Below are 115,343 nucleotides of genomic sequence, written 5' to 3'. Positions count from 1 at the left end.
GCTCGGGCACCTCTCGCGGCGCCGCCGGTCATCAACAATGAAGACAGCTTCCTCCAGAGGAGAGCCATCATGGCTAAGGGATTCGGCATTCTTGCCGCGGCGGCGCTGACGCTCGCCGCCGCCTTGCCCGCGCAGGCGGACAAGCTCGACGACATCATCGCCTCCGGCACGCTGCGCTGCGCGGTGGTGCTGGACTTTCCGCCCATGGGCTCACGCGACGCCAATAACGAGCCGATCGGTTTTGACGTGGATTATTGCAACGACCTCGCCAAGGCGCTGGGCGTGAAAGCGGAAATCGTCGAGACCCCCTTCCCCGACCGCATTCCCGCGCTGATCTCGGGCCGCGTCGATGTCGGCGTCGCCTCGACCTCCGACACGCTGGAACGCGCCAAGACCGCCGGCTTCACCATTCCCTATTTCGCCTTCAAGATGGTGGTGCTGACCAAGGACGGGCTCGGCATCAAGGATTATGACAGCCTGAAGGGCAAGAAGACCGGTTCGGTCGCCGGCACCTTCGAAGCGCTGGCGCTGGAGAAGGACGTGAAGGCGTGGGGCGCCGGCACCACCTTCCGTGGCTACCAGACCCAGGCGGACGTGTTCCTCGCCCTCGCCCAAGGCCAGATCGACGCCACTGTCGTCACCTCCACCGTCGCCGCGGCGATCGTGAAGGAAGGCAAGTATAAGGGCCTGATGATGGGCGGCGATGCCCCCTACGACATCGACTATGTCGCGCTGATCGCCCTGCGCAACGAGCAGGGCCTCATCAACTACCTGAACCTGTTCATCAACCAGCAGGTCCGCACCGGCCGCTACAAGGCGCTCTACGACAAGTGGATCGGCCTCGGCGAGGCGCCCAACCTGACGGTTCCCGGCGTTTATCGCTGAACGAGCCCCCGCGTGACCCCGGACGGCCGGCAGGCCGATCCGGGATCGCACCGAGGCAGGCCCGGTCGACAATCCCGGCTCTGTGGCTTCGCCTCAGGCCGGGATGACGGCCCGGCATCTTTCTTGCCCCTCGCTCCCTGCGCCCATCGCCCGCGACCTACGAGCACACGCGATGAACTACACTTTTCACTGGCTGCCGGCGTTTCGCGCGCTGCCCGACATGCTGTGGGGCGCGCTGGTCACGCTTGAAATCGCCGTGCTCTCCATGGTGCTCGGTGTGGCCTTTGCGGTCCTGCTGGCGCTGGGCGCCTCCTCGCCCTACCGCGCCTTCCGCGGCGCGGCCGCGACCTGGATCGAACTCGCCCGCAACACGCCGGCACTGTTCCAGATCTACATGGCCTATTTCGGCCTCGGCTCGCTCGGCATCCATCTCGACAGCTTCGTCGCCCTGCTCGCCGGCATCACCTTCAACAATGCCGGCTATCTCGCCGAAACGTTTCGGGGCGGCCTGCGCGCCGTGCCGCCGACGCAAACCCGCGCCGCCCGCTCGCTCGGCATGGGTCAGATCCAGGCGTTCCGGCTGGTGGTGATGCCGCAGATGTTCCGCATCGTCTTCTATCCCATGACCAACCAGATGGTGTGGGCGATCCTGATGACCTCGCTCGGCGTGATCGTCGGCCTCAACAATGATCTCACCGGCGTCACCCAGGACCTGAATGTGCGCTCCTTCCGCACCTTCGAATATTTCGCGCTCGCCGCCGTGATCTATTACCTCCTCGCCAAATTCGTCACCCTCTCCGCGCGCCTGATGGCGTGGCGGCTGTTCCGTTACTGAGAGGGGCGCGCACCATGTTCTCCTCGCTGTTCGAGACCAGCTTTTCCTTCAACGACCTCCTCTTCATGCTGAAGGGCGCCGGGGTGACGCTGATGCTCACCTTCTGGGCCGTGCTCGGCGGCACGCTGCTCGGCGTCGTCTTCGGCGTCATCCGCGCGATTTCGCCCTGGTGGGTCAACGCCCCGCTCGGCGCGGTGCTCGACGTGTTCCGCTCCATCCCGCTGCTGATTCAGCTCGTGGTGGCGAATGCGTTCAAGACCATTATCGGCCTGCACTGGGCGCCGTTCACCGTCGGCTGCGTCGTGCTGGCGCTGTATATGTCGGCCTATTGCACCGAGATCGTCCGCTCCGGCTTTCTCGCCGTGCCGACCACCACGCGCCGCGCCGCCCGTTCGCTCGGCCTCACCTGGAGGCAGGACCTGACCGAGATCGTCTTCCCCATCGCGCTCCGCGTCGCTTTGCCGAGCTGGATCGGCCTGACGCTCGGCGTGATGAAGGACACCGCCATGGTGTGGTGGATCGGCGTCATCGAGCTTCTGCGCTCCTCGCAGGTCATCGTCACCCGCATCCAGGAGCCGCTCTTCGTGCTCTCCATCGCCGGGCTGATCTACTTCCTGATGAGCTTCCCCATCGCCCGCCTCGGCGCCCGCCTCGAAAAGCGCTGGCGCGAGAACGACTGAGACCCGAGGTTTTTGCATGTCGATCGAAATACAGGACGTACACAAATCCTTCGGCTCGCTCGAAGTGGTCAAGGGCGTGACCATGACCGTCGAGAAGGGCGAGGTCGTCTCCGTCATCGGCGGGTCCGGCTCGGGCAAGTCCACTTTGCTCATGTGCATCAACGGGCTTGAGCCGATCAATGCGGGCCGCATCCTCGTCGACGGCACGGATGTGCATGCGCGCGGCACCGACCTCAACAAGCTGCGCCGCAAGATCGGCATTGTTTTCCAACAGTGGAATGCGTTTCCCCATCTCACCGTGCTGGAAAACGTGATGCTCGCCCCGCGCAAGGTGCTCGGCAAGTCGAAGGCCGAGGCGGAAGCCATCGCGGTGGACAAGCTCGCCCGTGTCGGGCTGTCGGAGAAGCTGAAGGTCTATCCTTCCAAGCTTTCCGGCGGCCAGCAGCAGCGCATGGCGATCGCCCGCGCGCTTGCCATGTCGCCCGACTACATGCTGTTCGACGAGGTGACCTCGGCGCTCGACCCGCAGCTCGTTGGCGAGGTGCTCGACACCATGCGCTCGCTTTCCGCCGAGGGCATGACGATGATCGTCGTCACCCATGAGATCGCCTTCGCCCGCGAGGTGTCCGACCGCGTGGCCTTCTTCCACAAGGGCAAGATCCACGAGATCGGCCCGCCCGCCGAGGTCATCGGAAATCCGCAAAAGCCGGAAACCATCGACTTCCTCAAATCCGTCCTCTGATCCCCCCCGGATCGGCTTTTCAGTAGAATTAAGGAGCAGTCCCATGTGGCAGGGCGTCTATCCCGCCGTTACCGCCAAGTTCAACGAAGACGACACGCTCGACCACAAGGAGATGGAGCGCAGCTTCGGCCTGCAGATCGACGCCGGCGTCGACGGCATCATCGTCAACGGCTCGCTCGGCGAAGGCCCGATGCTCTCGCATGACGAGCGCCTCGCTGTGCTGAAGACCGCCAAAGCGGTTGCCGGCAAGCGCCCGGTGCTGATGACCATCGCCGATTCCGCCACGCGCGACTGCGCGATCCTCGCCAAGCGCGCCGCCCAGGCCGGCGCCGACGGGCTGATGGTGGTGCCGAGCCTCGTCTACCACACCAACCCGAAGGAGACGGTGGCCACCCTCTCCGCGGTGGCGCAGGCCGCCGACCTGCCGGTCATGATCTATTCCAACCGCGTCGCCTACCGCGTCGACGTGACCGTCGAGATCATGGCCGAGCTCGCCAAGGACAAGCGCTTCGTCGCGGTGAAGGAGTCCTCGGACGACATCCGCCGCACCGTCGAGCTGCAGAACGCCTTCGGCGACCGCTACGACATCTTCACCGGCGTCGACAACCTCGCCTATGAGGCGCTGGCGCTCGGTGCGGTGGGCTGGGTCGCCGGCCTCGTGGTCGCCTTCCCCGAGGAGACGGTCGCCATCTACCGGCTGATGAAGGCCAAGCGCTATGACGAGGCGCTGGCGATCTACCGCTGGTTCCGCCCGCTGCTCGACCTCGACGTGTCGACCTATCTCGTCCAGAATCTCAAGCTGGTCGAAGCCATGGTCACCGGCACCACCGAGCGCGTGCGCGCCCCGCGCCTGCCGCTGGAAGGCGAGCAGCGCGCCAAGGTGGAGAAGATCGTCCGCGACGCGCTCGCCACCCGCCCGACCCTCGCCAAGGCGGCGTGAGGCGCGCTCCGCCGTCCCCTCGCCTCCGGGCATGAGCCGGGGACCAAGGGGACGGAATCGCCCTTGAAACTGCACGATCCCGGAGCGGCCTGCCGCCGCTCCGGGGCGATGCCCGACGTGAACCAGCGCGGTTAAGAGCGTGCCCTCAGCTTCCTCCCAGAACGACATCGTCATCGTCGGCGCCGGCATTGTCGGCCTTGCCACCGCCTTTCACCTGCTCGCCGAAGGCCACCGCGTGCGCCTTGTCGAGCGCGGCGGCGTGGCGGAGGGGGCCAGCTACGGCAATGCCGGCGCGCTGGCCTTCACCGACATTCTCCCCCTCGCCTCGCCCGGCATGCTGCGCAAGGCGCCGAAATGGCTGCTCGACCCGCTGGGACCGCTGACCATTCCCCCGCGCTACCTCGCGCAGATCACCCCCTGGCTGATCCGCTTCTGGCGCGCCAGCCTGCCCGACCGCTATCAGGCCTCGATCACCGCGCAGGGCAACCTGATGCGCTTTGCCGCCACCGCCATGCAGGCGCTGGTGACCCAGGCCGGCCTTGCCGAGCATCTGCGTTCCGATGGCAATCTCCAGCTCTATGAGAGCGAGGCCGAGCTTGCCGCGGCGATGCCGGGCTGGGAGGCGCGGGCGCGCGAGGGCATCGCCTTCGAGCATGTGCGCGGCGAGCGGCTGGCCGAACTGCAGCCCGGCCTGTCGCCGCGCTTCACGGTCGGGACGTTCACCCCGCACTGGCAGACGGTGAGCGACCCCTATCACTACGCCCTCGCTTTGTTCCGCATGGTGATGGCGCGCGGCGCCGGCCTCATCCATGGCGAAGTGACCGGCATCGAGGCCGACACGCACAGCGTGCGGCTGCGCCTCGCCGACGGCAAGACGCTGCAGGCCGGGCGCGCGGTGATCGCCGGCGGGGCGTGGTCGCGCCCGCTGGCGAAGTCGCTCGGCGATTCCGTACCGCTGGAGACCGAGCGCGGCTACAACACCACCCTGCCGCCCGGCGCGTTCGACCTGCGCCGGCAACTCACCTTCGGCGGCCATGGCTTTGTGGTGACGCCGCTGTCCACCGGCATTCGCGTCGGCGGGGCGGTGGAACTGGGCGGGCTGAAGGCGCCGCCCAATTTCAAGCGTTCCGAGGCGATGCTGACCAAGGCCGCGCGCTTCCTGCCCGGCCTGCGCACCGAGGGCGGCCGGCAATGGATGGGCTTTCGCCCCTCACTGCCGGATTCGCTGCCCGTCATCGGCCCCTCCACCGCCTCGCCGCGCGTGCTCTATGCCTTCGGGCATGGCCATCTCGGCCTGACCCAGAGCGCGGCGACGGGCAAGCTGATCGCCGATCTCGCGGCCGGGCGCCAGCCGTCCATTCCGCTCGAACCTTTCCGCCCCGACCGCTTCTGACGAGTATCCCCATGGCGCGACACAGCTTCTTCTGCATAGACGGCCACACCTGCGGCAACCCGGTGCGGCTGGTGGCCGGCGGCGGGCCGAACCTCGTCGGCGACACCATGATCGAGAAGCGCGCCCATTTCCTGCGCGAGTTCGACTGGATCCGCACCGGGCTGATGTTCGAGCCGCGCGGCCACGACATGATGTCCGGCTCGATCCTCTATCCCCCCACCCGGCCGGATTGCGATGTCGCCATCCTGTTCATCGAAACCTCGGGCTGCCTGCCCATGTGCGGCCATGGCACCATCGGCACGGTGACGATGGCGATCGAGCACGGGCTCGTCACCCCGAAGACGCCGGGCGTGCTGATGCTCGACACGCCGGCCGGCGTGGTGAAGGCGGAATACACCCAGGTCGGGCAATATGTGGAAGAGGTGCGCATCACCAATGTGCCCGCCTTCCTCTATGCGCGCGGGCTGACGGCTGAGTGCCCCGGCCTTGGCGAGGTGACGGTGGATGTCGCCTATGGCGGCAATTTCTACGCCATCGTCGAGCCGCAGGCCGCCTTCCGCGACATGGCGGACTTCACCGCCGGCGAGCTGGTGGGGATGAGCCCGGCGCTGCGCCGGGCGCTGAACGAGAAATATGAGTTCATTCACCCGGAAAAGCCGGAAATCCGCGGCCTGTCGCACATTCTTTGGACCGGCGTTGCCCGGCACCCGGAGGCGCATGCGCGCAACGCGGTGTTCTATGGCGACAAGGCGATCGACCGCTCGCCCTGCGGCACCGGCACCTCCTCGCGCATGGCGCATCTCGCCGCGCTGGGACGGCTGAAAGTGGGCGACGATTTCGTGCATGAAAGCATCATCGGCTCGCTGTTCAAGGGCCGGGTCGAGGCGGCGGTGAAGGTGGGCGAGCGCGACGCGATCATCCCCTCCATCGGCGGCTGGGCCCGCATGACCGGCTACAACACCATCTTCATCGACGACCGCGACCCCTTCGCCCATGGCTTCGTGGTGGTGTGAACCCCGCCGTCCCGGCCGGGCTAGGCCCGGCCCGCTTTTGCCGCCAATGCCTCCGCTCCCCGCAAGACCTCTTCCCCGGGCCAGGCCCGCGATGACCACGAGATAACGGAAACCACGCCATGAAGATCACCGGCATCAAGGCCTACAAGGTCGGGCTCCCGCTGCGCGAGGGCCGCTACAACTGGTCGAACGGCAATTTCATCGAGGTGTTCGATTCCACCGTGGTGGCGGTGGAGACCGATGCCGGCATCACCGGCTATGCCGAATGCTGCCCGCTCGGCTCGGCCTATCTGCCGGCCTATGCCCAGGGCGTGCGCGCCGGGCTGGCCGAAATCGGCCCGAAGGTGCTCGGCCTCGATCCCACCGATCTCAACGTGCTGAACCGGCATATGGACGCGGTGCTGCGCGGCCATCCCTATGTCAAGGCGCCGATCGACATTGCCTGCTGGGACATTCTCGGCAAGGTCACGGGTCTGCCAGTCTACAAGCTGCTGGGCGGCGCGGCGCAGGAGAAGGTCGCGCTCTACCGCGCCATCTCGCAGGAAGCCTCTGAAGTGATGGCGAAGAAGATCGCCGGCTACAAGGCCGAGGGCTACACCAAGTTCCAGCTCAAAGTCGGCGGCGATGCCGACCAGGACATCGACCGCATCCGCGCCACCCGCGCGATTCTGGACGCTTCCGACATTCTCGTCGCCGACGCCAATACCGGCTGGACCCGCGCCGAAGCCGCCCGCATCTGCGCCGAAGTGGCCGACCTCGATGTGTACATCGAACAGCCCTGCCCCACTTATGAGGAATGCCTGTCGGTGCGCGCCCGCACCGCGCGGCCCTTCGTGCTCGACGAGGTGATTGACGGCGTCGGCACGCTGATGAAGGGGCTGGCGGATGACGCGATGGACATCATCAACCTGAAAATCTCCAAGGTCGGCGGGCTGACCAAGGCGCGGCTGATGCGCGACATCTGCGTCGCCTCCGGCACGCCGATGACCATCGAGGACACCTGGGGCGGCGACATCGTCACCGCAACAATAGCCCATCTCGCCCGCTCGACGCCGGAGGAATTCACCTTCTCCGCCACCGATTTCAACAGCTACGGCACGGTGGACATCGCCACCGACGCGCCCCGCCGCGAAAACGGCTTCATGACCGCCTCCGACGCGCCGGGACTCGGTGTCACCCCGCGCTTCGACGCGCTCGGCGCGGCCGTGGTGGTGATCGGCTGACGGTACCACGACGACGTCATCCCCGGGCCTGGCCCGGGGACCCACGACTTAATCGCCGCCACCGAAGACGTGGATGGCCGGGGCAAGCCCGGCCATGACGACGAAAGGGTGGATGGAAATAGCCACGAGGCCCCCATGCGCTCCTCCAGGATCATTCACATTGTCGGCTGCCATGCCGAGGGCGAGGTCGGCGACGTGATCGTCGGCGGCGTGGCGCCCCCGCCGGGTGACACTGTGTGGGCGCAGTCGCGCTTCCTCGCCTCCGACAACACCCTGCGCAATTTCGTGCTGCAGGAACCCCGAGGGGGTGTCTTCCGCCATGTGAATCTCCTGGTGCCGCCCAAGGATCCGCGTGCGGTCGCCGCCTTCATCATCATGGAGCCGGAAGACACCCCGCCCATGTCAGGCTCCAACTCGATCTGCGTCTCCACCGTGCTGCTCGACACCGGCATTGTCCCGATGATCGAGCCGGAAACACATATGGTGCTGGAGGCACCCGGCGGGCTGATCGAGGTCACGGCCTATTGCCGTGACGGAAAAGCCGAGCGGATCAAGGTGCGCAACCACCCCTCCTTCGCCGACAAGCTCGACGCCAAGCTGGAAGTGGAGGGGCTGGGCACGCTCACCGTCGACACCGCCTATGGCGGCGACAGCTTCTGCATCGTCGACGCCCACGCGCTCGGCTTCTCGATCCGCCCGGACGAGGCGAAGGACCTCGCCGAGACCGGCATGAGGATCGTCAAGGCAGCGAACCGCCAGCTCGGCTTCAAGCACCCTGAGAATGCCGACTGGAACCACATTTCCTTCTGTCAGTTCGCCGCCCCAATGGTCGAGATCGACGGGGTGAAGAGCGGCGCCAATGCGGTCGCCATCCGTCCCGGCAAGATTGACCGCTCGCCCACCGGCACCGGCTGCTCGGCCCGCATGGCGGTGCTGCACGCGAAAGGTCAGTTGAAGGTGGGGGAGCCCTTCATCGGCCGCTCGATCATCGATTCCCGCTTCGAGTGCCGGATCGAGGGCGAAACGACGCTTGGGGGCCGGCCGGCGATCCTGCCTTCCATCATGGGCCGGGCCTGGGTGACACACACGGCGCAGCTTATGGCGGACCCGCAGGACCCGTGGCCGACCGGCTACCGCCTCTCCGACACCTGGCCGGTTTGGAAACAGGACTGACGAGGCTTCGCGCCCACCTTCCGCCAAACAAAAGAGGCGCCCCGCAGGGCGCCTCTTTCCTTCAAGCCGGCAACCCGCTCTCAGCCCAGCGTCGCGCCGATCTTGCGCAGCTCCGGCAGGATCGGGGCCTTCGGGGCCCAGATCTTGTCGTATTCGGCGATGATCGGCGCCGCATCCGCCGTCGGCGGGACGACGATCTTGATGCCGGTGCCCTCGAAGTCCTTCAGCAGCTTCGGCGCATTGGTCACGGTCTCGTCGACCTGCACGGCCAGCGCTTCCTTGGTCGCGGCGGTGATCAGCGCGCGGTCCTCGGCCGAGAGCGTCTGCCAGGCCTTGCCGGAGGCCAGCGCGATGAACGGCATGAACACCGCATCCATCCGCATCAGCACCTTCGACACCTTGTCGAAGCGCTGGTTCCAGGAGAAGTCGAGATCGGCCTCAAGCCCGTCCACCTGCCCGTTGGCCATGGCGTCATAGACCTGCGGGGTCGGGATCGGAGTCGGAGCCGCGCCGAGCAGCGAATAGAAGTCGCGGAAGGCCGGGGTGGTGTTGATGCGCAGCTTCATGCCTTTGAGGCCGGCAATGCCGTCGATCTCCTTGGCGGAGAACACGACGCGGATCGAGGTGATGCCCCAGCCCAGGCCGAGCGTGCCGGTCTCCTGCGGCAGCGGCTCCAGCATCTGCATGGCGATGGGCTGGCGCACCAGCTTGGCCGCGGCCTCGGTCGAGCGGATCACATAGGGCGCGAGGATGGCGGCGACGTTCGGCACGCGGTTGCCGACCTCGGCCGCCTGCAGGAAGGCCATGTCGAGCGCGCCGGTCTGCAATTGCTGCATCATCGCGCCCTCATTGCCGAGCTGGCCGGCATGGAACACGGTCATGGTCAGCTTGCCGCCGGTCTTCTCCTTGAGAACCTCGGCCACCTTCAGCGCGGCATTGTTCCAGGGATGGCCGGGCGGGGTGATGATGCCGAGGCGCAGGTCGCGCGCCTGGGCGCGCAGCACGCCGGGGGCGGCGAGCGGGAGAGTGGCACCGGCAGCGGCGGCGAGCAGGGTACGGCGGGAGATCATCGGGGCGTTCCTTTCGGCTCAACGGGTTTTAGCGAATGAGGGCGGTGGAGAGGCCTGGGAAGATCGAGAGCAGCACCAGCAGCAGGCAGGCGGCGAAGAAGAAGGGCAGGGTGACGATGAACATCTTGCCGGGCTTGGCCCCCGTCACCGCCGCCGCCACGAAGAAGCACAGGCCCACGGGCGGCGAGAGGAAGCCGAGCACCAGGTTGATGACCGCCACCACGCCGAACTGCACGGGGTCGATGTGATAGACCTCGGTGGCGATCGGCAGCAGGATCGGCACGGTCATGATCAGCCCCGGCGCGCCGTCGATCACCGTGCCGATGACCAGCAGGATGACATTGACCAGCAGCATGAAGCTGACCGGCCCGGTGGCGATGGACTGGATCCACAGCGCCACTTCCTGCGGCACCTTGGCGAAGACCAGCACCCAGGACAGCACGCCGGCCGCCGCGACGAGAAACAGCACGATGCCGGAATAGACCCCCGCCCGCACCAGCATGCGCGGAAGCTGCGCCAGCGAGAGCTCGCGGGTCCAGAACCGCCCGACCAGCACGGAGGCGAGCGCGCCGACGGCAGCGGATTCGGTGGGGTTGGCGAGGCCGGTGAGGATGGAGCCGACAATGACGACGGGGATCAGCAGGGTCGGCGCGCAGGCCGCCACCGTCGCCACGCGCTCACGCAGGGTGAAGCGCTCGCCGCGCGGGTAATTATAGACATAGCCCATGGCGGCGATGACGATGCAGAACATCGCGGTCAGCACCACGCCGGGGATCAGGCCGGCCATCAGCATGGTGCCGACCGGCACCTGCGCCAGCACCGAATACATCACGAACATGATCGAGGGCGGGATGATCGGCCCGAGCATGCCGGCATAGGCGGTGAGGCCGGCGGCGAAGGTCTTGTCATATCCCTTCGCCTCCATCTCCGGCACCATGATCTGCGCCATGATCGCGACCTGCGCGGTCGCCGAGCCGAGAATGGACGAGACGAACATGTTGGCCAGCATGTTCACATAGGCGAGCCCGCCGCGCAGCGAGCCGACAAAGGCCATGGTCATGGAGATGATCTGGCGGGTGATGCCGCCGCCATTCATGATCTCGCCGATGAGGATGAACAGCGGGATCGCGATCAGCCCGTAATTGTCGACCGATCCGAACATCTGCATCGGAAAGCTCTGATAGAGCACCGGATTGCCGGAAGCCTGGATGAAAACCACCCCGGTGAGGCAGATGGCGATGCCGATCGGCACCCCGATGAGCAGGAAAACGAGGAAGGCGGCGCCGGTGAGCATCAGGCGACCTCTTCGGCGCTGTTGAGACCGATGTCGCTGCGGTCGGGCGGGGCGGCGAGACCGAGATCCTCGAGGAGATTGGCGGCGCTGTGCACGGTGAGGGTCAGCGCGAAGAGCGGCATGACGAGATAGAGCACCCAGCTCGGCCAGTTCAGCGTCTGGGTGCGCTCGGTGTAGAGGAAGTTGAACGTCGCCCCGCCATAGGCCCGGGCGTCGAAACCGGCGCTGGCGATGCCCACCGGGTCCATCCACATCCAGCACATCGCCGCCAAAGCGAGGCCGAAGCCGAGGATGCAGAGCGTGGCGACGACGCGCATCGCCTTCACCGCGCCCGCCGGCAGGCGCTCGGTCAGAATGGTCATGGAGAAGTCGAGCCGCAGCCGCGACATGGCGGAGGCGCCGAGGAAGGTCAGCCAGACCGTGGTGAAGATGGCGGATTCGTCGATCCAGTAGAGCGGGACATGGGCGTAGCGGGTGACGACGTTGAGCAGGATCAGCCCGGTGAGCAGGGCCATCAGGCTGCCAATGGCCACGCGCTCCGCCACCAGCAGGGCCTCGGAAGCCGCCGTCACGGCACGCAAGCGCCCGCCACCGGCCGCAACGCCGTTGGTGTTGGTCATGGGTCCCCTTTTCCCTCTTTTTCGGGATCGTAGATTTTATAAAATATATCCGTCAATATGCCGGCGTGATTATTCGGGGCGCGACCGAAGGTAAATGAACCCGCTACTCAAGCACCGCACCCTCACGGCGGCCATTCTCGATCAGTTGCGCAACGCCATCCTCGACGGCACCTATCCAGCCGGTGCGCAGTTGCGGCAGGACGCGCTGGCGGCGACGTTCAAGGTCAGCCGCATTCCGGTGCGCGAAGCGCTGTTCCAGCTCGATGCCGAAGGGCTGGTGCGCTTCATGCCGCAAAAGGGCGCGGTGGTCGCCGAACTGTCCACCGCCGAGATCCGCGACGTGTTCGAACTGCGCCGGCTGCTGGAGCCGCGCCTGCTCGCCCGCTCCGTTCCGCTGCTGGAGGCGGAGGATTTCGCCCGGCTGGAGGCGCTGCAGGCGGAGATGGTGCGCGTCACCGCCGCCAACGAACTCGGCCGCTGGGGCCAGATCAATGCTGATTTCCACATGGCGCTCTATGCGCGGGCGGATCAGCCGCGCTCGCTCACCATCGTCCAGGGCCTGCTGCAGGCGAGCGACCGCTACACAAGGGTGCATCTCAGCGATGTCGCCGGCATGGGCAGCCTCGGCATGCAACGGGCGGTCAGCGAGCATGCCGCGCTGGCGGATCTCAGCCGCGCGGGCGATGTGGCGGCAGCCTGCGCCTTTCTCGACACCCACATTCTCACCGTGCAACAGGACCTGCTGCGCGAACTCGAGCGCGCCCCGCGCAAGGCGACCCATGACCGCCCACACGCCCCCTGCTGATCATGTCCGCCTCACCCTCGCCGAGGTGCACGCGCTTACCCGCGACACATTGCTGGCCGCCGGGCTGGGAGAGGCGCATGCGGCGGCGATCGCCCGTTCCATCACCCGGGCGCAGGCGGATGAGTGCCATTCGCACGGGCTCTACCGGCTGCTTGGTTATGTCTCCTCGGTGCGCAGCGGCAAGGCCGCGCGGGACGCTACGCCGGTGCTCACCCGCACCACGCCGGTGGTGCTGGAGGTAGACGCCGGAGGCGGCTTCGCCCCGCTTGCCATCGAGACCGGCGTGCCGGCGCTGATCGAGGCGGCCAAAACCTATGGCATCGCCGCGCTGGCGATCCACGACTGCTATCATTTCTCCGCCCTGTGGGCCGATATCGAGCCGGCGGTGGAGGCGGGCCTCGCCGCCTGGTGCTTTACCGTCGGCCAGTGCTGCGTCGCTCCCGCCGGCGGCACGACGCCGCTGCTCGGCACCAATCCGATCGCTTTCGGCTGGCCGGGACCGCCGGGCCAGCCGTTCATTTTCGATTTCGCCACCAGCGCCGCCGCGCGCGGCGAGGTGGAGCTGAAGCGCCGGGCCGGTGAGCCGCTGCCGCAAGGCTGGGCGGTGAGCCCGGACGGGCGCCCAACCACCGACCCCGCCGCCGCGCTGGCGGGTGCGCTGCTGCCCTTCGGCGGGCACAAGGGTTCGGCGCTGTCGCTGATGGTGGAACTCATCGCCGGACCGCTGATCGGCGATCTCACCAGCCGGCAGGCGAAGGCGGTGGAAAATGGCGATGCCGGCCCGCCGCTCGGCGGCGAACTGTTCATCGCCCTCGACCCGGCGGTGTTCGGGCGCGAGACGCTGGAGACGCGGCTGGCCGGGGCGCAGGAACTCTTCGCCCTCGCCAAGGCCCAGCCGGGGGTAAGACTGCCGGCCGAGCGCCGCTATGCCGCCCGCGCCCGCAGCGCGGAGGGTGTGTGGATTCCCGCCCGCCTGCTGGCCGAAATCGCCGCGCTGACGACCAGAGCGGCGGGGAGCGAGAGCTAGCGAACCGCCCGGCGGCTGGTCTATCTGATAGCGATGCCGCGCGCGAGCCGGCCGGGGACAGGCAGGGCGGCATGCACGATCACAGTGAAGCGGACAAGTCCGAGCCAAGCGCGCCAATGCCCCTGCCCGCCGGCCTTTCGCTGTCGCCCTGGTCGGCTGTCGCCCGCTTCTTCATCCTGCTGGTGCTGGTCGGCGGCGGCGCCGCCATCGCCTGGACGGCGGCGATTCCCTCGCGCGACCACATACTCGGCCGCGCCGTGCTGGAGGACCCCAGCGGCACGCTGACCATCGGCGAGGTGACACATGCTGCGTTCAGCCCCACCCCGCCCATATTGGCGCGCGGCTACACGCCCTCCACCTACTGGCTGCGGCTGACAGTGAGCCCGGGCGATGGCGGCCCGCTGGTGCTGCGCATCCGCCCGACCTATCTCGACCGTGTCGCCCTGTTCGAGCCGGTGCCCGGCCGGCCCGGTGTCTGGCACGAATATGTCACCGGCGACCGCACGCCTTTTCTGGAGCGGGATGTGCCCTCGCTCAGCCTCGGCTTCAACATCTGGCCTAACCGGCCGGAAACGACCTATTATCTGCGCCTGTCGACCACCAGCACTTCGCTGATGCATGTCGAGGCGCTGGTACCGCAAATGGCGGCGCTGCGCGACCTGCACATCCACGCCAGCGAAATCTTCATTCTGGCGCTGCTGCTGTTCATTCTGCTGTGGACTGCCAGCGACTTCGCCGTCCGGCCCGATATCGTGGTGGGCTGCTTCGCCATAAACCAGCTATTCTTCATCAGCTACAATGTCTTGATCATGGGCTATGGGGCTGTGATCTTTCCCACGGCGCCCGCGGGCCTGGTCGACACGCTGACCAGCATCTCGGTCATCGCGACGCCGCTGTTCTCGCTACTGACCAACCGGCTGCTGCTGCGCCAGTTCGACCTGATCGCGCTCGGACGCTGGAGCATCGACGCGCTGCTGCTGGCGCTCGTCATCGCCTTCGTCCTGCTCGCGGTCGGCGCTACCCAGGCGGCGCTGAAGCTCAATGCGATAGTGGTGATGCTGATCGTCCCGCTGCTGCCGCTGATGGCGTTCGGCACCCGGCGGGAGGCGCCGCCCGGCCGGCGGGTGCTGCGGATCTTCTATGTGATCCAGGCCACCTCGCTGGTGCTGACCATGCTGCCGATCCTCGGTGTGCTGCCGGCCTCGACCTGGAATCTCGACGCCAACATCATCCACGGGCTGCTGTCGGACCTGCCGATGTTCGTGCTGCTCGCCCTGCGCTCGCGCGAGGCCCGCCAGCGCGGCCTCGAAGCGCAGCGGGCGCTTGATGTGACGCTGGGTCAGCTCGAACTGCAGCGCGCGCAGTTCGAGATGCAGAACCGCTTCATGGCCATGCTCACCCATGAATTGCGCACGCCGCTCTCGGTCATACGCCTGGCCGTGGACATGGCGAGGGTGGGCGGCGAGCCGCGACGGCTGATCGACGCCGCCTTCGGCAATATGGAGGGCATCATCGACCGCTGCGGCTTCGCCGACCGCATGGAGCAGAAGGGGCTCGACGTGGTGCGCACGCCGGTGGACATGGCCGCCGCCCTGCGCGCCGCCGTCGCGGCGAGCGCGTCACCCGGCCGTGTGGCGCTGGACGCCGGCCCGCTGCCCGCGCTGATATCGGACGGGCAACTCATCGCCACTGTGCTGCACAACCTCATCGACAACGCGCTGAAATACTCGCCGGACGACTCGACCGTCACAGTGAGCGCGGGCGCGGAAGCCGGACCGGCGGGCATGGGGGTGCGCATCACCGTCGAGAATGACTGCGGGCGTATCGTGATACCTGACATCTCCCGGCTGTTCGAGAAATTCTATCGCGGTCCACATGCCCGCACGAAAAGCGGGTCCGGTTTGGGACTTTACATTGTGCAGGGAATCGTGGACCTGCTTGATGGTTTGATTACATACGATTTCATCGAGGGGCGGGCGCGCTTCAGCGTCTGGTTGCCATGCTCAGCATTGCCGTCGTCGAAGACAATGACGATCTCAGAACCGCTATCGTCAACGCCCTGACCGGCGAGGGTCATCATGCCGTCGGCTTCGACTGCGCGGAGGCGCTGGCGGAGCAGAGGCAGGCGCTGCGGATCGACCTTGTCGTCGTCGATCTCAACCTGCCCGGCGAGGACGGGCTGAGCCTGACCCGGCGGCTGCGCGTGACTCATCCCGAGATCGGCATCATCATGATGACCGCCCGTGCCCGCGCCGACGACAAGCGGATCGGCTATGAAAGCGGCGCCGACATCTATCTGGCGAAGCCGGTTGCACTGGAAGAGCTCACCGCCGCCATTCAGGCGCTGTCGCGGCGGCTGCGTCCGGCCGCGCCGGCGCCGAGGGGGCTGGTGCTCGACACGGGGCGGCTCACACTTGGTGGGCCGCTGGGCATGACCGCCCTCTCCGCCCCCGAGGCGGCGCTGCTCGCCGCCTTTACCCGGGCGCAGGACCACCGGCTGGAGACATGGCAGATCATCGCCGTGCTCGAGCAGGCGGACCGCGCGCCGAACCGCAACGCGCTCAACGTCACCATGTCCCGCCTGTCCACCAAGATGCGGCAGAGTGGTACCGGTCCCCACCCCCTTCGTGCGATCCGCAACTGGGGTTATCAACTATGCGAACCCATCGTTTTGACCTAGATGGTATAAGGCTACCCCGAAGGCTCTTCTATCGTAACCTTCTGTAATCTTCCCCTTTACATCTCCGCTAGTTTTCAACCAGTCGAGGCGGGATGGGACGTGCAGGGACATGGGGAAGCTCGAACGCCGGGTGAGCCGCAGGCGCGCCACCGGAAGAGTCGCTGTCGGCGGGGCGCTCATGGCGGCGCTGTCCGGCCTGACAACGCCGGCGCAGGCGGACTGCGTGCGCGACGGCACGGTGGTGACCTGCACGCCCCCCTCGCCCAATGGCTATGACGAGACCGTCAGCAGCGGCCGCACCGACCGCACGGTGAACATAGCCGGCGATGTCGCCGATGGCATCGACATCACCCTCTCCGACGGCGGCAATATCGACATCCACCAGACATCCGGCACCATCACCAATGCTTACGGGGATGGCGTCTATCTCAAGACCACCGATGGCAAGGTGACCGGCACGATCGGCACTGTCAGCACGAAGGCCAACGCGCTCGAAATCGTCGCCTCCGATATCGAGATCACGGTCGAGGGCTCGCTGACGGCGACCGGCCGGAACTTCGCCGGCGCCATTTTCTACGAGGTCGGCGCCGTCAAGGTCACCAATTCAGGTGGTGCCAAGAACGCCATCAGCGGCTCGTCCGGCCTCACCGCCTGGGACGCCGACAGCCTGACGCTGATCAATGAGAATGGCAGCGTCATCAACGGCACCGGCAAAAGCAGCAATGGCGTCTTCGCCAACGAGATCTCGGGGGATGTCTGGATCTCGAACGACGCCAGTTCCATCACCGGCACCACCGCCCTCGCCGTCTGGTCCAGCAAGGGCGATGTGACCGTCGAGAATGGCAGCGGCACGATGTCCGGCAGCCAATACGGCATCGACATCTATGAAGTTGGCGGCGACGCGACCGTGACCAATGGCAGCGGCACGCTCGCCGGCGGCACCTATAGCGGCGCCTCCTTCGTCGTCGTCGGCGGGGATGTGGACCTGCACAACGGTACCGGCGGCCAGATCACCAGCACCAAGGACTATGCCGTGCTCGCCTATCTCGTCGAGGGCGACACGCGGATCGAGAATCGCGGCGGTCTCATCGCCTCGCCCGGCTATGGCGCCATTTACGCCGACGGCGACAGCGTGACCATCATCAACGGCCCCGGGCTCGACGGCGACGAATTCGAACAGTTCGGTTTCATCACCGGCGGCATCACGGTCGACAGCGGCGACTATTCCGCCAAGGACGGCACCGGCGGAGCGACACTCACCAACGAATCCGGCGGCATCATCATCAGCCAGGCGCTGCCGGTGCTCGACGGCGACATCACCCGCGAGCAGATCGCCGCCGCATCCGCCGCCGTGGCGGTCACGGCCACCGGCGGCCGGATCGTCCTCGCCAATGCCGGCAACCTGATCGGCCGCGTGGCTCTCACCGGCGCCGACGACACGTTCGACAATTCAGGCGTGTGGGCGGTCACCGGGATCAATGATTTCGGCGAGGGCACAGATACACTCACCAACAAGGGCACGGTCTACGCGGCCTCCTTTGCCGAGACCGCCGAAACGACCCAGTTCAAGGGTCTCGACCTGTTCACCAATCACCGCGTCTTCAGCCTCGCCGATGGCGGGACGGGCGACACGGCGCTGTTCACCGGCGATGTGGCCTTCGAGGCGGGTGCCACTTACAGCGTCGATGTCGATCTCGCCGGCCAGACCGATCTGATCGCCGCCGGCGGCGTGGCAACCATCGATTCCGGCGCCGGGATCCGGCTGCGCGCGGTCGACGCCATCGCCTTCGGCACCGACTATCATGTGCTGTCCGCGGCCGGCGGGGTGAACGGCAATTTCGGCAATGTCGCGGGCGAGGTGGAAATCTCCGCCTTTGTCGGGCTCACCTCGACCAACACCGGCAACGACATCTATGTCCGTTTCGATCAGGCGCGCGACTTCACTGCCGCCGCCGTCACGGGCAACCAGTTCGCGGTCGCCGGCGCGCTCGACACGCTCCCCGGCACCGGGCCGACGGCGGGCATGCGAAATGCGCTGCTGTTCCTTCCCTCCGACGCGCAGGCGCGCGCCGCCTTCGACCAGCTTGGCGGCGACATCCATGCGTCGTCGCAGAGCCTGTTCGTCGAACAGAGCGGCCTGATCCGCACGGTGATGATCGACCGTGTGCGCGCGGCACAGGGGGCGGTCGGCGCCTCCGCCGTGCCGGTGCTGGGCTATGCCGCGCCCGCCGCCGCCACGGCGGCCGGCCGGGCCATTGACGACGGGCTCGCCTATAAGGCGGCGCCGGCGGCGGCAACCACGCCCGAGCGGGCGATCTGGGCCACCGGCTTCGGCTCCTGGACCGGTTTCGACGGCACGACCAACGCCGCCGGGCTCAATGGCGCGACCGGCGGCTTCCTGATCGGCGGTGATGCCGGCTTCGACGGCGGCTGGAGGCTCGGCGTCGCCGGCGGCTACAGTTCCACCTCGTTCAGCGGGCGCGGCGCCTCGGGCGACAGCGACAACTGGCACCTCGGCGCCTATGGCGGCAACCAGTGGGGCGCGCTCGCGCTGCGCGCCGGCCTCGCCTATACGTGGCAGGACGTATCGACCGCGCGCTCGGTCGCCTTTCCCGGCTTCACCGACAGCCTCAGCGCCGATTATACGGCCGGCCTGTTCCAGGCCTTCGGCGAGGTCGGCTACCGTATCGACACGGCGTTCGCCGCCTTCGAGCCCTTCGCCAACCTCGCCTATGTCAGCCTCGACACGGACGGCTATTCCGAGCAGGGCGGCGGCGCGGCGCTGGCCAGCGGCGGCAACGACATGGAAACAAGCTTCACCACGCTCGGCCTGCGCGCGCAGCGGGAGGTGATAATCGGCGGGTTGGACACCACGCTGCGCGGCGCGGCCGGCTGGCGCCATGCCTTTGGCGACATCACCCCGATGGCGACGCAGGCCTTCCTGGGTTCGGCCCCCTTCGCGGCGAGCGGGGTCGCCATCGCCGAAGATGCCGCGGTTCTGGAAGCCGGCCTCGACCTGCGGGTCGGTGCCGGCGGCACGCTCGGCGTGGCCTATACCGGCCAGTTCGGCGACGGCGTCACGGAAAACGGCTTCAACGCCAGCTTCAAGCTCAGCTTCTGAGACGGCGTTCCGAAGTCCCGGCGGAATGCGGGTTCCGCCGGCTCTTCGCGACGGCGCGGCGCGGTTCGGCGCCGCGGCGATGCGAAGGCCCCGGGTCGTCCTGGCGGAGGGCGCCCGGGGGATAGATTTTGCCGATGTCGAGCCCGCCTATTCCTCCAACTCGTCGCTCCCCACATCGGAGGAGAGCTGCTGCACCGCCTCCCGCGTCGGCTGGCGGGTGAAGCCCTTGAGGTCGGCCGTCTGCTGGAAGTCGCGGGTGATTTCCACCGGGCTGACGACATAGGCGGTCACCAGTTCCGCCAGCGAGCGCAGCGCATGCATGTGGATGCGCTCATATCCATGCGAGGCGTCGACGCCGAAGGTGATGAGGGCGGTGCGCACATCCGCCCCTGCCACCACCGCGCTGGCGGAATCCGAGCGGTAGAAGCGGAACACGTCCTTCTGGTAGCGAATGTCGTTGGCGCGGCATAGTTCCACCAGCTTGCGGGTGAGGTGGTAGTCGAACGGCCCGCTTTCATCCGCCATGGAGACGGTGACACCGAATTCGTCGGAATTCTGCCCCGGCGCGGTGGTGCCATTGTCAATCACCACCAGCGAGGCGACATCGGCATCGAGCACGGCGGAGGCGCCGACGCCCACTTCCTCGGCGATCGAGAACAGCCAGTGGATATCGACCGGCGTTTCCGCCTTCACCTCATGCAGCGCCTTGATCGCCGCCAGCATCACGGCGACGCCGGCCTTGTCGTCGAGATGGCGCGAGACGATGAAGCCATTGTCGAGAAATTCCGGCTGCGGGTCGATGGCGATGATGTCGCCGATCTCGAAGCCGAGGTGATGCAGATCGGCCGCGTTGCGGGCGCGCGCATCCACCCGCATCTCCACATGGTCCCAGCCGACCGGCAGATGGTCGACCTCGTCATTGAAGGTGTGGCCAGAGGCCTTCAGCGGCAGTATGGTGCCGCTATAGCCGCCCTTCTCGGTGAACACGGTGCCGCGCGCCCCCTCGGCAAAGCGCGCCGACCAGGTGCCGATGGGAACGACCGACAGGCGCCCGTTCTCCTTCAGCATCTTCACCTGCGCGCCCAGCGTGTCGACATGCGCGACCAGCGCCCGCGCGCCGAGCGGCGTGCCGCCCGGACGAACCGCACGTATGGCGCCCCGGCGCGTCAGTTCGACCTTCAGGTCGAAATGGGCGAGTTCCTTGGCGACGAAGCGGACGATGGTGTCGGTGTAGCCGGTGGGGCTGGGAATGGCGAGCAGCCGGCGCAGCACCTTGGCGAGGTAATCCGCGTCAATGGTCAGCCGCGTCATCCCTCCGCCCTCCCCTGCGGGGTGTCCATCACGTGGCGTACCCCGGCGGGAATGGCGAGGGGGAACAACAGGTCGATGAAGCGCTCGGCGGTTGGCTGCGGCTCGTGATTGGCAAGGCCCGGGCGCTCATTCGCCTCGATGAAGGCATAGTCCGGCCCGGTCGGCGATGTGATCATGAGATCGACCCCGACGACGGGAATGTCGATCGCCCGCGCCACCTTGATGCCCGCTTCCACGAGCGTGGGATGCACCATGTCGGTGATGTCGTGAATGGTGCCGCCCGTGTGCAGATTGGCGGTGCGCCGCACCTTCAGCTCCCGACCCGCCGCCAGCACCGACCCCATGGTGAAGCCGGCATCGCGCACCGTGCGCTCGGTCTCGCCGTCGCAGGGAATGCGCGATTCTCCCGATGTAGCGGCGGCACGGCGCCGGCTCTGCGCCTCGATGAGTTCGCCTACCGTGCTGCGCCCATCGCCGATCACCGCCGCCGGCCGACGAATGGCGGCGGCCACTACCTTGAAGTTGATCACCACAAGGCGCAGATCCTCGCCCTCCACGCACTCCTCAACCAGCACCTCACTGGAGAATTTATGCGCCTCGGCGATGGCGGCGTCGAGTTCGTCCAGCGTCGCCACGCCGACGCTCACCCCCTGCCCCTGCTCGCCGCGTGACGGCTTCACCACCAGCCGGCCATGGCGCTTGAGGAAGCCGGCGATCTCTTCCATCGGCGCGCTGGTGGTGAGTTGCGCGGGCACGCGCACCCCGGCCTCGGCGACGATGCGGCGGGTGATGCTCTTGTCGTCGCAGATCGACATCGCCACCGCCGAGGTCAGCTCCGACAGGCTCTCGCGGCAGCGCACGGTGCGGGCGCCGAAGGCCAGCCGGAAAAAGCCGCCGGCGGGGTCGATCGGCTCGACCAGAATGCCCCGGCGCCGCGCCTCGTTGATGATGATCTGGGCGTAAGGGTTGTAGCCCTCGCCCTGTTCCGGCCCGGCGAACAGCTTCTCGTTGATCGGATTCTTGCGCTTCACCGTGAAGAAGGTCACGCGCGCGAAACCGAGCTTCTCGTAAAGCGCGATCGCCTGCCCGTTGTCGTGCATCACCGACAGGTCGAGAAAGGCCGCGCCGCTCGCGGCGAAGCGCTCGGCGAGGCAGCGCACCAGCGCCTCGCCAATGCCGGGCTGGCGCGCCTGCGGATCGACCGCGAGGCACCAGAGCGAGGCGCCGCGCGCGGGGTCGCCAAAGGCGAGGCCGTGATCGACGCCGGTGACCGTGCCGACGATGCGCCCGGTCGCTTCATCCTCGGCCACCAGATAGGTCAGAGGGTCCGGCGTGCGCGGCGACTGGAAGAACTCCAGCGGCACGGTAACCATGCCGCGCGACGCATAGATGCGGTTGATGGCGTCGGCATCGGCTCCCGTCTCCAGCGGCCGGATGAGGAAGCCCGCGGGCGGGCGGTCGGAAGGGCGATAGGTGGCGAGATCGAGCCGGAACGTGTGCGAGGGATCGAGGAACACCTCCTGCGGCGCATGCGAGAGGAGCACATGCGGCTCCTCGATATAGACGGCGATGTCGCGCCGGTCCGGCCCTTCCTCGCGCAGTGTTTCCACGAGGTCGGGCAGGCTGTCGAAGGTCTGGCCGAAGATCAGCCGGCCCCAGCCGACATCGAGGGCACAATTGGGTGTCACGCTGCTCTCCTCCCGCTCAGACGCCGTGCGACTGCAGCCACATTTCCAGCAGCGCCACCTGCCAGAGTTCGGAACCGCGCAGCGGCGTGATATGCGTCACCGGATCGGCGAACAGCGTGTCGAGATAGTCCTGCCGGAACAGGCCGCGCTCGCGCGCCGCCTGCGCGCCGAGCACGTCGCGCACCATCTCCAGATAGGGGCCGGAGATGTATTTGAGCTGCGGCACCGGGAAATAGCCCTTCGGCCGGTCGATCACCTCATGCGGCACGACGAGGCGGGCGGCTTCCTTCAGCACGCCCTTGCCGCCCTGCGCCAGCTTGTATTCCGGCGGGATGGTGGCGGCGAGTTCGACCAGTTCGTGGTCGAGGAAGGGCACGCGCGCTTCCAGCCCCCAGGCCATGGTCATGTTGTCGACCCGCTTCACCGGATCGTCGACCAGCATCACCTGCGAATCCAGCCGCAAGGCCCGGTCCACCGGCGTGGCCGCCCCCTCCGCCAGCAGATGCGCCGCGACGAGATCGCGGCTGACATCGCGGCCCGCCATCCATTCCGGATTCAACTGGCGGGCCAGCGTCGCATGATCGCGGTCGAAGAAGCCGCGCGCATAGTCGCCCACCACGTCATTGCTGTCGGCGAGCGGCGGATACCAGTGATAGCCGGCAAATACTTCGTCCGCACCCTGCCCCGACTGCACCACCTTGATCGACTTGGAGACTTCGCGCGAGAGCAGGTAGAAGCCGATATTGTCGTAGGACACCATCGGCTCGGACATGGCGCGGATCGTGTCGGGCAGGGCGCCCATGAGATCGGCCGACGGCACGAAGATCTTGTGGTGGTTGGTTTCGAAGGTCTTGGCGATGAGGTCGGAATAGACGAACTCGTCGCCCTTCTCGCCATTGGCCTCCTCGAAGCCGATGGAATAGGTGGCGAGGTCGCGCTGGCCTTCCTGCGCCAGCAGGCCGACAATGATGGAAGAATCCACCCCGCCGGACAGCAGCACGCCGACCGGCACGTCGGCCACCATGCGCCGGCGCACGGCAGTGCGCAGCGCGTCCAGCACCCGGTCGCGCCAATCCTCGGCGGTCAGCCCGGCATCCTCGGGGCGACGCTCATAGGGAGGTTGCCAGTAGACGCGCTCGGTGAAGGACCCGTCGGGGGCGTAGCGCCGGACCGTGGCGGGAGGGAGCTTGCGCACACCCTGCAGAATGGTGCGCGGCGGCGGCACCACCGCGTGGAAGCTCATGTAATTGTGCAGCGCCTCGCGGTCGATCGTGGTGTCGACATCGCCCGCGGCCAGCAACGCCGGCAGGCTGGAGGCGAAGCGCAGGCGCTTGTTTCCTTCGGTGTAGTAGAGCGGCTTGATGCCGAAGCGGTCCCGCGCCAGCACCACCGCGCCACTGTCGCGCTCGGCGATGGCGAAGGCGAACATGCCGTGGAAACGCTCGACGCAGGCCTCGCCCCAGGCGTGATAGGCCTTGAGGATCACCTCGGTGTCGCCCTGGGAAAAGAAGCGGTAGCCCTTGGCTTCCAGCGCGGCGCGCAGCTCGGGGTAATTGTAGATGCAGCCATTGAAGGTCAGGGTCAGCCCGAGTTCGGGATCGACCATGGGCTGCGCGGCCTTGTCGGAGAGGTCGATGATGCGCAGGCGCCGGTGACCGAAAGCAATGCGCCCGCGCGCCTCCAGCCCGGCCCCGTCGGGTCCGCGCGGGGCGAGCACATCCATCATCGACGAGATGGCGCGCGCATCCGCGAACGAGCCATCAAAGCGAACGTCTCCGGCAATTCCACACATGCGGTTCTCGGTCTCCTTTGGTTGGGGCGGCAACGCCCGGGGAGAGGTGCGATCGTCCGACGCAACCTACTCCGATAGGGATAAGCGCCGCGGGGGCCTTTCGTTGCATCGCCCGGGACGCTTTGTGCCGCCGCGCGGCCGCGCTGTCGACCGTGAGCCGGCTTATGGACGCGGGGAGAAGGGAGCACGGCCGCCGGATGCGGCCGCCGCCAGGCGGGCATCGACACCCTGCAGCGCCAGTTCGGCCACCGCCTCAAGCTCCGCCCGCCCGACGCCGTCGCGGGCGAGCAGCGACATGCCGGCCTGCACGGCCTGAAGGAAACGGGCGAGCGCCTGACAATCGAGCCCGGCAGGGAGATCGCCCTCGGCGACGCCGCGCGCCAGCCGCGCTGTCAGTTGTTCCAGCCCGCCGGCGCGTGACAGGCGCAGGTGATCGCCGAGCGCGCGATGTTCCTCGCAGTCGACGCTGGCCAGCGTCACCATGCAGCCATGGGGAATGTCGGCGACACAACCGGTCAGCGACGCCGCCGAATCGAACAGCAGCGCGGCGATCGCCTCCCGCGCCGTTGCTGCCGCCCGGAAGCCGGCCCAGGCGAGGCATTCATAGCTGCGCGTATAATGCTCCAGTGCCTCGACATACAATGCCTCCTTGGAGCCGAAGGCGGCATAGAGGCTTGGCGCGCCAATGCCCATGGCGGCGGTGAGATCGGCGATCGAGGTCGCCTCATAACCCCTGGTCCAGAACAGCCGCATCGCCTGCGCCAGAGCCGCCTCCCGGTCGAAGGCGCGCGGCCGGCCGCGATGGCGGGACGGGGGGGCCGCGCCCTTGCGGCAGGTCTCGTCCGAATTCTGCATCGCTCGATATATAAAGGCTTGACCGCGCCGATCAACCGTCCTAGCCATTTATGTATCAATCACTATATAAATGGTTTGGCCATGAATGAACATGCTGGAACGAATGAACTGGCCGGAAAGCGCGCCCTGGTGACGGGCGGCTCGCGCGGCATCGGCGCGGCGATCGCCCGGGCGCTGGCGGAAAAGGGCGCCGATGTCGCCCTCACCTATGAGCGCTCGGCGGAACGGGCGGGCGATCTTGTCCACTCCATCGAGGCCCTAGGCCAGCGGGGCCTCGCCATCCAGGCCGACAGCAGCGACCCGGCCGCCGTCAAGCGCTCCGTCGAGGAGGCGGTGGCGGGACTCGGCGGTCTCGACATTCTCGTCAACAATGCCGGCATCGCCCGTCAGGGGCCGGTGGCGGAGATGAGCCTCGCCGACATCGACGCGCAGTTGAACGTCAATGTGCGCGCGGTGGTGCTGGCTTCGCAGGCGGCGATCCCGCATCTGAAGGCCGGCGGGCGGATCATCTCCATCGGCTCCTGTCTCGGCGAGCGCGTGCCGTTCGGCGGCGTCACGGTCTATTCCATGACCAAATCGGCGCTGCTGTCCTTCACCCGCGGCCTCGCCCGCGAACTCGGCCCGGCGGACATTACCGTCAATGTCGTGCAGCCCGGCGCCACCGATACCGACATGAACCCGGCCGATGGCGAACAGGCGGACGGCATGCGCGCGCTCACCGCCCTGGGGCGCTACGGCACCCCGGCCGATGTCGCCGCGGCGGTGGCGTTCCTCGCCAGCCCTGCCGCCCGGCAGATCAGCGGCACCGCCCTCACCGTCGACGGCGGCTTCAACGCCTGAGCCGGAGACCGCCCGGGCGCGGCGGCGCGGCAAGGCGCGCCGGGTTGAACCCGAGGCACAGGGCCGGCGCCGCATTTACACGGAGCGTTTGCGCACACCACTCCCCGGCGCCCCCGCCGGGGAGTGCCTTGCCGTGCCCGCGGCCAAAGGCGCGCCCCGCCGCCGCACGCCCGCCACGCGCCCAGACCCGCGGATTGCCTCACCAGCGGGTCTCGTATCACCTGATATTCTGTGGTGTGAAGGAGCAGGAACTGGTGCTGCGAGAGAGGATTGAACTCGCCGCACGGCCCCAGAACATATTGATTTATCTACGTTTTCTGTGGGCGCCGGCTTCGTTTCTGTAGTACCGATATGCAGCAACGGGGTTGCCTGTGTCAGGCGAAGCTCGCGCTCCGCCAATCTACGCCGCGGTCTGTGCCGAATGTTCCGACAACGCACACCTGACCCAACGGATGGCGGCGCCACCCCGCTGGGCGCCCGGCCGCTAAGGAAAAGCCACCTGGCCCCGGCGATTGTTGCCTTTGGGTGACACTTCTCCTTGGAAAATTCCCGGCCGGCACGGCGCGCCCGTGAGCCGCCGCCACCGCCCGGACGGCACTATCATCCTCTGCGACCGCGCTTTTTCCGCGTGTCCCCTTGCTGCCGACCACACAAGGGCCGCGCCGTCTAGAATGACTTTAAGCTATTGAGATTGCAAGAGATTTAGAGAGTCGGTAAGGGCTATTTCCATGTTCTCGGCACGGAAGCAGCCGTCCGCAGCATGGGTCGACGTCACCCGCCGCACCCATGAGGCCCTTCGGTTCCGCCCCGGCCCTGTCGGCCCGTCGCCGTGCACGGTGGCGGGCGCACCCATTGATGGAGGAGGTAATGAGCTGGGATCTCCACCGCCTTTTCCTGCGGCACGCGCGTGAGATCAACCGGTTCCTGCGGCGGCGCGGACACAGCGCCGAGGCCGCTGCGGACCTCACCCAGGACACGTTTGTCCGGCTGCTGACGACACCGGCCCGCCATGCCGACCATCCGAGGGCCTATCTGCATCAGGTCGCGCGCAATCTGTCGGTGGATTTTTACCGGCACGAGCGGCTCATGGAGTTCGTCGATCTTGCCACGGACGATCTCAACGACATCCCCGCCTTCGCCCCCTCGCCCGAGACCATCCTCTATGACCGGCAGAGGCTGGCGATCGTCGCCCGCGCGCTGCTGGACCTGCCGGAGCCGACGCGGCGGGCTTTCGAGATGCACCGCCTCGGCGAGCGCACCATGCAGCAGATCGCGGCCGAACTCGGCCTTTCCGTGTCGCGCACCTGGTCGCTGATCCGGCAGGCCTATCTTCACCTGCGCCTGCGCCTGAAAGAGGACGCGCCGCCACGCCACGGGTGAAAATTCACCCGACCCATCCGTCTTAAATGATGTAGGGCAAGGAGGGTTCGCCCGCAGGGCCGTCAGCGGATGAGCACGCCATGACCGAAGATGCATCGAGCGACGACAAGCTGTTCGAGGAAGCGCTCGACCTGATCATTCGCCTGCAGAACGATCCCGCCAACCCGGTCACGCGCGATCTCGTCGCGGGGTGGCGGGCGCGGGGGGCCTCGCATGAGGCGGCCTGGGCGGAAGCCGCCGAACTGCACGGCATGGCCGGCAAAGTTCTTCAGGGCGGCCGTGGCGGCGAAAGACCGGGCAGGGGCGGCTCGCGCCGAACCGTCATGCTGGGCGGACTGGCGGCCCTTGCCACGGCGGGCGCGGGCGCCGCCTTCGGTCCGGCGCTGTGGATCCATCTGCGGGCGGACTACGCCACCTCGACGGGGGAGCTGCGCCGCATCACCCTGGCGGACGCCACCGTGGTGACGCTCGGCCCCGACACGGCGCTGCGCAGCACCTTCACGCCGACGACGCGCCAGGCCGAGCTTCTCGCCGGCATGGCCTTTTTCGAGGTGGCGCCCGACCCCTCCCGCCCGTTCACCGTGGCCGCCGGCGAGATGCGGGCGCGCGCGCTCGCAACCGCCTTCGACATCGGCGTCGATGCCGGCTTCGTCAGGCTGGCGGTGGACCGGGGCCGCGTCCGTGCGGAAGGGCCCGGCCCCGCCCTGGCGCGGGGCGAAACCGTGGAGGCGGGGCGCTACCTCACCCTCGACCAGAACACGTTCGGCGTCGAGAGCGGGCCGCGCGAGAGCGGCAGCATCGGCTCCTGGCGCGACGGCCTGATCGTCGCCGAGCGGGAGCCGATCAGCTCCGTGGTCGCGCGCATCGCCCGCTGGCAGGCCGGCCGCGTGATGATCCTCGATCCCGGCCTCGGCGCCCAGCGGATCAGCGGCGTGTTCGACCTCGGCAATCCGCGCGCCGCGCTCGAAGCGGTGGTGCATCCGCGCGGCGGCAAGGTGCGCCAGCTCTCGCCCTGGCTGACCCTGATCACCTCCGTCTGAAAAAACATCGCCACGGGGAGAAAATCCGCGGACCCCGTCCGTTCCACCCATAGGGCGGCCATCTGGCATCGGCCACCGCCCTTTCGGTCGCGAACAGACGGAGCGAAGTGCCATGGCGTCGAAGCGGTTTCGGGCGAAGATGACGGCCTGTGGTACCCGCGCGGCACCGCGCGCCCGCGCGCGGCTGCTGGCCCTCGGCCTGCTGAGCTCGACCTGCCTTGCCACAGCCTTCATGGCCTGGCCCGCGCCCGCTCTGGCGCAGGCCCCGCGCGAGGTCACCGTCAACATCGCCCCCGGCCCGCTGTCGAGCGCCCTTGCGGCGTTCGGCCGGCAGGCGGGGCTGCAGATCACCTATGCGCCGGAAATCGCGGCGGGCAAGCGCTCTGCCGGGGTCAGCGGAACGGTGCCGCTGGACCAGGCCATGGCCCGCCTGCTTCAGGGCACCGGCCTCGGCTATTCCCATGCCGGCGCCAACACCCTCGCCCTGTTCGCGCTCACGGAGCCCGGCGCGGCCGGAACCGCACCGGACGGCGCCATCGCGCTCGACGCCATCGACGTGTCCGGCGCCCGCGCCGCCGCCGACCTGCCCTTCGAGACACCCGGCTCGACCAACTTTATTTCCGGGCAGGAGCTGGAGCGCTTTCCCGGCCTCACCTCCGGCTCGATCTTCCAGGGCACGCCCGGCGTGATCTCGGGTTCCAGCAATAATGGCGCTTCGATCGACCCCAATATTCGCGGCCTGCAGGGCATGAACCGCGTCGCCACCACCATTGACGGCTCGCAGCAGTCCAGCTCCACCTATCGCGGCTATGCCGGTGTCGACAACCGCACCTATGTCGACCCGGACCTCATCTCCGGCATCACCGTGACCAAGGGGCCGGACGGCAGCGTCGGCGGGGCCATCGGCGGCACCATCGCCATGGAGACGCTGAACGTCGAGGTGAGGTGGTCCCCATTCGCCGGACATTTTGGCGGCTTCGCTAAGCTTGGTTCTGGTGTGTGTCACGCCGCCTTGTTGATGCCGTCGCAGGCCATGTGGACCTCCTCCGGCGTTCTGCCGCCGAGAGCCGAGTGGGGCCTCGTGCGGTTGTAGTAGGTGATCCATCGGCCGATCCCGGCGCGGGCCTCGGACCCGGTCTCGAAGGCGTTGAGGTAGATGCACTCGTATTTCAGGGACCGCCAGAGGCGCTCGATGAACACGTTGTCCATCCACCGGCCGCGGCCATCCATGGAGATCCGCACGCCAGCGTCCAGCAGCACCTTTGCGAAGCGCGGGCTGGTGAACTGGCTTCCCTGGTCGGTGTTGAAGATGCTCGGCCGCCCGAACCGGGACAAGGCCTCCTCCAGTGCCTCGATGCAGAAGTCGGCCTCCATGGTGTTGGAGAGCCGCCAGGAGAGAACCCTGCGGCTGTGCCAGTCCATGATGGCGACCAGATACAGGAATCCGCGCCGCATCGGGATGTAAGTGATGTCGGCGCACCAGACCTGGTCGGGCTCCTCGATCGCCATGGTGCGCAAGAGATAGGGGAAGATGCGGTGCTGCGGGTGGCGCACCGTGGTCTTCGGCCGCTGGTAGATGGTGGCCAGCCCCATGCGGGCCATGAGGCGCCGCACACGCTTGCGCCCAACCTCGTGCCCCTGCCGGCGCAGATGGCGCACCATTTGCCGCGAGCCGTACCACGGCGTCTCGAGAAACTGGCCGTCGATCGCCCGCATAATGGCAAGAGTCTCGGGGCTTTCGATCCGCGGCCCGCCGTAGAAAGCCGACCGGCTGATGCCGACCAGGGCGCACTGGCGCGTGATCGGTAGTCGGGGGTGATCCGGTTCGATCATGTCGCGTTTTGCCCCCACGCTCATCGCCCGGAGGCCCGACGCAAAAAATCCCGTTCCACCACCAGTTGGCCGATCTTGGCATGGAGCTGGTCGATCTCGCTCTCGCGGGCGGCGTCGGCCGCTTCCGCCTTGCCGGAGAACACTGCGGCCATCCCCTCGATGGCCTGCTTCTTCCAAGCGTTGATCATGGTCTGGTGGAGACCATGCTTCGCCGCCAACTGGGCCACCGTCTGTTCCCCGCGCAGTGCCTCCAGGGCCACCTTCGCCTTGAAATCCGATGAATATCGCTTCCTCTTCCCGGTCATCGGGCTCGTCCTTCCGTCAGGCCGAACCAAGCTTAACTCCCTGTCCGGATTTCGGGGACCACCTCAAATCGTGTCGGCAATGAAGACATCTGCCGAGCGGGCTTCGATGTTCAGCGGTGAGAGAACCGCAGCGGGAAAGTGCTTCAGGTTGTCGGTCACGATCATTGCCGCCTGCGTCTTCAAAGCCGCGGCGACGACGTGAGCATCATTCGGGTCGGGAAGGTCGTCGCATACGCACAGGAATTTATCGAAATCGGTGACCAGCGCTTCCTCGAAGGCGGCTTCCATGCTCTGCCGTGCCCGCACCGCTCGGTCTACAGCGTCGGCGACGCCCTTGTTCGCGAGCATCTTCTCAATGGCTTGCTGCGTTTCAGTCAGCACCGGCCCGGACCAGCGGATGCGGAAAAACTCAGCCTCCGCCAGCGTAAGCAACATGTTCCGCTTCAACGCCCCGGCCAGTGTGCAAGCGTCTACGAACGCGGTGAAGCGGTTTGCGAACATGGCTCAGAGGTAGTCCGCATCCAGTTCGGCCAGCTGCCCAAGTGCGTCGCTGCGGGCGGCGTCACGCTTTTTCTTGAAGGCAAACAGGTCCTCGGCCCGGATTCGCCGATGTCGACCCACGCTCGTGTGTGCGATTTCGCCCCGCTCCAAAAGGCCGATCAGGAAAGGACGCGAGACATTGAGGATATCGGCGGCCTGCTGCGTCGTCAGCATCTTACTGACCGGCACAAGCGTCACCGCGTCCCCCCGGCCAACGTGCCGGAGCAGTTCCATGAGCAGATTCGACAGAGCCGGCGTCAGAGTGATTTCGGCGGGACGGTTCGTGGCATCCTCAAGAACGCGGAGCTTCGCATCCCCGGCGGCATGGGCTGCCAGGATGGTTCGCAACTGATTTGCAGCTGCCTTCTCATTGTCGGAAGGAAGGCGGCCACCGAGTCCCTCTGCAAGAGCTGGAATGGTCATGGGGCTGTCTCCAAGTTGGCTTTCTCATACCGCGCATTCGAAATAAACGCAATAAACGAATCATTCGAAACGGAATGGGTTCCACTTCGGGGCCTCAACGTCGGCTCTAAGTGTCAACTCCTGTTCCCCGTCCCCCGGTGGCAAAGTTCAAGCGTGAAGAGCCCTAGCGATTCATGCGGGCGGGGCCGCGCTTACGGCGGTCCCGAGGCCGGGCGGCGGAAGCCGCCCGCCACGCGATATCAATGATAGGGCGCGCTCAGATCGATCGTCTTCGGATCTCATAGGGCTTCATCGGCGAGTTATCGACAATTCGATTGCACCCATAGGTACAAAGCCCTCCTTTAATAACCTAGGTATCGCGTCCAGGCGATTGCGAAGGCGCCAAACAGGAATAACGAAAAGTATAAAAACGAGAAAATCATCATTAATATATATTTGAATGGCCTTGCACGTATGTCAAATACACCGATTTTAACTTCTAATACGCCTGATATTAATGAACGAAAAAGGTGCGGTACATATACGATGATGGATACATACAGGCAGCCGATAAAGAATAAATCCATGAAAACGTTTACGCTAGTGAGATAATTCTTGATCATTTCGGTCATGCGCGCCTCTTTATAATCCTCGCTAAATCAAGCGGAACGGTCACGTAGTGTTCCATGCGAATGGCGCCCGCCGTGCGGCATCAATGATAGGGCGCGATCAGAACGTCGTCTTCGGGCGGCAGGCGATAAAGCTCAGTTCCAGGCATCCATGATCAGCCATGAAAGTGCGCCGGCCACCAGCATGAGCGAAGCGTGAAGGGCCGGCACCCCGGTCGCAAAAGCCGCCACGGCGAGGAGATCCAGGCCAGGGACAGCTTGCGCATGAGAACGACGAAGGGCAGGCCGGTCACAAGGACAAAGAGGGCCATGTTCCGCGCCATCGGGCTCAGGAGCCGCAACGGCCAGATGAGGATGTGCAATCAATAGTTCCATGTCGAAATATTTGGGCCTGGCGTCCGCGAGCGTGGCGTCGTTTTCGCCGGCGATGGAGGCGGCCGCAGCTAAGGCCGGCATAGACTGGATCGGCCATCGTCAATGCTCCATGGCCCAGCCCTGCAGGCTCAGCCATGTCAACATTCCTTGACACTTGGCCCGCAGATGAGCCATTTCTGGCCTTATGTCAAAGAGCCTTGACGCGATCACCTTGACGCCGCGATCACCCGCCGAGCTCGGCGCCGCCCTGCGCGCCTTGCGACAGGCACGTGGCATGACCCAGGCCCAGCTGGCCATGGCTTCGGGCATCAGCCGGCCGACCCTGATCAGCGTTGAGGCGGGCAAAGGCCGGGCGGATACGCTGCTCAGGCTGGTGAGGATGCTCGGAGGCACGCTCACGCTCTCGCTGCCGGCTCGTGTGCCGGACCTGGCCGAAGACGAGATCGAAATGGACATCGACCTGTGAGGCGGCGGCCATGCCGGTCGAGGCGGTTCTCGCGGAGCGTTATCATTCCATAGGCAGGGGACGGCCGACAAGCTGACTGTAACGCTCTCTAAAACCATGGCCGTCGAGACCGATCTCACGTCCCATCTCCAGAAGCCTATAGGTGAGTGTCTCCGTCAGCGCCTGATGCACCTGAGCGCTCTCTGCATCCGATGGCACTTCCCCCAACATGACCGCCTTGAGCCGCGCGGCGGGCAATATGCCGTAGCTCACGCTGCCATAGGCGGCGACAGCTTCCAGAGCCGTCGACCATGCCACCTCCCGGGGCGCATAAGGGGCACCGTCAGCGGGGCGGAGGCGAGAGATCGTCGAACGGCTGACATTGTAGCTTCGGGCGATCTCGGACAGAGGCTCCTCCCCAAAGTCCCGGCGGATCAAAGCGTCAACCTTCTGACGCCCTGTCAGCTTGGGCTTGCGGCCCATCTTCACCCCTTGCGCTCGGGCGCGCTCTCGTCCCTGACCGGTACGGGCACGCAACAACTCGCGCTCGAAGTCTGCGAGACCCGCGAGGACAGTGCGCAGCATCTGCCCATGTGGCGCCGTCGTGTCGGCCCAGCTGTCCTCCAGCGAACGGAACAGGGCGCCGCGTTCGCCGATGGCCGCCAGGTTCTTCAACAGATCCCGGGTGGATCGGGCCAGATGATCGAGGCGCGTGACGAGAAGCACATCACCGGGCTCTAGGCGCCGGATCGCCATCCAGAGCCTGAGGCGGTCCGCACGGGGGGCACCCACGGTCTCCTCAAAGATATACACCGCACCCGCCGCCCGCAGTGTGAGGCGCTGGGCGTCGAGGGTCGGGTCGTCTTTCGAAACCCGTGCATAGCCGAAAACCGCCGCCATTGGCACCGTACTTTCGCACCTGAATTCTGCACAGCTTAAGATATTGAATTCGTTGACGCGAGGCCTTGGTGGGGCGCGAGTGGCAAACGGCCGATAGGGGAGTTGCGCCCGAGCCAAACCTGACGGATCCGTATCATAAAACGATACACGACCCTTGAACGCTTAATGTATCAGTGTATGATACCTGCATCGCGAGGACGGCAATGATCGTTTCGACCAAAGGCAAGTTCGTCGAGGCGGTCATCGCCGGCAAGGCGACGAAGGGTTTCCCTAGCGATATCCTCCGGAGCGCCGAGCGCCGCCTACGGGCCATTGATGCCGCCGTCATGCTGGACGATCTGCGCTCCCCGCCGGGCAACCACCTGGAAGCCCTCTCGGGGGACCGAGCCGGGCAGCATTCGATCCGCATCAACGATCAATGGCGCATTTGCTTCCGCTGGACCGACGCAGGCCCTGCGGATGTTGAGATTACCGACTACCACTAGACCAAGGAGGGTCGCCGTGGCTGTGAACTTCGCTCGTCCCCTGCATCCCGGAGAATTCCTCCGCGAAGAGTACCTGGTTCCGCTCGGCATGAGCCCCGGAAAGCTCGCCAAGGCTCTTGGCCTGCCGCGCACCCGCATCGAGCGCATCGCGCGGGAGGAAATCGGCATCTCGGCCGACACCGCCCTTCGGCTCGCCCGCTATTTCTCCACGACGCCAGGTTTCTGGCTCAACCTTCAGCAGGCCTATGACGTGGAGACCGAAGCGCCGAAGCTGGCGGCTGACATCGCCAGGATCGAGCCTTACGCGCCCGTCGGACAGGCGGCTTGAGGCGGCGCCCGTTCTCCTGAAGTTCCTTTTGCGGTTGGCCAGGGAGGCCGGCACGGGGAGCTAAGCCTGCCTTGTCGAGACCGTTGATCTTCTTGACGAGAGCGTCGCTGTAGCTTTCCGAATTGTTGCCGCGAAGGCGGATGCTCACAGATTGAGAACTCGGTCGCTACGGTCCCCCGTGCAGGGAGCGACAACTCCACCTCACGGGAGGGGCTACACCTCGCCGGAGATTTGATCCAAGCCTGCGTGTCGGGGGCGACGCCACTCGGCCACATCAAGGCGATGGACCCGATGTTTCGATCCACGCCCCCGCGTGGGGGCGACCTGGATCGTCAGCGCCAACGTCTCCGACTTCTAGGTTTCGATCCACGCCCCCGCGTGGGGGCGACGCGATGTCGTTGACCCGAACGATGTTGCTCCGAATGTTTCGATCCACGCCCCCGCATGGGGGGCGACGCGCGCGTCGCACGATCAAGCCGGGCGATACCGTGTTTCGATCCACGCCCCCGCATGGGGGGCGACCCTGGCCCTGACCAAGGCGAAGCTTCATGTTCGCGTTTCGATCCACGCCCCCGCATGGGGGGCGACGGGCGACGGCGCGAAGCGAAGCTCAACCGCCCATGTTTCGATCCACGCCCCCGCATGGGGGGCGACCTGGTACGAGCGGATCGAGCAGAGCGCCGACGTGTTTCGATCCACGCCCCCGCATGGGGGGCGACCGCTCTGCGCGCGGGCGCCGGGCAGGTGGGCGAGGTTTCGATCCACGCCCCCGCATGGGGGGCGACACCCGCAATGGCGGCTCGGCAGGGTTCGCGGTGACGTTTCGATCCACGCCCCCGCATGGGGGGCGACGAGGGGCAAGCCGAAGCTGACGACGGCGCAGGAGTTTCGATCCACGCCCCCGCATGGGGGGCGACAGTTTGTCGCTGATGTTGGCGTGAAGAAGGGCGAGTTTCGATCCACGCCCCCGCGTGGGGGGCGACTCGGATATGCTGACAGGCGCTTGACGGTTACAGCGTTTCGATCCACGCCCCCGCGTGGGGGGCGACATGTCGTTTACGGCGGTCGGAACCGCCTGCACGACGTTTCGATCCACGCCCCCGCATGGGGGGCGACCACAATTTGAAGCGATCATATCCGCCGTTCAGAGTTTCGATCCACGCCCCCGCATGGGGGGCGACCGCCGGAACGCCGGTAGCCTTCATCGCCTTCGTGTTTCGATCCACGCCCCCGCATGGGGGGCGACCGGTCCATGGCAAATCTCCAGATTGTCGGCATGAAGTTTCGATCCACGCCCCCGCATGGGGGGCGACTTTCCGAAGCGTTGGCCGACGGGCGGCTGACGCTGTTTCGATCCACGCCCCCGCATGGGGGGCGACGCCGATGGAACAGCAGGCCTTCGCCGAGTTCCTGGTTTCGATCCACGCCCCCGCATGGGGGGCGACGCGAGAATGCCGAGGCCGGCGGAAGCTGCGTTGAGTTTCGATCCACGCCCCCGCATGGGGGGCGACGCTGCACCCAGGCGCGCACGGCATCACCATCGAGTTTCGATCCACGCCCCCGCATGGGGGGCGACCCCACCGGCCAAGTCCGAATAGGCAGCTATCGTGTTTCGATCCACGCCCCCGCATGGGGGGCGACCGCCGCGCTCTTCACATTGCTCGGCGAGGTCATAGTTTCGATCCACGCCCCCGCATGGGGGGCGACAGCCGAACACCTTGTCCCACACGATCACCTTCCAGTTTCGATCCACGCCCCCGCATGGGGGGCGACGCGGCGACCTGCTGCAAGGCGCTCAGCCCCTCGTTGTTTCGATCCACGCCCCCGCATGGGGGGCGACCAGAAGGTCGAGCGGCTGCACTTCCTTCTGCGGGTTTCGATCCACGCCCCCGCATGGGGGGCGACGAAGCCGGCCAGATCGTGCGTGCAGTCAGCAAGGTTTCGATCCACGCCCCCGCATGGGGGGCGACTGTTGCAGCGCGCTCAGGCCCTCATTGTAGATCGCGTTTCGATCCACGCCCCCGCATGGGGGGCGACCCGCCACGATCCGCGTCTTGCCGTCCATTTCAGCGTTTCGATCCACGCCCCCGCATGGGGGGCGACATGCGATCTCCAGCCGGTCGACGCGGTTCGGGATGTTTCGATCCACGCCCCCGCATGGGGGGCGACTTGATAGCGCGACCAATCACTTGTGGTATTTGAGGTTTCGATCCACGCCCCCGCATGGGGGGCGACTTGGACCCACGTGTTCGAACTCGACGATTACGAGTTTCGATCCACGCCCCCGCATGGGGGGCGACTGCCGTCGATGCGTCCGCGCGACCTCTTCTTGTCGTTTCGATCCACGCCCCCGCATGGGGGGCGACCGCTCCCTCACTAACACTCTGGCGGCAAAGGGGGAAAGGTACGTGCTCCGCGATCCTCCACACATGGGTCCAGCATCGGTGGCGGAAGAGGCGTTCTGGGGAAAGCATTCCCTTTGGGCGCAAGAGGTTGCGCGGTGCGCGAACCGCCCCGGCCGAGAATGGCCGCTTGGGGTTCGCGCGCGGGCTTAGAACAGCAGCGGCCCGTCGAGATCGAGGGTTGGTTTGGCGCCGATGTGCTCAACGCGGCGTTTGCCGTCCGCGCCGAGCCGATAGAAGCGCAGGCTGTCGGTTGCCTCGTCGATCTCGGCGATGAGCCTCGCCCGCAAGGCCACCCACTGCGCGGGGTCGACCTCGCATTCGAACACCGAATTCTGCACGCGCTGGCCAAAATCGAGGCAGGCCCGCGCGACGCGGCGGAGCCGGCGGCGGCCGGTCGCTGTCTCGGTTCGCACATCATAGGCGACCAGCATCAACATGCATCATTTCCAGACAAAGCCGGGATAGCCGTCGAGATCGCCGCGCAGATGGCGGGCCAGAAGCTGCGCCTGGGCATGGGCCACAACGCCGAGAGGCATGCTCTCGCCGAAGAAGGGATGGGTCAGTTCATCGCGCTTGCGCTCCTGCCAGGCGACGAGAACCCGCTTGCGGGCGGTTTCGTTGAGCCGCACGCCGCCCGCGTCCTCGACCGTGAAATCGTCCGCAGCGAGTTGCCGACGGTTGATGAGGCTGAGCACAAGCCTGTCCGCCAGCACGGGACGCAGCTCTTCCATCAGATCCAAGGCCAGGCTGGCGCGCCCTGGCCGGTCGCTATGAAGAAAGCCGACCTGCGGGTCCAACCCGTGCGCCTCCAGGGCTGACCGGCAGTCATGGCCGAGCAAGGCGTAGAAGAAAGACAGAAGGGCGTTCACCCGGTCGAGCGGCGGACGGCGGGAGCGTCCGCCGAAAACGAAGGCGGGATCGCCGGTTCGCAGCAGTTGGTTGAAGACGCCGAAATAGGCCTGCGCCGCCTCTCCCTCCAGCCCGCGCAGCAGATCGACGCTCGTCGCGGCAAGCGTGCGGCGGGCGACATCGGTCAGGCGCCGCTCGGCGGCTTCCAGCGCCTCCCGGCCGCCGCCGGGCAGGCTGTCGCCATGATCGCGCAGCGCCCGGCGGATGACGGTGCGCTGGTTCGCGGCCTTTGCGGCGACGATGCCGCGGACGATGGGCACGCCGCGCGTGGGATTGTCCGCGGCGCGGAACTGCGCACGGCGGAGCAGCACGTTGCCGGTGCGGGGGCCTTCGACACGGGCGAGGAAACGGCCATTGGGGTCGAGATGCGAGATCGTGATGCCGGCTTCCGCGCAGGCGGCCAGCAGCGCCGGCGAGGCGCCCGGCCGGCCGAAGCTGACCACCCCCTCCAGCATGTGCAGCGGGGCGCGGCCGCGTTCCGAACCGTCGATCTCGACGACGACATTGGCGCCATCCTTGCGCAGCCAGGCATCCTCGCTGGTGACGTAGAGGGTGTTGAGCATACGCCGCATCGCCGCCTCACGCTCCGATCTGGGCGGCCAGCCAGCGGGCCACGGAGGGAGGGGCCTCAAGTCGGGCCGGCTGACACAGCGCTTCGAGCGAGCAGCGGCGGCACGCCGGCATGTGGACCGGCGGCGGTGTGGCCTGCGACGCGATCATGGAGCGCGCAGCGTCGGCGGTCTGCCGGGTCAGGGCGCGCAGCGCCTCGTCGAAGGCGACGCCCTGCCGGCGGCGGGTTTCGCCATAGAACAGGGCGCCCTCGGGCACGGGCACGCCGAACGCTTCCTCCAGGCACATGGCCTGTGCGCAGAGCTGCACCTCGTCGGCCCGATGCGCCTTGGGCTTGCCGCGCTTGTATTCGATCGGGAAGGGCGTGAGGTGGTCGCGGCCGCGGAACTCCACCACATCCGCCTTGCCGGTGACACCCAGCGCGACGGAGCGCAGGGCCACACCGCGGGCGACCCGCTGGCCCGGCCGGGTCTCGGCCCGGCCGGCGTCGACCTTGTCGTGAAACAGCCGCCCTTCGGCCGTCGCCGCATCCTCGGCCCAGAGCTGCTCGACATGGATGAGTGCGCACTGGCGCGGGCAGAACAGGTAGTGCTGCAGCGCCGAGAGCGGGATCAGCGCCTCCTCCGTCTCGCGGTCGATGGGGGAGGCCGGCATGGCGGCCTACCTCTCGATGATCTCGATGCCGTCGGGCAGGCCGTCGCGCTCGATGGTGATGGCGTAATCCGCGAAGCTGCGGGCCGGCGGGGCGTTGTCGAGCTTCTCGTCGCCGGGTGTGTGTTTCTCGTCCCGGAACACCCGCCAGGTCTTCACGCGGTCGAACAACTCATTGGCCTTCGCGTTGCCGAGCGCCGAGGCGTGGCGAAAGATGATGAGCTTGCGGGTCGCCATCTCGCCACGCGCGGCGGAGCGGTCATGCTCGAACATGTTGGCCAGCGCCTCGAACAGCAGATCGAGATCGGCGTCGGAGAAGCCGGTGCCCTTGGTCGGGTGGGAGGCCAGCGGCGCAGAGACATAGCCATGCGCGCGATAGAGCCCATAAGGCACGATGTGCTTGCGGCCCATGGTGCGCCCGCCTTTGGCATCGGCGTCGGCTTCCGTGGTCGCGGCGAGGCGCGTGATGGAGATTTCCAGCGGCAGGATCGGCTCGACCGAGCGGGCGAAGTTGATCTGCACCGGCCCGCGCACCTGCCCGGCATTGACGCCGGTGGTCATGACAGCGCCGAAGCTGCGGATGTCCCAGAAATTGGCGCACATCCAGGCGGTGAGTTCGCGGGCCTTGGCTTCGTCCTTCGGCCCCTTCTTGAGCTCATCCGCCTTGGTGACATCCGGCAGCACCGCCGCCCAGGCGCGCTTGTGCTCGTTATTAAGCGTGGCGCCGTCGCGCATGTAAATCTCGTGGCCGGGAGCGTCCGGCCGGGCGAGCGCAACATAGTTGCGGATCTTGCGCTTGAGGGCTACATCGGACACCAGACCCTGATTGGTCTCGGGGTCGAGGCGCGGCATGTTGCCGGCGTCGGGGTCACCATTCGGGTTGCCGTTCACGACATCGAAATACAGCACGAATTCGTGCCGACGCGTGAGGGCGTTCGATTCACTCGTCATTGTCGTGGTCCTCTGCGTCGGTGCTGGCGAGGTCGGCCTCAGCTTCGCGATTGGCGAACTGGCCCTTGCGCTGGTGGTAATAGCCGAGCACGAAGCGGCCCTGCGCTTCGAGCGGGAGCGAGCGCGGCAGGTGGTCGCCAAGGTGGCCGGTGATCTCCTCGATCTCGCGTTCCAGCCAACCGCCCTTGCCGCTCTTCCTCAGCTTGCCGAGATGGTTCTGCACGCCGCGCATCAGCAGCGGGAAGATACTGGCCGGCGTTGCCGAAGCGGCGCCGAAATAGCGGTCGCGAATGGTGGCGTTCACCTTGCCGAGCGCCAGGCGCTGCGCCGTCTCATAGGCGGCGAACAGGCGGCCGAGCTGATAGGCAGAATTGGAACTCTCCTTCTGGAGACTCACGGGCAGTTCCTCCTTGGCGCGGTCGTGGCTTTCGGGCGCGTGCGGGTCCGGCAGTTTGAGGCGGAAGTCTCGGGCGAGCACCGCGCGGATCACCGCGGCGTGCCAGCCGGTGGAAGGATCATCGCCCGCCCGCAGCCGCATGATCGCGGCCGCCAGCAGCGAGCGCGGATAGCGCGTGCCCTCCAGCACCGCGCGCGCGATCTCGCCGGCCAGCAAAGGCGGGATGTTGTCGTATTTCTCCAGCATGGCCGTGGTCTTGAGCAGCAGCCAGGAAATGGAGGGTGGCCGCTCGCCCCACGGCGTCGGCTCGATGGCGATGTCGCGGTAATGCCCGGCCAGACGTGCGACGAAAGCCCCGAAATCGTCGCTCAGCCAGTAGCGCACCGACAGCCGCGCGGCATTGGGGGCGAGGCCGAGGACATGGAAGCGGGTTCGCCCATGCAGCCGAGCGTCGATCGCCTCGACCGGGCGCCCCTCCATGACGAGGTCCAGCTGTTGCCGGATTTTTCGCGCCTCATCGGCGTCGTCCGGCGGTTCGGCCCACGCCGCGAACCAGTCCTCCGCCGCCTGCGCTGCTGCCTCGTCGACGATCTCCGACGTGTCTGCCCAGAACACCACCGTGGCGTCGCCGATGCCGCGCGACAGGCGGTTGCGGCTGGCGCGTTCCAGCATGCCGTTCAGCGCGGCGCCGTAACGGAAGGCGGCGGCCTCGGAGGTCGGGGCGTTGTCGCCCTGTTCCTTGCCGTAGGAGGTGAAGGCGTCGAGATTGAAGGAGACGAGTGCTGCCCCGGACGACTGCGCGCCGTTGACCCCTTTGATCGTGGGATGCAGCCGTTGGGCGACGGCCCGGCCTCCTGTGACGAGGCAGTTAACCTGCGCACCCTCGCCGCCGGCCTGTGCCGCAAGCAGAGCCCGCGCCGCTTCGCGCTGGTGAATGAAGCGCTTTTCCCCGCGCAGCCGGAAGACGATGTTGGTGTCCAGCATGTCGGCTGCGAATGGCGAGGCGTCGAACTGGTCGGGGGTCCAATTCTCCAAAAAGGCGGAAAGGGCGGCGAGCCCTTCATCGTGAGCGCCTGCCAGACGCTCGCGATGAAGGGTCTTGAACGCCTCATGCTCCTGCCCGGTGCGCTTGCCCTCGCCGGCGGTGCGGCCGAGCACATAGGAACTCTTGTCCCAGAACAGGTTGGGCAGGATGCCGGCGGTCCGTTTGACCGCTGCCGGGACCGAAAGCAGTTGTGGAACCAGTTTCTTGCCGCTCGCAGCGCGCAGGTCGATGATCGCGACGGGCGTGCCTTGTTCCGAGATTTCGATGGCGAAGCTGATCTTCTCCCGCGAGAAGCCCGGCGGTTCCGCTTCCCCCCGCGCGGCCATCCGCTCGTAATAGGCATCGAGCGCCTGAAGGACGGTCATGCCACCGTCCCCCCGGCGAGGCAGGCATTGACATCCAGCACGCCGTCCGTCAGGCAGGCGTAGAAGAAGCGTGATGTATTTCCGTCCGCGAAGTCGATGTCGTGCAGCATCCAGCCGAGATCGCGGTTGCGCTGCTCGTCCGGCAACCGGTTCTCGGGCAGTGGTGCGTCGGGCGCGATCAGCGCGAAATTCGCCACGCATTCGCGGGTGCCGAGGCAGGGGCGGTGAAAGCACTGACCGGCCGCCGCCCTCCGGTTGAACATGCTGAGGTGCTTGGCCTCGCTGTCCTCCGGTCCGGCTTTTGCCGTCAGCTCGAAATGCGCCTCGATGACATAGGCAACGTCGTTGAGAAACAGCGTCGCACGCTGCTGGCGGTTGTCTTCCACGACCAGGCCAAGACCCACCGTGCTGCCGGCGCGCATCGCCGCGCCGGCCGAGGCCGCGCTGGCCTTGGCGCCCACTTCGTTACGGCGGAAGGACTGAAAATGGATAGGTTTCAGCACATGAATGCGGTCAATGACCCAGAGGATCGCCGGCTTCCAGTGAATTGCCTCAAGAATGCCGCGCGCAGCGGAGGGCGTCATGACCTCATAGGAGACGCGTTCAACCTTCATTTCCGGCCGGGTAAAGCAGGCACGCTCACCCCACACATGGAGTCTTACCCCATACGACATGGCAAAACCTCATACGCGATCAGCCGGAAGAGCGTTCATCATCCTCACCGAAACACCTTCGGTCGCGCAATGGCGATGACCTGCCGTAGCGACGTTTTTCCACCGCTGATTGAGCCTCTCGGCCGGTCCGGCCGTCCCCGCCTCGCGGTCTGCCAAAGGAGAACGCTGCGGCGCGGCAGGCCAGATCAGGAGATGATGTTGAGCGCCGGTTCGCGATAGGTCGTGTCGTCAAGGTCCAAACCCGTCTCGGGGCGGTAATGCGCGTCGTCTGCAAAACGCAGCATCGCGTCGCCGAGCTGTGGATGAACCGGGCGCAGGACGCCCCGCGCCACCCACTCGTCGCGCGCCTTCTGCGGGATGGAGACCACATAGTGCTGGAGCCGCCGCAGGTCGGCCGTACGCGGACGCTCCATGCCGGAAATGCGGGCGAGCACGTCCTCGGCATCGCGGTCGGACGTGTCGGCTCGCCATGGCACGACCACCGGCTCCATCACATCGTCGATCATGCGGAAAGCCGCGGCGATGGAGCTGAAAGGAAACTCAAGGTCGGCCGCTGTTTCTCCAATGGCGCGCAGAATCCCGGGATAGGCGCCGACCCTGGCGGTATCGAACGCCACAGTGGCGTCGCCCTTGCGCCAGTAAAGCTCGGCGAAATAGTCCTTCACCGCGTCGAGGCCGAGCGGATCGGGATGCGCGTCGAAGGCTGGCTGCGCCGCCTGCCAGCGTGTCTTGACCTCCTGCTGAAGCCCGCACTTGGCCGGCTCGAAAACCACCACGCGGCCGAGGCGGGGTGCCCCGGTCGCGTCCTTCAGCTTGCCTTCGCGGTTGCAGCGTCCGGCAGCCTGGGCGATGGCATCGATGCCCGTCGCGGCGCGCCACACTTCGGGGAAGCTGATGTCGACGCCGGCCTCGATCAGGGAGGTTGCCACCAGCCGCACCGGCTCGCCCGCCTCCAGCTTGGCCCGCAGATCGGCCAATACCAGCCGGCGGTGGCGGGCGCACATGAGCGTCGATAGATGCACAGCGCCCGACAGTGGGCGGATGGCGTCGAACAGGGCCCGTGCGTGCTGGCGGGTGTTGACGATGCACAGCATTTGCGGCTGCTCGGCAAAGCGCGCGGCGATGGCCTCATCGGTGACGGGATCTGTGAGCCTGTCGACGGCCACGCGCCTCAGCCTCGTATAGAGCGCCGTCGGGTCGGGTGCCAGTTCCCGTTCCTGCGGCAGGTCGAGGCCGATGGGCCGCCTCTCCTTGTCGATCAGCGCGCCATCGACTTTCCGCAGGGCGGGCTGGGTGGCGGTGCAGAGGACGACGCTGGTGCGGTAGTTCAGCGCCAGTTGCTCGATCGCGGCGAGGCTCGGCAGCAGCAGGGGCAGGGGCAGGGTCTGCACCTCGTCGAGAACGACAACGCTGTCGGCAATGTTGTGCAGCTTGCGGCAGCGCGAGGTGCGGTTGGCGAACAGGCTCTCGAAGAACTGCACCGCCGTTGTGACGACGATCGGCACATCCCAGTTTTCTGCCGCCCGCTGCAGCTTAGCCAGCGCACTGGGGGCCTCGTCGTCCGCCGGCTTTTCCTTGCGGGCCTTTTCCCAGTCGAAGCTGGCATGGTGTTCGAGAATGTCGGCGCTACCGCCCAGCGCCTGCCGGAAAACCTCGGCCGTCTGCTCGATGATCGAGGTATAGGGAATGACATAAATGACGCGGCGCAGCCCGTGGCGCATCGCATGTTCCAGCGCGAAGGAGAGCGAGGCGAGCGTCTTGCCGCCGCCGGTCGGCACGGTGAGGCTGAACAGGCCCGGTTTCAGCGCGGCTTTTGCCAGGGCGTGATCGAGGATCTCGGCGCGCAGCGTGTTGAGCGGGGTTGTGTCGGCCGTGGCGCGCTTGGTTGCCATGAAGGCGGCGAGCCTGTCGCGCAGGGCGGCGAGATCGGTGTGGCCGCCCCGCTCGACCGTCTCACCCGTCGCCTGCGCGTAAAAGCTCTCGGTGGCGATGAAATCGGCATCGACGAGGCAGGAGAACAGCATCCGCATCAGGAAGCTCTGGGCGAAGCCTCTGGGGCCTCCGCCCGGAGGGCGCGTCGAGGGCCGCAGAGCGATCGGCTCCGGCAGAGGGGCCGCATGGCGTTGCCAGTCGGCCGGCACCAGACGCTGCGCCGCTGCCATGCGTCGGTTCAGCTCCTGACCATCGGCAAGGCCCGCGTGATGGGCGGCGATGATCGCGGCGAGGATCGTGCCAAGCGCCCGGCCCGGCCCGTTGCCGTAATGGTCGAGCGCGATGCGCGCGCCGGCTGAGGAATGGTCGCCGCCGGAGGGGCGCTGTCCGGCGATATAGGCCTGAAACTCCGGCGACGCCTTGCCGATGTCGTGAAGGTTGCCGGCGAGGCGCAGCGCCTCTGTCCATCCCAGAGGCTCACCGAAATCGGCGGCCATCGCGCCGACCGCCGTGCTGTGCTTGGCGAGTGTCTCCCAGGTCGCTAACGTTTGGCCAGGCAGAGAATGGGCGTAAGTAGCAGGCATGGCACAACCAACTCTAGGAAACGGAAGCAGCGTCACCATCAGAATGGGAGCACCGATAGCTAGCTAAGCCAGCCCGCATGGGCGTGCTGACCGACGGTCTTGCCCGGCAAGCCATCCGCTGATTGTAATTCCGAAGGGTCGTGGCCGAATGCTACCGGAGGCTGTGCCGCTTTGCGAGCGCGAGTCATCTACGATTTGCCAATGTCGTAGAAGTGCCATGCTCATAGCAATACGCTGCCTTCGGCCAACCGCGACTCCGGCCCAGAACCAGGATCAGTTCGTCATTTTCCCGGGAAAGGGGCGCATCGTCGGAAAGTCGTCTTCGGGCTCCCTCGGATATTGATAGGCCTCGACAGGTCGGAGTCTATTATGACATTTGCGACGTCTACGGCAAAACTGGCGATCCTAGCTGCGCACCTGTTCCGACGCGCTTTACGGGCATTAGGTGTTTAGTCCCACAGTGTGATGGCGTATCATTATCTCCGTTGGAGAGGGACACGCTATGGGCCAGGTTCTTCACGGGAGCGCCAAGACCACGCACGCTATTCGAGCGGAGCTACAACGATCGCAAGCTTCGGCCGCGGAGCTCGCGCGACGCTTCGGGATCAACGAGAAAACGGTGAGGAAGTGGCGATCCCGCCGGACGGTCGAAGACAAGGCGATGGGTCCGAAGGAGCGGCGCAGTTCCACTCTCTCCGCCATTGAGGAGGCCGCGATCGTCGCTCTGCGGGTGCAGGCTTGCCTGCCGCTGGACGATGTCTTCGTCGCCTTGAAGGAGGTCATCCCGCATCTGACGCGCTCCTCGCTGCATCGCTGCCTTCAACGGCACGGGATCTCGCGCCTGCCAAAGGCCGACCGCGAGAAGCCCAAGCGCTTCAAGGCCTATGAGATCGGCTACTTCCACCTCGACATCGCCGAGCTGCGCTATGAAGGCGGCAAGGCCTATCTGTTCGTGGCCGTCGATCGCACCTCCAAGCTGGTCTTCGCCAGAATCTACCGGAAGGCGACGAAGCTGGTCGCCGCCGGCTTCCTCAAGGCTCTGCTCATGGCCGTTCCCTACAAGATCCATACGGTGCTGACTGACAACGGCGTTCAGTTTGTCCAGCACGACAAGAGGGCTGAAGGCGGCTCCATCGCCCACGTCTTCGGAAGGGTCTGCGCCGAACACGATATCGAGCACAGGCTCACCAAGCCGTATCACCCCTGGACCAACGGACAGGCCGAACGGATGGTCCGCACAATCAAGGACGCGACCGTGCGCGCGTTCCACTACGCCTCGATCGACGACCTGCGACGCCATGTTCGGGACTGGCTGCTCGCCTACAACTACGCCAAGCAGCTCAAGGCGCTTCGGTTCAAGACGCCGCTCGAAGCGCTCAAATCCATCAGCGTCGAAAAGCCAGAGCTCTTCATCCGTCAGCCAAGCCATGACATGCTGGGACTAAACACCTAGTCTGTAGCCATGGCCAAAAGCATACCCGCCAACGTCAATCCCCGAATCCTGCAGTGGGCCCGCGAAACAGCCCGCCTCACGCCGGAGGCGGCTGCCAAGGCGGTCGGGGTCTCCTTAGAAAGGCTGCTGGCGTGCGAAGCAGGCGACGAGCAGCTGACCTTCAACCAGTTTCTGGCGGCGGCGAATGCCTACAAGCGGGCTCCTGCCTTGCTGTGGGATCAGCTGGACCGGCTGATTCTCGAGGGGCGGCTGGTGTCATCGCTGCTGGTTCTCGCCGAGTGCGGCAAGCGCTCTCCACGCTTATTTCAGGAATGCCAGCTGATGTTTTTATCAAGACAGGTCATAGGACTGCGCTATCATTTCTCGTAAAACCAATAACAGATACAATAAAATTTGCATTTAATGAAGAATAAAATCCAACAAAACTCGACTGTTGTAATGTAATAGGACCCATATAGATATGGCTGATTTAATAACTAAATATCTACAAAGTGGCGGCCCCTTTATGGAGCTTCTATTTCTTGCATTTATATACATGTCTTTCTTTGTTCTTATACCACATATAATTTTGTCTATCATATCTGGTGTTATAACGACTAGGCTTGGCGTTTTTAACATAAGAGAATCTTTGCTAAAATACATATTAATGATGATAGCTACTATTTTATATCTTATCATATTTGTCATTGGAGGATTTTCGATCTTCTGGGTACGATATCTCGGCAATTAGCAAAAGGCATAATACCTATGGGAACCTTCGCTTCAGATTTTTACAATCGAATTAATCAAAATTTTGCCAGTAATTTTAGTACTGTACCTGGTGGAATAAGCGCGTCTTATTCGGCTTATGCGACTTATACAAATACAGCAATGGATGTCGCCGGCACTGGTTTCGGAAAGACGGTTCCTGGAAGAACTATACAGTTCGCTCGCGAGGGTGAGGCGGCCTTTATATCTGTGGCATCGGGTTCAACCCCGGCGGATATGAGTCGCGTCGCGAATATAGTCAGCGGCATAGCTGGCAGCATTGCCGCAGCTACCGCAGCTAGTGGATTGACTCCAGCGCTTGGAACCCTCGGTTCCGTGCGGCGATGATCGCGTTGGGATCGGCGCGCCAGATGAAGGGTTTCAGTTCGCATCGTTGCCACGATGTCTCGTGCCATCCGACGGCCTGACCGGCTCGGTGCCAGGCGCCCAAGCGCTTGGTAGCGCCTGCATCGAAGGGCGAGCACCGCGCGACACGATCAGCTTGCTTCAATTCGAGGCTGCAGAATCGGGCACATATGACCCGGCGCCTATCCAACCCTGCGAATCACACATCTACCCGCCCGTGAGGGGCGAGGGGGCCGCGGGAGAACAGTCCCTGTATGTCGGCGGCACCGAACGCTTTCGATCTTCATAAATACGATGCTGGAAGCCAGCCCGCACACGCAGCATGACCGGCGGTCGGATGAGGTGACGCTGGACGAGGTCGAGCGGGTGCTGATCTAACGCACACGGCACAAAAGCCGCATGGTGCTCGTTATCTTCACGGTTCCCGGCCTGCGGCACGGGCGCAAGCTGCTGGCGCGGCGGCGGCTCGCCTCCGGCGCGGCCAACCCGCTCGCCGAGCCGGTGCGCTACCTCGCCGACGGCACCCGCCAGCGCCGCGTCTGCTGCCTGCGCCACCTCGTGCCCGCACTTGCCTATTGCGGCACCTGCCCGCTCGACCGGCCGCCCGCCGTCAGAAGCGGTAATTGAGGCCGATCTTCAGCATTTGCAGCTCGGCCGAGTTGGAGGCCTCGCGGCCATTGACGGTTTCCGACGAGCCGGGAACGGTGATGTTGCCTCTCCAGCCTCCCGGGCAGGGCGGTGTGCGGTTGGAGGAGGTGCAGCGCACGGTATAGGGGAGCGTCACGCCGGCCCGCGCATCACTGAAGTCGAACGTCTCCGTCCCGAAGCCGGCATAGAGATATTCGAGTTTCAGCGACCATTTATCGGAGATCGCATATTCCGCTCCGGCGCCCAGGGCGTAACCTGTGCGCACCCTGTCTGACGTTTCAGAGAAGAGCCGCTCCGTATAGGTTCCGCCTGGATAATCCCTGCTCGCCGTGTTGGACCGGTACTGGGTGCGGGTCTCGGTCTCCTGCAGGAAGGCGACGCCGCCGGTGCCATAGACCATCAGCCGGTCCCAGGCGTAGCCGATCCGGCCGCGAATGGTGGCGAGCCAGTCGACATCATACACCGTGTGCGCCTGCAGCATCTGGCGCTGGGTCAGATAGGCCGATTCGATCGCCAGCGCGTCCTGCGCGCCCTCGATCCCGGTCCAGGAGACATCGCCTTCGACGCCGAACACGAGGCCGTTGGCGAACTGGTAGTTGAAGCCCGCCTGGATGCCGCCCAGCATGTTCGACAGATCCTGGTCCGCCGATTCCGAGAGCGTCACCGCCGTGGCGGTGCCGTCGGCCGCCGTGGTCGTGCCGTGGATATTGCCGAAGCCATAGCCGAAATGGCCGCCGGCATAGAGGCCGCTCCACGGCATGTTGCGCGCGGGCAGGCCGAAAGTCGGCCAGGTCACCGGTTCGGAACTGCCGAGCTTCGCCGTCAGCGTGCCGCGGATCACCCGGCCGGGGGCGGGCATGTCGGTATTGTTGAGCGCGTCGACATAATAGGCGTCCAGAAGGTTCTGCACGCTGACATCGAGGGTCATGGCATCGTTGATCTTCCACTGCCCGAACAAGTCGACCGTGGTGTAGGGGGCCCAGAGCGTCGTGACCCAGAGATAGTCCGGATCCTTCACCAGCGGCGCGAGGCGCTCGCCCATATAGGTCACGCGCCCGCCCAAGGTCAGCCGGTCGTCCCAGAAGCGCGCCCCGGCGGTGATGGAGGCGGTGAATTTCGGTGGGATCTGATTGGTGAGATAGTCCGCCTGCTGCGTGTAATCGGTGCAGAGCCCGTCCTTCAGGCAGGATTCGAAGCCGGTATAGTAGTTGAATCCGAAATCGAGGAAGACCGACCCGGCGTCGTACCCGCCGGAGATTTCGATGCCCTGGAAGCGCACATAGTCATAATTGAAGAACGACATGTAGTTGCCGACATATTCGCGGCCGATATAGTTGTCGGTGGTATTGTCGAAATAGGCCAGTTTGAAGCGGGCCTTGTCACCGGGGGTGAGCCAGTCGGTCTTGAGGAAATTGGTGCCGAACTCCCAGTTGCTGGCCTCTTCGGCATCGAGGTCCGGATTGAAGATCTGCTCGCCGCGCGTGAAGCTCACCTCGCGCACGCTGGGCGGGCGGATACCGCTCTGGTACTGGGCGTAGATCTGCCAGCCCGGCAGCGGGGTGACGGTGACGCTGGCGCTGGGGCTTACCCCCTGGCCGGAATAGCCCGTGAAATCCGCGCCTGTATTGGTCCAGGGCTGCTGGCCGTTGAACTCGGTGTTGTAGGTGAGGAATTCGAGGCCCGCTTCCACGGCGAGCCAGGGCGTCGGCTCCCATTTGGCCCTGCCGAACAGCGTGCCGATGTCCTGGTCGCCATTGGCGGGCAGCGCCCAGCCCGCCATCCAGGCGTCGTAGGAATCGAGCGGCTGGGCCGACTGGGTCACGTAGGAACCGCCATAGCGCAGGGCCAGCGGCGTGTCCCTCACCGAGACGCGCGAGACATTCTCGGCATTGACGCCGAAACTGCGGGCCTGCTGCCTGATCTCGCCGGTCGTGCCGGACAGGGCGTAGATATTGGTCTCGTCGACATTGGAGACATAGGTATTCAGGCGGAAGTCGACGAGATCATTGTCGTCAGGCTGGTAATGATAACGGGCGGAGGCCTGGTCTACATTCACTGAACTGAGCGGCAATTGCCAGGTCACGTTGCTGGTGTTGGCGATGGCGGAGGGCGACACCTCGCCGAACTCATTGCCATAATGCAGATAGCTGAGCTGCAGCTCGTGCCCGTCGGCGGGCCGCAAGGTCGCCTTCACCAGCGCGGAGGTGACATCTTCCGAGGTGTTGTAGACCTGCTGGCCATAGCCGTAATTCGACAGTCTTTCCGGCTCGCCGTCCTGGTTCGCGACGGTGAGGTCGCCCTCGGTGCCGGCGAAATAGTTGCCGCTCATGCGCCGCACATAGGCGGCCACGAGGTCGACGCCGGGCGTCGTCACCGCGGCGGCAACGCTGCCGGTCCAGTTGTCGGTTTCCACCCCCCCGGTGCTCGGCCCTGTCTGGCCGATCACCGGGGTGACGCCGTTGGAATTCAGCCCCAGGCGCGCCCGCACCCCGTAAGTGTCGCCGGGCGCGAGGATATCCTTGAGGTGGTCCCCGAAATCCGGACAGGGAGTTAAGCTTGGTTCGGCCTGACGGAAGGACGAGCCCGATGACCGGGAAGAGGAAGCGATATTCATCGGATTTCAAGGCGAAGGTGGCCCTGGAGGCACTGCGCGGGGAACAGACGGTGGCCCAGTTGGCGGCGAAGCATGGTCTCCACCAGACCATGATCAACGCTTGGAAGAAGCAGGCCATCGAGGGGATGGCCGCAGTGTTCTCCGGCAAGGCGGAAGCGGCCGACGCCGCCCGCGAGAGCGAGATCGACCAGCTCCATGCCAAGATCGGCCAACTGGTGGTGGAACGGGATTTTTTGCGTCGGGCCTCCGGGCGATGAGCGTGGGGGCAAAACGCGACATGATCGAACCGGATCACCCCCGACTACCGATCACGCGCCAGTGCGCCCTGGTCGGCATCAGCCGGTCGGCTTTCTACGGCGGGCCGCGGATCGAAAGCCCCGAGACTCTTGCCATTATGCGGGCGATCGACGGCCAGTTTCTCGAGACGCCGTGGTACGGCTCGCGGCAAATGGTGCGCCATCTGCGCCGGCAGGGGCACGAGGTTGGGCGCAAGCGTGTGCGGCGCCTCATGGCCCGCATGGGGCTGGCCACCATCTACCAGCGGCCGAAGACCACGGTGCGCCACCCGCAGCACCGCATCTTCCCCTATCTCTTGCGCACCATGGCGATCGAGGAGCCCGACCAGGTCTGGTGCGCCGACATCACTTACATCCCGATGCGGCGCGGATTCCTGTATCTGGTCGCCATCATGGACTGGCACAGCCGCAGGGTTCTCTCCTGGCGGCTCTCCAACACCATGGAGGCCGACTTCTGCATCGAGGCACTGGAGGAGGCCTTGTCCCGGTTCGGGCGGCCGAGCATCTTCAACACCGACCAGGGAAGCCAGTTCACCAGCCCGCGCTTCGCAAAGGTGCTGCTGGACGCTGGCGTGCGGATCTCCATGGATGGCCGCGGCCGGTGGATGGACAACGTGTTCATCGAGCGCCTCTGGCGGTCCCTGAAATACGAGTGCATCTACCTCAACGCCTTCGAGACCGGGTCCGAGGCCCGCGCCGGGATCGGCCGATGGATCACCTACTACAACCGCACGAGGCCCCACTCGGCTCTCGGCGGCAGAACGCCGGAGGAGGTCCACATGGCCTGCGACGGCATCAACAAGGCGGCGTGACACACACCAGAACCAAGCTTAGCGAAGCCGCCAAAATGTCCGGCGAATGGGGACCACCTCAATTTCCCTCGATCCGGGCCGGGCGGTAGCTTCTCTGCGCCGCATGCGACTCCGCCTCAAGAAGCCGGAAAAGACCGCCGAGATTCTGTTGCTGGACATGGAGGCGGTAGGGCTGCTTGAAACCGTCGATATCCTGAGGTCCCACGCTCAATCGCTCTGATCCGATACCCTTGAGGCTGCGACGTTTCGCGATGGCGCGTTGCCGGAATCTGCTCCTGCGACGACGTAGGAGCCAAGACGCGCAGGGCGGCGCCAAGCTCAGCGTGACGCTGAGCGCGTCAAGGTTCTTTGACATCGGCCAGAAATGACCCGCTTGCGGGCCGAGTGTCAAGGAATGTTGACATCGGGGCTACATCGAGGGGCCATCAGACAGTGAAGGCGGCTGTTGCTCGCGGTCGATGACAGCCCTAGTCGCCGCCGCCTCCACCTCCGGGCGAAGACGCTCGAAACCGAAGACATGGCACAGGTGGAGAACGGCCCGTTCGAAGGAGCCGAGGATCAGGGCCACAAGGTCGAGCGCGCCGCCCCCGGCCTTGATGGCCGCCTCCCTGCCGCTCCTGAACTGCCATTTGCCGGCGTCGCCCAATTTGACAGCCATGCCCGCTGCGCCACGCCAGACACCTCCGCTTTGCGCGGTGAAGTCCAGCGATTCGAGCACCTCGGACAAGTCGAGCGGCCTCCAGCTCGCTTCGATCTCTTTCAGTCGCTCGATCGCGCGCCGGCCGGCGGCAAGCTCGGCGGCACGGGCCTTCTCGGCCGCCGCTTCCTCCTGGCGCCGGCGGATCCGGATCCCGCGGCTCCGCTCCGCTTCGTTCGCCACCCTGATCCGCTCTTCCACCTCACGCTCACGCCGTTCGAGATCGCGCTGCCTGGCCGCTGTGCCGGCCCGCACCGCTTCCCATTGGCCCGCGATCACGGCGCTCTGCTCGGCAGCCCATGCCTCCGGCGTGGTCGAGGCCATGGGAAGGAACACACGTGGAGGAGGCTCCACCACGGGCGGATCCGGGAGCGGTACATGGGCGAGCGCAGCCTGCTTGGCTTCGGTCTCGGCCAGCGACGCCTGCGCGGCCGCTACCTTCGCCTGGGTATCGGCCAAAGCCACCTCAGCGGCCTCCAGATCGGCGCGCGCCGCCTCTGCGCGGCTGTGATAGATCTCGGCATTCTTTCTCGCGGCATCCGACTTGGCGGCATTGTCGGCCAGCCTCTCGGCCTTCAGTGTGGACTCCCTCGCCAGGCGCTCATTCTTCGCCAGCTTGTCGCGGGCAGCATTAATGCGCTCATTGAGGGCTTCCAGCTCCGCCGGAAGCTCCTGGTGAAGCTGGCGCACGGAGCGGTTCACCACCTCCGACGGTTTAGCCCCGGCGGCGAGGCGGTCGACCTTCCGGTGCCCGCGCTCGATCCGGGGCTCGTGACGCTGCGCGACGGCGGCGGCGATGTCCTGAAGCTGGTTCAGCACGGCCTTGGTCGCGACCTTGGAAACCGGGCCGCCGGCCCGGGTGATGGCGGCGAGCTGGTAGTGGGCATGAATGGCGGATTCGTCGAGATGGACGACGAGGCCATGCAGCGTGGTGCCGAGGCGCTCGGCGATGGCGTCGGCGACGTTGCGGAACAGGCGATCCTGTCGCTCCACGGGCAGCGCCTCGACCCAGGCCTGCGCCTGCTTGCCGAAGGTGATGATGCCGGCGACCGACACGGCCGCGCTGTCGCTCACCCTCCGCTGCCGGAGCTGACCCGCTGCCTCGCGCCGCTGATCGCAGATCAGCCGCAGCTCACCGCCGGTGAGATTGGCGAGCAGCACGCGGTTGCGAACCGTCCGGTCGCCGTCCACATAGCCGGGCTGGCGGCCGAGCCGCAGATCGTGGTTACGCTGGTTGTTCGTGGCCACCCGATGCCGGCTCGTGATCCGGGTGGAGATGGCGCGTGGATTGGCGAGGGCCGTGGGGCGCGTGAGCGACATCTGCATAACTTACTAGCCGCAACCAGAGTTGCGGCGTAGGCGAAAGGGACCAGAGCCCCCTTTCGAAACCCCCAAAGGACAGGAGTCCCGCCCCGTGTTCGACGCGCCGCAGGCCGTCGATTTGATTGCCGGGACGCCCCGCGTCCCGACGCCACATTGGCGCCCGCATTCGATGAATTAGCGAATGATTCCAATGCCTCACGGATTTCGTCCGACAGCTGGGCGAGGTCGGCCGCAATCGCCTCGATGAGCTGGCGCGGCGCGGAGCGTGGAAGCCGCGCGATGATCTCCTGATAGCTCCGTTCCGCCCGCGTCCAGTCGCCGGGAATGCCCTCGTGGGCACCGACGTCGATCATCTTGACGATGTCCCGGCGAAGCAGCGTGAGACGCTCCCTGGCGACCCGGAAGGCCTTTTTCTCGGCGTGGACCGCGTCGGCGAGATCGCGAAACTCCTCGGCGCGGGCGACTAGTGGGGCGAGATCGAAGCCATAGGCGTGCTCGATCTCGCCACCGCGGCCTCTCCGGGCAAAGCGCTTGCCGTTGGGGCTGTCGCGGCGGATGATCAGGCCGCAATCCACGAGCACGCCGATATGCCGGCGCAAGGTGGTCGGCGGCATGCCGTTCGCGCGAGCCGCCAGTTGCTCATTCGATGGCCAGACGATGATGGCCGCGCCACCGCCGAGAGCCGTCTCAGGATGGAAGCTGAGCAGGGCATTCAGGACCGAGAGGGACCGCTCGGTAGCTCCGATCAGCTCCCGGGCCTCGCGGATATCGCGGAAGACCCGCCACTTGTGCACGACCGCGTCCCGCTGGATCGCTCTCGCCGCCATCTGGCTCGCGAGCAGGCGAAGCGTCATCGGCTGCCGCCCGAACGGCGTTATTGTCCGCCCCGGAGACCTGTGATAAATTTCGTCTTGGCTGTCTTCGGTATGATCGCCACTACGGATTGCCCCGCCAGCGTTGCCGCGCTTGGCGGGGTTTCCTTTTTGGGGGTCAGGCGGCTCCACCCTTGTTTGTGCGTGCACGCCAGAACGGCCCGAGAACGAACTCCCCGGATTTTCTCCCAGTCCCGCCGCGACAAACACGGTTTGTTCCGCTCCGACCCGTGGGGGAGCAGGGACAGGTTTTGCGCTTAAGTGCTGATTTTCCTTGGGAAAACTGGTGCTGCGAGAGAGGATTGAACTCTCGACCTCTCCCTTACCAAGGGAGTGCTCTACCACTGAGCTACCGCAGCGCCGGCTCTTGGCGGGTCAGGCCACCAAAGCGCGGGGACGTTTGCCACAGTGCGCCGGCCGGCGCAAGCGCCCGCCGCGGAATTCCCCCAGCCCTGTGCGCCGGGCTGTGAATGCCGTGGACATGGGAGGGCGCACGGGGCTGGGGGAATTGCGCCCAGCACCGGCGCCGCCGGGCTTTCGCCACGCCGGGCGGCTCTTCCGTCGCGGTGAGCGGCGCAGTAAAGCTGAGGATGAGCGGGCAGGCCCGGCGGGAGGCCGGCGCGGCGTTTCGGGAGCAGCAGGATGAAGGGCGAGGAGGAACAGGCCCGCGCAGAGCGGCTGGCGGCAGCGCTGCGCGCCAATCTCTCCCGCCGCAAGCAGCAGGCGCGCGGCCGCAGGGAACCGCCAGCGCCAGCGCATCCCGCGCCCGACGAGCGCCCCGATGCCTCGCCCGAGCCCGATGGCGAGGCGTGAGCGGGCCTTCACGAGCGCGCGTTGTCGCAAAGCGCGCCACGCGGTAGAGATGGACGGGAATAGCCGGTGGAACGCCACGAATCGGCCCCATCGTCCAGACATGCCGCTGCCGACAGGCGTCGGACGCGACCGGTAGAGGTCGCGCCCCCTGTGCTGCGCTGAAGGAGTACCTGACCTCATGGACCGCATCCGCATCGTCGGCGGCAACCCGCTCAACGGGACGATCCCGATCTCCGGCGCCAAGAACGCCGCCCTGCCGCTGATGATCGCCGGCCTGCTCACCGACGAGAAGCTCATTCTGGAGAATGTGCCGCGCCTCGCGGATGTGTCCCAGTTGCAGCGCATTCTCGGCAATCACGGCATCGACATCACGGTGAATGGCAAGCGGCGCGGCGACGACGCCTATGCCGGCCAGACGCTGGAAATCGACGGGCGCGTCATCGTCGACACCACCGCGCCCTATGAGCTCGTCTCCAAGATGCGCGCCAGCTTCTGGGTGATCGGGCCGCTGCTGGCGCGCATGGGCGAGGCCAAGGTGTCGCTGCCCGGCGGCTGCGCCATCGGCACGCGGCCGGTGGATTTTCATCTCGACGCGCTGCGCGCGCTGGGCGCGGAGATCGAGATCGACGCGGGCTATGTGATCGCCCGCGCGCCGAAGGGGCTGAAGGGCGGGCGGATCGTCTTCCCGAAAGTGTCGGTCGGCGCCACCCATACGGCGCTGATGGCCGCGAGCCTCGCCGAAGGCGAGACGATCATCGAGAATGCCGCGCGCGAGCCGGAAATCGTCGATGTCGCCGACTGCATCAACGCCATGGGCGGGCGAATCGAGGGCCAGGGCAGCGCGACCATCCGCATCACCGGCGTGCCGCGGCTGCGCGGCGCCCGCCACAGCGTGCTGCCGGACCGCATCGAGACCGGCACCTATGCCATGGCGGTGGCGATGACCGGCGGCGAGGTGCTGCTCTCCGGCGCGCGCGCCGACCTGCTGGAGACGGCGCTCGACACGCTGCGCGAGGCGGGGGCAGACATCACCGTCTCCAACGAAGGATTGCGGGTGAAGCGCAACGGCGCCGGCATCGCCCCGGTGACGGTGACGACCGAGCCTTTCCCCGGCTTTCCCACCGACTTGCAAGCGCAGCTCATGGCGCTCACCACCCGCGCGCGCGGCACCTCGCACATCACCGAGACGATCTTCGAGAACCGTTTCATGCATGTGCAGGAACTGGCCCGGCTCGGCGCCCGCATTCATCTCGACGGCGAGACCGCCACCATCGAAGGCGTGGAACGGCTGAAGGGCGCCCCGGTGATGGCGACCGATCTGCGCGCCTCGGTGTCGCTGGTCATCGGCGCGCTGGCCGCCGAGGGCGAGAGCATGATCCACCGCGTCTATCATCTCGATCGCGGCTTCGAACGGCTGGAAGAGAAGCTTTCCGCCTGCGGCGCCGAAATCGAACGTCTGGCTGGCTGAGAGCGGCCCTCCGCATCTCTCCCGACGCCGCGCCTCTCTTGCCGATGGGCGGGGGCGGCGCCATCTGTGCGGCGTAAGGGCCGCAGGGGCAGGCGCGCGGAACTGGGCGCGCGGCGACCGGCGCAAATGGCGCTGCGGCATGCAGGGTGGCGGAGAGGACGAAATGGCGGGGCTGAAACTGGTGGCGCTGGACGCCGAGGATCTCGCGGTCCTCTCGGTGCATCTGCAGGACGCGGTGGTCGCCATCGGCGACATGACCTTCCTGCCAAAGGAACGCCGCTTCGTCCTGCTCGCCAACCGCTTCGACTGGGAAAAGGCGATCCAGGCGGAGGCGATGGCCGAAGCCGACGCGCCCATTGGCGCGGCGGCAGCCGCCGTCGGCCCCTGTGTGCGCCGCCGGGCCGGGCTGCGTTTCGAGCGCGTTCTGGGCGCCCGCCTGCGCGGCATCGACCTCCGGAAGAAGCAGGGCGTGCTGAACCTGCTCGCCCTCACCTTCGAGGAAACCGACGCCCCCTCCGGCACCGTCACCTTCCTGTTCTCCGGCGGCGGCGAAGTGCAGCTCGATGTCGAGTGCATGGAAGCGGGGCTGGAGGATCTCGGCCCCGCCTGGGACGCCAAGGGAACGCCCTGTCACGAGGCGTGACGGCCCTGCCGCATACCGGGCCTCCCCTCGGCTTCGAATGTCCTTGTCTTCGGCGGGCCCGGTTGCGATAGGACAGGACGAACAGGTAACGGCGCCCCGCGCGACCTGACGCCCGCGCCGCATCGGTGCCGGCGCGTGCCGCGGGGAGGCGCGCCGCTGCCGACGTGCAGGAAGCCGACCCCGTAGGACCCCGCCATGCCGCTTCGCCTCGACACAAGCTCGCCCGACTTCCCGGAGCGCTTCCGCGCCTTTCTCGGCACCAAGCGCGAAGTGTCGGCGGATGTGGCGCAGGCGGTGGCGCAGATCATCGACGCCGTGCGCCAGCGCGGCGACGAGGCGCTGATCGCCTTTTCCAAGACCTTCGACCGGGTGGACCTCGGCACGCTCGGCCTCCGGGTGACGGCGGACGAGATCGCCGCCGCCCGCCGCGCCTGCGATGGCGCGACGCTGGAGGCGCTGAGCTTCGCCCATGAGCGCATCCGTGCCCATCACGCGCGCCAGTTGCCGACGAGCGGGCGCTATGTCGACGCCGCCGGCGTCGAGCTCGGTCATCGCTGGACGCCGGTGGACGCGGTGGGGCTGTATGTGCCCGGCGGCACGGCGGCCTACCCCTCCTCCGTGCTGATGAACGCGGTGCCGGCCAAGGTGGCGGGCGTCGCCCGGCTCGCCATGGTAGTGCCGGCGCCCGATGGCGTGCTCAACCCGCTGGTGCTCGCCGCCGCCGAGCTTGCCGGGGTCGATGAGGTCTACCGGGTGGGCGGGGCGCAGGCGATCGCCGCGCTGGCCTATGGCACCGAGAGCATCGCCCCCGTCGCCAAGATCGTCGGCCCGGGCAATGCCTATGTGGCGGCGGCCAAGCGCCATGTCTTCGGCACGGTGGGCATCGACATGGTGGCGGGCCCTTCCGAGGTGCTGGTCATCGCCGATGGCGAGCAGAATCCGGACTGGATCGCCGCCGACCTGCTGGCGCAGGCCGAGCACGACACCGCCGCCCAGTCGATCCTGATGACCGACGACGCCGCCCTCGCCGATGCCGTGGTGGCGGCGGTGGAGCGCCAGCTCGCCACCCTGCCCCGCCGCGACATCGCGGCGAAGAGCTGGGACGAGTTCGGCGCGGTGATCCTTCTCCACAGCCTTGACGAGGCGCCGGCGCTGGCCAACCGCCTCGCCCCGGAGCATCTGGAAATCATGGCCGCCGACGCCGAGACGCTGGCCGAGGCGATCCACCATGCCGGCGCGATCTTCCTTGGCGCCCACACGCCGGAAGCAATCGGCGATTATGTCGGCGGCTCCAACCATGTTCTGCCGACCGCCCGCTCGGCCCGTTTCTCCTCCGGCCTCGGCGTGCTCGACTTCATGAAGCGGACCTCGATCCTCAAATGCGGGCCGGAGCAGCTACGCGCGCTCGGCCCGGCGGCGATCGCGCTCGGCGAGGCGGAAGGGCTCGGCGCCCACGCCCGCTCGGTGGCGGTCCGCCTCAACCTCTGACGGGCGCGCCATGGGCGGCGAGGATCCCCATGTCGAGACCCGCCGCCTCTCGGCGGTGACGCTGGACGGCGCCTCCATCGGCCGTTCCAATGTCGATGTCGAGCATGAGCGCGCCGTCGCCATCTACGACCTCATCGCCGAGAACAGCTTCGCCCCGCTGGGCGACACCGCCCCCGGTCCCTACCGCCTCGCCATCGGCCTCAATGAAGGGCGCCTGGTGCTGGATGTGACGCGCGAGGACGGCAGCCCTGTCGTGCAACATCATCTCTCGCTCAGCCCGCTGCGGCGGGTGGTGCGCGACTATTTCCTCGTCTGCGAGAGCTATTATTCCGCCATCCGCACCGCCAGCCCGTCGCAGATCGAAGCCATCGACATGGGCCGGCGCGGCCTGCACAACGAGGCGTCCGAACTGCTGCGCGAACGGCTGAAGGACAAGATCGCCCTCGATTTCGGCACGGCCCGGCGCCTGTTCACGCTGGTCTGCGCGCTGCACTGGAAAGGCTGAGCGTGGCGCCGCCCGCCTCCGCCGACGCCTCCCCCGGCCCCGCGCCGGCCGCACGCCGCGAGCGGCCGCAATCGGTTCTGTTCATGTGCGGGCAGAACTGCGTGCGCTCGCCCATGGCGGCGGTGCTGGCGCGCCACCTGTTCGGCCGCTCGCTCTATGTCGGCTCGGCCGGCGTGCTGAAGGGCGAGGCTGATCCCTTCGTCACCGCCGCCATTGACGAAATCGGGCTCGATCTCTCCCGCCACCGGCCGCAGACGCTGGAAGAACTGGAGGAGAATGAGGGTCTCGGCTTCGATCTCGTCATCACCCTCTCCCCCGACGCCCATCACCGCGCGCTGGAACTGACCCGCACCAACGCCATCGACGTGGAATACTGGCCGACCCCGGACCCGACGCTGGCCAGCGGCAACCGCGAGCAGCGGCTCGACGCCTATCGCGAGGTTCGCGACGAGCTGGAACGGCGGATCCGCGCCCGGTTCCGCCCGAAATGAGCCGGTGGCGGCAAGGCCGTTCCGTTTTCACCGCACATGCTCTAGCTTGCCGGCCGATTGCCCCGCCGGCCCGCCGGCGCAAAGGAGTGACCGCGTGAGCGCCCGCCCGACACTGGTGCTGGCCTCGGGTTCGCCGCGCCGCCTGGCGCTGCTGGCCCAGGCCGGAATCGAACCCGATGCCTTGCTGCCGGCCGATATTGACGAGACGCCCGAGCGCGGCGAGCTTCCCCGCCGGCTGGCGCTGCGGCTGGCGCGCGAGAAGCTGGACGCCGCCGATGCGCGCCGCCGCGCCATGGGCCAGCATGAGGGCGCCTTCCTGCTCGCCGCCGACACGGTGGTGGCGGTGGGGCGCCGCATCCTGCCCAAGCCGGACATTGCCGAAGAGGCGGCGGACTGCCTGCGCCTGCTCTCGGGCCGCGCCCACCGCGTCTATACCGGCATCGCGCTGATGACGCCCAAGGGCGGCGTGCGCACGCGGCTGGTCGAGACGCGGGTGCGCTTCAAGCGCCTCTCGCGCGAGGAGATGGACGCCTATCTCGCCGCGCGCGAATGGGAAGGCAAGGCCGGCGGCTATGCCATTCAGGGCCTTGCCGGCGTGTTCGTGGTCAAGCTGGTCGGTTCCTACACCAATGTGGTCGGCCTGCCGCTGGCGGAAACCGTGGCGCTTCTCGGCGGCGAGCGCTTCCCGGTGCACAAGCGCTGGGGCCACCCGGAATGAGCGCCGACACGCCCGCCGGCGCGCCGGGCGGCAAGCCGTGCCCGATCTGCGGCAAGCCGATGGCAACGAAATATCGCCCCTTCTGCTCCGCCCGCTGCGCCGATATCGACCTCAACCGCTGGCTCACCGGCGTCTACGCGATCCCGGTGACGGAGAATGACGACGAGGATGGCGAGGAGCCTTCCCTCGCCCCGAAGCCGCCACGCGAAGGCTGAGCGCGCGCGAAGTATCGCCCCGAACCTTCCGCCCCCGCGTGGACGGCGGAACAGGCGCCACGGCAGCCGCGCCGGCAAGGCCGCCCGGCGGGTACCGAACCCCGCAGCCGGATCGCCGACGCGCCGGCCGGCTAGGCGCCAGGATCGCGCGGCGGGCGCCGGCCACGCCCGGAGCCGCGCCTGGGGAAAGGCTGCATTTCCGTTTCATGACATATGGACAGGGCGCGAGCGAGACTCTATAACCCGCCCGCTCCGCACGGCTTGAAGCCGTTGCCGGCTACGCCCAGGTAGCTCAGTTGGTAGAGCATGCGACTGAAAATCGCAGTGTCGGCGGTTCGACTCCGTCCCTGGGCACCACTCCTCCCCGCCGGGGGTAACCGGAAGTGCGCTAAACTACTATAATCAAAGAATTTTTGGCGATCATCGCATTGGCGCGCATCGCCGCGCCTGTTGGCATTTTGGAACGTTTGTTGGCATCGTTCGGTACCAACTCACAGACCGGGTACCAACAAAATGCCCCTGTCAGATGCCGCCGTCCGCAATGCCAAACCGAGCGCGAAGCCGCGCAAGCTCTCCGATGGCGGAGGATTGCACCTCCTCGTCACGCCAACCGGCAGTCGCCACTGGCGCCTTCAGTATCGCTTTGAAGGCAAGCAGAAGATGGTGACCTTCGGATCCTATCCCGTCGTCTCCCTTACCGAGGCTAGGGAGAGGCGGGACGCAGCCAAAAGATTGCTGGCGCAGGGACAGGACCCCAGGGTTCAGGCCCGATTGACGAAGCTCACCAAAAGCATCGTCGATGCGAACACCTTCAACATGGTTGCAGACGAATATCTCGCCAAAATGACTCGAGAGCGCAGAGCCGACGCGACGATGGAGAAGACGCGCTGGCTCCTCGATCTGGCACGCGTCGACATCGGTGAGCGGCCAATTGCCGACATAAAGCCCATAGAGGTCTTGGCTGTGCTGCGCAAAGTCGAGCTGCGAGGCCGTTATGAAACGGCGCGTAGGCTCCGCAGCACGATGGGTACCGTGTTTCGCTATGCCATCGCTACTGTGAGGGCTGAACACGATCCCACATATGCCTTACGCGGAGCTCTCACGACGCGCACGGTTAAGCCGAGAGCTGCCATTACGGATGCGAAGGCGTTTGGAGGACTGCTTCGGGCCATCGATGGTTTCGATGGCCAGCCCGTCACGCTCGCGGCCCTTCGATTAATGGCCCTGCTTTTCCCCCGCCCCGGTGAGCTACGACTCGCGGAATGGCGCGAGTTCAACCTTGAGAAGGCTGAATGGGTTCTGCCCGCCAGCCGCACAAAAATGCGCCGGCCGCACCGGTCACCGCTGCCTACTCAGGCCGTCGCGATTCTGCGTGATCTTCGTCAGTTCACCGGAACCCGCGAGCTCGCACTACCGTCCGTTAGCGCACCGCGTCGACCGATGTCTGAGAACACGCTGAATGCCGCCTTGCGCCGATTGGGTTACGGCAAGGACGAGGTGACGGCCCATGGATTTCGAGCCACTGCTTCGACGCTCCTCAATGAGAGCGGCCTTTGGCATGCCGACGCGATCGAAAGGCAGCTCGGCCATGTGGAAAATAATGATGTACGGCGGGCTTACGCTCGCGGCGAACACTGGGAGGAACGTATCCGCATGATGCAATGGTGGGCCGATCGTATCGACGAGATGCGATTGGACATCGATAGGAAACTTAGAGCGGCAGTCGACACTCAGGGAGAGGACACTTGAGCCTCGTCCATAACGAGCGGACCAAGCTGCTGGCGAATGCGCTTGATCGGGCCTCGACAGCATGTCTCACGGTTGGCGTGTTGGGGCCGTCCGCCGCCGCACTATATGGAATTAGCGGAGGAGCATCGATCATCGTTCCCCTGATAGCGATCGGCAGCTTGTTTTGGTTGGCGGCCTCCGCGGTGCTACATTGGCTTGCGAGGCTCGTTCTTGGGAGGCTCAGATGACTGCTCTATGGCTATACGCTTACGTGGTGCTCCCGCTCATTGTCGTGGCAATGGGCTATGCTGCTGTGCGTTTGACTGAGAGGACACCTCTTCGCCCAAGCGAGTGAGGCCGATTCGGTGTGCCCTGCTGGAGCGCAAAAGTTGCATTCGACTCACTCTTGCTCCGCCATTACCTGCAAATGCAGCGTCTCCCAGCGCACGGTGCGGCAGAAGAAAGCGCAACGTTCCAAAGGCTATGCAGGTTCGATCTCTGCACTGCGCTGCCCGTTTTTCTCTCCCGACCTGTGGACTGAAGCCCGCACGATGCGGCCGGACACCCTATGTATTTTAAGGGGGTAGACAAATGACTCTGACCGTCGAGTTTGTTCTTCCAATGGTCAGGAATTGATCATTGACGGCGTAGGGTAGCTCTGACTTGCCGGGGGAGTACCTGAAACTGATTGGGAGCAGGCAGGCTGTCTCCTTTCCTTGAGAGCAAGGTCATGCTGTGGCTCCGATCTCGATCTGGCTTTCGGTCCCTAGCAGCCATTCCTCGAACGTCCTGACAGCGTTGTTCATGCTCTCAGGCTTCCGAAAGGCGCACTCCCATACTGTCGCGACGCGCCAACCGTCTTGGAGGAGTCTTGTGCGAACGGCGCTGTCTCGAGCGGCGTTCGCATCGAACTTCGCCCGCCAGAACTCCGGCCGGGTTGCCGGTACGGTCGCGTAGCTGCACCCCTCGTGTTGGTGCCAGAAGCAGCCGTGCACGAAGACCGCAGCGCGGTGCTTCGGAAGGACAAGGTCCGGTCGACCGTGAACCTTGCCAGAATGAAGCCGAAAGCGGAAGCCGCGCGCGTGCAATGCCCGCCTGAGAGCCAGCTCGGGCTTGGTGTTCTTTCCCCTGATCCCCGACATCATCCGGGAACGGGTCTGCTGATCCACGATATCGGTCACATCCGTCCTGGTTTTCGTCCTTGGACCTAGTATACACCGGCTGAATGAAGTTCGTCAGGAGCCTAATTTGCCTTCCACTTTCGGCATTGTCGATTTGTTCGCCGGCCCGGGCGGACTTGGCGAGGGGTTCGCTTCCCTCATCGAGGAGGGCCATACGCCGTTCCGGATCGGCATTTCGGTCGAGAAGGAGGCATCGGCCCATCGGACCCTGACGCTTCGTGCGTTTTTGCGTGAATACATGGCGCATCACGGCACCTTGCCTGATCAGTTCATAAATTTTCATGCAGGACTTGAGGCCGAACCAGACTGGTCAGTCGTCGACGCTCAGGCGTGGAAGCGTGCCGTCGACGAAGCACGTGCGTTTGAACTTGGAACCGATGTCGCCGCGTCCGAAATCGACCGCGCCATCGAGAACCTAAAGGCCGGATACGACGATACGATCCTGATCGGCGGCCCCCCCTGCCAGGCCTATTCCTTGGTCGGGCGAGCTCGGTCGAAGGGCAAAGTCGGCTATGTTCCCGAGAAAGACGCACGACACTACCTCTTCCGCGAATACATCCGGGTGCTGGACACGCTTCGCCCAGCGGCCTTCGTCATGGAAAACGTCAAGGGCATGCTGTCCTCGACGGTCGAGAGTCGGCTGGTCTTCGAGATGCTGATGGAAGACCTGTCCTCCCTCGGTACGGGGCGAGACCATCATTACGAATTGCGCGCCATCCGGGTCGAAGGCGGCAAGGCCAGTCTGCAGGAAGCGACACAGCCTTCCGACTTCATCGTACGCTCCGAGGCATTCGGAGTTCCGCAACGACGCCACAGGGTGATCATTATCGGCATCCGGTCCGATCTTGCAGCAAGGGCGGCAGATGCTGAGATCGCCGTCTCATCGGAGGCCAGGACGGTCAACGATGCCATAGGGAACATGCCCTCCCTGCGGAGCGGCATCAGCAGAGGGCTCGACGACGCCATGTTGTGGCGTCGTGAGGTCATCGATGCGGCAAAGCTGCTGGCCGGCATCTGCAAGGAGAAGGATGACCGCGCGCTTAGCGAAGCCTTCCGTTCTGTCTCACGGGGCATGCAGGAGGCCTCCCCAGAAGTTCGTGCTGCCTCGTGGCTTCCTGACTGCTACGCAACGTCGAGCGACGAGTTGCTGCAATGGCTGGAACGGCCGGGACTGCTCGCGATCGCCCAGCACGAGACGCGCGGTCACATGGCGTCTGATCTCGGCCGCTATCTCTTCGCCGCGGTCTTCGGTAACGTACATGGTTACAGCCCGAAGGCCGCCGACTTCCCGCTCGCACTCAGCCCCGATCACCGCAACTGGCACAGCGGTGCCTTCAACGACCGCTTCCGGGTTCAATTGGCGGATGAGGCATCCACGACGGTGACGAGCCACATTTCCAAGGACGGGCACTATTTCATCCATCCGGACCCGTTACAGTGCCGGAGCCTGACGGTGCGCGAGGCAGCGAGGTTGCAGACCTTTCCGGACGACTACCTTTTTCTAGGCAATCGGACACAACAATACGTCCAGATCGGGAACGCCGTACCGCCGCTTCTGGCGCGTCAGATCGCAGCGTTAATTCATGCGTCTCTGACAAATCCTGACACCCCAAAAGTCTGATGTACTTCACTTCGCTTGTAACGACGATCCGTTCGCGCCAGAGTAGATCTCGGTCATTCAGCCATTGGTTCGCATGCAAGAAATTGTTGTTTCAAGACGGGCAGATGCCACTCCTCACGCCACAGCATTGATCGAGGGGCTGAGGGACATCGGCTATTCGCTCGAAACGGCCATTTCGGACATCATCGACAATTCGATTACCGCGGGCGCACATCGGATCCATATCGTCACCGAGACCTATTCCGATGAGCCCTACATTGCGATCATCGACGATGGCGAGGGGATGTCCGAGGAAGAACTGATCGCCGCAATGCGACCCGGGAGCAGGAACCCGCTGGCCACGCGTGATGAACCGGACCTCGGTCGGTTCGGCCTCGGCCTCAAGAGCGCCAGCTTCTCCCAGTGCCGTCGGCTCACGGTCGTGTCTCGTCGTTCAGGGCGAACCAGTGCAGCTATTTGGGATCTGGATGATGTGGCCGAGCGAAACGAGTGGGCAGTGCAATTGCCCGATCATTTCGACCTCATCCCGAGCATCGACACGTTGGGGGAGAAAGGCACACTCGTCCTCTGGCAGAAGCTCGACCGACTTACCGACGGCTACTCCCACAATGCCGCCAAGCGCGCGGAAGTCATCAACCAGAGGATCGCGGAAACAGAGCGACATCTGCGCCTCGTGTTTCATCGATTCATGGAGGATGCCAAGCCGTTGCGAATTCTCCTGAACGCTCGGCTACTTCGCCCCCTTGATCCGTTCGCTCGAAAGAACCCCGCCACGATTTCAGACCCGGAAGAAAAACTGACGCTGCTCAGAGGCGATGTGGAGATACAAAGCTTCACGATTCCCCATCACAAGCAGATGTCCAAGACGGACTGGGAGGACACCGGCGGGCCGGAAGGTCATCTGAAATCGCAGGGCTTCTATCTCTATCGCGGCAAGCGCCTGATCCTGCACGGCACTTGGTTCGGTCTGTGTCGCCAATCGGAACTCACAAAGCTGTCCCGTGTCAGGGTCGACATTCCCAATAGCATGGACGCGGACTGGAAGATCGACGTCAAGAAATCCTCGGCACAGCTTCCGGCAGTCGTGCGCGATCGTCTGAAAAGAGTCATCGAGCGCATCCTCGCCGGTTCGAAACGCACCTACAGCAAGCGGGGCCAGAAGCTCGTCGATCATGAACGTCTTCCCATTTGGCACCGGATTCAGGCAGACGGGCAGATACGCTACCGCCCAAACATCGAACATCCCGCGTTTGCCGATTTCGCCGAAAGCCTGCCGCCGGACCTCAGGCGCGGCTTCGTCAACTGCATTGCTTTGGTCGGGGCGTCATTGCCCATCGAAACGTTGCATGCCGACATGGCAGGCACGGCCGAGCAGATCGTCCCGGATCGGGTGGACGAAGACACGCTTACCCAAGCCGTGAAGGCAACCCTCCACGTCCTATTGGGCGCGCGCAAGAGCATCCAGGAAATCAAGTCGCTGATGAAGGATGTTGATCCGTTCAGATCGGCCTGGGAAGATACGGAGCGCATTATTGCGGCGACGATCGAGACGAAGGAAGACAAGTGAAGCAGATCCTGAGCAGCCTCGAGGGCATGACGTCCATGTACATGGCGTCGCAGACCGGCCCCCATACGGCCCAGTCGATCCGGGAGATCATCGCCCAGCTGCGTGTCATGCCGATGTTCAAGGGGCAGGTCGAAGATAATGACGCAGAGGAACTCGCACGCCTGATCGAGGAGAAATACGGCATCAGTATGGGCTTCGGCGCCATCGTCGATGCTGAGGACTTCCGCCCCTGGCTGCATGACGCCCGGATCAACGGCGAGATCAGAGACTTCTACTGGGGCAGGTACCGCAAGCTCCTGAACCTGAAAGGACTGCCGAAATCGGTGATCGACGCGACGGACGAGGTGACGGATCGTGTGCTGGATCGTCTGGGCGATCCGCGCAATCTGAGCCGCTGGAGCCGCCGCGGCATGGTCGTGGGCCATGTGCAAAGCGGCAAGACGGCTAACTACACCGGATTGATCTGCAAGGCTGCGGATGCGGGTTATCGCCTGATCGTCGTGATTGCGGGCATCCACAACAACCTGCGCAACCAGACCCAAGCCCGCATCGACGAGGGCTTCATCGGCCGGGATACTGGGCGGTTGGCCCATGCCAACAAGGCGCAACGCCAGAAGATCATCGGTGTCGGCCAGTTCGATCAGCGCGAGTTTCCGGTCTCCCTTACCAACACGCTGCGCGACTTCAACAAGGCCACGGCCACCACGAACACCAGTCAGATCGGGCAATACAACGTGCCCGTAGTTCTGGTGATCAAGAAGAATTCTAGCACGTTGAAGAACCTTCTGGAATGGCTGAAGGAACATTCCGTCCACCAAGGCACGCAGATGGTCAGCCAGCCCATGCTGCTGATCGACGACGAGGCCGACAATGCCTCGATCAACACGGCTTATGCGCGTGATGAAGTGACCCGCATCAATGGCCAGATCCGCGAGCTGCTCTCGCTGTTCCACCGTAGTTGCTACGTCGGCTACACGGCCACGCCGTTCGCCAACATCTTCATCGATCCGGATACCGACGACGAGACGCTGAATCAGGATCTTTTCCCGCGGCATTTCATCATCGGGCTCGACGCGCCGTCGAACTATTTCGGTGCGCAGAAGGTGTTCCTCGATGCCCGCGAACGGCATGTCCGCCTGATCGACGATAACGAGGACATCCTTCCGATGAAGCACAAGATCGACCATCCGGTCGATGTGCTGCCGGAAAGCCTCATCCGTGCCGTGCGCGCATTCATCGTCGCGCGGGCCATCCGGAATGCCCGGGGCCAGCAGGCTGCGCATGCTTCGATGCTGATCAACGCCTCACGCTTCACTGATGTGCAGGGGCGGTTGCGGTCTCGGGTGGCTGATGTGATCGACAGGATACGGGCGGCGGTCGCGGTCGATGGGTCCAAGGGCAAGGCGGCGCTGCGCAACCCAGAGATTGCGGCCCTGCATGCGGTCTGGGAGTCCGAGTTTGCCGAGGCAAAGGGCGCGGACTGGCCCACCGCCCAGGCTCGCCTGCATGAGGTTCTGGTTGCCGCGCGGGTTGTCGAGGTCAACGCATCAAAGCGGTCGCAGCCGCTCGACTATGACCAGGCCGGTGAACATGGCGTGACGGTGATTGCCGTCGGCGGGTTCTCCCTCTCGCGCGGGCTGACGCTGGAAGGGCTGACTATCAGCTACTTCCTGCGGAACTCCATGATGTATGACACCCTGATGCAGATGGGCCGGTGGTTCGGCTACAGGCCCGGGTACGAGGACCTATGCCGGATCTGGATCCTCGCCGATGGTGTTGGCTGGTATGCCCATATTCACGAGGCAATGGACGACCTGCAGACCCAGCTGAAGCGCATGGAACTGGCCAAGGCCACGCCCGAGCAGTTCGGTCTGGCCGTCCGCAGCCATCCGGAATCGCTGATCGTGACGGCGCGGAACAAGATGGGCACCGGGCGCGAGTTCCCGATGAAGGTCGGCCTCGCAGGCAAGCTGGTCGAAACGACACGCATCCGCACGGACCGCGAACAGCTGGACCGCAACCGACAGGCCGGGGAGGCGTTGGCGGCAGCAGTCAAGGCCAGTGGTCTGCCGCCGCAACACCCTTCCCGCGGAACCCTCTTTAGTGGCGTCTCGGTCGATCTGATCCGCGATTTCCTGCGTGCCTTCCGCGCCGATGCCTCTGATCCGCTCACCGATCCGAGGCTGATGTCGGACTACATCGACGCGCGCGCCGACACCGAGCTCAGGGAATGGGACGTGCTCTTCGCCAGCGCACAAAAGGCACACGCGACATCCGCCAACCTGTCCCGGATCGACATGCGGGCTTTCGGTCGATCGGTAGGTGAGCCGGATCTGCGCCAGGGTGTCCTCGCAATCAGTGGCACCAGCAGACGTGTCGGGTCGCCCGGCGACGAGCGTGTCGGGCTGACCAAGGAACAGATCGATGCGGCCACCAATGCCTTTCGCGAAGAACGGATTCGGGACGGAAAGCCCGTTCCGGAAACCCTTCCGCCCCGCATCTTCTGCGAGGTCAAGGGGCGCCGCCCGTTGATCATCGTCCGGTTCGTCGAACCCGTGGTTCCCGCAGAGCTGAAGGCGAAATCGCCAGATCTAGTCTTGGCATGGAGCATCTGCTTCCCGCCGTCCGAGGTTCAGGGCGGCACCGTGGAATACATCGTCAACACCATCCGGATGCGCGAGATGTTCGGCGAGGAAGAGATCGAGGAGGAGGCGCTCGGTGATACAGACTGACACGCCGTGGTCCGGCCTCGAGGCGGGGAAAGTGGACACGCGCCGGGTTTTGGCGTCGGCACGTTGGAACTGGTTCTGGGCGGTCATGCCGCGCGCCGATGTCGCGCTCGTGCTTCAACTGGCCGACCTGCCGAAACCGACCCCGGACCTGCCAACGCTCCGTAACCTCGAAATACGGTTCCAGACTTTGCCCGGTGGACCGATCCTGTACATCCGGCTCAAGGACAGCGCGCAACTCGAACTGTTCGAGACCCTCTGCCGCGATGTGATGGCGGCTGGCGAGCTTGCCGAAACGGAGGCCGAGGCTCTCGAACGCGCTATCGGCCGCACTTTCCGCTGGCACTATCTGCTGCGTGGCGGAAAGCTCGAGGTCTTGTCGGAAGAATCCCAGAAGGGTTTGATCGGCGAGATCGAGGTGCTGAAGCTCCTAATGCCGACGCTTGGTGCCAAGCCGACGTTGACCGCCTGGACGGGCCCTTCCGGCGCACCAAAGGATTTCGAACTGAAGGCCGACTGCATCGAGGTCAAGGCAAGGCGCGGGGCCTCGCAGCCCTTCGTGAAGATCACGAACGAGTTCCAACTGGCTGATGTGCCGGATCGGCGCCTTTGGCTGGCGGTGCTGGCCGTCGACAAGGTGCAGCCGCCGCACGGGCGCACTCTGACCGAGTATGTGTCGGAAGTCACAGAGCTTCTGGAACAGACCGAGCCTTCGGCAATCATGGACTGGGATCTGCACTTGGCCGACGCCGGATTTGACATCCTTCACGACTATTCGACTTGGCGCTGGATCGTGTCGTCCCCCGACTTCTATGCGGTGACCAAGGACTTCCCGCGGCTCGCCGCACCCGTGCCACTCGGACGGTCCTCGGTTTCCTATGCTCTCGCACTTTCTGCCTGCACCCCATTCCGGACGGATTGGGGCGCGGTGCGGGAAAAGCTGAACGAAGCAGAACAGCCATGAGCGAACTCTACGAATATCACCAGAACCTGATGGCCGATATCCGCCGCGAAGCGGACGCCAGCGGCGTCTTCCCCGTGGAGGCATTCTTCGACCGGATGACCGAGCGGTTGACCGAGGCCGGGGAACTGGAAGTCGCTGATCGCGCATATTACCAAAGCGGTGAAGGTGCTCAGAGACTGCGGATTGACGGCTATGCGGGTGACCCGCGCGATAGCGACGGTGTGCTGGGGCTGATCATCTGCGACTTTGCCGACAACGACACCGTCCAGACCTTTGGCAAGGGAGATGTGCCCCCGATCCTTAACCCGCTGATCCGTTTTCTGAAGAAGGCGAAGACCGAGGAGTTTCGGGAATCGCTGAACGAGGCCAACCCCGCCTTTCAGGTCTCGGACTTGATCATCACGACTTGGTCGCAGGTCACAAAGGTCAAATTGATCCTCATTTCCAACCGGCAGTACATCGGCCGCGACGATACGGTGAAATTGGCGGACATCGGTGAGGTGCCGATTACGTGGTCGGTTTGGGATCTGGCACGTTTCGAGAGGTTCGACCGCTCGGGACATGCTCGCGAGGACATGGTCATCGACTTTGCCAAGGATTTCGGGGCGCCCCTTCCGGCACTCAAGGCGTCACAATCTGGTGCTGCCCTCGAAAGCTACCTGCTGATCGTTCCTGGGGAGCAATTGGCTGCGATTTATGACAAATGGGGTGCCCGGCTTCTCGAAGCCAATGTCCGGTCTTTCCTTCAGGCGAGGGCCAAGACCAACAAGGGCATCCAGAAGACCGTCAAGGAGGAACCTGAGCTCTTCTTTCCTTACAACAACGGGCTGTCCGCCACCGCTGATGCCGTGTCATGCGTGCGGACGGATGAAGGTCTTGCCATTTCCGCTATCAGCAATCTGCAGATTGTCAATGGCGCCCAGACAACCGGGTCAATCCACGCCGGGCTGAAGTCCGCAAAGGAACAGCTCCCGAAAGTATTCGTGCAGATGAAATTGACCGTCGTTTCCCCCGACGGGTCTGAGGACATCGTGCCAAAGATCTCGGAGTACGCGAACACCCAGAACAAGGTGAACGCTGCCGATTTCTTCTCGAACCATCCTTTCCACATACGGATGGAGCAATTCTCGCGCAACGTCCTCTTCCCGGCGCGTGCTGGCGAGCGTCACGACACGAAATGGTTCTACGAGCGTTCGCGCGGGCAGTTCATCAATGCCCGCGCCAAGCTAAAACCAGCCCAGCTGAAGAAGTTCGATCTTGAGTTCCCGAAAGCGCAGCTCTTCAGCAAGACCGATCTCGCCAAGTTCGAATTTTCGGCAGTCGGCCAGCCGCACACCGTTTCGCGTGGCGCGCAGAAGAACTTCGCGGAATTCGCCAAGGACATCGGCGAAGCATGGTCCAGGAGCGACGTCCGGTATGACGAGCTCTGGTACAAGCGGCTGATCTCAAAGGCGATCGTGTTTCGCTGGCTCGAGACCGAGGTTCCAAAGCAGCCGTGGTACGAGGGTGGCTATCGCGCCAATATCGTCACCTACGCCATGGCCAAGGTGTTCCACGATGCCAATGGCGAGAAGCAGGTCCTCGACTTGGACGCGATCTGGCGGCGGCAGTCTGTTCCCGATGCCCTCCAGCGAGCGCTACTTCTGGCAGCCGCGGAGGCACACGACGTCATCACCCACCCTCCGGCCGGTGTCCGCAACATGTCGGAATGGGCGAAGCAGCAGGCCTGCTGGAACGGGACGAAAGGTCGAACGCTGAACTATGACGATGACTTCGAGACCTGCCTGACCCTCGTGGATACCGCCAAGGCGGCAAAGCGCGACGAGAAGGCAAAGAAGGCAATGACAGAGGGCATCAATGCCCAATCAGAGGTTGTGACTTTGGGCAACGAGTTCTGGAAAGAGGTCTTGGCTTGGGGGCGCGAACGGAAACGTCTCACGCCTAAGGACATGCAGATCCTCGAAGTCTGCGCATCTATGCCGCGCCGAATTCCCTCTGAACTGCAAGCCCGCCATGCCCTCGATGCTCTCGGGCGCATGAGAGATCAAGGTCTGGCGATTTAGACCCGTTTCGCGCCTACTATCGATCCGAAATGGGCTGCTGTGCCTTCACCAGCGTCACACCCTGCTTCTCGTTACCGTCAAGGATCGCCTCGACGACCTTTAGCGCGATCAGCGTGAGCCGCAGGACGTGGGCGAGGCAGGAAGAGCGAAACCCTCGCATGCGGCAGGTTCTGCAGCGATGGAGAAGCGCCGGAACTGACCAACTTTTCCAGCGAAAGTTGCACGCGATCCCTCAACCGAAGGTGTTGTCGGGGAGCGCAGGTAGTTCTATTCCCTATAATAGTTATATCTCTCACTGCTCTGCCCCCGCGTCGTCCACGAGCGCTCTCCTCTGCCGTTCCCAATCCGCCGGAAACGGCGCCAGAAGGTCGTCCAATTGCAATCTCTGCGGTTGCCGCCCGTCGAGAATGTTCGACCGGGGCTGCTCAGTCTGATGGACGATCTCGACGTGCTGATCTCCCGGCACGCCAACGATCCCGATGGAGTGCGCGCCTTCATCAATCGGAGCGGACGCGCAATTGCCCCGCAACGGGCGTTCGAGCGTCCGCATCCCCACTTCCTCCGCTGGCATCGGGAGCGCTGCTTCAAACAGTGAGGCCGATAGCATCGTGACGCTGCAGTTGCGTAAGGCGTGCAACATCCCTGCGGATGCGCCGCAGTTCGGGCCACGGGAAATGCCGCCCCTCGGCGCCATCCGCCCCAACGGCGATCAGCACGTCGAGCTTTGCGGAGAGGCCGCGCAGAGACGTCGCGTCTGCTGCAAAGAGCATCGCAATCAGTCGCTCTTCATCGGCGGAAGCCGCCTCCTCTTGCTGCCGAGCGACGGAGTAGCCGATGGCGCGATCCGCGTCGTCCCAACGCTGCTGATGTGTGCGCAGCACTGCGGCGACTTCGGCGCGCCGCGTGCAAAGTGACGTTGCCCCCTGAATGCCCTCGTTCATAACCAGAATCCGTTCTGGTTGTGGTCCTGCCTGGACCGGGCTGCGAACTCGTTTGGGGTAAGGCCGCCGAGGCTCGTGTGAGGCCGGTGGCCGTTGTAGTCGATCCGCCAAGCTTCGATGATCCGACGTGCCATCGGCAAGCCCTGGAACAGGTGCTCGTTCAGACATTCGTCGCGGAAGCGGCCGTTCAGGCTCTCGACGAAGGCGTTCTGAACCGGCTTGCCGGGAGCGATGTAGTGCCACTCGACACCTGTGTCCTGCTGCCAACGCAGGACCGCGTGCGAGGTCAGTTCGGTGCCGTTGTCGCTGACGACCATGAGCGGCTTGCCACGACGTTGGATGATGGCGTCCAGCTCCCGTACGACCCGGTGGCTCGACAGCGACGTGTCGGCCACGAGCGCCAGGCACTCCCGGGTGAAGTCGTCGACGATCACCAGCACGCGGAACCGGCGTCCGTCCGCGAGCACATCGGAGACGAAGTCCAGGCTCCATCGCTGGTTGGGTGCCTGCGGCAAGGTCATCGGCGCTCGCGTGCCAAGCGCTCGCTTGCGTCCGCCGCGACGGCGCACCGACAGCCGCTCCTCGCGGTAGAGCCTGAAGAGCTTCTTGTGGTTGATCTCCTTGCCCTCTCGCCGAAGCAGGATCAGCAGACGCCGATAGCCGAACCGCCGACGCAAGCTCGCCAGCTCACGAAGGCGCTGGCGGAGCGCGGTATCGTCGCCTCGCGTCGAGGCGTAGCGATAGGTCTTCGGCTCGATGCCGATGAGGCCGCACGCACGCCGCTGCGAGTAGCCCTTCTCCTCGATCGCCCAGGTCACGACCTTCCTCCGGGAACTGGGCGTCAGAAGTTTTTTCCAAGAGCCTCGCGGAGAGTGGCTACGTCGAGCATCGACTCGGCCAGAAGCTTCTTCAGCTTCCGGTTTTCCTCCTCGAGCGCCTTAAGGTTGCGGGCGTCGGACACCTCCATCCCGCCGTACTTCGTGCGCCACGTGTAGAAGGTCGCGTCGCTGATCCCGTGCTTCCGGCAGAGGTCCACGACCGGGATTCCGGCCTGGTGCTCCTTCAGGATCCCGATGATCTGTTCCTCGCTGAACCGGCTCTTGCGCATCGTCCGTCTCCTCTCGACGGATCCTAGCTTCTGAGCGGGGTCATTTCAGGGGGCAACGTCAAAAGCGACGGCACATTGGCCGCAAGCCCATCGAACTGCCGAAGCGAGCTTATGCGCACCGGTGATGGCAATTCGGCTGCAGCCAGAACCGCCTGCGGAAAGCCGATCATCCGCGCGAGTTCGGACTCCAGACGTTGCTGTTTCCGGCACAGGGCGAGCGTCCGCCGATGCGCGGCGCGCCACGCCTTCCATGCAAGGACAGCCGCATCCGCTGCGCCGCCATCCTGCGGCGCGGCTGCAGCCGAACTGTTGAAGGAGGTGCCGCCAACCGTCAACAGGGCGGCAGAGAGGACGTCCCTTCGGGATGGTCGGGACAGACTCGTGCTAATCTCAGAATCAGCCATGATCCGAGCTCCAAGCAGCTTGGGTTGTGGTCAGGCCGGGCTGAGTGTTACCGCACTTGGCCCGGCCGTCGAAACGATAGAAATAATATCAAATAGGGCCTGACTCGTGTCAACTCAGGATGAAGAAACGGGACCTGAGCTCATCACGACGCGACAAGTGAAAGCGGCCCGAGCGCTGTTGGATTGGTCGCAGGCCGACTTGGCGAGAGCGGCAGATGTGTCCGAACCGACGCTCGCACGATTGGAAGCTGAAGACGGGACATTAGGCGGACGTCGAAGGACGAACGACAAGCTCCGCAGCGCCCTGGAGCGCGCCGGCATTGAGTTCATTTCCGAGTCCGACGGCGGGATAGGTGTCCGCTTTCGTAAGCCGTCAACGTCAAACTGACGCTGCATCAGCCGCAGCAGACGCGTGAATAAACTGCAGGATCAGCGCAGCTCGACGGCAGGTTCGTTGCAGCGTTTCGGCACGGCAACGGACGCTGATTGGTATCTTAAGTGCACGTTTGACGGCAACGCGACTGCGGCCTAATCGGCCTTTGACCGCCAACTCGCGGCATCAATATTCACCCCTACTAGGTCGGCTGTATCAGCTGCGACGGCATTAGCGCGTGATAGGTTGATTAGGGCGATCGCCAACGTTGCTCGGTTGCTTCTTCGTAGTATATTTGACGTGTATATTTCGTTTAGGTGAGCCTTGGAAATGAAGAAGGAATTGAGGGCAAGATAAAGCGGATTTTCAATCCGCCGGGGCTATACCCCTAATGTTTTGTCTGCACGTTGCTTTCCGTTCCGGAAAACGGACTTAGGAGTTTTATTGGAAGGTGCGGATTTGCGCAGATGTCGTTCAAGCGATTGATAGAGTTTTGATTTTCGTGCGCACGCACAACCTGCGCTTTGCCGGGCCTGCGCCAGAGACGACGTTTTCACGCTATACTTTGATCGTTTGATTTTCGACTTGCGGGAGGCGTTTGCGCGGCCAAACCTACGGTCATGACACACCGCGACGAGAACGATTTCCGCATCAAGCCAGACCGTCCGCGAAGCCGGGGCACGCGGCTGAAGACGCACGAACTGCCCTTCGTTCGACAGGCCCTAATCGCCGCTCGCAATGCCGGCGGTGGCGCCGGGAGCGGTAGTGGCTTTGCCGGAGAGGCGGGCAGCAGCGGCCGATTCAATGCGCGGGGTCGCGGCGCCAAGGTGATGGCGTCGTTGCCGCGTGACAGTGGTGGGTGGCAGAGCGGTTCGTCCGGCCGGTTCCGTTCTCGCCGCGTTGTGGTCAAGGCGCGGGTGGTGAGGCTTGCCGGGAGGGAGAAGGGTGGACGCGGCCCGAAGATGCGCGGTGCGGTGTCGGTCAACGCGGTCGTTGCGCATCTGCGCTACCTCGAACGTGACGGCGTGACCCGCGACGGCGAGAAGGGCCATGCCTATTCAGCGCTCGGTGATGAGGTCGGCGCTAGGGCCTTTGTGGAGCGGAGTGGTGAGGACCGCCACCAGTTCCGCTTCATCGTCGCGCCAGAGGATGCCGCCGAGCTCGGCGACCTGAAGCGCTTCACGCGTGACCTGATGCGGCACATGGAGAATGACCTCGGGACGAAGCTCGACTGGATCGCTGTCGATCATCACAACACCGGCCATCCCCACAGCCACATCCTCATACGTGGCGTGCTGGATGATGGACGCATCCTCAACATCGCCGGTGACTACATCGCCCATGGCATCCGCCATCGGGCGAGCGAGCTGATGACGCTGGAACTGGGTCCGCAAACCGAGGTCGAGTTGCAGAACAAGCTGCGCCACGAGGTGGACGCGAATCGCCTCACCCGGCTCGACCGGATGATGATCGCCGAGCAGCGTGAACACGGCATCCTTGATCTGCGGCTGGACGCCGGCGAGAGCTATCTCGTGCGCACCAACCGGCATGTTCTCATCGACCGGGTGAAGCGGCTGGAGAACTTCGGCATCGCCGAGGAGATCGAGCCGGGACGCTGGAGCATTGCCGAGCGAGCGGAGAGCACGCTCCGGGCGATGGGCGAGCGCGAGGACATCCTGCGCACCATGCACCGCGCGCTGGCCGATCACGGCCTCACCGAGGAGCGCGGTGCCGAACAGTATGTCACCCATGGCAACCGTATCTCCCATGCCCTTATCGGACGCGTGCTCGACAAGGGATTGGCTGGCGATGAGATGGGCGAGCGGTTCTATCTGGTCATCGATGGGGTGGATGGACGCACCCATCATGTCGAGACCAGCGACGCTTCCCGGCTGGAGGACATCAGGCGCGGCCACATCGTCGCGCTGGACCCGCTGCCGACAAAGTCCGACCCACGTCCGGCAGACCTCAACATCGCCACCATGGCTGAGGCGAACAGTGGCATTTACCGACCCAGCGAGCATCTGGAGCTGGCCCGCCCGGCGATCGAGCAGCAGAGGGGCGATCCGGATGCCTTCATCCGTGCCCATATACGCCGGCTGGAAGCCCTGCGCCGCGCCGGCCATGTCGAGCGCATCGATGCCGATCACTGGAAGATCCCGGACGATCTTCCAGAGCGCGGCATCGCCCATGACGCACGCTCCCAAAGGAACGACTTCGCGGTCCGCACGCTCTCTGCCGTCGAACTCGACCAGCAGGTCGCCAGCGATGGCGCCACCTGGCTCGACCAGGAACTGGCGTCGCGCCAGCGCACCGAATTGTCCGACGCCGGCTTTGGTGGCGAAGTCAGCGCGGCACTGGAGCGCCGCCGCCAGAGCCTTGTCGATCAGGGGCATGCCGTTCGACTGGAGAACGGCAACGTCCGCGCGCCACGTGACATCCTCGCCCGCCTTGAGGCCATCGAAGTGGACCGCGTCGGTCGTGCCATGGCGACGGAACGCGGTCTTGCCTACACCCCGAGCCAGTCGGGCGAGTATGTCTCCGGCCGGCTCGCCGGATCGGTCAATCTGGTCAGCGGGCGTTTCGCCATGATCGACGACGGCCTCGGCTTCCAGCTCGTGCCATGGCAGCCTGTGCTGGAGAAACAGATCGGCCGGCACATCTCCGGTGTCTCTCGCGATGGTGGTGTTGAGTGGAGTCTTGGCCGCAATCGCGGGCTGGGGCTTTAGGTCGGGCTGGCACGCGTTGGCGGCGTCTCCAGATTGGGGTGGCGAGCGGTTGGACGACCGTCCCAATTCACAGGAAAAGAGCTACCGCGAAGAACCAGTAGGCCGGTCCGCCGCGACCGCATCAAGGCTAGCGCTTCGCGCCACCGCTCATGCGGCTCTGGCCTTGACCCAGCCACGGCGGACCGGCAGTGCTGACCATCGCGGAAGGCCGATTATGAGCGGTAACGTCGCTCGTCCTCCTTGCTAGGCTAGCCATGACGCCTCCAGCGTCGCGCTAAACCCGCTACGACAGGGTGTGGGATTAGCCCGCCTTCATTCGGGTTGAAATGAACAAATTGGTTGCGGAAAAATCGTAGTAAAATTGACGTGGCGAACTGAGGCGTATAAAAGAGATGGAAATCGCATCCGGTGCGGTATAGAAGAGTTGGTATTATTGTTGAGTTTATTGTAAAAATATTTTTACGTGTGTTATTTATTTCAAGTGATTATTTTATTACTTTTATTCCGTCCCTGGCACCATCTACCCCCTTGATATCGCTAGACTTTTCAGCGCAAGGGGTGGTGATTTTCAGCCAGTTTGTCATATTTTCTGACCCGGTTTGACAGCCCTTGTTCTGCGGCTGTTCACTTCTTGGCCGAAGCGGCCAGCCACCTCATCCATCTTTTTCGACAGGTCGGAGCCCTGCGCGTACATCTGCGCCATGGCCTCGGTCTTCTGCCCGAGCGCGTCGGCGATGGTGCGCAGGTCGGCCCCGCTCTCGCGCAGAATCGCCGCCACCGTATGCCGCAGGCCGTAGAGCGTCAGCCCCTCGCCGATGGCACCGGCCTTCTCCAGCGTGTGCTGCAGCTTCATCCATGACGAGTTGAAGCCGGAGACGGTCCACGGCCGGCCGCGCGAGTTGGCACACAGGGTGATGGCCGAATGCGTCGGTGCCGCCGCCAGAATCTCGCGCAGCGGGTCGATGACAGGCTAGATGACGCCTTCCTCGGTCTTGGACCGGCTGGTGTTGATCCGGCCGCCGGCATAGGCCGTGCGCGGCAGGGTGAGCGCATCCTTCGGCCCCAGCCCGGTAAACATCATCAGGGCCAGCGCCGGCAGCATATGCGCGGGAGCGGCATCGAGCACCGCGTGGCGCTCCTCGTCAGTCCAGCGGCGATTCTGCTTCGGCAGGCCCTTGGGGCGGCGAATGCTGCGGATGCCCTCCGCCGGGTTGTCCTTCATGTGGCCGCGCTCCTTGCCCCAGGCGAAGAGCAGGGACAGGACGGTCTTGAGATAGTTCGCGAACCAGCGCTTGTGCTTGGCCTCGGTCTTGTCGCGCAGCTTCACCACGAAGGGCGGGGTGAAGCGCGTCAGAGGCGTGTCCTCGATGGGCTTGAGATAGTCGAACACCCGCTGGTAGCCGGACCGCGTCGTGCGGGTCAGGCGCTCAAGGAAATCCTTGCTGCCACGATACTCCTTGATGAGGGCGCCGAGCGTGCCCGGGCGCGTCGTGACAGCGCGCTCCTGCAGGGCCGTGATGCGGGCGCACTCGGCGAAGAATGCGGCGGTGCCGATCGGGGCTTTCACAAGATCAACCGGCATGCGGGAAGCGCGGTGATAGCACCGCATCTTCCCGTGCCGATCAGCGAAGATCTTGAAGCCCTTCACGCGCACCACGGTCATGGCTAGCCCAGCTTTTCGAGAATGGCGTCGTCGCTGTCGGCGGCGCCGGTCTTGAGGCTGTCCACCCACGAATCGAGGTCGCGCACGTCCCACAAGCGCGAGCCGTCGGGATAGGCGACGGCCGGCACGGGGCAGAGCATCTCGAAGCGCGCCGCCGGCAGCCCGCAATAGGCTGCCGCATCGGCCTTCTTGAGCATGCGGTAGGGCTGCACCTGAAGAGAGAGGATCGCCTTACGCGCGCTTTATGCGCTCCCAGCCAATCCACCTAGTCGCTTTATGCGCGTGAGGCGTAGCTCCGGGAGAGTTTGAACCGGAGTTCGTCATGCTCACCGATCTTGCTTTCCTCGCGGGAGGGCTCGCGCTCTTCGCCCTGGCCTCCGCCGCCGTCCGCGCGGCCGACAGGCTCTGAGGGGGCGCATATGACCTTCGATATCGCGCTCGGCCTCGCGACGGCCATTCTCCTCTTCGCCTATCTCATGCTGGCGCTGCTGCGCCCCGAACGGTTCTAGGAGCGCGCGCCATGGACGCCGATCTCCTTCAGTTCGCCCTCTTCGCCGCGCTGCTCGTGGCCATTGCCGTGCCGCTCGGCGCCTATATGGCGGCGACCTTCGCCGGCGAGGTGCAATTTCTCGCCCCCGTCGAGAGGGCGCTCCTCGCCGCCGCCGGCCCGGCCGCCCGCAGCGAACAGCGCTGGACCCGCTACGCGCTCGCGCTGCTGGCGTTCAACGCGGCGGGCTTTGTCGTGCTGTTCCTGATCCTGCTGTTTCAGGGCGGACTGCCGCTGAACCCGCAGGGCTTTGCCGGCCTCTCCGCGCCGCTCGCCTTTAACACCGCCCTGTCCTTCGTCACCAACACCAACTGGCAGTCCTATGGCGGCGAGACGACGCTCTCCAATTTCAGCCAGATGGTGGGGCTGACGACGCAGAACTTCGTCTCCGCCGCGAGCGGCATGGCGGTCGCCGCCGCGGTGGCGCGCGGGCTGGCCGCCCGTCAGGGCACGTCGCTCGGCAATTTCTGGGTCGATCTCACCCGTGCCACGCTCTACATCCTGCTGCCCGGCGCGCTGCTGCTGGCGCTGCTCTTCGCCCTGTCCGGCATGCCGCAGACGCTGGCCGCCTCCCTTGAGGCGACGACGCTGGAAGGCGCGCGCCAGACCATCGCGCTCGGCCCGGTGGCCAGCCAGGTCGCCATCAAGCAGCTCGGCACCAATGGCGGCGGCTTCTTCAACGTGAATTCCGCCCACCCGTTCGAAAATCCGACGGCCTTCACCAATCTGCTCTCGACGCTGGCGATTCTCACCATCCCCGCCGGCTTCTGCTTCACTTATGGCCGCATGGTCGGCGACCGGCGGCAGGGGCGCGCGCTGTTCGCCGCCATGGCGCTTCTGTTCATGCTCGGATTCGCCGCGATCTATGCCGCCGAGCAGGCCGGCAATCCGCTGCAGGCCGGGCTGGTCGAAGCCGGCGCCGGCAATATGGAGGGCAAGGAGGTCCGCTTCGGCATTTTCGGCTCCTCCCTATGGGCGGCGGCGACGACGGCGGCTTCGAACGGTTCGGTCAATGCCATGCATGACAGCTTCACCCCGCTCGGCGGGCTGGTGGCCATGCTGAACATCCAGCTTGGCGAAGTGGTGTTCGGCGGGGTCGGCGTCGGGCTCACCGGCATGCTGCTCTTCGTCATCCTCGCTGTGTTCCTTGCCGGGCTGATGGTCGGCCGCACACCGGAATATCTCGGCAAGAAGATCGAGGCCCGCGAGGTCAAGCTCGCCGCGCTCACCCTCTTCATCATGCCGCTCGGCGTCCTCGTCTTCGCCGCGCTGGCCATCGCCACCGGCGCGGCGCAGAGTTCGGTTCAGGATGCCGGCCCGCATGGCCTGTCCGAACTGCTCTATGCCTATTCCTCCGCCACCGGAAACAACGGCTCGGCCTTTGCCGGCTTCTCCGCCAACACGGCATGGCACAACACGTTTCTCGGCATCGCGATGATGCTCGGGCGCTTCGGCTACATCATCCCCATCCTCGCCATCGCCGGCAGCCTCGCGGCCAAGAAGACCGCGCCGCCTACCGCCGGCACCTTCCCCACCCATGGCGCGCTGTTCGTCGCGCTGCTGATCGCGACGATCCTCATCATCGGCGCGCTCACCTTCCTGCCCGTCCTCGCCCTCGGCCCGCTGGCGGAGCATGTCTCCCTCGTGGCCGGCCGCAGCTTCTGAGAACTGCCATGAGCAAGCACTCATCCCCCTCCTTCGGCCTGTTCGCGCCGGCGATCCTCGCCCCCGCGGTCAAGCAGGCCTTCCGCAAGCTCGACCCGCGCAGCCTGGCGCGCAATCCGGTCATCTTCTCCACCGCGGTGGTGAGCCTTGTCGCCACCGTGCTCGCCCTGCGCGAAGCGCTGGCGGGCGGGGCCAACGCCGCCATCGGCGTCCAGATCGCCATCTGGCTCTGGTTCACCGTGCTGTTCGCCAATTTCGGCGAAGCCGTCGCCGAAGGGCGCGGCAAGGCGCGGGCGGATGCGTTCCGCGCCACCAAATCCTCCGCCCAGGCCAAGGTGCTGGCGGATGCGCGCGACCGCACCGCCTTCCGCGCCCGCGACGTGGAGCGCGTGGAGGTGGGCGAACTCATCCTCGTCGAGGCCGGCGACACGATCCCCACCGATGGCGAGGTGGTGGAAGGCGCCGCCTCGGTGGATGAAAGCGCCATCACCGGCGAAAGCGCGGCGGTGATCCGCGAATCCGGCGGCGACCGTTCCTCCGTCACCGGCGGCACGCGGCTGGTGTCGGACTGGCTGGTGGTGCGCGTCACCGCCAAGCCGGGCGAGACCTTCCTTGACCGGATGATCGCGCTGGTCGAAGGTGCCCGCCGGCAGAAGACGCCGAACGAGATCGCGCTCGACATTCTGCTGGCGGCGCTGACCCTGGTGTTCCTGCTGGTGGTGGTGACACTGCCGGTCTTCGCCTCCTGGTCGGGCACCACCCTGCCGGTGATCTATCTCGTCGCGCTGTTCGTCACCCTCATCCCCACCACCATTGGCGGGCTGCTCTCGGCCATCGGCATTGCCGGCATGGAACGGCTGGTAAAGGCGAATGTGGTGGCCAAATCCGGCCGCGCGGTGGAGGCGGCCGGCGATATCGACGTGCTGCTGCTCGACAAGACCGGCACCATCACCTTCGGCAACCGCATGGCGGATGCGTTCGAGCCGGCGCCGGGCGTCGGCGAACAGGAGCTGGCGCAAGCCGCGCTTCTCGCCTCGCTGGCCGACGACACGCCGGAGGGCAAGTCCATCGTCGACCTCGCCCGGCGCCGCTTCGGCCTCGCCGCGACGCTGGATGCGCGCGCCACCTATGTCCCGTTCAGCGCCCATACCCGCATATCCGGCGTCGATCTTCCCGACGGCGCCTCCATCCGCAAGGGTGCGTCCGACGCCATGGCCGTGCTGTCCGGTGCGCCGCTGAGCCATGCCGTCGACCAGATCGTCAAGCGCATCGGCGCCTCCGGCGGCACGCCGCTGGTGGTGACGCAGGACCGGCGCGTGCTCGGCGTCATCCATCTGAAGGACGTGGTGAAGCCTGCCATTCGCGAGCGCTTCGCCGAATTGCGGCGCATGGGCATCCGAACCGTGATGATCACCGGCGACAACCCGCTCACCGCCGCCGCCATCGCCGCCGAGGCGGGGGTGGACGATTTCCTCGCCGAGGCGACGCCGGAGAAGAAGCTGGAACTGATCCGCCACGAACAGTCGGAAGGCCGGCTGGTCGCCATGTGCGGCGACGGCTCCAACGACGCGCCGGCGCTGGCGCAGGCCGATGTCGGCGTCGCCATGAACACCGGCACCCCGGCGGCGAAGGAGGCGGGCAACCTCATCGACCTTGACAGCGACCCGACCAAGCTCATCGAGATCGTACTGGTGGGCAAGCAGTTGCTGATCTCGCGCGGCGCGCTCACCACCTTCTCGGTCGCCAATGACGTGGCGAAATACTTCGCCATCCTGCCGGCGCTGTTCGTGGCGGCCTATCCCGGCCTCGGCGTGCTGGATGTGATGGGACTGGGCACCCCGCAATCGGCCATCCTCTCCGCCGTCATCTTCAACGCGCTGGTCATCGTCGCGCTGATTCCCATCGCGCTGAAGGGTGTCGCCTACACGCCCGCCTCCGCCTCCGCCCTGCTCGGCCGCAACCTGCTCATCTATGGGCTCGGCGGGCTCATCGTTCCCTTCCTCGGCATCAAGGCCATCGACCTTGTCGTCGATCTGCTGCATCTCGCCTGAGAGGATCCGGATATGCTCAGCATTCTTCGCCCCGCGCTGGTTCTGCTCACGCTGTTCACGGCGCTGACCGGTCTGGCCTATCCGCTCGCGGTCACCGGGCTGGCGCAACTGGTCCTGCCGGAGGCCGCCAATGGCTCGCCGGTTGTGGTCGAGGGCCGGGTGGTGGGCTCGTCGCTCATCGGCCAGTCCTTCACCTCGGCGCGCTATTTCCACGGCCGCCCCTCCGCCACGACAGGCGCGGACCCGGCCGATCCGGCAAAAAGCGTGGAGGATCCGTATAATGCGGCAAGCTCCACCGGCTCCAATCTCGGCCCCAGCTCGGCCGCGCTCGCCCAGGCGGTGAAGGAGCGGGCCGCGGCGCTTGGCGGCTGGCCGCTGCCGGCCGATCTCGTCACCGCCTCCGCCTCCGGCCTCGACCCCGACATCTCGCCCGCCGCCGCTGCGCTGCAGGTCAGCCGCGTCGCCCGCGCCCGGGGCCTGCCGGAAGACGAGGTGCGCGCGCTGGTGAACCGCTCTACCATGGGCCGCAGCTTCAGCCTCTTGGGCGAGCCGCGCGTCAATGTTCTGGCGCTCAATCTCTCCCTCGACGCGCTGCAGCGCTAACCGACCCTGCGTGACGCGATGCCCACCCCGCATGAGGAGCGCCCTGCCCCCGAAGCCTTCCTGGAGGAGGCGCGCACGGAAGCGCGCGGCCGGGGGGCGCCGGGACGGCTGAAAATCTTCCTCGGCGCCTCTCCCGGCGTCGGCAAGACCTTCGCCATGCTCGAAGAGGCCCGCGCGGCCCAGCTTGCCGGGCTCGACGTCGTGGTGGCGCTGGTGGAAACCCATGGCCGCGCGGAAACCGCCGCGCTGCTGCGCACGCTGGAGCAATTGCCGCGCCGCCCGGTTGAGTACCGCGGACAGGCGCTGAGCGAACTCGACCTCGACGCGCTGATCGCCCGCCGCCCCGCCCTCGCCCTGATCGACGAACTGGCCCACACCAACGCCCCCGGCTCGCGCCATCCCAAGCGCTGGCAAGACGTGCTGGAGGTTCTCGACGCCGGCATCGACGTGACGACGACGCTCAACATCCAGCACATTGAGAGCCTCAACGACATCGTCTCGCGCATCACCGGGGTGCGGGTGACGGAAACCGTGCCCGATCACGTGCTGCAGCGCGCCGACGGCATCGAACTTATCGACCTGCCGCCGGACGAACTGATCAAACGGCTGAAGGACGGCAAGGTCTATGTGCCGCAGCAGGTGGGGCGGGCGCTGGAGAACTTCTTTTCGCGCGGCAATCTCACCGCCCTGCGGGAACTCGCGCTGCGCACCGCCGCGAGCCGGGTGGACGCGGAAATGCTGGCCTATATGCGGGCCAATGCCGTCAGCGGACCGTGGCCGACGCAGGAGCGCCTGCTGGTCTGCGTCAACGAGGCGCCGGTAGCGAAGGCGCTGGTGCGGGCGGGGCGGCGCATGGCCGATCGCGCCCGCCTGCCGTGGATCGTCGCCACCGTCGTCACCCCGCGTCATGAAACCCTGCCGGCGGAAGCCCGCGCCGCGACGCTCGACGCGCTGCGCCTCGCCGAGACGCTGGGGGCGGAGACCGTCACCCTCCACGCCGAATCCGACGCGGTCGCCGAGTTGCTGCGCTTCGCCCGCAGCCGCAATGTCTCGCGCCTCATGATCGGCCGCCCGCGCGGCCACGGCACCTGGTGGCGCAAGGTGGCGGGGCCGCTGCGCGAACCGGTGGCCGACCGTCTGCTCGACGCCGCGACGGCTTTCGAGATCACCGTCGTCACCGATCCCACCCCCGCTTATCGCCGCCAGACCTTCCGCGGGCCTGTGACGGCGGACTGGCGCGGCTATGGCGCGGCAGCGGGCGCGGTGGCGGCGGCGAGCCTGCTCGCCTGGCCGGTCGGCGTGTGGGATGCCATTCCCGGCGGCGCCGTTTCCGCCATCTATCTCACCGCCGTTCTGGTGGTCGGGGCGAAGTGCGGGCTCGGTCCCTCCATGGCCGCCGCCGTGCTCGGCTCGCTCGCCTATAATCTGCTCTACACCGAACCCTACTATACGCTCGCCGTCTCCAATCCCGAGGATATCGTCTCCATCCTCGTCTTCCTCGTCGGCGCGGTGTTCACCGGAACCCTCGCCGGCCGGCTGAAGGCCCAGGTGGAAAGCATGCGGCTGGCGCAGCGCCGTACCGAGACGCTGTACGATTTCGCCCGCAAGATCGCCTCCGCCGGCAAGGCCGACGACGTGCTGTGGGCCGGCGCCTACCACATCGCCGCCACGCTCGACTGCCAGTCGCTGATCCTCATGCCCGGCCCCTCCGGCGCGCTGGAGCAGGTGCAGGGCCATCCCACCATAGAAGACCTCGATGCCCGCGCCGAAGGCGCGGCCCGCTGGGCGTTCGAGCGCAACGATCCCGCCGGCGCCGGCACCGCCACCTTGCCGATGAGCGAGTGGCTGTTCGTGCCGCTCGCCGCCGGGGAGACCATGCTGGGCGTCATCGGCGTGCGCTTCCGCGACCGCAGCCGCAGCCTCGACCCGGAAACCCGCCGGCTGCTGCTGGCGGTGGAGGATCAGGTCGCCGTGGCGGTGGAGCGGGTGCGCCTCGCCGAAGCGCTCGCCGACGCCCGCGTCTCGGGCGAGAGCGAGAGGCTGCGCGGGGCGCTGCTCAATTCGGTGAGCCACGATCTGCGCACCCCGCTCGCCACCGTCATCGGCGCAGTATCCGCGCTGGCCGAGGACAGCGGCGCGCTCAGCCGCGAGGACCGCAGCGAACTCGCCGGCACCGCCCTGGACGAAGCCCGGCGGCTCGACCGCTATGTGCAGAACCTGCTCGACATGACGCGGCTGGGCCATGGCGCGCTGAAGCCGCGCCGCGCGCCGGTGGAACTGGCCGAGATCATCGGCCGCGTGCGCGCGGACCTTGCCCGCACCCTCGCCTTCCATCGGCTCGACATCGCCCTGCCGCGCGATCTGCCGATGCTCGATGTCGACCCTGTGCTGATCGGTCAGGCGCTGACCAATCTCATCGAGAACGCCGCCAAATACGCCCCTGCCGGCACCGCCATCACCCTTGCCGCCCGGGTGGACGGCGCCGAGGCAGAGGTGCGGGTGAGCGACGAGGGGCCGGGCATTCCTCCCGTCGACCGGGAAAAGGTGTTCGATCTTTTCCACCGTGTCACTGAAGGCGATGGGCGTCCGGCCGGCACCGGGCTCGGCCTTGCCATTGTGCGCGGACTGGTGGAGGCTCACGGTGGCACGGCCCGCGCGATCGCGGGGCCGAACGGTCGGGGCGCCACCATCGCGCTGCGGCTTCCCCTGGCCGCGCCGCCGACCGACGACGGAACATGAACGATCTTCAAGCTCCCCGCACCCGCCTTCTGGTGATCGAAGACGACGCGCCGATCCGCCGCTTCCTGCGCATCGCCCTCGCCAGCGGCGGGCATGAGGTGACGGAGGCGGAGCGCGGCCGGCAGGGCATCGAACTTGCCGCCACTTCGGCGCCGGACGGCATCGTGCTCGATCTCGGCCTGCCGGATATGGACGGCAAGGCGGTGATCGCCGCGATCCGCGAATGGTCGCGCGTGCCGATCCTCGTGCTGTCGGTGCGCGATCGGGAAACCGAGAAGATCGCGGCGCTGGACGCCGGCGCCGATGATTATGTCACCAAGCCTTTCGCGGTGGGTGAATTGCTGGCCCGGCTGCGGGCGCTGTTGCGCTCGCGGCTCGACCGGGGCAGCGAGCCGGTCGAACATGTTCTCGGCCCGCTCAGCATCAATCTCGCCAATCGCACGGTGCGTGCGGACGGGCGGGAGGTGAAGCTGACCCGCAAGGAATTCGACGTGCTCGCCTTGCTCGCGCGCCACCCCGGCCGGCTCGTCTCGCATGGCCAGTTTCTCACCACGGTGTGGGGTCCGGCACATGTCAACGACACGCATTATCTGCGCATCGCCATCGGCCATATCCGCGACAAGCTCGGCGACGACGCCGCCAACCCGCGCTTCATCATCACCGAACCGGGTGTCGGCTACAGGCTGCGGGAGGGGTGATCGAGCCGGGCTCCCTTTTGCGACTCACGGCTTCCGCCGGTCGAGCAAGGGGCAGGGATCCGGTCCCCGCGCACGGCCCGGAGCTGCGGGCCGCCGCAAACCAGTTGAATCCGGGACAACCCTATGTAAAGTCGGTAAATCTCCTTCCTGTAATGTCTTGTCAGCCCTTCCCGTGGGCCTGTCCCGTGCAACGCTTCCTGCAGCACGCGGAACGCCGTTGCCTGCCGGCCTCGTCGGGTTCCTGGGCGCTACCGTGCCTATCCGGAACCACCGGTCGTCCTGTTTGTCAGCGCATATGGAAAACCGGCAATGCCGAAGACTGCCCCGCCCCTGCGTCCGCTCGCTTTCGGCAACCGTATGAAAGTGCAGTCGCTGTCGCTGCAGTCGATGCAGGAGCAGGTTCAGCGCCTGCTCGGCTGGAGCGCGGAATATGACGCCATCGGCGATGCGTCGCATTTCGCCAACCAGCAATCCTCCGTGACCGTGAACGGGCTGAAGCTCACCGCTTTGTCGCATTCGCCGATCCGCACACGGGTCGAATCGGACGAATTGTCGTTCTTCATGCCGGTGGATGGCGGCTCGATCCACTCCACGGTGAATGGCAAACTGGTCCAGTGCCATGTCAGGACCAATGTGCTGCTGGCCCCCGAGGGGGAGCGGATCGGCGAGGGGAGCCATCGCTCCATCCTGGTGGCGGGGCTCGACCGCCACCGCCTGCGGCAGACGGCAGGCGCCATGCTGGGGCAGGACGACATCAAGGTCGATCTGAGCGCGCCGACCGTCATGCCGCTCATGGCCGGAGCGGTGAATTTCGACCTGATGCTGCGCGGCGCCTGCACCCTTCTGGAGGCCTGCCATCTCTCCGGCGGCATGGCGGCCCGAGTGGGCGTCGACGAGATTTTCTATCGCGCGGTCTGCGGCATGCTGCTGCGCGACCGGCTTTTCGGCGAAAGCGGGGACAGGTTCCAACCGGCGATCGCGGACAAGCGGGTGGAGCGCGCCTGTGACTATGTCCTGGCCAATCTGGGCCGACGCATCACCCTGACCGACCTCGAAGCTGTCAGCGGGCTGTCGGCCCGCACCCTTCAATACGCCTTTCAAAAGCGGTTCGGCTGCTCGCCCGTCACATGGATCCGCAATGAACGCCTGAACGCGGCACGGGCTCTGCTGCTGGCGGGAGGTGGCGAGGACAATGTCACCACGGCCGCGCATGCCTTCTGCTTTTCCAACCCGGGGGACTTTTCCCGCCACTACCGGGAGCGGTTCGGCGAGTACCCCGCCGCCACTCTCGCCGCCGCGCGCGGCAGCGGCGGCTAGATCATTTCGCCGCTTCACGGAAACTGCCCACTTCGCTCGAAAGCGCTCTGGGGCCCTTTGAAGCGAAGCGGATTCGGCTGGTCTAACGAGAGGGAGTCAGATCACCCATCTGGCGCCGTTCCACTGAACGGCTCTTCATTCTCGCGCCGCCTCCCCGCTCCCCGGCTCGTTCTCCCGCCCCGCCTTCTCCCTGTTGTAAATTTGCGACAAGGGTAATTTTGGCACCTGCGGTTGCGCAATCCAGATACCCCCTGCGCAATCCGCATATCGCGCTGTCCCCTTCCTCGCGCACGTTCCGCTCGGGATCACGCCGACATGGCGGCTGGGCTTGGGATGATTGCGGATGCAGGACGTGACTGCCGGGAGGGCTGGTGCGTGCGAGCCGACGCGGCCGGCCGGTCGAGGGTCTGCGCGCGGCCTTGCGGCGCTGGCCCTTGCGTCCTCAGGTTGTGACCATCCTGCACAATTTCTGAAAATGGCCGAACGTAAACCCGACACCGCCGCAGGCTCCGGCGGTGCGGGAAAGCGCGCCGCCTCCGGGTGGTTCGGGCGTAACGCGGCTGCGCCGGCAGCGGCCGCCTTTCCGGGCGCTGTTGCGCGTCGGCGCGCCATCATGCCGTTTCGAGGCGGGTCTTTGAACCGCAGCGTCGCTGCCTCTCCTGCTTGGGCGCGGGCCCTGCGGGCAAAAATGTGTCGCTACGCCACCCCCCTTTGGCCGGCGTCGCGGGCGGCGATGGCGGCAGGCCGGCGCCCGGCGACCGCGTGCCGCGAGAGCGCCACTGTCGCGGACGGGCATGGGGGCGCGTGCGAGGCGCGTCCGTCGAAACGGCGCATCTAGGCACATTTGCATTGACAAACAACACTTTTTTGAAATCCGGGACTTAGGCAATCATGCGCAGCGCAGCATCTCGCAAGGACTTCGACGCCAGCTCCCTCGCGCGGCCGCCGCGCACCCTGCGCCGGGGGTTGTTGCTGAGCTCGGCGCTGGTGCCTGTTCTGGCCCTCTCCTTCATGATGGCGCCACCTGCTTTTGCTGACGGGGGCTCCTCGGGGACCGGGGCCTCGGGCGGCACGGACTCGGCGACCTCGGCCGGCCAGGATGGCGGCTCGGGGACGGGTGGCGGCGGCGGTGGCGCGGGCGCCACCGGCGGAGCGGGTGGTTCTGCCGGGTCTGCCGCCGGCGGCGCAGGGGGCGCCACGGCTGGCGCGAGTGGCGGACGAGGTCAGGATGATGTCGGTTCTGGAAGCGGTGGCGGCGGCGGCGGCGCTCACGGCTATGTCGGCAGCGTGCTGCCTACGGACAGCCTTATAAAGGGCGGCGATGGCGGCGACAGCGGCAGTGATATGAATGAGGGCTACGCCAGCGGCGGCGGCGGCGCCGGTGGCTGGGGCGCCGTCATCACAGGCAGTGGACCCTATGACTGGTCGGCCATCTCCGTGACCATTCAGGGTGGTAATGGTGGCTCCGCCGGCGATTCAAACGGCAACCGGGGATCCGGCGGCAGCGGCGGCATCGGCCTGTATTTCACCTCCGATGTCTCAGTCGATATGGGCACCGGCGTCAACATTATCGGCGGGAATGCTGGGTTGGGTTCCGGCTGGGTGGACGCAGGTGCTGGACTTGTGTTCAACGGGTCAGCAACCGGAACAATCGCCGGATATGTCTCGGGCGGTAGCACGGAACTCTTATACTCCGGTTACGGTGGTGTCGGTCTCTCCGTAGCGGGCGATGCAACGTTGACGCTCGCCAGCACTGCGGCCGTGATCGGCGGGCTTGCCAGCGATGGTGTGTCGGTAGCAAATGCGATCGAATTCGCCGGCACAACCAACATTCTGACGCTCGAGGGTAACGGAAACGCATCGGGATCAACCTATGCGACGATCTCCGGCGATGTCATTGGTTCGACTGCTCCCTCAGCCACCAACACTCTCACCTTGGCCGGCGTGGGCGGCAGGTTCGATCTGGCTCAGATCGATGTCGGCTCGGGCAGTTTGGAGAGTGTCGTATTCGAGAACTTCAAATACTTCACTGTGGATGCGAGCGAGACCTGGGCGGTGACCGGTACGGCCCGCGGAGCGGGATCCAGTAACCTCACGGAATGGAGTGTGCTGGGCGGTACGCTTCAAATCGGAACGGCAGACAATGCAGGCACAATCCCAGGTAATGTGACCGTGTACAGTGGAGCGACACTCGCCTCTACTGCACAGGTTGGGGATGTGGTGGGAAGTATTGTTATCGAGGCCGGGGGCCATCTGACTGTCAGCCGCCCCATGGGCGGTGCGCCGGCCCTGGAAACGCTCGAGGGCAATCTGACGCTGAAAAGCGGCTCGTATCTCGACATTACGCTGAGCTCGCCCAGCACCACGGATCCGCTCATCGTTATAAACGCAGCAGGTGCCCCTGGAGGCGGCACTCTCACGCTTGGCGGGACGCTGAACATCACCGACGGCGGCTCGATGACCGAAGGCTCCTATCTTCTCATCACCTATACCAGCTCGGTTTCGGGAACGCTCTCCATTGGTACCGCGCCGTCGGATTACGATTACACCGTCGATACGACCTCGGTGAGCGGCCAGGTTCTTTTGACCGTTGCTGCGGGTGGCGGCCTGTACTGGAACGGCACGACCGTCTCCGGCAGCGGCCCGCTTGTGGGTGGAAACGGCACCTGGACCGCGGATTCCAGCACGCTGAACTGGACCAATGCCGACGGAACCACCCATGTGGCGTCGGATGCGACCAAAGCTGCCATCTTCTCCGGCACGGCGGGCACGGTGACCATCGACGCCTCCTCGGGCGCGGTCGGAGCCAAGGGGCTGACATTCCTCACCTCCGGCTATGAGATCGGCGGGGACACGCTGACGCTGGCGAACAGCTCATCGGCACCGAAGGTGGATGTGGACGGGACCGGTTCGCTCGCGACCATCTCCTCCGTGCTGGCGGGCAGCGACGGGCTGGAGAAGACCGGCGACGGCACGCTGATCCTGTCGGGCGTGAACACCTATACCGGCGACACGGCGATCTCGGCCGGCACGCTGCAGATCGCCTCGGCCGGCAGCCTCGGGGCGGGCAGCTATGCCGGCGACCTGTCCCTCGCCTCCGGCACCACCTTCGATTACGGCTCTTCTGCCGCCCAGACCTTGTCCGGGGCGATTTCCGGCGCGGGCGCGCTGACCGTCTCCGGTTCGGGCACGCTCACCCTGTCCGGCAGCAACACCTATTCCGGCGCGACCTCCATCAATTCGGGCGCCGTGGTGGTGTCCGGCGGATCGGCGATCGGCGACTCCAGTGCCGTGACGGTGGCGAGCGGCGCCAGCCTGACGCTGAACGCGAACGAAACCATCGGCTCGCTGGCGGGAGCCGGGACGGTGACGCTGGCCAATGTCAGCCAGATCACCGCTGGCGGCGACGACAGTTCGACCACATTCTCCGGCGAGATCGCCGGCATCGGCTCCTTCGAGAAGGCCGGCACCGGCACGCTGACGCTCGATGGAGCGAGCTCCTTCACCGGCGTCGTCACCGTATCCGCCGGAACGATGGTGCTGTCCGGCGGCTCGGCGCTGGCGGGCACGACGGAGCTGAACCTGTCGACCGGGGCCACGCTGGAGCTGGTCGACGGTTCGCAGAGCCTCGCCAATGTGAACGGTGCCGGCGGGACGATAAAGCTCAACGACAACACGCTGACGGTCGGGGCCGACACGGCCACCGGAACATTTGCCGGCACGATCACCGGCACGGGCGGCCTGACCAAGGTCGGCGGTCTCAATCAGTTTCTCACCGGCACCAACACCTTCACCGGGCCCGTTCATGTCGAGGCGGGCAAGCTGTTCCTCCAGAACGGGTCGGCGATCGCCGACAGCGTCGCGGTGACGGTCGATGCCGGGGCGGAACTGGTCCTGCGGGACTCTGAAACCATCGGTTCGCTCGCCGGCTCAGGCGATGTGCTTGCCGCCGATGGGGCCTATGTGCTCACCACCGGCGGAAACAATGCGAGCACCACCTTCTCCGGTTCGCTGATCGAGGCCGGCGGGAGTTCCGTCCTGAGCCTCGTCAAGACGGGAACCGGAACATTCACGCTGACCGGGGACAACAGCACCAGCTTCACCGCGGGAACCACGGTCCTGGGTGGCGTGCTGCAGATCGGCGACGGCGGCACGAGCGGAAACATCGGGGACGTCGACACGGGTTCCGGCCTGACGACGGGCGCCTTGGTGTTCAACCGCTCCGACGACTTCACCTATTCGGGGGGGATTTCAGGATCCGGGACGCTGGAGAAGAAGGGCTCCGGCACGATGATCCTCGGCTCCAGCAATACCGGCCTGACGGGCCTGACGACGGTCTCCGAGGGGACATTGGACCTCACGGGCAGCCTGGGCGGCGACGTGGCGGTGAAGTCCGGCGCCACGCTGCTTGGTGGCGGCGTCGCCTCCGGAACAGTTTCGGTCGAGAGCGGGGCCACGCTGTCGGTGGTCAGCGGCATCGGCTTCACTGTGGGGGCGGTGGAGTTCGGCGCGACCTCGACCTTCACATTTCTCGCGGAGGCCCCGACCGCCAACAATGCGATCTATTCGAATGGCGATGTGACCCTCGACGGCACATTGCAGGTGAATGCGGGTTCGGGCTTCGCCTCGGGTACCTACCGGCTGATTGATTTCACCGGTACGCTCACCGATGACGGCATGGAGGTGACGGCGCCGGCCCACTCGCTCTATGCCATCGACACCTCGACCGCCAATGAGGTGAACCTCGTCGTCGCGCTCGGCCAGTGGTGGAACGGCTCCAACACGACGGGCGGTTCGGACGTCGATGGCGGCACCGGCACCTGGAATGTCCAGGCGGGGACCACGAACTGGACCTCCGCCGATGGCAGCGCCGCCGATGCCTGGGGCCAGGGCGGCCTTGCCATCTTCGGCGGCAGCTCCGGCACGGTGACGATCGCCGGTACGACCAACCCGCAGGTGGCCGGCATCGAATTTCTCACCTCGGGCTATGTCGTGGACGGGGCCACGCCCGCCAACGCCATCCGATTGGTGGCGCTGGCCGACGGCTATGTCCCCGAGATTTCGGTCGCTGAGGGAACGGCGACGATCAACAGCCTGCTGACCGGCGGCACGGGCTTTGAGAAGACGGGCGAGGGCACGCTCGTGCTCTCCCGGTCCAATTCGATCGAGGGCGAGGTCGCGGTATCGGCCGGCACGCTCCAGTTCAGCGGCGCGGCGAGCGTGGCAGGCACCATCGTCGTCAAGTCCGGGGCCGCCTTCGTGGCGGAATCCGGGGCGACCGGCGGCTCCACGCTGGGCATGACGGTGGAAAGCGGCGCGACGCTGCAGATGGAAGCGGACGGCACCAGTCACCTGAGCGTCGGCAGCCTGCTCATGCAGGGTTCCTCGGTCATCAATATCGGCCTGGGGGCGCCTTCGACCACGGCAGCCCTGTCGACCGGCAATGGCGACCTGATCCTGAGCGGCACGCTGAATCTCCTGCAACGCGACGGCTATGCCTCCGGCACCTATCGCCTGTTCGACTTTGGCGGCCAAATCACCAATAGCGGCCTGGTACTGGGAACGACGCAGCAATATTCGCTGACAGCGCTCGATTACGCGACCTCCGGGCAGGTGAACCTGCTGGTCGCCGCCGCCCAATGGTGGAACGGCTCGACCGTTACTACCGGTTCAAGCGTACAGGGCGGCGATGGCGACTGGATCGTCACCAACGCCAACATCAACTGGACCGACGAGACCGGCGCGGCGACCAATGCCTGGACGCAGGGCAGCGTCGCCATCTTCGCCGGAGCCGCCGGAACGGTGACGGTGAGCGGGGCGACGACTCCCGAGGTGGCGGGGATGCACTTCCTCACCTCCGGCTATAGCCTCACCGGAGGCGACATCTCCCTCGTCAGCTTCAACGGGCAGGCGCCGGTCCTCACGGTCGGCGACGCGACGCCCGGCTCGGCCGGCATCGCCGCCAGCATCGCCTCCGACCTCAGCGGCTCGGCGGGACTGGTCAAGGCCGGCATGGGCACGCTGACCCTGACGGGCGACAACGCCATGACCGGCGACACGGTGGTCTCCGCCGGCTCGCTCGTTTTCGCAGGCGGAACGTCGACGGCAGAGACCTTCTATGTCGGCCGTGCATTCGACACTTCCGGCGCGGCGACTCTGACGGGCGTCGGAACGAGCCTTGCTCTGGGCAGTTCCGGCGTGATCGTGGGCGACAAGGGAACCGGAGAGTTCACCATAGCCGACGGCGCGGTTCTGACCTCCGGCTGGGGTGCTGTCGCTTATGACGTCGGATCGGTCGGCCAGGTCACCGTCACCGGAGCCGACACGCGCTGGGATATCAGCAGCCAGCTCTCTGTCGGCTATTACGGCACCGGCACGATGGAAATCTCCGGTGGCGCCAAGGTGACCGCCAGCAATGCGGTGATCGGCTATTTCGACGAAGGCGATGGCGCGACAGGCACGCTGACCATTACCGGGCCGGACTCCTCCCTGGATCTTGGAACCGGCGAATTCGATGTCGGCTATTACAATGGCGGCACGGTTACGATTTCGAATGGGGCGAAGCTCTCGACGGGGTGGGGCTATATCGGCATCTATAGTGGCAGCTACGGGGAGTATGAATCCTCCGTGACCGTCACCGGGGCCAACTCGAACTGGACCCTGAACGGCTTCGACTTGCAGATCGGCTATTCCTACGACGACACCTCGGGCGCGCTCACCGTCTCCGACGGCGGAACGGTCGACAGCGGGACTGTGACTCTCGGCGTCTACGACGCCTCGCGCGGCGAGGTGACGGTCACGGGCGCGGGTTCGAAGCTCGACACCGGTGGCGCCGAATTCTACGCCGGCTATTACGGTGACGGCACCGTCACGGTCGCCGATGGCGGAGCGATCCTGAGCGGCGATCTTTATCTCGGCAACAATTCGGAGCATTTCGGCATCGCGACGATAACCGGCGAAGGGTCGATCTTCGACGTCGGCACCGCGGGCATCTATATGGGCGAGTATGGCAGTGACGCCACCCTTGCGGTCACGGATGGCGGCGCGGTCATTGCCGGTCAGATCGTCAAGGACAGTGAGGCCGCCAGCGCGGTGATCACCGTCGATGACGGCACGCTGCGCGCCTCCGCCGACATGGCGGACTATCTCTCCGGCTTTGCCGCGGGAGACATCACGTTCGCGGCCGGGGGCGGCACAATCGACACCAATGGCTTCGACATCGGCATTGCCAGCGTGCTCGGCGGGGCGGGCGAGCTCACCAAGGCCGGGCTCGGCACGCTCACGCTGACAGCCGACAACAGCTATGCCGGCGGGACGACGGTGTCGGCCGGCACGCTTGAGATCGGCAATGGCGGCGTCACCGGCGCGGTCGTGGGGGCGATCGCCAATAGCGGCACGGTGGCGTTCAACCGCTCGGACGACATTGTCGCGGCCGGCGCCATCACCGGGTCGGGGGCCCTGGTGCAGAAGGGCGCCGGCAAGCTGACGCTGGTGGGAAGCAACAGCGCGGCGGCGGGAACCACGGTCGAGGCCGGCACGCTGGAAATCCTCAACGGCGTGTCGCTGACCAGCAATGTCACCGTCAAGTCCGGGGGAACGCTGCAGGGCGAGACCTCCGGCACATCGGGGGCGGCGATCACCGGGGCGGTGAGCGTCGAGAATGGCGGCACGCTGGCGGCGGTGCCGGTGACGACGGCGGGCGCCTATGGCCTGTCCATGACCTCGCTGACGCTGGCGGAGAGCGCCAACGTCAATGTGACGCTGGGCTCCAACACCGGAAATGCGGTGTTCTCGGCCGATACGCTGGCGCTGGACGGCGTGCTGAACGTGACCGATGGCGGGTCGATGGCGCTCGGCGTCTACCGGCTGATCGACTACACGACGCTGACCTCGGATGACGGTCTGGTGCTGGGCACCACACCGACCGACTTCGCCTACACCATCGAGGTGGTGCCGAACCAGGTGAACCTGACGGTGCTCTCCGGCGAGATGCTGTACTGGAACGGCACGACGACGACGCCGGACGGCACCATCCAGGGCGGCAGCGGCACATGGTCGGCGAGCCCCTCGGACCTCAACTGGCTGACATCGCCGCTCAACCAGTCGCGGGCCTGGAACAGCCAATTTGCGGTGTTCGCCGGCACGGCGGGGGATGTCACCGTCTCGGGCACCGTCGCCACCACCGGCATGCAGTTCATGGTGGACGGCTATACCGTGGATAGCGGGACGATCACCCTCGCCTCGACCACCGGCCAGACGCAGATACGGGTGGGCGACGGCAGCGCGGCCGGCGCGAGCTATGTGGCGACGATCGGCTCCGTGATCGAGGGCACAACGGGCCTCGAGAAGACCGATCTCGGAACACTGGTTCTGACCGGCGCGAACACTTATTCCGGCGATACCACGGTCACGCAGGGCACGCTGCAGATCGGCAATGGCGGCACCAGCGGCTCGATCGGGGGCAATGTCTCGGTAGCGGCGTTAGCGTCATTGTCGTTCAACCGGACCGACGCGGTCTCGTTCGACGGCGATATTTCCGGCGCCGGCGCGCTGGTGCAAGCCGGTACCGGCACGCTGACACTGACCGGGACCAACACCTATACGGGCGGCACTACCATTTCGGCCGGCACGCTTGAGGTGGGCGATGGCGGCACAAGCGGAACCCTCGCCGGCGACGTGCTGAACAACGGGGCGCTTGTCTTCAACCGCTCCGACGCCACCAGCTTCGCGGGGGCGATTTCCGGCACGGGCACGCTGGAAAAGGCCGGCAGTGGCACGCTGACACTCTCGGGCGCCAATAGCTTCACCGGCGCGACCACCGTCTCGGCCGGCGGCCTCGCCCTCATGGGCGGCGCCTCGCTGGCGGATGGTGCACGGCTGACGGTGGCCTCCGGCGCCACGCTGGAACTGGTGAACGCCGACGAGACGGTCGGCTCTCTCGCCGGCGCGGGCGACATCGCGCTGAACGGCTACTGCCTGACGAGCGGCGGCGACGGGTCCACCTCGTCCTTCTCCGGTGCCATCTCGGGCTCCGGCTGCCTGACCAAGACCGGCGAGGGCACGCTCACCCTGACCGGGGTGAACACCTATGGCGGCGGCACTACGGTCTCCGGCGGAACGGTGCAAGCCTCCGCGGCCAGCGCGCTGGGCACCGGCGCACTGGCGCTTGTGGGGGGCGGCACATTTCAGGCGAGCGACAGCTTCACATGGGCCAGCGCCATCTCGCTGACCCCTGTCGAGGGGACCGGCGGGGGAACCCTCTCGGTCGATCCGACCAAGACCCTCACCGTGTCGGGTGAGATCTCCGGCACCGGCGCGCTGACCAAGACCGGCACCGGCACGCTGGTGCTGACCGGGGCGAACACCTTCTCGGGTGCCACCAATGTGGATGCCGGGACGCTGCAGATCGGAGGCGGCACCTCGCTCTCGGACACGGCACGGCTCACCGTGGCCGGCGAGGCGAGCCTGTTGCTGACGGATGCGGACGAGACGGTCGGCTCCCTCGCCGGTGACGGGTCCGTCGGCCTCAACGGCCACTGCCTGACCGCGGGTGGGGACGGCACCAGTTCCACCTTCAGCGGCAGCATGACGGGGCCGGGCTGCCTGACCAAGACGGGTGACGGCACGCTCACCCTGACCGGCACCAACAGCTTGACCGGCCCCACCACCATCTCCGGCGGCGCGATCCAGGTGACGGCGGCGGACGCTCTGGGGAGCGGGACGCTGTCGCTTGAGGGCGAGGGCACGCTGCGCGCCAGCGACACCTTCACCTATGGCTCCGCCATCTCCCTGACGCCGGTTTCGGATGTCGGCGGCGGTACGTTCGAGGTGGACGACAGCAAGACGCTGACCCTGACGGGCGCGATCACCGGGACCGGCGCGTTGGACAAGACCGGGACGGGCACGCTGGTCATCTCCGGCACGAACAGCGCCAGCGGCGCGACCAATGTGAGCGCCGGCACGCTGATCGCGGAAGGTGGCAGCGCGCTGGGCGACACCAGCGCGGTGAGCGTGGCGGCAGGGGCGAGCCTGATCCTTCGGCCTTCCGGCACGGAGACGGTCGGCTCGCTTGCCGGCGCCGGGACGGTCACGCTGGAGGGGACGCGCCTCGCAACGGGGTCCGACAACAGTTCGACGAGCTTCTCGGGTGTGCTGGAGGGCACGGGCGGCCTCGACAAGGACGGCACCGGCACGCTGACGCTCAGCGGCGCCAACACCTATACCGGCGACACGAATGTGAACGGCGGCACGCTCGTCGTAGACGGCAGCGTCGCGGGCGACATCTATGTCTACGATGCCGCGACGCTGGCCGGTTCCGGAACCGTGACGCAGACGGTGCATGTGCTTGACGGAGGCACCCTCGCCGGCGTCCAGCCCACCGGCCTCACCATGGGCGCGCTGGACATGCAGTCGGGCGCTTCCATGAATGTCACCCTGGGCTCCACCACAAGCGGCGGCGTCTTCACCGTGAACGGCGACGTGACGCTGGACGGCACGCTGAACGTGACGCCGGCGGGGGGCTTCGGCATCGGCATCTACCGCATTGTCAACTACACCGGCACGCTGACCGACAATGGCATGGAGGTTGGAGCCATTTCGGATGACCTTGACGGCGGGGTGCAGACCTCGGTGGCGGGGCAGGTGAACCTCTATGTCGAAGACCCGAACAGCCCGATCCTGTTCTGGAACGGCTCCAACACCACCGCGACGCAGAGCGTCCTCGGCGGAACCGGCACCTGGACCGCGGGGGCGCAGACCAACTGGATCAACGCCTCCGGCACCATTCCGCGGGCATGGAACGGCGGGTTCGCCGTGTTCCAGTCAACTTCCGGCACGGTGACAATCGACAATACCGACGGTCAGGTGTCGGCGACCGGCCTGCAGTTTGTGGACAGCGGCTATGTGGTGAGCGGCGGCGCGCTGGCGCTCACCGGCGACAGCCGGGCGACGATCCGCGTCGGCGACGGCACGCAGGCGGGGGCGTCGACGGTTGCCACCATCGGCTCCGTGCTCACCGGCACGCACGGTATCGAAAAGGCCGATTACGGCACGCTGATCCTGACCGGCGCCAATAGCTATACCGGCGGCACCGTCATTTCCGCCGGCGCGCTGCAGATCGGCGATGGCGGCGTCTCCGGGTCGATCCTCGGGGATGTGCTCAATGATGGTGTGCTGGCGTTCAACCGCAGCGACGCCGTCACCATGGCGGGAGAGATCTCCGGCAGCGGCGCGCTGGTGCAGGCGGGCAGCGGAACGCTTTACCTGACCGGCGCCAACACCTATTCCGGTGGCACCACCATTACGGGTGGGACGCTGCGGGTGGACGCGGTCAGCGCTATCGGCAGCGGCGGGCTGACCATCGGCGAGGCAGGCACGTTCCGCGCGAGCGGCAGCTTCACCCTCGGCCGGTCGGTGGTGCTGGAGGGCACCGCCTCCACGGCGGGAACGCTCGAGGTCGACGCGGCGCAGACGCTGACCCTTTCGGGGGTGATCTCGGGGGAGAGCGGTCTGACCAAGACCGGCGACGGGCTGCTGATCCTGACCGGCACCAACACCTTCACCGGCGTGACGACCATCTCCGCGGGCACGCTGCAGATCGGCGATGGCGGCACGGCCGGCTCGATCGTCGGCGACGTGGTGAACAATGCCAGCCTCGTGTTCAACCGCTCCGACACCTATGCCTTCACCGGCGCGATCACTGGCAGCGGCGCGGTGACGTTCACCGGCGGCGGCACGGTGCTGTTCTCCGCGCCCTATACCGGCGCGGTGACAGTGGAGGACACCGTCGTCCAGTTGGTGGCGGGATCGAGCACCGCCTCGCCCTTCACCCTCAACGATGGCGGCGTGCTCGGCGGCACGGCGAGCATCGGCGCGCTTAACGTGAACAGCGGCGGCACGGTCGCGCCGGGCTATTCGCCCGGCACGCTCACCGTGAACGGGCCGGTGTCGTTCAACGCCGGCTCGGTCTATCGGGTGGACGTGACGGTTGCGGGCGAGCACGATCTGATCACCGCCAGCGGCCCGGTGACCCTGTCCTCGGAGGCGGGCGTCGAGGTGGTGGCGGCGGCCGGGCGCTATCCCTCGACAAGCACGATCACCATTCTTTCCACGTCAAGCACGCTGACCGGCACCTTCGGCTCGGTTACGTCGGACTTCGCCTTCCTGGCGCCGGAACTGACCTATGACGCGCAGAACGTCTATCTGACGCTGGTCTATAACGGGTTCAACTTCATCGACTATGCCCACACGCCGAACCAGGCGAATGTCGCCGTGGCGGCGCAGGCGCTGGGCAAGGGCAACGCCGTCTATGAGGCGATCTTCGCACTGCCGGAAGCAGCGGTGGCGCCGGCGCTCGACCAGCTCTCCGGCGAGATTTACGCCTCGGCCCAGACGGTGATCCAGCAGCAGTCGATCTATCTGCGCGACGCGGTCGGCACGCGCCTGCGCCAGTCACTGACCGCCCCGTCCGCCGGCGCGCTGTCCTATGCCGCGCAGGCGGCGGGCCCGGCCACCGCCCAGCTCGGCCAGGGGCTCACCCCGACGCTGTGGGCGCAAGGCTTTGGCAGTTGGGGCGAAGTCTCGGGCAATGCCAATGCCGCCTCCGTCGACAGCACGGTGGGCGGCGTGTTCGGCGGTATCGACGTGGCCGTGAGCGACAATGTGAGGCTCGGTCTGATCGGCGGCTACAGCCGAACCTCGTTCGACGTGGATGCCCGCTCTTCCTCCGGCTCGATGAGCAATTACGACATCGGTCTCTATGCCGGCGCCCAGTTCGACGCCCTCGCGCTGCGCGGCGGCGCCTCCTACACCTGGCACGACATAGCCGTGTCGCGCAGCGTGTCCTTCCCCGGCAATTACGGGGCCAATGACGGCGACTACACGCTGGGCACCACCCAGCTCTTCGGTGAGATCGGCTACGACATGTCGGCAGGGGCTTATGCCTTCGAGCCCTTTATCGGCCTCGCCTATGTCAACATCTCCGGCGCCAGCTTCAGCGAAGACGGCGCGACGGCCTCGGCCCTCGCGGTCGACACGCCTTCGCAGAACACGTTCTACACCACGCTTGGCCTTCGTGCGGCCACCAGCTTCACGGTGGCAGGCCATACCCTCACCACAAGCGCGACGCTGGGTTGGCAGCATGCCTTTGGCGACACGGACTCGTCGGTCGACATGCTGTTCGCCAGCGGGGGCACCACTCCGTTCACCATCCAGGGCGTGCCGATCGCCGAGGATGTGGCGGTGGTCGGCCTCGGGCTGGGCTACCAATTGTCCGACACCGCCCAGTTGCAGTTCAACTATGCCGGCCAGCTCGCCGACGAGGCCAACCAGAACACCTTCAGCGCGCAGTTCTCGCTCAGGTTCTGAGCGAGAACTGCGCCTGTCCTCCGGCCTCTCAGCCGACCGAATTGAACATGACGCGGCGTTTCCTCACACGGGCCGCCTTCCCTGCCGGCCCGGGCTTTTGCCGCCCCCGCGACGGCGCCGCATCTCAGACGAAGCCCGGCCGAAAGGCCGGGCCATGCCGTTGCATCATATCAGGCGCGCGGCGTCAGCGGCGCTGGGCTAGTTGCGGATTTCCTTGCGGCTGACCTCGGGGAACAGCCACATGGCAATCACCATGAAGGCTCCGAGGAACAGCACCGCATATTTCGGTCCGACCTGACCGAGATGCGCCTGCAGGGCATAACCCGCAGCCGCGACAAGAATCACGATCAGCGAGATGGCGAGTTTCACGAATGTGGGCATGGCTGTCTCCGCTTTCCGGACGTGACGGGTCATATTGGTTCATGGCGTTTCCTTCCCTGCGCTTACACCAGGGTCGCGAGAACCTCGCCCCCGACCCGATAGAGCGCGACGATGGCGCCCAGTTGGGCGAACGCCATGATGGCGAGGACGGCGCGGCCATCCTTCCAGCGTTCCGGCCAGATCTCGAACGAGGCCGGCGCGAACAGGAAGGCGAGGCCCGCCACGACGATGACGCTGGTGACGCGCAGTTCGACCAGGCCGAAGGCGAGGGTGCAGCCCGCCAGCACCAGCATCAGCGCGCCATTGATGAGCGCCAGGGTCGGGCTTGATTCCTGCCCGCGTTCGCGCCGCGCATTCAGCGGAAAGGAGCCGGACAGGATGAGCAGGCCGACGCAGCAGAGCGTCGAGAACAGAGCGAACCAGGCCAGGGCGACGGTGTTGGGTTCCAGAGCGGCCATGACGATATTCCTGAGGCGAGGGAGGGGTGGCCGCTATTCGGCGGGCTGCTGCGTCATCGGGCCGGAACCCGCCGGGCCAGCGCTCGCCGGCCCGGCGGGCCGCGGCGTGCGCGAGGTCTTGCGCATGTCGGTTTTGACGTAGCGCGTGTCGTAGCCGTTGAAGAGATGGCCGAGGAAGCCGCGATCGAGATCGGAGGTGCCGAACGCCCAGTCCATGATGGGAAAGGTGAGGTTCATGTTCCTCTCCATCATGATCGACTGGTTGTGATGGGCGGCATGATGGCGCCGGTTGGTGTTGATGAACGGCACGTTCCGCACGAACCAGTTCTCGTCGATATGCGTGGTGAAGTGCATGAACTCGTAGAGCAGATAGACCGAGGTCGTGGTGGTGATGAACAACCAGCCGACATTGGGCGAGATCAGCCAGGAGAGCACCACCGCGCCGGGGATCGACATCAGTGTGAAGGTCACCAGCGCATAGGGCGGAAAGAAGGTGACGCGCCAGTCATGATGACCGGCGAAGCGCATCTCCTCTTCGGTGAAGAACTGGTGATGCATCAGCGTGTGGCGGTTATAGACCGCGCGCAGCAGCGGGATGCGGGAGGGCCGGTGCATCACATAGCGGTGCAGCGCCCATTCGAAGAAATTGCAGAACAGGAACACCACGGGAATGGTGAGCCACTCCCACCAGGCCACATGGGCGATGTTCGAGCCATACACGTAAAGGGCGGTGAAGCCGATCGTGTAGATCACCGCGATGTGCAGCCAGCCATTGTACCAGCCGGCGACGCGCTCGCGATATGTGGCGCGGTATTTCCTCTGGCGCTCGGTCATTGAACTGACGGCGAGTTCCATATCGTCCTCCTTGCGGGCTTTTTGCCGAAAGCGGGTTTGCCTGAATGCGCGGCTGCGCGCTATTGCCCTATGACAAGCATTCATCTAACATATCAGTGTTACATTAGATGGCAAGCCGCTTCGTCGTCTTTCCCGCAATGGAAGGAAAATGAGGAAGTTAGAACCGCTTTCGGCCATCGCGGCGCCGCCCCCGGCGCCGGAGAACCTTTCTCCGGGAGAGACAGATGAGCCTGAGCTACCGGGCCGCGGTGCTGCATGAGGCGCACGCGCCCCTCACTCTTGAAACCGTCACGGCCGCGCCCTTGCACCCCGGCGATGTGCGGGTGCGCATCCGGGCGGCGGGGCTGTGCCATACCGACCTCGAAGTGATCGAGGGCGGCCTGCGCTACCCCATGCCGATCGTGCTCGGGCACGAGGCGGCGGGCGTGGTCGAGGAGGTGGGGTCGCAGGTGCGCGCCGTCGCTCCCGGCGACCCGGTCGTGCTGTCCTGGAACCCGCATTGTGGCGGGTGCTTCTATTGCGAGCGCCGCCTGCCCATCCTGTGCGAGGGCTATCTGGCGCGGGGGGCGGAGGCGCTGGCGTTCGACGGCGCCCCACGCGCCTGGCTGCGCGACGGGCGGGCCGTGCGCCAGTTGATGTTTCTCGGCGCGTTCGCGGATTATTGCATCGTGCCGGAACAGCAGGCGGTCCCGGTGCCGCGCGACATACCGTTCGATCGCGCCTGCCTGATCGGCTGCGGGGTGATGACCGGGGTGGGCGCCGCCATGAACGTCGCCTCGATCCGGCCGGGCGACACGGTGATGGTCATTGGCTGCGGCGCGGTCGGGCTTGCCGCGGTGCAGGGAGCCCGGATGGCCGGGGCCGCCGACATTATCGCGGTGGACCTCAACGACGAAAAACTCGCGCTGGCCGCGACCATGGGCGCGACCACGCAGGTGAACGCCGCCCGGCAGGACGCGGCGGAGGTGGCGCGGGCCGCCACACGGGGCCGGGGCGCCGATGTCGTGCTGGAATCGGCCGGCAGCCCGGCCGGGTTCCGCGTCAGCGCCGAAGCGGTGCGGCCGGGCGGCGAGGTGATCTGGCTGGGCAAGATCGACGTGGCGAAGGACATCGCCCTGCGCTGGGGTTCGCTGATGGGCGAGAAGCGCATCCGCCGCTCCTCCTATGGCGGCGCGCATCCGGCGCGCGATTTCCCGCGGCTGGCGCGTGCCTATCTCGACGGCCACCTGATGCTGGACGAACTGATCACCCGGCGGATCGCGCTGGAGGACATCAATGCCGGCTTCGACGCGCTGAAGCGCGGCGAGGCCATACGCAGCGTCGTGATCTTCTGATCCTTCGCCGGCTCAGATCGACAGACCGGCGGCTGTGTGCGCCTGCCGGCTGTCCTCCGGCGCCTGCGCCCGCGCGGCGAGACCGTAATCGCGCGCGACCCCGGCGATGCGCAGGCGATAATCGCGGAACAGGCCGCCGCCGCCATCGCTCCCCCGGCCCTCGTCCTGCGCCCGGCGATGGTTCGGCAGGTTGCGCCAGTGCCGGATCGCCTCCTCGTCGCGCCAGAACGACAGCGAAAGCATCTTGTCGGGATCGGTGAGGCTCTGGAACCGCTCGACCGAGATGAAGCCGTCGATCCGCATGAGATCGGCGCGCAGCGCCGCGGCGATGTCGAGATAGGTCTGGCGTGCGCCCTCGGCGGGCCAGACTTCGAAGATGACGGCGATCATGGGGGCCTCCCTGGCTGTGCCGCATCGTGCACGGCCCGCCGACGCAGCGTAAAGCCGCTCCATGGTAAAATATGTCATACATATATCACATATGCGTCCGCCGCACGCCATCGCGGCGACCGGATCGGCGGGCGCAAATCGAGACGGCATGCCGGTTTGCCGCTGGTGCCGAAGGACGCGCGCCAATCACAAATTGATCCAGATCAAAATTAGCTGTTGCAGACATTCAGTTTGCATATTTATGATATGTCAGACCTAGGACGGGCATCAGACCCGCAAGGGAGGGAACAGATGAATCTCAGCCGCCGCTCACTGCTGCGGGGGATCGGTGCTGCCGGTCTTGCCGCCGCCTCGCCGGGCGTCTTCGCGCCCGCCATCGCCCAGTCGAAACCCGTCCGCATCGGCATACTGGCCCCGCGCTCCGGCGCCATGGGCACGGTGGGCGAATGCGGCATTCGCGCGGTGCAATGGGCCGCCGAGCGCATGAACAAGGATGGCGGCATTGCCGGCCGCCCGATCGAGCTGGTCTTCGAGGAGGAGACCTCGCCGAAAGACACGATCGAGCGCTTCCGCCGCCTGGTGCTGCAGGAAAAGGTCGACTGCGTGCAGGGGCTGATCTCCACCGGCGTGTCGATGGGCGTCGCCCCCGTCGCCGAGGAGGAGCAGGCGCTGCTCATCATGTGGGACGGCACCACCCAGGACGGCGTGAAGCAGGCGATGCCGGATGTGCGCTACGTGTTCCGCTCCACCGACAATGAGTGCGAGGCGGTGATGTCCTCGCTGCTGGCGGTGAAATATTTCGGCAACAAGATCACCCGTGTCGCGGGCATCAACCCCGATTATTCCTACGGGCGCAACAATTGGGAAGCCTTCCGGCAGATCCTCACCCGGGCCGGCGTGCAGTATGAGGTGGTGGCCGAGCAATGGCCGAAGGTCGGCACCATGGACCTCACCTCGCACATAGCGGCGCTCAAGGCGGCCCGGCCGGACTTCATCTTCTCCTCCATGCTGTTCGCCGACCTTCCGGTGTTCATGAAGCAGGGCAGCGCCGCCGGCCTGTTCGAGGGCGTGAACATCGCCCTCCCCGCCGCCGGCTGGCAGATCAACCAGCTCAAGAAAAGCTTCATGCCGGAGAACATCATCTTCGGGCACAACACGCTGTACTTCGCCCTGCCCGACGCCTCGCCTTTGCAGAAGGCGTTCGTCGCCGACTATATGGACCGCTACAAGGAGGCGCCGCACTGGGAGGCCGACCGCGCCTATTTCGCGCTCGCCGCCTACAAGGCCGGCACGGAAGCCGCGGCCAAGGCGACCGGGCGCTGGCCCAAGCTCGACGAGATCATCGACTCGATTCCGAAGCAGGAGGTGCAGAGCCTCGGCGGACCGGGGCGGTTCCGCGCCGACAAGATCGCCGAGCAGGTGTTCTATCAGGGCCTGTCGACCAACGACAACGCCTATGATTTCCCGACGCTGCGCACCGTCGACGCCTACACGGCCGACCAGCTCCAGAAGCCGCCGGGCGTGGACTTCTGGGAGTGGCTGAAGACCGCGAAGCTGCCGGCCTGAGGACGCACCATGGATAGGTTCATCGACATGGTCATTGGCGGCGTGTTTCACGCCGCCGTGGTCTTCCTCGTCGCGGCCGGTCTTCAACTGGTGTTTGGCGTCCAGAAGATCGTCAACCTCGCCTGCGGCTCGTTCTACGCGCTCGGGGCCTATTTCGGCATCACCGCCATCGGGGCGGCGGCGGCGCTCGGGCTTCCCGGCATCGCCGTGCTGCCGGTGCTGATCCTCGCCGGCATCGCCATCGGGCTGATCGGCCTGCCGGTGGAGCGGCTGCTGCGCACCGTCTATGCACGCGACGAGAGCCATCAGCTTCTGCTGACCTTCGGCCTGCTGCTGGTGTTCCAGGACGCGATGCGCTTCATCTGGGGCCCGACGCCGCTCACGCTGGACAATGCCTATCTCGCCTATGGCACCGCCGAGATCGCCGGCATCCGGGTGCCGACCTATAATCTTCTGGTCATCGCCGCCTCGATCGCCATTGCCGGCGGGCTCGGCTGGTTTCTCCAGCGCACCCGCACCGGACGCATCATTCGCGCCACCGCCGAAAACCGTGACATGTCGGAGGGCCTCGGCATCAATTCCACCCGCATCTTCGCGGCGGTGTTCACGGTCGGCTGCATCCTCGGCACGGTGGGCGGCGCGCTGGTGGTGCCGGCCTCGGCCGCGTCGCTGGAAATGTCGGTCGAACTCGTGGTCGAGGCGTTCGCGGTGGTGGTCATTGGCGGGCTCGGCTCGATGCGCGGGGCATTGGCCGGCGCGCCGATCGTCGGCCTCATCCGGGCGATCGCCATCATGGCGCTGCCCGAGGCGGAAATTCTCTCGATCTATCTGGTCGTCATCGCGGTGCTGATCCTGCGTCCGGCCGGCCTGTTTGGAAAGGCGATGGCATGAGCGCTCCCCCTCTGGTCGAGAGCACGCGGCTGGCGCGGCTGCCCTCGGAAGCGACCCGGGCCTCGGGCCTCTGGGCCCTGCTGGTGATCCTCGCGGCGATGGCGGTCCTGCCGTTCTTCGCTTCGGTCTACACGCTGACGCTGATGGTGCCGTTCTTCGCCCTCGCCATCGCCCTGCTCGGCTTCAACCTGCTGTTCGGCTATACGGGACTGCTTTCCTTCGGCCATGCCATGTTCCTGGGCATCGGCGCCTATACGGCGGCGGTGATGACCTCGAAGCTCGGGGTGCAGTCCTTCGAGCTGATCCTGCTGGTCTCGATCCTCGTCTCGGTGATCATCGCCATCCCGGTCGGCTTCCTGTGCGTGCGCTACACGCGCATCTTCTTCGGCATGCTGACCCTGGCTTTCGGCATGCTGTTTCATTCGGTACTGTACAAGTTCTACGGCCTCACTGGCGGCGACCAGGGCATGCGGGTGCTGCGGCCGCTGCTGTTCGGCATGGAGTTCGCGGGCGGCAAGACCGCCTTCCTCACCGGGCCGTTCTATTATTACGCGCTCGGCCTGCTCGGCAGTCTCGGCCTCGTCATGTGGCGCATCGTGCGCTCGCCCTTCGGCCTGCATCTGCAGGCGATCCGCGAGAACGCGCAAAAGGCGGCCTATCTCGGCGTGCAGGTCACCCGCATGCGGCTCGCCGCCTTTGTCATCTCCGGCATTTACGGCGCCATTGGCGGGGCCATCCTCGCCATCTCCATCGGCCTTGCCGATCCCGAGATCGTGTACTGGACCCAGTCCGGCAACATGGTCTTCATGGCGGTGCTCGGCGGTTCCGGCGCCTTCATCGGCCCGGTGGTCGGCTCGCTGGCTTTCGTGCTGCTGCAGGACACGGTGATGTCGGTGACCCAGTACTGGCGCTTCGTCATGGGCGCGGTGCTGATCCTCCTTGTCGTGTTCTTCCCCGGCGGCCTCTCCGGCATCGCGGGAAGCCTCCTCAACCGCTTCAAGCGCGGGAGCTGAACCATGGCGGCGCTTCTCGAAGCCACCACCGTCTGCAAGAGCTATGGCGATTTCCACGCCCTGACCAATGTCTCATTCTCGATCAGCGATGGCGAGTTCATCTCCATCGTCGGCCCCAATGGCGCGGGCAAGAGCACGCTGGTGAATGTGCTCACCGGCCTGCTCAGGCCGACCTCGGGACAGGTCTCGTTCCGTGGCAGCGACATTGGCGGCATCGGTCCGGTGGAACTGGCCCGGCGCGGCATGGCGCGCGGCTTCCAGCTCGTGAACATCTTCCCCGCGCTCACCGTGCGCGAGGCGCTGTGCGTCGCCGCCTCCTCGCGGCTGCAGCGCATTCGCAATCCGCTGCGCAGCCTGCGCCGTGACAGCGAGGTGCATGAGGCGGTGGAGGAGGTGGCGGACATCTTCCATCTGCGCCACCGGCTCGACCAGCAGGCCCGCGCGCTGTCGCAGGGCGAGAAGAAGCTGCTCGATGTCGCCAGCGCCTTCGCGCTGAAGCCCGAGTTGATCCTGATCGACGAACCGACTTCCGGCGTCTCCACCGGCGACAAGCACGCCATCATGGAACTGCTCGTCGCCGCCTGCCGCAAGGCCGGGGTGCGGGCGATCATCCAGGTCGAGCACGACATGGATCTCGTCGCCCGCTATTCCGACCGCATCGTCGCGCTGCAGGCCGGCCGCGTGCTGGCCAATGAGAAGCCGGAGACCTTCTTCAAGGACCCGGCGCTGATCGCCGCCGTGGTCGGCACGCGGCGGCCGCAGATGAAGCACAAGGCATCGGACGCCGCCGCCGCCTTCGCCCACCCGACCAGCCATTGAGGAGCCCGATATGCTCAGGATTTCCGGCCTCAAGGTCGATATTGCCGGCAGCCGCATTCTCAATGGGCTCGATCTCACCGTCGAGCCGGGGGAACTCGTCTGTCTCATCGGGCGCAATGGCGCCGGCAAGACCACGACCTTCCGCACCATCATGGGCCATCGCGCGCCAGCCGCCGGCACGATCAGCTTCAAGGGGCAGAACCTTGTGGGCATGCCGACCTACAGGATCGCCCAGCTCGGCATCGGTTATTCGCCGGAGGAATCCGACGTTTATGCCGATCTCACCGTCGCCGAGAACATCGCGCTGCCGACCTGGACCCGCCCTTCCCCGCTGTCGGAGGAGGAGCGGGTCGAGCGCTCGCTAAAGGTGTTTCCCAAGCTCCGGCAATATCTGGCACGCGGCGGCCAGCAGCTCTCCGGCGGCGAGCGCAAGATGGTCTCGGTCGCGCGCGCGCTGGCGCTCGACCCCAGCCTGCTTCTGCTCGACGAGCCGTTCGAGGGGCTGTCGCCGGCGATCATTCCGATGATCTCGGAAGGCATCGCCTCCATCCGCGCCATGGGCGAGGCGGTGCTGATGGCGGAATCCAACGTCCACCACCTGCCGGACTATGTCGATCGGCTCTATGTGGTGGAGCGGGGCGAGATGATCTTCGAGGGCACGCTGGCGCAGGCCCAGGCCGACCGCGCGGTGATGCGCGTCATCGCCGGCGAGGTGGAGATGGAGCACGCCTGAGCGCGCTCCTGTCCCAGCCACACCGTCGACCGATCAGGCCGGTTCAAGCTCGTCGGATCAGGCTCTAATCGTCGAGCGTCTTGCGGGCGAAGGATTCGATGTAGTCCATCAGCCTGTCGGACGCCGCCGCCGCCGCCGCCCCGTCGCGCACGGCGATGGCGGCGGCCAGTTCGGCATGAAGCTGGGCGGCCAGCGGCAGATCGGCGACGCGCTTATAGTGCTGGTACCAGAAGCGGCGCGAGAGCGCGTGCATCAGCCCCATGGAGCGGCTGGCGAACTCGTTGCGCGCCGCATCCGATACCAGCGTGTTGAGCTTGCGGTCGAGCCGCATGAACTCGATGCCGTCGGCGCGCTCCGCCGCGTCCTGCATCCCCTTGGCGATCTGGGCGAACTGCTCGCATTCCTCGTCGCTCGCCCGTTCCGCCGCCAGCTCGGCCATCAGCCGCTCCAGCACGCGGCGGGTTTCCAGCAGGCGAAGCTGGGTGCGCAGATTGATCTCCGACACCAGCACGCCGCGCCGGGGCAGCACCACCACCAGCCCGTCGCGGGCGAGCCGCTGCAAGGCTTCGCGGATCGGCGTGCGGCCAATGTCGAGCCGCTGCGCCAGGGTGAGTTCCGAGAGAACCGTGCCCGGCGGCAATTGCAGCGTCGAGATCAGCTCCTCGAGCTGACGATAGGCCCGGTCGGTGAGCGTGAGATCATCGGCCTCGACGCTCGCCTCCTTGCGCCGGTTGCGGGCGCCGCCGGTCTTTCGACCATCCATCTTGCGGGCGTCTGCGGCGCGCTTGGTGCCTGCTGGCGGCATGGGGAACTCCGGGTGCAACGGGCCGCCGGGTGAAGTCGGCGGCAGAGATCGTCCGATGCTGAGATATCACTGAGTCGCGTTCAGCCTATCAGAGCGCGCCGCGGCATGAAGGCGCAACACGCTTAGAGCGAAGCGGGCGGGGTCTTCCACCATGAGATTGTGGCCGGCGCCCGGCCAGATTTCCAGCGACGCCTGCGCGATGCCGGCGGCGATGACCCGGCCATGAGCGAGCGGGCACTGGTCGTCGCGTTCGCCATGCAGCAGCAGCGTGGGGAGCGTGATCCGCGCGAGCCCGGGACGCAGATCCGCCGCGCGCACCGAGGCCCAGGCGCCGGCGACGGCGGTCGGCGTGGCCGAGGCGGTCAGGCCGAGCCGTGCCGCCCGCGCCGCCGCTTCCTGCGCGACGCCTTCGGGCGTCTCGGCATGAAACCATACCGCCTCGCGGCCGGGATGCGCGGTGCCGCTGGCGAGCACCAGCCCGTCCAGTCCCCGCGCGCCAAAGCGCGCCAGATAGGTCAGCGCCACCAGCACGCCCATGCTCCAGCCCACCAGCGTGACCGGGGCGGGGGCGGCGGCGATCACCGCGGCGAGATCGTCGGCGAAATGATCCAGGCTGTAGGCGGCAATGTCGCCGGGGCTGGGCGAGCGCCCGCGCCCGCGCAGATTGGGCATAAGGACAGCGCGCCCGGCATCGAGCCGGGGCGCGATCTCCGCCCATGCCGCCGCCGTGCCCTGAATGCCGTGAACCAGCACGAAGGAACCATTGGCGGGATCGGCCCCGCTTTGGGCGACGAGGCATTCCACCGCCCCGGCCGGCGCGGCGACGAACTGCGCGACGAACGGCGCCATGGAGACGGCTCAGGCCGCGCGCGCGGTCAGGGCGGCGTCGATATCGGCGGTGGTGAACTCCCACTCATTGCCGAAATTGGCCACCACCTCGCGCATGAAGCGCTCATAATTCTGCAGGGCGGGCGTGGCCGCGCCGAAATGATCGGCCAGCATGGCGAGGGCAAGCTGGGCGGGCGCGACGCCCTCATAGCTCCACTCGAAGCCGTCGCGACTGATCGGCTTGATGTCGGTGCGCTCCGGCAGCAAGGCGCCGTCCACCGTCACCGCCACCCCGTCGATGGTCCTGTCACCGCGATATGTCTTCATGGCACGCATCCATTAACTCCCGACACCTGACATATTAGATGTTTATCTAGTGTCTGGCAACCGCCTCCGCTCGCAGGCATGCGCCGGAGCTGCGACGACCTTTTCCGGCGATGCAGAGGGCAGCACGCCTATGAGGCGGAGACGCGCCTCACGCTCAGGCGCGGGCGGATGCGGCACGGAGTCCGCCGCCTGCGGGGGGCGGGGTGCGCACGCTCGTGACAGGTGGGAATCTTCAGTTAAGCGGCGACACGCGCGGCCCCGCCGGGCGCTAACTCGGAGCGATCGGGCGCGGCGGGTCCTGCCCGGCGCCGGGGCGACCGGCGCTGCCCGCAGGGCGCCTGAAGGCATGGCGGCGTTCGGCGCGCCATACCTTCAGGGACAACTCACTTCAGGGACAACTCACTTCAGCGACAGGGCCAGCCCGCTCAGATCGAGGCTGACGATGACGCCCTTCTGCTCGCCGCTCAGTTCCAGAACCGCGCCGTTCTGGTTGGTCAGCACGACGACCTGCGCGCCCTTGCCGAAGGCCGCCCCCGCCCCGCCCTGGGCATAGACCCCGGACACGTCGGACGCGCGTTTGATGTTCCGGACCTTTCCATGCAGGCGGGTCTCGGAGGCGCCGAAGGTGAAGCCGTAGCTCAGCCCGCCGACCGAGAGCGGGTATTTGCGACCCTTGAACGTCAGCACGCCGTCTCCGGCCGATCCGCCTACGACAAAACCGGCCTTCACGATACGAATGCTGATGGAGCCGTCATCGGCGCTCGCCAGCGAGACGGTGCCGAACAGCGCGGCCAGCGCGAGAAGTCCAACCCTTAGCATCGACAGGACGTTCATCGACGTTTCCTTTCCAACCAGATCAACGGGCCATTCGCCCACCGTCAGACAACGCTCACTCTGGGGGTTCGTTGCTCAACAATCAATTCGCCTGCCGGCGCCACTGGCGTGCCGGCGATGCGGCAGCGGCCGACATCTCGCCCACCGCGCCGGCCCGTCCAGCCGCACCCTCTAACCGCCCTCCCCCGCCGGCTTGATCACCACGGTGGCGGACATTCCGGCGGCGAGGCGGACATCGGGCGGCAATGCTTCCAGCTTGATGCGCACCGGCAGACGCTGGGCGAGACGGATCCAACTGAACTGCGGATCGACCCGCGCCAGCAGCCCGGCCGCGTCGTCGGGGTTGGCGATGGCCCGCGCCACGCCCTCCACCACGCCGTCCAGCACCACCCCGCCCGCCATCAGCTCCACCCTGGCGGGGGCGCCTTCCCGGATCTGCGGCAGCTTGGTCTCCATGAAGTAGCCATAGACATAGAAGGAGCGGGAATCGACAATCGCCAGCACCCCCTCGCCGGCCGTGGCGTAGTCGCCGACGACCGCGGTGAGGTTGGTGACATAGCCGTCCACCGCCGCATGGACACGGCTGCGGCGCATATTGATTTCGGCGATGGTCAGTTGGGCCTGCGCCACCCCCAGCGCCGCCTCGGCCTCGGCCGCGCGCGTCTGCATGGCCTCCCCGGCCTCAATGGAAAAACCCGGGCTGTCCTCGCGCTGCAGGGTGCGGAAGCGCGCGGCGTTTTCCTGCGCAAGGC

94 protein-coding genes, 2 tRNA genes, 1 pseudogene and 1 CRISPR repeat array (1 of these 98 only partly in view) are annotated in these 115,343 nt (G+C 66.0%); of the genes and pseudogenes, 57 read left to right on the top strand and 40 right to left on the bottom strand.

Annotated features, from left to right (window positions below):
• Positions 1-69 precede the first annotated feature (69 nt).
• The 9 genes from AAC979_RS21490 to AAC979_RS21450 all read left to right on the top strand — a co-directional run bounded on the left by AAC979_RS21490 (position 70) and on the right by AAC979_RS21450 (position 8,884).
• Positions 70-885: a transporter substrate-binding domain-containing protein gene (locus AAC979_RS21490; RefSeq protein WP_371348951.1), complete on the top strand. Its 816-nt coding sequence runs from the start codon at positions 70-72 to the stop codon at positions 883-885.
• A 172-nt stretch (positions 886-1,057) separates the two neighbouring features.
• Complete coding sequence (locus AAC979_RS21485) at positions 1,058-1,720, top strand: amino acid ABC transporter permease (protein ID WP_371348950.1); 663 nt, start codon at positions 1,058-1,060, stop codon at positions 1,718-1,720.
• A gap of 26 nt (positions 1,721-1,746) precedes the next feature.
• Complete coding sequence (locus AAC979_RS21480) at positions 1,747-2,400, top strand: amino acid ABC transporter permease (protein WP_371349121.1); 654 nt, start codon at positions 1,747-1,749, stop codon at positions 2,398-2,400.
• A gap of 16 nt (positions 2,401-2,416) precedes the next feature.
• Entirely contained in the window at positions 2,417-3,142 is a 726-nt protein-coding gene (locus tag AAC979_RS21475; RefSeq protein WP_371348949.1) for an amino acid ABC transporter ATP-binding protein, read from the top strand.
• A 43-nt stretch (positions 3,143-3,185) separates the two neighbouring features.
• Complete coding sequence (locus AAC979_RS21470) at positions 3,186-4,082, top strand: dihydrodipicolinate synthase family protein (RefSeq protein ID WP_371348948.1); 897 nt, start codon at positions 3,186-3,188, stop codon at positions 4,080-4,082.
• A 139-nt stretch (positions 4,083-4,221) separates the two neighbouring features.
• Positions 4,222-5,475 carry an NAD(P)/FAD-dependent oxidoreductase gene (locus AAC979_RS21465; protein ID WP_371348947.1) on the top strand — a complete coding sequence of 418 codons (1,254 nt, stop codon included), beginning with the start codon at positions 4,222-4,224 and terminating at the stop codon, positions 5,473-5,475.
• 11 nt (positions 5,476-5,486) lie between these two features.
• Positions 5,487-6,488 (top strand): 4-hydroxyproline epimerase, encoded by a 1,002-nt coding sequence (locus tag AAC979_RS21460; RefSeq protein ID WP_371348946.1) that lies wholly within the window; start codon positions 5,487-5,489, stop codon positions 6,486-6,488.
• A gap of 119 nt (positions 6,489-6,607) precedes the next feature.
• Positions 6,608-7,711 carry a cis-3-hydroxy-L-proline dehydratase gene (locus tag AAC979_RS21455; protein WP_371348945.1) on the top strand — a complete coding sequence of 368 codons (1,104 nt, stop codon included), beginning with the start codon at positions 6,608-6,610 and terminating at the stop codon, positions 7,709-7,711.
• A gap of 135 nt (positions 7,712-7,846) precedes the next feature.
• Complete coding sequence (locus AAC979_RS21450; protein WP_371348944.1) at positions 7,847-8,884, top strand: proline racemase family protein; 1,038 nt, start codon at positions 7,847-7,849, stop codon at positions 8,882-8,884.
• Positions 8,885-8,964: 80 nt separating this feature from the next.
• On the opposite strand, the gene AAC979_RS21445 is transcribed toward AAC979_RS21450, so the two are convergent.
• From AAC979_RS21445 to AAC979_RS21435, 3 genes are read right to left on the bottom strand one after another with little or no spacing between them, the layout of a single operon-like run.
• Positions 8,965-9,954, bottom strand: a complete 990-nt coding sequence (locus AAC979_RS21445; RefSeq protein WP_371348943.1) for a TRAP transporter substrate-binding protein — start codon at positions 9,952-9,954, stop codon at positions 8,965-8,967.
• 28 nt (positions 9,955-9,982) lie between these two features.
• A complete protein-coding gene (locus tag AAC979_RS21440) occupies positions 9,983-11,248 on the bottom strand; it encodes a TRAP transporter large permease (protein ID WP_371348942.1) in 1,266 nt (421 codons plus the stop codon).
• Positions 11,248-11,868, bottom strand: coding sequence for a TRAP transporter small permease (locus tag AAC979_RS21435; RefSeq protein WP_371348941.1), 621 nt, complete (start codon positions 11,866-11,868; stop codon positions 11,248-11,250). Before AAC979_RS21435 ends, AAC979_RS21440 begins: the two co-directional genes overlap by 1 nt.
• Positions 11,869-11,962: 94 nt before the next feature.
• Between AAC979_RS21435 and AAC979_RS21430 the strand changes: the two genes are divergently transcribed.
• The 5 genes from AAC979_RS21430 (at position 11,963) to AAC979_RS21410 (ending at position 19,501) form a co-directional block, all read left to right on the top strand.
• Entirely contained in the window at positions 11,963-12,673 is a 711-nt protein-coding gene (locus AAC979_RS21430; protein ID WP_371348940.1) for a GntR family transcriptional regulator, read from the top strand.
• Entirely contained in the window at positions 12,648-13,700 is a 1,053-nt protein-coding gene (locus tag AAC979_RS21425; RefSeq protein ID WP_371348939.1) for an Ldh family oxidoreductase, read from the top strand. The genes AAC979_RS21430 and AAC979_RS21425 overlap by 26 nt, the downstream gene beginning before the upstream one ends.
• Before the next feature lie 71 nt (positions 13,701-13,771).
• On the top strand, positions 13,772-15,763 hold the full coding sequence (locus tag AAC979_RS21420) for a 7TM-DISM domain-containing protein (RefSeq protein WP_371348937.1): 1,992 nt from the start codon (positions 13,772-13,774) through the stop codon (positions 15,761-15,763).
• Positions 15,700-16,380, top strand: coding sequence for a response regulator transcription factor (locus AAC979_RS21415; protein ID WP_371348935.1), 681 nt, complete (start codon positions 15,700-15,702; stop codon positions 16,378-16,380). Before AAC979_RS21420 ends, AAC979_RS21415 begins: the two co-directional genes overlap by 64 nt.
• Before the next feature lie 109 nt (positions 16,381-16,489).
• Complete coding sequence (locus AAC979_RS21410; RefSeq protein ID WP_371348933.1) at positions 16,490-19,501, top strand: autotransporter domain-containing protein; 3,012 nt, start codon at positions 16,490-16,492, stop codon at positions 19,499-19,501.
• A gap of 147 nt (positions 19,502-19,648) precedes the next feature.
• Here the strand turns inward: AAC979_RS21410 and AAC979_RS21405 are convergent, their stop codons facing one another.
• The 4 genes from AAC979_RS21405 to AAC979_RS21390 all read right to left on the bottom strand — a co-directional run bounded on the left by AAC979_RS21405 (position 19,649) and on the right by AAC979_RS21390 (position 25,147).
• Entirely contained in the window at positions 19,649-20,812 is a 1,164-nt protein-coding gene (locus tag AAC979_RS21405; RefSeq protein WP_371348932.1) for an osmoprotectant NAGGN system M42 family peptidase, read from the bottom strand.
• The gene (gene ngg / locus AAC979_RS21400; protein ID WP_371348930.1) at positions 20,809-22,500 is read right to left on the bottom strand and encodes an N-acetylglutaminylglutamine synthetase; all 1,692 of its coding nucleotides are present in this window, start codon (positions 22,498-22,500) and stop codon (positions 20,809-20,811) included. The genes AAC979_RS21405 and ngg overlap by 4 nt, the downstream gene beginning before the upstream one ends.
• A 16-nt stretch (positions 22,501-22,516) precedes the next feature.
• On the bottom strand, positions 22,517-24,292 hold the full coding sequence (locus AAC979_RS21395; protein WP_371348929.1) for an N-acetylglutaminylglutamine amidotransferase: 1,776 nt from the start codon (positions 24,290-24,292) through the stop codon (positions 22,517-22,519).
• Between the two features lie 162 nt (positions 24,293-24,454).
• Positions 24,455-25,147 (bottom strand): TetR/AcrR family transcriptional regulator, encoded by a 693-nt coding sequence (locus AAC979_RS21390; protein WP_371348927.1) that lies wholly within the window; start codon positions 25,145-25,147, stop codon positions 24,455-24,457.
• An 81-nt stretch (positions 25,148-25,228) separates the two neighbouring features.
• Here AAC979_RS21390 and AAC979_RS21385 point away from each other — a divergent pair, with 81 nt between their 5' ends.
• The 4 genes from AAC979_RS21385 to AAC979_RS21370 all read left to right on the top strand — a co-directional run bounded on the left by AAC979_RS21385 (position 25,229) and on the right by AAC979_RS21370 (position 29,500).
• On the top strand, positions 25,229-25,987 hold the full coding sequence (locus AAC979_RS21385) for an SDR family NAD(P)-dependent oxidoreductase (protein WP_371348925.1): 759 nt from the start codon (positions 25,229-25,231) through the stop codon (positions 25,985-25,987).
• A gap of 867 nt (positions 25,988-26,854) precedes the next feature.
• Positions 26,855-27,367, top strand: coding sequence for an RNA polymerase sigma factor (locus tag AAC979_RS21380; RefSeq protein ID WP_371348923.1), 513 nt, complete (start codon positions 26,855-26,857; stop codon positions 27,365-27,367).
• 80 nt (positions 27,368-27,447) lie between these two features.
• On the top strand, positions 27,448-28,407 hold the full coding sequence (locus AAC979_RS21375) for a FecR family protein (protein WP_371348922.1): 960 nt from the start codon (positions 27,448-27,450) through the stop codon (positions 28,405-28,407).
• Between the two features lie 112 nt (positions 28,408-28,519).
• Positions 28,520-29,500, top strand: a complete 981-nt coding sequence (locus AAC979_RS21370) for a TonB-dependent receptor plug domain-containing protein (protein WP_371348920.1) — start codon at positions 28,520-28,522, stop codon at positions 29,498-29,500.
• On the opposite strand, the gene AAC979_RS21365 is transcribed toward AAC979_RS21370, so the two are convergent.
• The 4 genes from AAC979_RS21365 to AAC979_RS21350 all read right to left on the bottom strand — a co-directional run bounded on the left by AAC979_RS21365 (position 29,410) and on the right by AAC979_RS21350 (position 32,572).
• Positions 29,410-30,545, bottom strand: a protein-coding gene (locus tag AAC979_RS21365; protein ID WP_371345425.1) for an IS3 family transposase whose coding sequence is annotated in 2 segments (ribosomal slippage) — positions 29,410-30,290 and positions 30,290-30,545 — 1,137 coding nt in all. Because the reading frame shifts where the segments join, the coding sequence is not laid out codon by codon here. The two genes, AAC979_RS21370 and AAC979_RS21365, sit on opposite strands and share 91 nt — an antisense overlap.
• A 63-nt stretch (positions 30,546-30,608) precedes the next feature.
• The gene (locus AAC979_RS21360) at positions 30,609-31,046 is read right to left on the bottom strand and encodes a PIN domain-containing protein (protein ID WP_371348918.1); all 438 of its coding nucleotides are present in this window, start codon (positions 31,044-31,046) and stop codon (positions 30,609-30,611) included.
• A gap of 3 nt (positions 31,047-31,049) precedes the next feature.
• Entirely contained in the window at positions 31,050-31,508 is a 459-nt protein-coding gene (locus tag AAC979_RS21355) for a helix-turn-helix domain-containing protein (RefSeq protein WP_371348917.1), read from the bottom strand.
• 743 nt (positions 31,509-32,251) lie between these two features.
• A complete protein-coding gene (locus AAC979_RS21350; RefSeq protein WP_371348916.1) occupies positions 32,252-32,572 on the bottom strand; it encodes a hypothetical protein in 321 nt (106 codons plus the stop codon).
• Positions 32,573-32,675: 103 nt separating this feature from the next.
• On the opposite strand from AAC979_RS21350, the gene AAC979_RS21345 reads away from it, so the two are divergent.
• Positions 32,676-32,957, top strand: coding sequence for a helix-turn-helix transcriptional regulator (locus tag AAC979_RS21345; protein ID WP_371348915.1), 282 nt, complete (start codon positions 32,676-32,678; stop codon positions 32,955-32,957).
• 42 nt (positions 32,958-32,999) lie between these two features.
• Here AAC979_RS21345 and AAC979_RS21340 read toward each other — a convergent pair whose 3' ends face one another.
• On the bottom strand, positions 33,000-33,836 hold the full coding sequence (locus tag AAC979_RS21340) for a recombinase family protein (protein WP_371348913.1): 837 nt from the start codon (positions 33,834-33,836) through the stop codon (positions 33,000-33,002).
• 203 nt (positions 33,837-34,039) lie between these two features.
• Between AAC979_RS21340 and AAC979_RS21335 the strand changes: the two genes are divergently transcribed.
• Both AAC979_RS21335 and AAC979_RS21330 read left to right on the top strand, forming a co-directional pair.
• A complete protein-coding gene (locus tag AAC979_RS21335; protein ID WP_371348912.1) occupies positions 34,040-34,321 on the top strand; it encodes a type II toxin-antitoxin system RelE/ParE family toxin in 282 nt (93 codons plus the stop codon).
• A 16-nt stretch (positions 34,322-34,337) separates the two neighbouring features.
• Positions 34,338-34,649: a HigA family addiction module antitoxin gene (locus AAC979_RS21330; protein WP_371348911.1), complete on the top strand. Its 312-nt coding sequence runs from the start codon at positions 34,338-34,340 to the stop codon at positions 34,647-34,649.
• Between the two features lie 228 nt (positions 34,650-34,877).
• Positions 34,878-37,015: a CRISPR direct-repeat array (repeat unit 32 nt; unit sequence GTTTCGATCCACGCCCCCGCATGGGGGGCGAC).
• A 185-nt stretch (positions 37,016-37,200) separates the two neighbouring features.
• On the opposite strand, the gene cas2 is transcribed toward AAC979_RS21330, so the two are convergent.
• The 7 genes from cas2 to cas3 form a co-directional block, all read right to left on the bottom strand.
• Positions 37,201-37,491, bottom strand: coding sequence for a CRISPR-associated endonuclease Cas2 (gene cas2, locus AAC979_RS21325; protein ID WP_371348910.1), 291 nt, complete (start codon positions 37,489-37,491; stop codon positions 37,201-37,203).
• Between the two features lie 3 nt (positions 37,492-37,494).
• A complete protein-coding gene (gene cas1c, locus AAC979_RS21320; protein WP_371348909.1) occupies positions 37,495-38,535 on the bottom strand; it encodes a type I-C CRISPR-associated endonuclease Cas1c in 1,041 nt (346 codons plus the stop codon).
• A 7-nt stretch (positions 38,536-38,542) separates the two neighbouring features.
• Entirely contained in the window at positions 38,543-39,187 is a 645-nt protein-coding gene (cas4, locus tag AAC979_RS21315) for a CRISPR-associated protein Cas4 (RefSeq protein WP_371348907.1), read from the bottom strand.
• A 6-nt stretch (positions 39,188-39,193) separates the two neighbouring features.
• Positions 39,194-40,135, bottom strand: a complete 942-nt coding sequence (gene cas7c, locus AAC979_RS21310; RefSeq protein WP_371348906.1) for a type I-C CRISPR-associated protein Cas7/Csd2 — start codon at positions 40,133-40,135, stop codon at positions 39,194-39,196.
• The gene (gene cas8c, locus AAC979_RS21305; RefSeq protein WP_371348905.1) at positions 40,125-41,942 is read right to left on the bottom strand and encodes a type I-C CRISPR-associated protein Cas8c/Csd1; all 1,818 of its coding nucleotides are present in this window, start codon (positions 41,940-41,942) and stop codon (positions 40,125-40,127) included. Before cas8c ends, cas7c begins: the two co-directional genes overlap by 11 nt.
• A complete protein-coding gene (cas5c, locus tag AAC979_RS21300; protein WP_371348904.1) occupies positions 41,939-42,616 on the bottom strand; it encodes a type I-C CRISPR-associated protein Cas5c in 678 nt (225 codons plus the stop codon). Before cas5c ends, cas8c begins: the two co-directional genes overlap by 4 nt.
• 185 nt (positions 42,617-42,801) lie before the next feature.
• On the bottom strand, positions 42,802-45,132 hold the full coding sequence (gene cas3, locus AAC979_RS21295) for a CRISPR-associated helicase Cas3' (protein ID WP_371348903.1): 2,331 nt from the start codon (positions 45,130-45,132) through the stop codon (positions 42,802-42,804).
• A 502-nt stretch (positions 45,133-45,634) separates the two neighbouring features.
• Here cas3 and AAC979_RS21290 point away from each other — a divergent pair.
• The 3 genes from AAC979_RS21290 (at position 45,635) to AAC979_RS21280 (ending at position 48,325) form a co-directional block, all read left to right on the top strand.
• A complete protein-coding gene (locus AAC979_RS21290; RefSeq protein WP_371348902.1) occupies positions 45,635-46,585 on the top strand; it encodes an IS481 family transposase in 951 nt (316 codons plus the stop codon).
• A gap of 9 nt (positions 46,586-46,594) precedes the next feature.
• Positions 46,595-46,954: a helix-turn-helix domain-containing protein gene (locus AAC979_RS21285; protein WP_371348900.1), complete on the top strand. Its 360-nt coding sequence runs from the start codon at positions 46,595-46,597 to the stop codon at positions 46,952-46,954.
• A gap of 1,143 nt (positions 46,955-48,097) precedes the next feature.
• Complete coding sequence (locus AAC979_RS21280) at positions 48,098-48,325, top strand: (2Fe-2S)-binding protein (protein ID WP_371348899.1); 228 nt, start codon at positions 48,098-48,100, stop codon at positions 48,323-48,325.
• Here AAC979_RS21280 and AAC979_RS21275 read toward each other — a convergent pair.
• A complete protein-coding gene (locus AAC979_RS21275) occupies positions 48,309-50,834 on the bottom strand; it encodes a TonB-dependent receptor domain-containing protein (protein ID WP_371349120.1) in 2,526 nt (841 codons plus the stop codon). The genes AAC979_RS21280 and AAC979_RS21275 overlap by 17 nt on opposite strands.
• 98 nt (positions 50,835-50,932) lie before the next feature.
• On the opposite strand from AAC979_RS21275, the gene AAC979_RS21270 reads away from it, so the two are divergent.
• A protein-coding gene (locus tag AAC979_RS21270; protein WP_371345425.1) for an IS3 family transposase occupies positions 50,933-52,068 on the top strand; the annotation gives its coding sequence in 2 pieces (ribosomal slippage) (positions 50,933-51,188 and positions 51,188-52,068; 1,137 coding nt in all).
• A 409-nt stretch (positions 52,069-52,477) separates the two neighbouring features.
• Here AAC979_RS21270 and AAC979_RS21265 read toward each other — a convergent pair.
• The 3 genes from AAC979_RS21265 to AAC979_RS21255 form a co-directional block, all read right to left on the bottom strand.
• Positions 52,478-53,821, bottom strand: a complete 1,344-nt coding sequence (locus AAC979_RS21265; protein ID WP_371349119.1) for a plasmid recombination protein — start codon at positions 53,819-53,821, stop codon at positions 52,478-52,480.
• A 65-nt stretch (positions 53,822-53,886) separates the two neighbouring features.
• On the bottom strand, positions 53,887-54,942 hold the full coding sequence (gene repC / locus AAC979_RS21260) for a plasmid replication protein RepC (RefSeq protein ID WP_371349118.1): 1,056 nt from the start codon (positions 54,940-54,942) through the stop codon (positions 53,887-53,889).
• A gap of 302 nt (positions 54,943-55,244) precedes the next feature.
• A tRNA-Thr gene (locus tag AAC979_RS21255) sits at positions 55,245-55,319 on the bottom strand.
• A gap of 283 nt (positions 55,320-55,602) precedes the next feature.
• On the opposite strand from AAC979_RS21255, the gene AAC979_RS21250 reads away from it, so the two are divergent.
• The 10 genes from AAC979_RS21250 (at position 55,603) to AAC979_RS21205 (ending at position 63,050) form a co-directional block, all read left to right on the top strand.
• A complete protein-coding gene (locus AAC979_RS21250; RefSeq protein WP_371348898.1) occupies positions 55,603-55,773 on the top strand; it encodes a hypothetical protein in 171 nt (56 codons plus the stop codon).
• A 178-nt stretch (positions 55,774-55,951) separates the two neighbouring features.
• Positions 55,952-57,241, top strand: coding sequence for a UDP-N-acetylglucosamine 1-carboxyvinyltransferase (murA, locus tag AAC979_RS21245; protein WP_371348897.1), 1,290 nt, complete (start codon positions 55,952-55,954; stop codon positions 57,239-57,241).
• A gap of 163 nt (positions 57,242-57,404) precedes the next feature.
• Complete coding sequence (locus AAC979_RS21240) at positions 57,405-57,884, top strand: DUF2948 family protein (protein ID WP_371348896.1); 480 nt, start codon at positions 57,405-57,407, stop codon at positions 57,882-57,884.
• Positions 57,885-58,079: 195 nt separating this feature from the next.
• Positions 58,080-59,372, top strand: coding sequence for a histidinol dehydrogenase (gene hisD, locus AAC979_RS21235; RefSeq protein WP_371348894.1), 1,293 nt, complete (start codon positions 58,080-58,082; stop codon positions 59,370-59,372).
• Positions 59,373-59,382: 10 nt separating this feature from the next.
• On the top strand, positions 59,383-59,877 hold the full coding sequence (locus AAC979_RS21230) for a UPF0262 family protein (protein WP_371348893.1): 495 nt from the start codon (positions 59,383-59,385) through the stop codon (positions 59,875-59,877).
• A gap of 83 nt (positions 59,878-59,960) precedes the next feature.
• Positions 59,961-60,368 (top strand): low molecular weight phosphatase family protein, encoded by a 408-nt coding sequence (locus AAC979_RS21225; RefSeq protein ID WP_371349117.1) that lies wholly within the window; start codon positions 59,961-59,963, stop codon positions 60,366-60,368.
• A 94-nt stretch (positions 60,369-60,462) separates the two neighbouring features.
• Positions 60,463-61,086 (top strand): Maf-like protein, encoded by a 624-nt coding sequence (locus AAC979_RS21220; RefSeq protein WP_371348892.1) that lies wholly within the window; start codon positions 60,463-60,465, stop codon positions 61,084-61,086.
• Positions 61,083-61,301: a DNA gyrase inhibitor YacG gene (yacG, locus tag AAC979_RS21215; RefSeq protein WP_371348890.1), complete on the top strand. Its 219-nt coding sequence runs from the start codon at positions 61,083-61,085 to the stop codon at positions 61,299-61,301. Before AAC979_RS21220 ends, yacG begins: the two co-directional genes overlap by 4 nt.
• 281 nt (positions 61,302-61,582) lie before the next feature.
• A tRNA-Phe gene (locus AAC979_RS21210) sits at positions 61,583-61,658 on the top strand.
• A 156-nt stretch (positions 61,659-61,814) separates the two neighbouring features.
• A complete protein-coding gene (locus tag AAC979_RS21205; RefSeq protein ID WP_371348889.1) occupies positions 61,815-63,050 on the top strand; it encodes a tyrosine-type recombinase/integrase in 1,236 nt (411 codons plus the stop codon).
• Between the two features lie 707 nt (positions 63,051-63,757).
• On the opposite strand, the gene AAC979_RS21200 is transcribed toward AAC979_RS21205, so the two are convergent.
• Positions 63,758-64,210 (bottom strand): very short patch repair endonuclease, encoded by a 453-nt coding sequence (locus tag AAC979_RS21200; RefSeq protein ID WP_371348888.1) that lies wholly within the window; start codon positions 64,208-64,210, stop codon positions 63,758-63,760.
• A gap of 67 nt (positions 64,211-64,277) precedes the next feature.
• Between AAC979_RS21200 and AAC979_RS21195 the strand changes: the two genes are divergently transcribed.
• The 5 genes from AAC979_RS21195 to AAC979_RS21175 all read left to right on the top strand — a co-directional run bounded on the left by AAC979_RS21195 (position 64,278) and on the right by AAC979_RS21175 (position 73,154).
• On the top strand, positions 64,278-65,831 hold the full coding sequence (locus AAC979_RS21195) for a DNA cytosine methyltransferase (RefSeq protein ID WP_371348887.1): 1,554 nt from the start codon (positions 64,278-64,280) through the stop codon (positions 65,829-65,831).
• A 73-nt stretch (positions 65,832-65,904) separates the two neighbouring features.
• The gene (locus tag AAC979_RS21190) at positions 65,905-67,398 is read left to right on the top strand and encodes an ATP-binding protein (protein WP_371348885.1); all 1,494 of its coding nucleotides are present in this window, start codon (positions 65,905-65,907) and stop codon (positions 67,396-67,398) included.
• Positions 67,395-70,130 carry a Z1 domain-containing protein gene (locus tag AAC979_RS21185; protein WP_371348884.1) on the top strand — a complete coding sequence of 912 codons (2,736 nt, stop codon included), beginning with the start codon at positions 67,395-67,397 and terminating at the stop codon, positions 70,128-70,130. Before AAC979_RS21190 ends, AAC979_RS21185 begins: the two co-directional genes overlap by 4 nt.
• On the top strand, positions 70,117-71,091 hold the full coding sequence (locus tag AAC979_RS21180; protein ID WP_371348883.1) for a PD-(D/E)XK motif protein: 975 nt from the start codon (positions 70,117-70,119) through the stop codon (positions 71,089-71,091). Before AAC979_RS21185 ends, AAC979_RS21180 begins: the two co-directional genes overlap by 14 nt.
• Positions 71,088-73,154: an AIPR family protein gene (locus tag AAC979_RS21175; RefSeq protein ID WP_371348882.1), complete on the top strand. Its 2,067-nt coding sequence runs from the start codon at positions 71,088-71,090 to the stop codon at positions 73,152-73,154. Before AAC979_RS21180 ends, AAC979_RS21175 begins: the two co-directional genes overlap by 4 nt.
• A gap of 16 nt (positions 73,155-73,170) precedes the next feature.
• On the opposite strand, the gene AAC979_RS21170 is transcribed toward AAC979_RS21175, so the two are convergent.
• Positions 73,171-73,314, bottom strand: a complete 144-nt coding sequence (locus AAC979_RS21170; protein WP_371348881.1) for a hypothetical protein — start codon at positions 73,312-73,314, stop codon at positions 73,171-73,173.
• A gap of 258 nt (positions 73,315-73,572) precedes the next feature.
• On the opposite strand from AAC979_RS21170, the pseudogene AAC979_RS21165 reads away from it, so the two are divergent.
• A pseudogene (locus AAC979_RS21165) lies at positions 73,573-73,749 on the top strand (restriction endonuclease); the annotation flags it as partial.
• Here the strand turns inward: AAC979_RS21165 and AAC979_RS21160 are convergent.
• From AAC979_RS21160 to AAC979_RS21150, 3 genes are all read right to left on the bottom strand, one after another.
• Positions 73,739-74,095: a hypothetical protein gene (locus AAC979_RS21160; RefSeq protein ID WP_371348880.1), complete on the bottom strand. Its 357-nt coding sequence runs from the start codon at positions 74,093-74,095 to the stop codon at positions 73,739-73,741. The pseudogene AAC979_RS21165 and the gene AAC979_RS21160 overlap by 11 nt on opposite strands.
• A protein-coding gene (locus tag AAC979_RS21155) for an IS3 family transposase (RefSeq protein WP_371346076.1) occupies positions 74,092-75,203 on the bottom strand; the annotation gives its coding sequence in 2 pieces (ribosomal slippage) (positions 74,092-74,948 and positions 74,948-75,203; 1,113 coding nt in all). Before AAC979_RS21155 ends, AAC979_RS21160 begins: the two co-directional genes overlap by 4 nt.
• Positions 75,204-75,226: 23 nt before the next feature.
• Positions 75,227-75,607 (bottom strand): hypothetical protein, encoded by a 381-nt coding sequence (locus AAC979_RS21150; protein ID WP_371348878.1) that lies wholly within the window; start codon positions 75,605-75,607, stop codon positions 75,227-75,229.
• A gap of 106 nt (positions 75,608-75,713) precedes the next feature.
• Between AAC979_RS21150 and AAC979_RS21145 the strand changes: the two genes are divergently transcribed.
• Positions 75,714-75,995: a multiprotein-bridging factor 1 family protein gene (locus tag AAC979_RS21145; protein ID WP_371348877.1), complete on the top strand. Its 282-nt coding sequence runs from the start codon at positions 75,714-75,716 to the stop codon at positions 75,993-75,995.
• A gap of 815 nt (positions 75,996-76,810) precedes the next feature.
• Positions 76,811-78,709, top strand: coding sequence for a DUF3363 domain-containing protein (locus AAC979_RS21140; RefSeq protein WP_371348876.1), 1,899 nt, complete (start codon positions 76,811-76,813; stop codon positions 78,707-78,709).
• 580 nt (positions 78,710-79,289) lie between these two features.
• Here the strand turns inward: AAC979_RS21140 and AAC979_RS21135 are convergent.
• The 3 genes from AAC979_RS21135 to AAC979_RS21125 all read right to left on the bottom strand — a co-directional run bounded on the left by AAC979_RS21135 (position 79,290) and on the right by AAC979_RS21125 (position 80,569).
• On the bottom strand, positions 79,290-79,619 hold the full coding sequence (locus AAC979_RS21135) for a tyrosine-type recombinase/integrase (protein ID WP_371349116.1): 330 nt from the start codon (positions 79,617-79,619) through the stop codon (positions 79,290-79,292).
• Between the two features lie 60 nt (positions 79,620-79,679).
• Entirely contained in the window at positions 79,680-80,291 is a 612-nt protein-coding gene (locus tag AAC979_RS21130) for a hypothetical protein (RefSeq protein ID WP_371348874.1), read from the bottom strand.
• An 83-nt stretch (positions 80,292-80,374) separates the two neighbouring features.
• Positions 80,375-80,569, bottom strand: a complete 195-nt coding sequence (locus AAC979_RS21125; RefSeq protein WP_371348873.1) for a hypothetical protein — start codon at positions 80,567-80,569, stop codon at positions 80,375-80,377.
• Between the two features lie 222 nt (positions 80,570-80,791).
• Between AAC979_RS21125 and kdpF the strand changes: the two genes are divergently transcribed.
• The 8 genes from kdpF to AAC979_RS21085 all read left to right on the top strand — a co-directional run bounded on the left by kdpF (position 80,792) and on the right by AAC979_RS21085 (position 103,357).
• Complete coding sequence (gene kdpF, locus AAC979_RS21120) at positions 80,792-80,881, top strand: K(+)-transporting ATPase subunit F (protein WP_371348871.1); 90 nt, start codon at positions 80,792-80,794, stop codon at positions 80,879-80,881.
• 11 nt (positions 80,882-80,892) lie between these two features.
• Entirely contained in the window at positions 80,893-82,584 is a 1,692-nt protein-coding gene (gene kdpA, locus AAC979_RS21115; protein WP_371348870.1) for a potassium-transporting ATPase subunit KdpA, read from the top strand.
• An 8-nt stretch (positions 82,585-82,592) separates the two neighbouring features.
• Entirely contained in the window at positions 82,593-84,635 is a 2,043-nt protein-coding gene (gene kdpB, locus AAC979_RS21110) for a potassium-transporting ATPase subunit KdpB (protein WP_371348868.1), read from the top strand.
• A 12-nt stretch (positions 84,636-84,647) separates the two neighbouring features.
• Positions 84,648-85,238, top strand: a complete 591-nt coding sequence (gene kdpC, locus AAC979_RS21105) for a potassium-transporting ATPase subunit KdpC (protein ID WP_371348867.1) — start codon at positions 84,648-84,650, stop codon at positions 85,236-85,238.
• Between the two features lie 18 nt (positions 85,239-85,256).
• Positions 85,257-87,977, top strand: a complete 2,721-nt coding sequence (locus tag AAC979_RS21100) for a DUF4118 domain-containing protein (RefSeq protein ID WP_371348865.1) — start codon at positions 85,257-85,259, stop codon at positions 87,975-87,977.
• Positions 87,974-88,675 (top strand): response regulator, encoded by a 702-nt coding sequence (locus tag AAC979_RS21095; RefSeq protein ID WP_371348864.1) that lies wholly within the window; start codon positions 87,974-87,976, stop codon positions 88,673-88,675. The genes AAC979_RS21100 and AAC979_RS21095 overlap by 4 nt, the downstream gene beginning before the upstream one ends.
• Before the next feature lie 309 nt (positions 88,676-88,984).
• Complete coding sequence (locus tag AAC979_RS21090; RefSeq protein WP_371348863.1) at positions 88,985-89,992, top strand: helix-turn-helix domain-containing protein; 1,008 nt, start codon at positions 88,985-88,987, stop codon at positions 89,990-89,992.
• 2,220 nt (positions 89,993-92,212) lie between these two features.
• Complete coding sequence (locus AAC979_RS21085) at positions 92,213-103,357, top strand: autotransporter-associated beta strand repeat-containing protein (RefSeq protein ID WP_371348862.1); 11,145 nt, start codon at positions 92,213-92,215, stop codon at positions 103,355-103,357.
• Positions 103,358-103,555: 198 nt separating this feature from the next.
• Here AAC979_RS21085 and AAC979_RS21080 read toward each other — a convergent pair whose 3' ends face one another.
• The 3 genes from AAC979_RS21080 to AAC979_RS21070 form a co-directional block, all read right to left on the bottom strand.
• Entirely contained in the window at positions 103,556-103,738 is a 183-nt protein-coding gene (locus AAC979_RS21080) for a hypothetical protein (RefSeq protein WP_371348861.1), read from the bottom strand.
• Positions 103,739-103,800: 62 nt separating this feature from the next.
• Positions 103,801-104,196: a hypothetical protein gene (locus tag AAC979_RS21075; RefSeq protein WP_371348860.1), complete on the bottom strand. Its 396-nt coding sequence runs from the start codon at positions 104,194-104,196 to the stop codon at positions 103,801-103,803.
• 33 nt (positions 104,197-104,229) lie between these two features.
• On the bottom strand, positions 104,230-105,051 hold the full coding sequence (locus AAC979_RS21070) for a sterol desaturase family protein (protein ID WP_371348859.1): 822 nt from the start codon (positions 105,049-105,051) through the stop codon (positions 104,230-104,232).
• Between the two features lie 224 nt (positions 105,052-105,275).
• Here AAC979_RS21070 and AAC979_RS21065 point away from each other — a divergent pair, with 224 nt between their 5' ends.
• Entirely contained in the window at positions 105,276-106,385 is a 1,110-nt protein-coding gene (locus tag AAC979_RS21065) for a Zn-dependent alcohol dehydrogenase (protein ID WP_371348858.1), read from the top strand.
• A 12-nt stretch (positions 106,386-106,397) separates the two neighbouring features.
• Here AAC979_RS21065 and AAC979_RS21060 read toward each other — a convergent pair whose 3' ends face one another.
• On the bottom strand, positions 106,398-106,775 hold the full coding sequence (locus AAC979_RS21060; RefSeq protein ID WP_371348857.1) for an antibiotic biosynthesis monooxygenase: 378 nt from the start codon (positions 106,773-106,775) through the stop codon (positions 106,398-106,400).
• Between the two features lie 291 nt (positions 106,776-107,066).
• On the opposite strand from AAC979_RS21060, the gene AAC979_RS21055 reads away from it, so the two are divergent.
• Genes AAC979_RS21055 through AAC979_RS21035 form a run of 5 tightly spaced genes read left to right on the top strand, consistent with a single transcriptional unit; the run spans position 107,067 to position 111,797 of the window.
• Positions 107,067-108,341: an ABC transporter substrate-binding protein gene (locus AAC979_RS21055; RefSeq protein WP_371348856.1), complete on the top strand. Its 1,275-nt coding sequence runs from the start codon at positions 107,067-107,069 to the stop codon at positions 108,339-108,341.
• A gap of 9 nt (positions 108,342-108,350) precedes the next feature.
• Positions 108,351-109,232 carry a branched-chain amino acid ABC transporter permease gene (locus tag AAC979_RS21050; RefSeq protein WP_371348854.1) on the top strand — a complete coding sequence of 294 codons (882 nt, stop codon included), beginning with the start codon at positions 108,351-108,353 and terminating at the stop codon, positions 109,230-109,232.
• On the top strand, positions 109,229-110,245 hold the full coding sequence (locus AAC979_RS21045; RefSeq protein WP_371348853.1) for a branched-chain amino acid ABC transporter permease: 1,017 nt from the start codon (positions 109,229-109,231) through the stop codon (positions 110,243-110,245). The genes AAC979_RS21050 and AAC979_RS21045 overlap by 4 nt, the downstream gene beginning before the upstream one ends.
• A gap of 3 nt (positions 110,246-110,248) precedes the next feature.
• Positions 110,249-111,064 carry an ABC transporter ATP-binding protein gene (locus tag AAC979_RS21040; protein ID WP_371348852.1) on the top strand — a complete coding sequence of 272 codons (816 nt, stop codon included), beginning with the start codon at positions 110,249-110,251 and terminating at the stop codon, positions 111,062-111,064.
• Between the two features lie 10 nt (positions 111,065-111,074).
• On the top strand, positions 111,075-111,797 hold the full coding sequence (locus AAC979_RS21035; protein ID WP_371348851.1) for an ABC transporter ATP-binding protein: 723 nt from the start codon (positions 111,075-111,077) through the stop codon (positions 111,795-111,797).
• A gap of 64 nt (positions 111,798-111,861) precedes the next feature.
• Here the strand turns inward: AAC979_RS21035 and AAC979_RS21030 are convergent, their stop codons facing one another.
• The 5 genes from AAC979_RS21030 to AAC979_RS21010 all read right to left on the bottom strand — a co-directional run.
• Entirely contained in the window at positions 111,862-112,602 is a 741-nt protein-coding gene (locus AAC979_RS21030) for a GntR family transcriptional regulator (protein WP_371348850.1), read from the bottom strand.
• Between the two features lie 66 nt (positions 112,603-112,668).
• Positions 112,669-113,451 (bottom strand): alpha/beta fold hydrolase, encoded by a 783-nt coding sequence (locus AAC979_RS21025; RefSeq protein WP_371348849.1) that lies wholly within the window; start codon positions 113,449-113,451, stop codon positions 112,669-112,671.
• Between the two features lie 9 nt (positions 113,452-113,460).
• The gene (locus AAC979_RS21020) at positions 113,461-113,757 is read right to left on the bottom strand and encodes a DUF6166 domain-containing protein (protein WP_371348848.1); all 297 of its coding nucleotides are present in this window, start codon (positions 113,755-113,757) and stop codon (positions 113,461-113,463) included.
• 399 nt (positions 113,758-114,156) lie between these two features.
• Positions 114,157-114,591 (bottom strand): hypothetical protein, encoded by a 435-nt coding sequence (locus AAC979_RS21015; protein WP_371348847.1) that lies wholly within the window; start codon positions 114,589-114,591, stop codon positions 114,157-114,159.
• 171 nt (positions 114,592-114,762) lie between these two features.
• Positions 114,763-115,343 carry the 3' portion of an efflux RND transporter periplasmic adaptor subunit gene (locus tag AAC979_RS21010; protein WP_371348845.1) on the bottom strand. Its footprint extends 298 nt past the window's final position, so the window shows 581 of its 879 coding nt (coding positions 299-879); its start codon lies off the right edge, out of view; it ends in the stop codon at positions 114,763-114,765.

It is taken from the genome of Ancylobacter sp. IITR112, from assembly GCF_041415945.1.
Classification (GTDB): Bacteria; Pseudomonadota; Alphaproteobacteria; order Rhizobiales; family Xanthobacteraceae; genus Ancylobacter.
Note: the sequence above shows the minus strand (reverse complement) of the source record. Positions and strands in the feature narration are given on the sequence as shown.

Coding starts and splice junctions, on each gene's coding strand:
- AAC979_RS21205 (WP_371348889.1), top strand. CDS start 61,815: ATGCCCCTGTCAGATGCCGCCGTCCGCAATGCCAAACCGAGCGCGAAG.
- AAC979_RS21170 (WP_371348881.1), bottom strand. CDS start 73,314: ATGCGAGGGTTTCGCTCTTCCTGCCTCGCCCACGTCCTGCGGCTCACG.
- AAC979_RS21175 (WP_371348882.1), top strand. CDS start 71,088: ATGAGCGAACTCTACGAATATCACCAGAACCTGATGGCCGATATCCGC.
- AAC979_RS21065 (WP_371348858.1), top strand. CDS start 105,276: ATGAGCCTGAGCTACCGGGCCGCGGTGCTGCATGAGGCGCACGCGCCC.
- AAC979_RS21190 (WP_371348885.1), top strand. CDS start 65,905: ATGCAAGAAATTGTTGTTTCAAGACGGGCAGATGCCACTCCTCACGCC.
- AAC979_RS21375 (WP_371348922.1), top strand. CDS start 27,448: ATGACCGAAGATGCATCGAGCGACGACAAGCTGTTCGAGGAAGCGCTC.
- AAC979_RS21380 (WP_371348923.1), top strand. CDS start 26,855: ATGAGCTGGGATCTCCACCGCCTTTTCCTGCGGCACGCGCGTGAGATC.
- repC (WP_371349118.1), bottom strand. CDS start 54,942: ATGACGCTTCGCCTGCTCGCGAGCCAGATGGCGGCGAGAGCGATCCAG.
- AAC979_RS21150 (WP_371348878.1), bottom strand. CDS start 75,607: ATGGCTGATTCTGAGATTAGCACGAGTCTGTCCCGACCATCCCGAAGG.
- AAC979_RS21090 (WP_371348863.1), top strand. CDS start 88,985: ATGCCGAAGACTGCCCCGCCCCTGCGTCCGCTCGCTTTCGGCAACCGT.
- murA (WP_371348897.1), top strand. CDS start 55,952: ATGGACCGCATCCGCATCGTCGGCGGCAACCCGCTCAACGGGACGATC.
- AAC979_RS21015 (WP_371348847.1), bottom strand. CDS start 114,591: ATGAACGTCCTGTCGATGCTAAGGGTTGGACTTCTCGCGCTGGCCGCG.
- cas5c (WP_371348904.1), bottom strand. CDS start 42,616: ATGTCGTATGGGGTAAGACTCCATGTGTGGGGTGAGCGTGCCTGCTTT.
- AAC979_RS21100 (WP_371348865.1), top strand. CDS start 85,257: ATGCCCACCCCGCATGAGGAGCGCCCTGCCCCCGAAGCCTTCCTGGAG.
- AAC979_RS21360 (WP_371348918.1), bottom strand. CDS start 31,046: ATGTTCGCAAACCGCTTCACCGCGTTCGTAGACGCTTGCACACTGGCC.
- AAC979_RS21350 (WP_371348916.1), bottom strand. CDS start 32,572: ATGCCGGCCTTAGCTGCGGCCGCCTCCATCGCCGGCGAAAACGACGCC.
- AAC979_RS21035 (WP_371348851.1), top strand. CDS start 111,075: ATGCTCAGGATTTCCGGCCTCAAGGTCGATATTGCCGGCAGCCGCATT.
- AAC979_RS21335 (WP_371348912.1), top strand. CDS start 34,040: ATGATCGTTTCGACCAAAGGCAAGTTCGTCGAGGCGGTCATCGCCGGC.
- AAC979_RS21130 (WP_371348874.1), bottom strand. CDS start 80,291: ATGCCGGTTGATCTTGTGAAAGCCCCGATCGGCACCGCCGCATTCTTC.
- AAC979_RS21425 (WP_371348939.1), top strand. CDS start 12,648: ATGACCGCCCACACGCCCCCTGCTGATCATGTCCGCCTCACCCTCGCC.
- AAC979_RS21455 (WP_371348945.1), top strand. CDS start 6,608: ATGAAGATCACCGGCATCAAGGCCTACAAGGTCGGGCTCCCGCTGCGC.
- AAC979_RS21485 (WP_371348950.1), top strand. CDS start 1,058: ATGAACTACACTTTTCACTGGCTGCCGGCGTTTCGCGCGCTGCCCGAC.
- cas7c (WP_371348906.1), bottom strand. CDS start 40,135: ATGACGAGTGAATCGAACGCCCTCACGCGTCGGCACGAATTCGTGCTG.
- AAC979_RS21475 (WP_371348949.1), top strand. CDS start 2,417: ATGTCGATCGAAATACAGGACGTACACAAATCCTTCGGCTCGCTCGAA.
- AAC979_RS21025 (WP_371348849.1), bottom strand. CDS start 113,451: ATGGCGCCGTTCGTCGCGCAGTTCGTCGCCGCGCCGGCCGGGGCGGTG.
- AAC979_RS21125 (WP_371348873.1), bottom strand. CDS start 80,569: ATGCTCAAGAAGGCCGATGCGGCAGCCTATTGCGGGCTGCCGGCGGCG.
- hisD (WP_371348894.1), top strand. CDS start 58,080: ATGCCGCTTCGCCTCGACACAAGCTCGCCCGACTTCCCGGAGCGCTTC.
- AAC979_RS21045 (WP_371348853.1), top strand. CDS start 109,229: ATGAGCGCTCCCCCTCTGGTCGAGAGCACGCGGCTGGCGCGGCTGCCC.
- AAC979_RS21440 (WP_371348942.1), bottom strand. CDS start 11,248: ATGCTCACCGGCGCCGCCTTCCTCGTTTTCCTGCTCATCGGGGTGCCG.
- AAC979_RS21050 (WP_371348854.1), top strand. CDS start 108,351: ATGGATAGGTTCATCGACATGGTCATTGGCGGCGTGTTTCACGCCGCC.
- AAC979_RS21395 (WP_371348929.1), bottom strand. CDS start 24,292: ATGTGTGGAATTGCCGGAGACGTTCGCTTTGATGGCTCGTTCGCGGAT.
- AAC979_RS21435 (WP_371348941.1), bottom strand. CDS start 11,868: ATGACCAACACCAACGGCGTTGCGGCCGGTGGCGGGCGCTTGCGTGCC.
- AAC979_RS21490 (WP_371348951.1), top strand. CDS start 70: ATGGCTAAGGGATTCGGCATTCTTGCCGCGGCGGCGCTGACGCTCGCC.
- AAC979_RS21140 (WP_371348876.1), top strand. CDS start 76,811: ATGGCGTCGTTGCCGCGTGACAGTGGTGGGTGGCAGAGCGGTTCGTCC.
- AAC979_RS21430 (WP_371348940.1), top strand. CDS start 11,963: ATGAACCCGCTACTCAAGCACCGCACCCTCACGGCGGCCATTCTCGAT.
- AAC979_RS21450 (WP_371348944.1), top strand. CDS start 7,847: ATGCGCTCCTCCAGGATCATTCACATTGTCGGCTGCCATGCCGAGGGC.
- AAC979_RS21030 (WP_371348850.1), bottom strand. CDS start 112,602: ATGCCGCCAGCAGGCACCAAGCGCGCCGCAGACGCCCGCAAGATGGAT.
- AAC979_RS21040 (WP_371348852.1), top strand. CDS start 110,249: ATGGCGGCGCTTCTCGAAGCCACCACCGTCTGCAAGAGCTATGGCGAT.
- AAC979_RS21390 (WP_371348927.1), bottom strand. CDS start 25,147: ATGCAGAATTCGGACGAGACCTGCCGCAAGGGCGCGGCCCCCCCGTCC.
- AAC979_RS21445 (WP_371348943.1), bottom strand. CDS start 9,954: ATGATCTCCCGCCGTACCCTGCTCGCCGCCGCTGCCGGTGCCACTCTC.
- kdpF (WP_371348871.1), top strand. CDS start 80,792: ATGACCTTCGATATCGCGCTCGGCCTCGCGACGGCCATTCTCCTCTTC.
- AAC979_RS21385 (WP_371348925.1), top strand. CDS start 25,229: ATGAATGAACATGCTGGAACGAATGAACTGGCCGGAAAGCGCGCCCTG.
- kdpC (WP_371348867.1), top strand. CDS start 84,648: ATGCTCAGCATTCTTCGCCCCGCGCTGGTTCTGCTCACGCTGTTCACG.
- AAC979_RS21470 (WP_371348948.1), top strand. CDS start 3,186: ATGTGGCAGGGCGTCTATCCCGCCGTTACCGCCAAGTTCAACGAAGAC.
- AAC979_RS21160 (WP_371348880.1), bottom strand. CDS start 74,095: ATGAACGAGGGCATTCAGGGGGCAACGTCACTTTGCACGCGGCGCGCC.
- AAC979_RS21095 (WP_371348864.1), top strand. CDS start 87,974: ATGAACGATCTTCAAGCTCCCCGCACCCGCCTTCTGGTGATCGAAGAC.
- yacG (WP_371348890.1), top strand. CDS start 61,083: ATGAGCGCCGACACGCCCGCCGGCGCGCCGGGCGGCAAGCCGTGCCCG.
- cas8c (WP_371348905.1), bottom strand. CDS start 41,942: ATGACCGTCCTTCAGGCGCTCGATGCCTATTACGAGCGGATGGCCGCG.
- AAC979_RS21055 (WP_371348856.1), top strand. CDS start 107,067: ATGAATCTCAGCCGCCGCTCACTGCTGCGGGGGATCGGTGCTGCCGGT.
- AAC979_RS21080 (WP_371348861.1), bottom strand. CDS start 103,738: ATGCCCACATTCGTGAAACTCGCCATCTCGCTGATCGTGATTCTTGTC.
- AAC979_RS21020 (WP_371348848.1), bottom strand. CDS start 113,757: ATGAAGACATATCGCGGTGACAGGACCATCGACGGGGTGGCGGTGACG.
- AAC979_RS21355 (WP_371348917.1), bottom strand. CDS start 31,508: ATGACCATTCCAGCTCTTGCAGAGGGACTCGGTGGCCGCCTTCCTTCC.
- cas4 (WP_371348907.1), bottom strand. CDS start 39,187: ATGCCGGCCTCCCCCATCGACCGCGAGACGGAGGAGGCGCTGATCCCG.
- AAC979_RS21415 (WP_371348935.1), top strand. CDS start 15,700: ATGCTCAGCATTGCCGTCGTCGAAGACAATGACGATCTCAGAACCGCT.
- AAC979_RS21285 (WP_371348900.1), top strand. CDS start 46,595: ATGGCCAAAAGCATACCCGCCAACGTCAATCCCCGAATCCTGCAGTGG.
- AAC979_RS21075 (WP_371348860.1), bottom strand. CDS start 104,196: ATGGCCGCTCTGGAACCCAACACCGTCGCCCTGGCCTGGTTCGCTCTG.
- AAC979_RS21225 (WP_371349117.1), top strand. CDS start 59,961: ATGTGCGGGCAGAACTGCGTGCGCTCGCCCATGGCGGCGGTGCTGGCG.
- AAC979_RS21460 (WP_371348946.1), top strand. CDS start 5,487: ATGGCGCGACACAGCTTCTTCTGCATAGACGGCCACACCTGCGGCAAC.
- cas2 (WP_371348910.1), bottom strand. CDS start 37,491: ATGTTGATGCTGGTCGCCTATGATGTGCGAACCGAGACAGCGACCGGC.
- AAC979_RS21370 (WP_371348920.1), top strand. CDS start 28,520: ATGGCGTCGAAGCGGTTTCGGGCGAAGATGACGGCCTGTGGTACCCGC.
- cas1c (WP_371348909.1), bottom strand. CDS start 38,535: ATGCGGCGTATGCTCAACACCCTCTACGTCACCAGCGAGGATGCCTGG.
- AAC979_RS21240 (WP_371348896.1), top strand. CDS start 57,405: ATGGCGGGGCTGAAACTGGTGGCGCTGGACGCCGAGGATCTCGCGGTC.
- AAC979_RS21345 (WP_371348915.1), top strand. CDS start 32,676: ATGTCAAAGAGCCTTGACGCGATCACCTTGACGCCGCGATCACCCGCC.
- AAC979_RS21405 (WP_371348932.1), bottom strand. CDS start 20,812: ATGACGCGGCTGACCATTGACGCGGATTACCTCGCCAAGGTGCTGCGC.
- kdpB (WP_371348868.1), top strand. CDS start 82,593: ATGAGCAAGCACTCATCCCCCTCCTTCGGCCTGTTCGCGCCGGCGATC.
- cas3 (WP_371348903.1), bottom strand. CDS start 45,132: ATGCCTGCTACTTACGCCCATTCTCTGCCTGGCCAAACGTTAGCGACC.
- AAC979_RS21060 (WP_371348857.1), bottom strand. CDS start 106,775: ATGATCGCCGTCATCTTCGAAGTCTGGCCCGCCGAGGGCGCACGCCAG.
- AAC979_RS21410 (WP_371348933.1), top strand. CDS start 16,490: ATGGGGAAGCTCGAACGCCGGGTGAGCCGCAGGCGCGCCACCGGAAGA.
- AAC979_RS21420 (WP_371348937.1), top strand. CDS start 13,772: ATGCACGATCACAGTGAAGCGGACAAGTCCGAGCCAAGCGCGCCAATG.
- AAC979_RS21280 (WP_371348899.1), top strand. CDS start 48,098: ATGGTGCTCGTTATCTTCACGGTTCCCGGCCTGCGGCACGGGCGCAAG.
- AAC979_RS21290 (WP_371348902.1), top strand. CDS start 45,635: ATGGGCCAGGTTCTTCACGGGAGCGCCAAGACCACGCACGCTATTCGA.
- AAC979_RS21230 (WP_371348893.1), top strand. CDS start 59,383: ATGGGCGGCGAGGATCCCCATGTCGAGACCCGCCGCCTCTCGGCGGTG.
- AAC979_RS21250 (WP_371348898.1), top strand. CDS start 55,603: ATGAAGGGCGAGGAGGAACAGGCCCGCGCAGAGCGGCTGGCGGCAGCG.
- AAC979_RS21340 (WP_371348913.1), bottom strand. CDS start 33,836: ATGGCGGCGGTTTTCGGCTATGCACGGGTTTCGAAAGACGACCCGACC.
- AAC979_RS21070 (WP_371348859.1), bottom strand. CDS start 105,051: ATGGAACTCGCCGTCAGTTCAATGACCGAGCGCCAGAGGAAATACCGC.
- kdpA (WP_371348870.1), top strand. CDS start 80,893: ATGGACGCCGATCTCCTTCAGTTCGCCCTCTTCGCCGCGCTGCTCGTG.